We start from the raw sequence: 114,998 nt of genomic DNA, 5'->3' as shown, positions 1-114,998 counted from the left end.
AGCGGTGGGCGTGTTCGGGTATGGCGTCGTAGCCGAAGTTGTGGGCTTCGTCCACGCTGCCGGAGGTGACGATGTTCCATCCGGCCCGCCCGCCGCTGATGTGATCGAGCGAAGCGAATGTGCGGGCCAGGTTGAACGGCTCGTTGTAGCTGGTCGATGCGGTCGCGATCAGGCCGACCTTTTCGGTCACCGCGGCGATCGCCGACAGCAGCGTCACCGGCTCGAACACCGCGTGGCTGTTGCGTTCCACGCGCGGGCCGACGGCGAGATTGTCGGCGAAGAACACCGAATCCAGTTTGCCGCGTTCGGCGATGCGGCCCAGTTCCTGGAAGTGTTTCACGTCGAGCACCCGGGCCTGCTCGGTGCGGGGATGGCGCCAGGCCGCTTCGTGATGGCCGACGCCCATCAGGAAGGCGTTGAGATGGAACGGCTTCCGGGACGTCGATGCGGAGGAGACAGAGTTCGGCACGTGTTTTCCTTGATATCGGTTCGGAGTCGGATCAGCGCGCCGGTGTGGTTCGCCACCGGGAGAACCGGCGCTCGAAGGCGACCAGGACTCCGTTGAAGACCAATCCGACCAGGGAGATCGCGATGATTCCGGCGTACATGTCGGGAATCTGGAAGTTCTGTTGGGTGGCGGTGATCAAGTAGCCCAATCCGGCTCGCGCTCCGACCATCTCGGCGGCGATGAGCACCAGGATCGACGATGACGCCGCCATGCGCAGTCCGGTGAAAATCGACGGCAAGGCAGCCGGCAGGACAACTTTCTGAAACAGTCGTGGCGCCGGAAATCCCAGTGATGCCGCGGATTTGATCAGCAGGGGGTCGACAGTGCGGACGCCGTTGATGGTATTGAGCAGAACAGGAAAGAACGCTGCGTAGATCACCAATGAGACCTTGGATGTCTCGCCGATGCCGAGAATAAGAATGAAAACCGGGAGTAGTGCGAGTGCTGCAGTGTTGCGGAACAATTCGAGAACCGGGTTGATGAAATCGGCGACGGGGCGATACCAGGCGATGGCCACGCCTACGGGTACGGCGGTCACCGTGGCAATCGCGAAGCCGGTCAGGGATCGGCTGAGACTGGCGGACAGGTGTTCTGCCATGCTGCCGTCGCGGATCAGCTCGACGAACGCTTCGACCACCGTGGAGAACGGTGGCAGGAAGACCTTGTCCACCCAGCCCAGGCGCGGGGCGAGCTCCCAGAGCGCGATCAGTACCAGGAAGGCGAGTGCCGGTTTGGCTATCCGCCAGGCGAACCCGGCGGTGGTTCGGACGCCGGCGGCGACCGAGGGGCGCGCCCGGCCGGCGCCGGGGTGTTCGGCACCGGCGCCGCGGTCGTGCCGACCGATGGGATTGTCGGCAATCTGCACGGCGCTAGACATGAGCCGGGTTCCTCTCTGCCGGTGCGGTTTCCAGACTTTGAGCGCGGGCTACCTCGCTCTTCAGCTCGGACCAGATCTGATGGCGGTATTCACGGAAGCGCTCACCGGAGCGGATGTCGGCGTCGGATCGGTCGATATCGATGTCGACGACCGCTTTGACACGACCCGGTCGCGAGGTCAGTACCGCGACTCGTTCGCCGAGGTACACCGCCTCGTCGATGCCGTGCGTGATGAACAGAATCGTCTTGCCGGTGCTGTCCCAGATGCGCAGCAGTTCGTCCTGTAGCGATTCGCGGGTCTGCGCGTCCAGGGCGGCGAACGGCTCGTCCATCAGTAATACCTGCGGGTCGAAAGCCAGACTGCGGGCGATCGCCACCCGCTGTCGCATACCGCCGGACAGTTCGTGCGGGTACCGGTCCCCGAAGCCGGCCAGGCCCACCAATTCCAGATAATGTTCGGCGACGGCGCGGCGCTCGCGGCGCGGCAGTCGCTTTGCTTCCAGGCCGAACTCGATATTGGCCCGGGCGTCGCGCCACGGCAGGAGCGCGTACTGCTGAAAGACGATGCCGCGGTCGAGGCCGGGCTCGGTCACCGGTTCGCCGTCGAGCAGGATCTCACCGGCGGTGCGGGCGCTCAGTCCGACGAGCAGATCGAGCAGGGTCGACTTACCCGAGCCGCTGGGCCCGACCAGTACCAGGAACTCGCCGGTACCCACCTCGAGGGTGATGTCGTCGAGAGCGGTGAAGATCTCCTGCGATCCGCGGATCGGGAACTGTTTGCGGACGCCGTGCAGCGACAATTTGATTTCGGTGCTGCCCATGGGGCGGCCACCACCTCTCCGGACGGCGTCAGCGGGACGGGAGCCGTCGATATACGGATCGAACTGATCGGTCGAGCTGTGGCCGCGACGGCGGTTGCCGGCGCGGCGCTCAGGCCGGACAGATTCCGTGCGGTACGCGCATGAGGTCTACGGCGCGGCGGCGGGTGAGCAGGCGGGCTGTCCCGGTGCGAGCGGGGGAGGTGCTCGAACGGCGGCCACGTGTGGTGGGCATGCATCCTCCTGTCCGGCTCGGATTCGGTACCCAGAACTGTGGTTCACGCGGCGAGCTGCGGCAATGATTACGCGCAGCGAGAGTTGATCGATTGCGTACAAACCAGACTTGTTGGTGTGTTTCCCTGCCGCGGTGGTGACGGAATGGCTACACTCCCTCCTGCGCTGCGGGCCCGGCATCGGATCCGGGGTCGTTCGGTGCGGGGGAATCGCGCAGTGGCGCATCGGTATCGACGGCGGGTGCGGAGAGTAAGGAGTGATGTGGTGTGCGGTCTTCCTCCGGCACGGAGTTCGCGACGCGGCTGAACGTGCTGTTCGACAGGTGGGAGTGCGTGAACGGCGAACGACTGTCGAATTCGGTTGTAGCGCAGCGCTTGACCGCTGCCGGTCATCGGGTGTCCACGCCCTATCTGTCCCAGTTGCGCAGTGGTAAGCGGGACAACCCGTCGCGGGAACTGGTGCGCGGGCTGACCGAGGTGTTCGGCATGGACGGCGATTTCCTCGTGCACGGCTTGCTGCCCACTGCGGCGGGCGACCGGGAGATCGTCGCGCGGTTACGGGACGATCCGTTGCGGAAATTGGCGGCGATCGCGGCCGAATTACCACCCGACGAAGTGGACTATCTCATTCGGATAGCGGACATGTTCCGCGCCGCGGAAGGGTTGCTCAGCGAGCGCGGCACCGCACGGCTGTAACGGCCGGCCGAGTTATCGCAGCGCGGGGTCGGTGGCGAGTTCGCCCTCGGTGGTGGCCGGAGTCGCGAACCGGTCGGCGCCCCACCGCGCATCGACGATCAAGCCGATCACCCCGACGGTGATGCAGATTCCCGACAGTGCCAGCAGTCCGGGACTGGTGCGACCGGTGAGAGCGTCACCGAGGACGACGACGCCGATCGTGCCGGGAACGACACCGAAGAAGGTCGCCGTCAGGTAGGGGGTCATCCGGACCGACGACAGGCCTGCGCAGTAGTTCACCACGGAGAACGGCACCGCGGCGATCAAGCGCAGCGACCCCACCGCGAGCCAGCCCCGCCGGGCCAGCCGTTGATCGACCGCCTGTACCGCGGGATGGGTCAAGTGTGCCGCCACCCGGTCGCGATCCAGGGCGCGCACGAGCAGTAGTGCGAGGGCGGCGCTCAGTGTCGTCGCGGCGACCGCCAGCGTGATCCCCAGGAGTGTGCCGAACAGCAGACCGGCTGCCAGGGTGAACACGGTGCGCGGAAACGGTGCGACGGTGACGACCACGTGGACGGCGAAGAACACCAGTGGGAAGACCGGGCCGACCGAATCGGCCCACTCGCGGATCTGCTGTGGCGCCGGATGCGGTGCCAGCAGACCCGCGGCGACGAGGGCGGCAGCCAGGAGTAACAACGCCACGACCCGCCGATTGCGGAGCAGCCGAAACGTCATTTCCTTTGTCCTGCGCACCGCGACAGGTTACCGATTGGTAGCACCGGCCTGTGCGAAGTGGGCGTGAATGCGGCGATAGCATCGAATGAAGGTTGATGAATGGCCGTTAACCGAAACAGTCGGCGACCTCGATGGTGTGACAGGTCGTGGAGTTGTGAAGCAGGCGCACAACCGGTTGCGAAGACGTTGCGAATAGTTGGGTCCGAGCGTCGGTATCCGGTACAGGTGAAGTGTCGCCGGTCGAGTGGAAGAGGAACAGCAGCGATGCCGATTGGTTCAGATCCGGGCGCGGACACCGTGCCCGGGTACGCCGCATGGCGTAAGGGCGTGGCCGAAGTGCTGGCCAAATCTCGCAAGGTGGAGGCCTCCGAGCTCGGTGACGAGCCGGAGCGGCTGCTCGAGGTCACCAACTACGACGGCGTGACCGTTTCGCCGCTGTACACCCGCCGCGACGAGCTCCCCGAGCCCGCGCTGCCCGGGAGTTTCCCGTTCGTGCGGGGTAACGACGCGACCCGCGACGTGCAGCGCGGCTGGTATGTCAGCGCCCGCTTCGGTGGCGCGGATCCGGCTCGGGTCAACGAAGAGATTCTCGCCGGCCTGGAGAACGGTGTCAGCGCGGTGTGGCTGAACGTGGGCGGTGCCGAGGTACCGGTCGCCGAGGTGCCGACCGCGCTGCGCGGACTGCTGTTCGACCTGGCCCCGGTGACCCTGCAGGCCGGCACCGAGGCCGCGGCCGCTGCCACGCAGGTGTTCGCGGTGCTCGACGGTTACCAAGCCGCCGACCGCTCCGATATCCAGGTCTTCCTCGGTGCTGCGCCCCTGACCAGTCTGTTCGCCGGCCGACCCGACATCGGACTGGACGACACGGTCGAACTGGCCCGCGCCGCTGCGGCGAGGAACGAAACGGTCCGTGCGATCACGGTCGGCGGTGTCGCATTCCATGATGCCGGCGCCTCCGACGCCCAGGAGATCGGCGCCGCGGTTGCTGCCGGCCTGGACTATCTGCGCGAACTGACCGCGGCCGGACTCGATGTCGCCGACGCGCTCGAGCAGATGAGCTTCCGCTTCGCCGCCACCGACGATCAGTTCGAGACCGTCGCCAAGTTCCGGGCCGCGCGGCGGCTGTGGGCCCGGGTGGCCCACGAGCTGGGGGTCCCGGAATTCGGTAATGCGCCACAGCATGCGGTGACCTCGGAGGCGATGCTGAGCCAGCGCGACCCGTGGGTGAACATGCTGCGCACCACCCTGGCGGCATTCGGTGCCGGCGTGGGCGGTGCCGACCTGGTGACGGTGCTGCCGTTCGACGCGGCGCTGCCGACCGGGGAGCTCGACGTGTCTCCGGCCTTCTCGGAACGCATGGCCCGCAATACCCAGTTGCTGCTGCTCGAGGAGTCCCATCTGGGGCATGTGCAGGATCCGGGTGCCGGGTCCTGGCACGTCGAGAGCCTGACCGACGACGTCGCGGGCGCGGCGTGGGCGTTCATGCAGGAGATCGAGCGGGCCGGTGGATACCGCGCGGCCCTCGATTCCGGCCTGCTCGCCGAACGTATCGCCGACACCAAGGCGCGTCGCACCGCCGATATCGCGCATCGCCGCACAGCTGTCACCGGCGTGAACGAATTCCCGAATCTCGCGGAGGAACCGCTGTCGGAGGCGGCACGGGCGCCCTCGACGGTGCGTTACGGCGCGGCCTTCGAGGCGCTGCGTAACCGATCCGACGCCTACCTTGCGGTGCACGGCAAGCGTCCGCGGGCACTGCTGGTTCCGCTGGGCCCGGTGGCCGAGCACAACGTGCGGGTGACCTTCACTGCCAACGTCCTCGCCTCGGGTGGCATCGAAACCGTCAACCCGGGACCGCTGGAGATCGCCGGAATCGGCGACGCCGCCACGGAATCCGAGGCCACGCTGGCCGTCCTGTGTGGCACGGACGCGCGCTACGGTGCCGAGGCCGCGGCTGCGGTGGAGCAGCTGCGCAGCGCGGGCGTCGCCACGGTACTGCTGGCCGGACCGGAAAAGGCTGTCGCCGAGGTGAGCGGCACGCAACGACCCGACGGATTCCTCACCGCCCGCATGGATGCGGTGACGACCCTGTCCGGCCTGCTCGAGAAGCTGGGAGCGTAATGACCACCCGAGATGTGAAACATGTGATCGGTAGTTTCGCCGAGGTTCCCCTCGGTGACGCCGCGGCCGGACAGGCCGGGAGCCCCGACGTGGAGGCCTTCACCGCCGCGTCGGCCGAGGCGAACGGCTACGCCCCCGAACAACTGGTATGGCCGACCCCGGAAGGGATCGATGTCGCGCCCGTGTACACCCGGGCTGATCGCGACGCCGTTGTCGCGCAGGGCTATCCCCTCGACAGCGTGCCCGGCGTGGCGCCGTTCCTGCGTGGCCCGTACCCGACGATGTATGTGAACCAGCCGTGGACGATCCGCCAGTACGCGGGTTTCTCGACCGCCGCCGATTCCAACGCCTTCTACCGCCGGAACCTGCAGGCCGGCCAGAAGGGCCTGTCGGTCGCCTTCGACCTGGCCACGCACCGCGGCTACGACTCCGATCATCCGCGCGTGACCGGTGACGTCGGTATGGCCGGCGTGGCCATCGACTCGATCCTGGACATGCGGGAACTGTTCGATCAGATTCCGCTGGACCAGGTTTCGGTCTCGATGACCATGAACGGCGCGGTGCTGCCGATCCTCGCGCTCTACGTCGTCGCCGCCGAGGAGCAGGGCGTCAAACCCGAACAGCTGGCCGGAACCATTCAGAACGACATTCTGAAGGAGTTCATGGTCCGCAACACCTACATCTATCCGCCGAAACCGTCGATGCGGATCATCTCCGACATCTTCGCCTACACCAGTGCGAAGATGCCGAAATTCAACTCCATCTCCATCTCCGGCTATCACATCCAGGAAGCCGGTGCGACGGCCGACCTGGAGCTGGCCTACACGCTGGCCGACGGCGTGGAGTACATCCGGGCCGGTCTCGACGCGGGCATGGAGATCGACCAGTTCGCGCCGCGGCTGTCGTTCTTCTGGGCCATCGGCATGAACTTCTTCATGGAGGTCGCCAAGCTGCGCGCCGGCCGCCTGCTGTGGAACGAACTGGTTGCGAAGTTCGAGCCCAAGAACCAGAAGTCGTTGTCGTTGCGTACCCACTCGCAGACCTCGGGGTGGTCGCTGACCGCGCAGGACGTGTTCAACAACGTCGCCCGCACCTGTGTGGAGGCGATGGCGGCGACTCAGGGGCACACCCAGTCCCTGCACACCAACGCCCTCGACGAGGCGCTGGCGCTGCCGACCGATTTCTCGGCCCGCATCGCCCGCAACACCCAGCTGCTGCTGCAGCAGGAGTCGGGCACCACGCGCCCGATCGACCCGTGGGGCGGTTCGTACTACGTCGAATGGCTGACCCATCAGCTGGCCGAACGCGCGCGGGCCCATATCGCCGAGGTCGAGGCGCACGGCGGTATGGCGCAGGCGATTTCGGAAGGCATCCCCAAGCTGCGCATCGAGGAGGCCGCCGCCCGCACCCAGGCGCGCATCGATACCGGTGCTCAGCCGGTGATCGGCGTCAACAAGTACCAGGTGACCGAGGACCAGGAGATCGAGGTCCTCAAGGTCGAGAACTCGCGAGTGCGGGCCGAGCAGAACGAGAAGCTGCGCCGGCTGCGTGCCGAACGCGACAGCGCCGAGGTCGAACGGGCGCTGGCGGAGCTCACTCGGGCTGCCGCCTCGTCCGAGGGCGGCATGGACAACAACCTGCTCGCTCTCGCCATCGATGCGGCTCGCGCGAAGGCCACCGTCGGTGAGATCTCCGACGCATTGGAAAAGGTGTACGGCCGTCACCAGGCCGAGATCCGCACCCTGTCGGGTGTCTACCGCGAGGAGGCCGGCAAGGTGACCAACATCAGCAGTGCTATCGCGCTGGTCGAGGAATTCGCCGAGGCGGAGGGCCGCCGCCCCCGCATCCTGGTCGCCAAGATGGGCCAGGACGGTCACGACCGCGGCCAGAAGGTGATCGCCACCGCATTCGCCGACCTGGGGATGGACGTCGATGTGGGTCCGCTTTTCCAGACTCCCGAAGAGGTGGCCCAGCAGGCAGCCGACAACGACGTGCACATCGTCGGTGTCTCCTCGCTGGCAGCGGGCCATCTCACCCTGGTGCCGGCGCTGCGGCAGGCACTGGCCGATGTCGGCCGCCCCGACATCATGGTCATCGTCGGCGGTGTCATTCCGCCCGGTGACTTCGACGATCTGTACGCCGCCGGTGCCGCGGCGATCTTCCCGCCCGGCACTGTGATCGCCGACGCCGCGATCGGCCTGCTGCAGAAGCTGGCCGCCTCGCTCGGCCATGAGATCGGCGGACAAGCAGAGGCGGAATGAGCACCTCCCATCACACCCCGGCGGGCGATCCGTCCGCCGGGGTGGAGCTGCCCGGAACCCAGGCACTGTCGACCGAGCGCGGTCTGCCGCCCGCATTGCGTGTGGCGGGGCCCGGCTCGACCGGTGGCGGCGTCGCACGTCGCAGTATCGATGTGGCGGAGCTGGCGGCAGCGGTGCGCGACAATCAGCGCGCCGCGCTGGCCCGGGCGATCACCCTGGTCGAGTCGACCCGAGCCGACCATCGTGAGGCCGCCCAGCGCCTGCTGCTGGAACTGACCCCCGAGGTCGGCGCCGCCGAATCCAACCGGGTCGGTATCACCGGTGTCCCCGGGGTCGGCAAGTCGACCTTCATCGACACTCTCGGGATGTACCTGATCGGTCAGGGCCATCGGGTCGCGGTACTGGCCGTCGACCCGTCCTCGACTCGCACCGGTGGCTCGATTCTGGGCGACAAAACCCGGATGGCGCGGTTGTCGGTGGAGCGTGAGGCCTACATCCGGCCGTCACCGACGGCCGGAACGCTGGGCGGTGTCGCCAAGGCGACCCGCGAGACGATAGTGCTGCTCGAAGCCGCCGGTTACGACGTGATCCTGGTGGAGACCGTCGGGGTCGGCCAGTCCGAGGTGACGGTCGCCAACATGGTCGACGCGTTCTGCTTTCTGACCTTGGCGCGGACCGGAGATCAACTGCAGGGCATCAAGAAGGGTGTGCTGGAGCTGGCCGATCTGGTGGCGGTGAACAAGGCCGACGGCCGCCACGAGATCGAGGCGCGCACGGCCGCGCGCGAACTACAGGGCGCCATGCGGCTGATCCATCCCCGCGATTCGCTGTGGCGCCCACCGGTTCTCACCATGAGTGGCCTCAATGGCACCGGCTTGGACACCTTCTGGGACACCGTGCTGGAGCACCGGCGCGTGCTGACCGAGGCAGGGGAGTTCGCGGAGAAGCGCCGCCGTCAGCAGGTCGACTGGACCTGGACGATGGTGCACGAACAGCTGCTACGCCGCCTGGCCGACAGTCCCCGGGTGAAAGGTATCCGCGGGCAGATCGAAGACCGGATCCGCGACGGGTCGCTCACGCCGGCACTGGCCGCCGAGGAACTGCTGCGGGCCTTCGACGAGAGCTGAGACGTTCACTCCGGCTCGAGGGCGAACAGGTGTGCCGCGTTGTCGTGGCACACCGCCCGCAGCCAATCCGTACCGAGGTCGAGACGCTCGAGTGCCTGCAGGGCATGCGCGTAGGAATACGGGATGTTCGGGAAGTCGCTGCCGAACAGGATCCGGTCGCCCAGATCGGCCAGACGCGGATACTCGGAGCGCGGGAACGGATCGCGCTCCTCCACGAAGTCGGTGAACGACATCGTCGTATCGAGGTACACCGTGTCGTGCTGCTCGGCGATGTCGAGGAACGCCGAGTATTCCGGAACGCCCATGTGGGCGACGATCAGTCGCAGTCGAGGGAACCTCGCCATCAGTTCGGCGATCGGTTCCGGTCCGGTGAACGTGCCCGGTGCCGGGCCCGACCCGCAGTGGATCAGCACCGGAACGCCGGCGTCGGCGAGCAGGCCCCAGACCTCGGTCAGTAGCGGATCGCCGGGATGGTAGTCACCCACCTGGACGTGGGATTTGAAGATTCGTGCCCCGGACTCGAGTGCCGCGTGCACGTAGCTCGCTGCATGATGTTCGGGGTAGAAGGTGGCGGTATGCAGGCAGTCCGGGGTGCGCGCGGCGAAGTCGGCGGCCCACTCGTTGAGCCACGCCGCCATATCGGGTTTGTGCGGGTACACCAATGAGGTGAACGCGCGCACCCCGAACTCGCGCAGCGTATCCAGGCGCTGCTTCTCGTCGTCGCGGTAGGTGATCGGCCACGGCCGCCCGATCAGCGGGCCGGCGGAATCGAAATAATCCCATACCTTGCGCAGCACGCGATCGGGCATGAAGTGGGTGTGTACGTCGACGATCGCGGGGAGTTCCAACGCATGGCGGAACCGCGCGACCGCCGCCCGGTCGTCGTTGTCGACAGTCATCGGACTCCCTGTGTAACAGCCGGATACAGTGCGGCGGCGAAATCGCCGAGCCGCGCGATCAGATGCTCGAAGAAGGCATCCGGGTCGGTTCCGGTGGCAATGTCGGCGTTCGCGTCGCGTCCCCACATTCCGGAGCGGTCGGCTACGGTCATCGCGCGAGTGAGAGTGCCGGCCAGTTCGACGTCGACGGTGGCCGGGCGGAGTACCGCGCGCTCGGGTTCCAGCGCGACCGCAGCCGCGAACGGATCGTGCATATGGGCAAGATAGCCCTGGCCACACTGCTGATGGAATTCGAAATAGAACCGGACCGCGTCGACGAGGAAGCGCACCACGGGATTGACCGCGGTGGATCGCAGCGCGGGTGGGTCGGCAGGGGAGGGGACGGCCACCGAGTCACCGGCCCGCTCGGCGATGCGAGCCAGATGCTCGGGCACCATCTCGATGGTTTCGGTGACATCGAGACCGCAGACGATCGGCCGCCGGTCCGGCGGCGCCGCGGAGAATGCGTCGAAGACGATTTTCGCCGCCTCCGGGTCCACGTGCACATTCCACTCGGCGACCGGTGTCGTATTCCCCGGATGGCCGAAGGCACCACCCATGATCACCAGCCGGCGCAGCAGCTGTGGCAGCCGGGGCTCCAACTCGAGGGCGAGCGCGAGGTTGGTCAGTGGCCCGGTGCACAGGCCAAATACCTCGCCGGGACGCGACCGTGCGGTGTCCACCCACAGTTGCGCTGCGGAGCGGGACGACAGTGTGCGCGCCGAGGGTGGCAACTCGGCGTATCCGATGCCCTGTGGACCGTGGGTGTCCTCGGTGGTGCGCAGGTCGATCGCCAGGGGCCCGGCGGCACCGAGCCCGACCTCGATATCGGGTGCCCGGCCCAGGTCGAGCAGTGCGAGATTGTTCGCCGCGACCTGTGCCACGGGCACATTGCCGGCCGTCGAGGCGATGGCCGCGATCTCGACGTCCGGGTCCGCCAGCAGATACAGCAGTGCGAGCGCATCGTCGATTCCGGTGTCGACGTCCAGCATGATCGTCCGGGGCACGAGGCGAGCCTATCGACCGGTGCCGCTGCCGCCCCGCCCGCCCCGGAGCGATGGTGCGGGCCCGGATCCTCGCTGTCGGTGCCGTCCGCACGGCCTGTCGACGCGCGAATCGGACACCGGCGGAGTAGTTTCGAGATGTCATGTGCTCGTGTTGTGGGGCCGAGGTGCGGATTTCCGTCGCGGCCAGGGGGTGGTGCCGGTGAAATTCGCGGACCGTCTGAACGACGTCATCGCACGGTGGGAGCAGGCGCACGAGACGCGGCTGACGAACCGGGCGCTGGCCTTCCGGGTGACGCAGGCCGGTCACCCCGTATCGGCTACCTATCTGTCGCAGTTGCGCTCCGGAAACCGGGAGAACCCGTCGGTGGAGCTGGTGGAGACCGTCGCGCGCGTGCTCGCGGTGGAGCTGACCCGATTCAGTGACGGCGGGAGCGAGGATCCGGTCGCCGGTGACGGTGCCCTGGTGTCGACCGTCGAAGATCCGGCCCTGCGGCAGTTGCTGCGGACCGCCGCAGGATTGTCGAGTCCGTCGGTGCGGATGCTGACGGACCTGGCGGGCAAGTTCCGCTTGGCCGAGGGGCTGGTGCCGGGAACGACGGCGGAGCTCTGACCGTCTTCCGAGCCGGTGGATCGGGGTGGACTCCGTATCCGAAGTCCGCCCGTCAGGAGATCCGCTCGGCTCTCGGATTCATCGAGCCGGTTCGGCGTTGTCGGCAGTGGCAGCCGGGTAGGCCGGGAGCTCGTAGTCGTCGGTCTGGCCGAAGAACATCTTCGCCGCTACCGGACGCAGTGCCTTCGACAACATGATCCGGTTCGCGGTTCTGCGCAAGGCGGTACCGAATGCGCTGGGGGACAGCATCATCTTGATTCCGCCGCCCGGCATTTCCTTGGCCTTGTCGAGGAACGGGGTGACCTTGTCCTCGTATCGGCGCAGTGCCGCGGGCACATCGGTGGGGTCGGCCGCGAGCTCACCGGCCAGGATGTAGGCGCCGACGATCGCCATAGCAGTGCCCATACCGGTCATCGGAGAGCCGCAGTAGCCGGCATCGCCCAGTAGCGTCACGCGCCCGGCCGACAGAGTAGGCATGTCGATGCGTGCGAGCTCGTCGAAGTAGAAATCCTGGGCGGTGTCCATGGCTTCCAGGATCGCCGCTGCGTGCCAGCTCGGGTCGGTACCGAGCAGATCACGGATCAGCTGACGCTGGGCGGTGACGTCCCGCCGCAGCGCCGGCTCGGGGTGCCCGAGCAGTGTCAGGATGGCCTTGGACGTGGTCGGATCGAGGTCCGGACGCAGTCCCACCGCCGCATTCGGGATCAACTGCATGGCGAACCAGCCGGGCTCGATTCCCGCCGGAGTGGGCATGGTGAAGAACGAGGCGTATCCGCCGAGGAAGGTGCTGAACTGCTCCTCGGGACCGAAGGCGAGCCGCCGGGTGGCCGAATGGACGCCGTCGGCGCCGATGACGAGGTCGAATCGGCCGGTGCGCCCGGAGGCGAAGGTGACCTCGATTCCGGAGTCGTCGGAGTTGTCGGGGGTCAGGGATTCGATCCTGTCGCCATAGCGGTAGTCCACCTCACCGTCGGCCGCGGCGATCGCGTCGAGCAGCACCTGGTTGAGGTCGCCGCGGGTGATCTCGATGTCGGCGACGATGCCCTTGCCGCCGAAATCCTCCATCGAGACCGACGTATACGACTTGCCGTGTGCATCGATGTAGTCGATGCCACGTTCGTCGAGTCGACGAGCGGTGATGGCGGGCATGAGGCCCATCCGCTCGGCGGCTTCGCGACTGGGACCGCGGAGATCGACCGCTTGTCCTCCCGGGCGGGGAGCCTCGGCACGTTCGACTACGGTGACCCCGATACCGGCCCGGAGCAGTTGCAGCGCAACGGCGTTGCCGGCGATTCCGCCGCCGGATACGAGTACCTGAAGAGGTGTGGAAGCGATGCTCATCGTGAAGTCTCTCTGTGCTGGATCGAACGTCTGAGACAAATGTGCCACAGACTCATACGTTTGTCTAGTACAGGTGTGTGAGACGTTGTAGATTGGAGCTATGGGAAATCGTGAAGACCTACTGACGGGGGCGCGCAAAGCCGTTCTGGAACGAGGCATGGCCAAGGTGACCGCCCGTGATATCGCGAGCGCGGCCGGGGTGAGTCTGGCGGCCATCGGCTACCACTTCGGCACCAAGGATCGCCTGATCTCCGAAGCGATCGCCGAGACCGTCGGCAGCAAGATCGGCGACGGAATGGAGGACGCGATCCGGGATGCGGGGGAGGGGAGGTCCCTGGCGCAATCGCTGGCAGCGACGTGGGACGGTCTGCTCGACGTCATCCAGAAGAACCAGGACGAGTTGCTCTTGAGTGTGGAGAACGGTGTCCGGGTCGCGCGGTCGCCGGAGGCACAGGCCTATATGGCAGAGGCGGCGGACGGGGCATATGCCGAGGTCACCCGCGTGTTGCGGGAGACCTATCCCGACCTGCCGGCCGGCGATGCAGAAGCGGTCGCCAAGGTGTTGTTCCTGTTGTTCTCCGGAACCGGTCTGCAATCACTGATCGCGCCCGCCGGTGCCCCCGTGCTGGGCGATGATGTCGTCCGGGCCGTTCGCGTCCTCGGCCGGGGGTGAGATCGGCGGGAACCTGGTGCGGTCCTACCCTGCGGCAGTGTGGTGATCGGCGCGGCGCCGCAGGTGTAGCAGGGCGAACCCCACCCACGAGATCGTGACCAGCACCGCGACCAGCACTCGCACCAAATCCAGGGCGCTGCTCGGATACAGCACGCCGGTGATGTAGTTGTCGATGAATCCGCCCGAGGGGAGTCCGGCTTCGCCGCCCTGTATCCGTGCCCAGGTCTCCAGGTGTGTCAGTGGGCAGTCGATACCGACCAGCACAGTGCTGAAACCCCATGCCACTGCGGCGATATGGGTCCAGATCGACCAACGCCATCGCCACGCGACGAATCCACCGACCACCAGATAGGCGATGAACAGGAAGTGCACGCCCGCGGTGGCTTCTGCCAGCACCCGGTACATCACATCTTCCAGATTAAGGCGGAGGCCGGCGATTTGTCGGCTTTCGCACAGGCTGACACCTCCCATGTGCTTCGGGGCCGGTGGCGCGATTCAGTAACGTCATTATATTGATATGCGTATGTACGAATGTCGCTGCAGCCGTGTCGAGCATTGGGGGAGGTGGGTCCCACGCGAAAAGCGGGAGGCGCGACAGGGAAGTGGGGGACTGGATCGGACCGGAGGGGGCAAGCCGGGGAGGGTAGGCCGCCGGCTCAACTGTCGCCGACTATCCATGCAGGGCAACAGGGCTCAGCGAAGCGGACATGCGAGAGGCGGCAATTGCGCAGGTTAATAATGTGAGTATGGAAATATGCGCATCTAAACATGTAATCCCATCATCGACGTCAACACCCGATACCAACAAAGCCTTACCAACCAAAAAACAGCACAGGGAACCCAAGGGGCCGCTGTTACCAGCCGGACTGCTCGTAGTCCTTGAGGAAACAGCCGAACAGGTCGACTCCTGCTTCACCCTGGACGATGGGGTCGTAGACGCGGGCGGCACCGTCGACCAGATCGAGGGGAGCGTGGAAGCCCTCCTCGGCAAGGCGGATCTTGGTGTAGTGCGGGCGTTCGTCGGTGATCCAGCCGGTGTCCACGGCGGTCATCAGAATGCGGTCGGCCTCGAACATCTCCCGGGCGCTGGTGCGGGTGAGCATGTTCAGCGCTGCCTTGGCCATATTGGTGTGCGGGTGACCGGGCCCCTTGTAGGCGCGGCTGAACACACCCTCCATCGCGGAGACATTGACGATGTACTTGCGGCGGGCACGGGACGCGGCGAGGGCGGGGCGCAGCCGGGAGATGAGCAGGAAGGGCGCGGTCGAGTTGCACAGCTGCACCTCGAGGAGTTCGGTGGCATCCACCTCGGCGACCGTCTGCACCCAGCTGTTGGTGTGCGCGAGGTCGGGCACCAGTCCGCCGGCGTCGATGGCTACGCCCTGTGAAATGCGTTCGGGGGTAGCCGATCCGGCGACGAGGGCGAGGTCGGTGACGTCGGCGGCCGCGAGTGCGGTGGTGACGGGGGCGGAGTCGAGTGAGGCGGTGAGTGCGTTCGGGTGTGCCTGTGTGGTGTGTCCGAAGGTGACGGTGTCGGGAAGTTCGCCGGCGGGCAGGGGTGCCGATTCCGCCTCGATGAGGGCGGCGTAGGAGCCGGGGGAGCGGCGCACCGTCTGTGCTGCATTGTTGATGATGATGTCGAGTGGGCCCTGGGCCGCGACGTCGTCGGCCAGCGCTACCACCTGTGCGGGATCACGCAGGTCGATACCGACGATGCGGAGTCGGTGCAACCAGTCGGCGCTGTCGGGTTGTGCGGTGAAGCGGCGGATGGCGTCGTTGGGGAAGCGCGTGGTGACGGTGGTGTGCGCGCCGTCGCGCAGCAGACGCAGCGCGATGTACATGCCGATCTTGGCGCGCCCGCCGGTGAGGAGCGCGCGGCGCCCGGTGAGGTCGGTGCGGGCGTCTCGTTTGGTGTGGCTGCGGGTCGCGCAGTCGGGGCAGAGTTGGTGGTAGAACGCATCGACGCGGGTGTAGCGCTGTTTGCAGATGTAGCACGGGCGGGCGCGCAGCAGGGTTCCGGCGGCGTCGCCGGTGGTGTTGCTGGTGAGGGCGAGGCCGGCGGTCTCGTCGTCGATGCGTTGCGGGGAGCCGGTGGCGGTCGCGGCGACGACTGCCCGGTCGGCGGCGGCGACGGCATCGCGGGCCTCGGTGCGACGGCGTTTCTTGAGTCGTTTGAACATGTGGCCGACGGCGCGCTGGACGGCGATGGCGTCGGGGTGGTCGTCGCGTAGCAGGGCGGCCTGGTCGAGCACTCGCAGGCAGGTGGCCAGGTCCTCGGCTTCGATGGGGGTGCCGGGCAGGGGTGGGGTGGGCGCGTTCGTCGCGGTGTGCTCAGCCATCGTGCTGCCGGATGATCCTTCGTCTGCGGGAGTGTGCGTCGTTCATTGTCGCATCGCGGCTGTTGGGAGGTCCGGGGGCGTGGTGGGGCGACACCCGGCGGGTTGTTGACAGCATGCCAATAGTTCGACAAGCTGTGCTCGGGACCGGGGTGGTCCCGTGGGCACGAGAAGAAGGAAGTGCTGATGGCGCGCGCCGCGTGGAGCGACGATGAGGTCGAAGCCGTCCGGGATCTGGCGAAGACGTTCTTCGAGAAGGAAGTGCTGCCGCACGAGGAGAAGTTCGTCGCGCAGGGCCATCCCGACCGGCAGCTGTACAACCGGGCGGGGGAGCTGGGGCTGCTGTGTGCGGCGATTCCGGTGGAGTACGGCGGTGGCGGCGGCACTTTCGCCCATGAGGCGGCGGTGATCGAGGCGCAGTCACACGCGGGTGACGCTTCGCTGGGCATGTCGGTGCATTCGTCGATCATCGCGCCCTATATTCACCATTTCGGGTCCGAGGAGCTCAAACGCCGGGTGCTGCCGAAGGCGGCGAGCGGGGACATGGTGCTGTCGATCGGTATGACCGAGCCGGGGACGGGTTCGGATCTGCAGAACATCAAGACCCGGGCGGTGCGTGAGGGGGACGAGTATGTGATCACCGGGTCGAAGATCTTCATCTCCAACGGCTGGTTGTGCGACGGAATCGTGATCGCGGCGAAGACGGACCCGACCAAGGGGGCCGCGGGTGTGTCGTTGATCTTCGCGGAGGTCGGTGACGATACGCCCGGGTTCCGCCGCGGCCGGATCCTGAACAAGATCGGCGGCAAGGCGCAGGACACTGCCGAGCTGTTCTTCGACGAGCTGCGGGTGCCGGCGGCCAATCTGCTGGGGGAGGCCGAGGGGCAGGGCTTCTATCAGATGATGCAGTTGCTGGCGCAGGAGCGGCTGGTGACCGCGGTGATGGCGGTGTCGATGATGGAGAGTGCGGTCGAGCTGACCGTCGATTACGCCAAGGGCCGTGAGGCTTTCGGTAAGCCGCTGTTCGCGATGCAGAACACGAAGTTCGAGCTGGCGGAGTGCGCGACGATCGCGCGGGTGAGCCGGACCTTCCTCGACGATGCGATCGTGAAGCATGTCGGTGGCGAGCTGGACATTCCGACGGCGGCGATGGCGAAGTACTGGCTGACCGATCAGTTGGGTATCGTGGTGGACCGCTGTCTGCAATTGTTCGGTGGCTATGGATATATGACGGAGTACCCGATTTCTCAGCTGTATACCGGCGCGCGCGTGTTGCGGATCCTCGCCGGTTCCAACGAGGTGATGAAGGATCTCATTGCCCGCTCACTCTGAAACCACGACCACATCGGTACCGGCCGAGGCGGATTCGGCTCGGCGGCGCCGTTTGGAGCCGGATGAACGGCGTGCCCAGATTCTGGCGTGCGCTATCGACATGTTCGGTGAGCGTCCGTATGCGGCGGTGTCGACGGCCGAGCTGGCTGCCCGGGCAGGGGTGGCGCGTGGGCTGATCAATCACTATTTCGGTAACAAGCGGGATCTGTATCTGGCTGTGGTGCGCCGGATGGTGACGTTGCCGCGCCCCGATCACATGGTGGTGCCGACCGGTGATACCCGTGACCGGGTGGAGGCGAGCGTGTCGTGGCTGTTGGACACCATCAGTGGGTTGGGCAGTACCTGGGTGAAGGTGACCGGGCACGAGGGGATCGGTGACGATCCGGAGGTGCAGCGCATCCTGGACAAGGCCGATGATGCGGCGGCGGATCGGCTGCTCGAGATGGTGGGGGCGAGTGGTTCGGCTCGTGACGACGAATTGCGTGCGTTGGTGCGTTCGTACAGTGGTTTGGTGAAAACTGCTGGTCGCGAGTGGATTACGCGCGGGAGTTTGAGTCGTGAGCAGGTGCATCATCTGTTGTCGGATGTGCTGATGGCGTTGATCGAGACGACCTTCCCGCGGATCGAGCAGGGCCGCTGATCCGGGCTCGGCCGCGTCAGCTCGTGCGGGCGCGGCTGGGCTGGACGCGTGGTGGTTCGTTGGGCATTTTCGGATATTGCGGTGGCCAGGGGGCGTCGAGTAGTCCGGATTCGAAATCGGTGCGCGACATTTCGAGTAGGGGCGTGATGGATTGCGGGGTGCGGTCGGCCCAGGGGTCGCCGGTTTCGGCGATGCGGTGTGGGACGGTGGCGATGGTGAGGTCGGCGGGGTCGACGGTGGGTAGTTCGTCCCAGGAGATGGGGGTGGAGACCTGGGCGCTTGCCTTGGGACGGACGCACCAGGCGCCGAATACTGTTTTGTGTGGGGCGTTCTGGTTGTAGTCGATGAAGACGCGTTGTCCGCGTTGTTCTTTCCACCATTGTGCGGTGATGAGGTCGGGGTGGCGGCGTTCGAGTTCGCGGGCGAGGGCGACGGCGGCGGCGCGTACCTGGTAGCCGTCCCAGACGGGTTCCAGTAGTGCGTAGATGTGCAGGCCGCGGGAGCCGGAGGTTTTGACGCGGGCGTCGATGCCGAGTTCGGTGAGCAGGTCGCGGGTGAGTGTGGCGGTGTGGCGGAGTTCGTCGAAGCCGATGCCGGGGGAGGGGTCGAGGTCGATGCGTAGTTCGTCGCTGATGTCGAGGTCGCCGATGCCGGTTTCGGTGGTGCGTGGGGTGCCGGTGGGGAGGTGGTTGGGCCACACGTGGAAGCCGAGGCAGCCGAGGTTGACGGCCCAGAGTATGTGGGCGAGGTCGGCGGCGACGAGGGCGTCGCTGGTGGTGCCGTTGGGGGTGGAGACCTGGACGGTGCGTAGCCAGTCGGGTGCGGTTTTGGGGACGCGTTTCTGGAACCAAGATTTTCCGCCGGCACCGTCGGGATAGCGTTCGAGCAGGACGGGCCGGTTTCCGATGGTGCGTAGCAGGGGTGTGGCGACGGCTCGGTAGTAGTCGACGAGGTCGAGTTTGGTTTCGCTGCGGGTGTCGAAGTACAGCTTGTCGGGGTGGGTGATGCGGACGGTGACCCCGTCGGTGTCGATCTCGATGGCGTCGGTCATTGCGGGGCCTGCGCTTTCGCGGTCGTGAAGATGTCGTCGAGTTCGGCGGGGGCGACTTCTTCGAGTTGCGCGTAGGTGCACGTCTGTGGGGTGCGGTCGTCGCGGAAGCGGACGAGGCGTCCGCCGTGGCGGAATCGGCCGGCCTGCAGATGTTCGTAGCGGACTTCGGCGACGAGTTCGATGCGCAGGGGCACCCAGGAGAGGTCTTTGCCGCCGGACCAGCGGCTGAGGCCGCCGGGCATCTTGGCGTGGGTGCCGGCTTGTGCTCCGGCCTGGGCGGTGGCGTCGGCCCAGTCGCGCCAGGGGTGGTGGTCGAGTGCGTTGTCGCGCAGGGGCTGGAGTTCGTCGACGAGTTGGGCGCGACGGGCTGCGGTGAAGCTGCTGGCGACGCCGACGTGGTGGAGTCGGCCGTTGTCGTCGTAGAGCCCGAGTAGTAGTGAGCCGACGCCGAGGCCGTCTTTGTGCCAGCGGAATCCGGCGACGACGCAGTCGGCGGTGCGTTGGTGTTTGACCTTGATCATGACGCGTTTGTCCTGCTGGTAGGGCAGGTCGCGGGATTTGACCATGACGCCGTCGAAGCCGGCGCCTTCGAATCGGGTGAACCAGTCCTGGGCGAGGTCGGGGTCGGTGGTGATGGGGGTGAGGTGCAGGCCGTGATGTGGCGTGCCGAGGATGGATTCGAGGAGGTGGCGGCGTTCGTGGAAGGGACGCCCGGTGAGGTCGTCGTCGTCGAGTGCGAGCAGGTCGAAGGCGACGTATGCGGCGGGTGTCTCGGCGCTGAGTTTTTCGACGCGGGAGGCGGCGGGGTGGAGTCGGTTCTGCAGGACGTCGAAGTCGAGGCCGTGCTGGGTGACGACGACTATTTCGCCGTCGAGGACGCATCGGGGTGGGAGTGCGGCGTCGAGGTTGCGGGCGACTTCGGGAAAGTATCGGGTCAGGGGGCGGTCGTTGCGTGAGCCGAGTTCTATTTCGGTGCCGTCGCGGAAGACGATGCACCGGAAACCATCCCACTTCGGTTCGTAGTACAGGCCGGGGTCGTGCGGGAGTGCGGATGCGGCTTTGGCGAGCATCGGTTTCACCGGTGGTGCGACGGGCAGGTCCACGCGATCCTCCTGGGGTCGGTCTCACCCATGCAGACGGCGCGGGCGCGTGGAATTCATCGCCCGCGCCGCTGTCATGATGGTAGGCCGGTGGGAGGTCGGTTCAGTTGTCCAGCCAGCCGTGTTGGTCGGCGAATTCGGTGAGACGTTCGCGGATGGTGACGATTTCTCCGGCGGTCAGTGCGGGGCTGGCGTCGAGCAGTAGTTCGGTGATGAGCCGTTTGTGCTCGGCGGCGTTGAGCGGTCCACTGTGCCGGCTGTTGCGGTGGCGTTTCGGTTCGGGGGCGGGGCCGGTGGCGGTCAGGTTGATCGCTTTCGGCCCGCGGTCACCTTCGGTGACGTCGAATTCGAATATTCTGCCCTGGCGCAGTTCGTCTTCGTCCAGTCCGATGTCGTTCACGTGAACGAATACATCGGCACCTCCATCTTCGGGCCGGATGAATCCGAACCCCCGAGAACTGTCGAAAGACACCAATTTCCCGATCGACACCTGCACCTGCTCCTCATAGCCGTTAGTACTCGGTCACTCTATCGGTGTGCCGGAGTGGTTGTCGGAGGAAATCCGCTTTTTCGGTTCTTCGTTTCGGTCACCGGCGTGCTTGCCGTTGCTGGTGCTGGTGCCGTTGTCGGGTGTGAGGGCTTTCTGGAGTGAATTGAAGACCGTGAGTCCCTGGCCGACCATTCCGTTGACGAGTTCGCCGACGCCGTCGGGTCCGTTGAGGACGGTGAGGTTGGCGTTCGCCAGGCCTTGGGAGGCTTGTTTGACGATTTCGGGGAGTTGTTCGATCAGTAGCTGGTCGAGTGCGATGCGGTTGTTGGAGGCGGCGGCGTCGGCTTGGATGCGGGTGCGGTCGGCTTCGGCCTGAGCGAGAATTCGGACGCGTTCGGCTTCGGCTTCGGCGGGTTTGACGACTTCGGCCTGGAGTTGTTGTTCGCGCAGTTCGGCTTCTTTGCGGGCGCGTTCGGCTTGTGCGGACAGGACTTCCTGCAGGGCGATGGCTTCGGCGAGTGGGCCGGCTTGTGCGGCTTCGGCGTTGGCCTTGTCGATGTCGTGCTGGTATTCGGCTTGCAGGATGGAGGTTTGGCGCTGGTATTCGGCTTGCCGGCGCAAGGATTCCTGTTCGGCTTCGGCGGCGCGCTGGGAGGCTTCGGCCTGGGCGATCTGGGCGTCGCGCTGGACGGCGGCGTTGTGGGGTGCGGCGAGTGCGGTGATATAGCCGAGTCCGCCGTCGTCGATGGATTGGATCTGGAACGAGTCGACCCACAGGCCGATGTTGCCCATCTCGACCTTGGAGGCCACCAGCACTTCGTCGGCGAGTTTCTGTCGTTCGCGGATGATTTCTTCGACGGTCATCGAGCCGACGATGGAACGGAGGTGGCCGGAGAAGATGCGTCCGGTGAGGACCGACATTTCTCGTTCCTGTTCGGACAGGAAGCGTTGGGCGGCGTTGACGACGGATACGGTGTCGTTGGCGACCTTGAAGGCGATGACGGCGCGTACGTCGAGTTGGATGGCCTGTTTGGTGACGCAGCGTTCCTGGATTTCGGCTTCGAACATGGCCAGCGACAGGTAGCTGACCTTGCGGAAGAAGGGCATCACCCAGGCGCCGTGGCCGGTGATGACGCGGAACGGGGCATTGTCCTTGACGCGGCCGCCGCTGATCAGCATGGCTTCGTCGGGATCGGGCACGTGGTAGCCCAGCACTGTTGTCTCCCTTGCTATTTTCGGTTATTCCCCACCCGGTCCGGGGTCGAGCGGTATCCACGGGACCACATCGGCGATCCGGCCGGGGGCGACGTTCACCACGAGTACGGTGGTGCCGGCGTCCAGGGGTTCGGCGGATCGCGCGATATAGAGCTCCGTGCCCCCTCGGATCGCGACCAGGACCTCCCCGAGCATGTGGGTGCCACGGATCGGCGTGGTGAGCTTACCGGTTGTGCCCACGACCGGGTCGTTCATCGTTGGGAACTCCTTGCCGGGGTGGATCGATCGATGGTGATTCGTAGGTTTGAGCGCCCTCTATGGTGGGAAAAAGGGGCTGGTTATTCGGCGGGGGAGCTGGCACGCTTAAGCGGTGACTCCTCCTCCGGATGTTTCGGCGTCGGCAGCGAGCTCCTCCTCCGACCGGCTCGATGCCGCAGTGTTCAAGGTAGCCGGTGTGGTGGTGCTGGGCGCGATCATGTCGATCTTGGACGTGACCGTGGTGACGGTGGCGTTGCCGACGTTCCAGCACGAATTCGGGACCAGTTACGCGGTCGCGGCCTGGACGATGACCGGCTACACGCTCGCGCTGGCCAGTGTCATTCCGCTGACCGGCTGGGCGGCGGATCGGTTCGGTACCAAGCGCTTGTACCTGCTGGCGCTGGTGTTCTTCGTGCTCGGCTCGGTGTTGTGTTCGACGGCGTGGAATATCGAGTCGCTCATCGCGTTCCGTGTGGTGCAGGGGCTGGGTGGCGGCATGTTGATGCCGCTGAGCATGACGATCATGACTCATGCGGCGGGTCCGCAGCGGATCGGCCGAGTGATGGCGGTGCTGGGTGTGCCGATGTTGCTGGGACCGATCGCGGGGCCGATTCTGGGTGGCTGGCTGATCGGCAGTTTCAGCTGGCATTGGATCTTCCTGATCAATCTGCCGGTGGGTGTGATCGCGTTGATTCTGGCGATCGTGGTGTTGCCCGCGGACAAACCCGAGCCGTCGGAGTCGTTCGATTTCCTCGGGATGCTGCTGGCCTCGCCGGGTTTGGCGTTGTTCCTGTTCGGTGTGTCCTCGATTCCGGAGGAGCACACTGTGGCGTCGGCGCGGGTGCTGGTGCCCGCGGTGATCGGGTTGGTGTTGATGGCGGGTTTCGTCGTGCACGCGCTGCGTACTCGCCATCCGCTGATCGATCTGCATCTGTTCCGCAATCGGCAGTTGACGTTCGCGGTGCTGACCGCGGTGATCTTCGCGATCGCGTTCTTCGGTTCCGGTCTGCTGCTGCCCAGTTATCTGCAGCAGGTGCACGGTAAGTCGACTCTGGTCACCGGTCTGTTGATCGCGCCGCAGGGGTTGGGTGCGATGCTGACGATGCCGATCGGCGGCAAACTGGTCGACAAGATCGGCCCCGGCAAGGTGATCATGTCCGGTCTCGCGGTGATCGCGCTGAGTATGGGGTTCTTCACTCAGCTGTCGGCCGACACGTCCCTGGTGTGGATGTGTGTGGCGCTGTTCGTGATGGGTATGGGGATGGGCTGCACCATGATGCCGACCATGACCGCCGCGATTCAGACGTTGACCCACGCTCAGGTGGCGCGCGGGTCGACGCTGATGAACATCGTCAACCAGGCGGCGGGCTCCATCGGTACCGCGACGATGTCGGTGTTGCTGACCAATTTCCTGGTGAACAAGCCGTTGGCGCAGGCGGCGGTGGGTTCGCAGTTCGATCCGTCCATCGCGGAGAAGATGCCGCCCGAGCAGTTGCAGACGGGCTTCGACCAGGCGGCGGGCGCCTATGCGCACACCTATGTGGTGGCTGCGGTGCTGATCGTGGTCGCGTTGATTCCGGCGGCGTTCCTGCCCCGGACGAAACCGGAGCTGCCTCAGGACGATGCGGATGCTGCGGTAATGATGCATTGAGTTCGAGCGGGGGGTCACGATCGTGACTCGGTCGCGCTGTGCCCGAATAGTCCACTCCGGTGCGGGTACGTGGCCGTTGTGGCCCCGCGATCCGGCGTGGCCACTGTCTCGGCGCGATCGCTGAAAGTTCGCTCGAATGCTCAGGTGACGGTTGGGTCACTTTCGGTGAGGCGTAGGCGATTCGGGTTGTACTTTCGAGTAACCGGCTCGAATGCATTCGCTGGGAAGGTGATCGAAAGGGGTGACCATGGCCGTGCGCAATGGTTTGCTGGAGTCGCCGAACGATGCCGACCATACCGGTTGCCTGCTGTTGCAGGTGTTGGCCGTGGTCGAGGATGAATCGCGATGCCGGGCCGCCACCGGCCTGCTGCTGGACCGGGCGTGTCGTAGATGGTCTGGGCGTTCGGACTGTTCCCACTTTCCCCCGGTCGAGCGGTGGCGTGCGGTCGAGCCGGGCAGTCTGGGCGGTGCGGAATCGTTGCCGGAGAGACTGATCGCGGCCGCTGCCGCGGGGCAGCGGCCGGAATCCGCCGGGTTGGCGCAGGAGCTGCAGGTTGCGGTGGTGCTCCATGCCGGCTGTCCGGTGGTGGCCATCGATACCGAACTGCCGGATTCGGGTACGGGCGCGCTGGCCGATTCGCTCCGACATGCGCTGCTGCTGTCGATGTACGGGTTGCGTGAGGACGATCTGTCGTTGGCGGAGAGTGTCGTGAACGGATGTGCGGGTCTGGGTGCCCTGCAGCTGGTGGATCGCTTTACGCGCTGGGTGCCGCTGCCGGCGCCGGACGGGGTGCCCGGCGCCGGTGCGCGGCCGCTCACTGCGCCGCAGCGGATTCGGGTTGCGGCGGGGACGGCGCGTGGGTGCGCCGACGTAGCAGGACCAGACCCAGCAGTGCTGCGGCGAGGCTGAATCCTGCGCTGACCCACGCCCCGTAGGACATGGCCGAGGTGAACGCCGATTTCGCGGGTTCGTCGAAGCCGAGCGCGAAGGCGGTGCCGATATTGTCGCGGGCGGCGTCGGGGGCGTCGGCGGGCATGTGTGAGGTGAATACCCCGGCGAGGACACTGCCCAGCACCGCGATGCTGACCGCCATACCGACCTGCTGGATGGTGTCGTTCATCGCCGATCCCACCCCGGCATGCTCGAGTGGGATCGCGCCCATGATCGCGGCGTAGGCGGCCGGGCCGGCGAGTCCGCCGCCGACGCCCATGACCAGCATCGCGGCCAGGACCCACGGGTAGTCCTCGGCGTTGGCGAGGATGGTGAACGCGAGTCCCATGATGAGCAGGCCGGTGACGATCAGTGTCTTGTTGCTGAGTTTCTTGCCGAGGGTGGCGCCCAGGCCGTTGCAGATCGCTGCGGCCACGGCATAGGGCAGCAGTGCGAGTCCGGCTTTCATGGGGCCGTAGCCGAGGACGAACTGCAGGTACTGGGTGAGCATCAGCATGAGTGCGCCCATGCCGAACACCATCAGCAGCAGGGTCAGGCAGGTGCCGGTGAAGTCGCGGTTGCGGAAGACCGCCGGCGGGAGCATCGGGTGTGGTGAGCGGTACTCCCAGTAGGCGAAGCCGGCCGCGGCGAGTGCGGCGAGGGCGATGACCGGGATGTTCCATTCACGTTCGATGATCACGTACACGGTGGCGGTGAGTGCGACGATCGACAGTGCGACACCGGCGAGGTCGATCGGGCGCTGCTGCCCGTAGCTTTCGGGCATCAGGGTCAGTGCGGCGACGATGGCGACGACGGCGACCGGGATGTTGAGCAGGAACACCGAGCCCCACCAGAAGTGCTGTAGCAGTAGGCCGCCCAGGGTGGGGCCGAGCACGATGCCGACCATCGAGACCGTGGACCAGCCGGCCATCGCTTTGCGGCGTTCGTCGTCGTCGAAGGTGGTCATGAGGATGGACAGGGTCGAGGGCATGAGGAGGGAGCCGCCGATGCCCATGGCGGCGCGGGCGGCGATGACCTGCCACGGTTCGGTGGCCAGGACTGCCAGGAGTGAGGCGGCACCGAAGACGGCCAGGCCGGTGACGAGCATGCGGCGGCGGCCGAACCGGTCCGACAGTGCTCCCGCGGTGAGTAGGAGTCCGGCGAAGACCAGGACGTAGGCGTCGAGGATCCATTGGATGTCGGAGGGGCTTGCGCCGAGTTCACGGATCAGTGACGGGATGGCGAGGTTGAGGACGGTGCTGTCGATCATCAGGACCAGCAGTGCCAGGCACAGGGCGCCGAGGATCCACCAGCGCCGCGGATCGCGGGCGGGTGCACCGACCGGATCTCGTACAGTGTTCGATTCCACTCGCACACCGTACGAGAAAGAGGTGGGATGTGCGAGGGAATTACAGTGTTGACGTGACACAACCGTTCCGCACGGTGTGGACGCGTGCTTCGCGCCCGCCGAGAACCTCGGGTCTGACCCGCGAGCAGATCGTCGCCGCCGCGGTGGACATCCTCGATGCCGACGGCCTCGACGCACTCAGCATGCGCAAACTCGGGTCCCGTCTCGATGCCGGTGCCACGAGCCTGTACTGGTACGTGGCGAACAAGCGCGAACTGCTCGAACTGGCACTCGACCAGGCGTGGGGGATGGTTCGGGTACCCGAGCCCGAGGGACAGGACTGGCGTGCGGTTTTCACCACCTTCGCCTACAGTCTGCGCGCCACCCTGCGCGCACATCCGTGGGCGGCGATGCTGCTGGGGCAGCTGCCCAGCGTGGGCCCCAACGCGTTCGCCCTGACCGACCGGTTACGCCGCACCAGCGCACAGGCCGGATTCACCGGTACCGACATCTACCTGGCGAGCAGCCTGCTGATGAGCTACGTGCTGGGCCAGGTCCTGCCGGAACTGAGCTACCGCAAGGCGATCGGCGGGGGCGAGGTGGACCACACGTCGCTGTTGACCGCGATGGAGGATCTGGCCGCCGACTACCCACAGCTGCGTGCCGACTACCGCGACACGCTGCCCTCGGATCCCGAGGTTGCGCGTGCGCTGGCGTTCGACTTCGGGCTGATCTGCGTGCTCGACGGGATGGCGGCCAGGCTCGGTGACCGCGACGATGCACGACTCAGAGCTGATACAGGGTGCGATAAGCCCCGATGACCTGCACCAGATGGTCGACCACCTGGTCGCGGTCGGCGCGCAGGGAACCGTTGAGCCAGGCCGCGAACAGGCCGGCATTACCCGACGCCATCGTCACCGCGGCCATCCGGCGCCGGATCGGGTCGTCGATATCGGTGAACAAGTGATCCTGGATGAGGCGGGTGAACGTCGGCATCACCGAAATCGTCGTCTGCCCCAATCCGGTGCTGGAATAGGGTTCGACCAGGAACAACCGTGACTTGCGGGGGTCGGCGAGCACCTTGTCGACCAGAGCACCGGCGATCTCACGGTCACCGGCGGGGTCGGCGGTGGCGGCGAAGGCGGTCATCGGTTCGCGGAAGTCGTCGGCGACCAGACGGTAGAGCACATCGAGCAGGTCGTCGCGGCCGGCGAAACTCTCGTAGAAGTAGCGGTCGGTCAATCCGGCGCGGCGGCACACCGCACGCATGGTGACCGCACCCGCGCCGGCCTCCCCGATCAGGTCCAGTGCAGCCTCGAGCAATGCGGTCCGGCGCGCCTCGCGGCGTTCGGTAAGTGTGGTCCCGCCCCAGATGCGGGTGTCGTTGCCGCCGGAATCCTGACCTGTCTGCACCCGGCCGAGCCTACCGGCAGGCGCGGATCGCCCCTTCCGGCCGATCGGCCCGGCACAGCGGAATCCGCCGACCCGGCAGGGCCGGTGTCTCGAGCACGTGGGCGCTGTTCGTCAGCCCAACAGGGCGTCGGGATAGCACCAGCGCCACGACTCACCCGGTTCGACGCTGCGCACCACCGGATGGCCGGTGGACTCCGCGTGGCCGGTGGCATGCTTGCCGGGCGACGAGTCGCAGCATGCGATATGACCACAGCTCAAGCACATCCGCAGATGCACCCAGGCCAACCCCTCCGCGACACATTCCGAGCATTCGTCGGGATGATCGGGCACGGCGGTGTACGGGGCGGCGAGCAGATGTTCGCATCCGCCCGCGGCCGGGGCGCTCAGCGTGGCGTCGGTCTCGTCCTGCTCGGTGTCGCCGATCCGGTCGATCGTCGATTCCTCGAGATCGATGGTGGTCATCACCCGCTCGAGGACCTCGTGGTCGATGTGGGCGGCGCTGCGGGCGCGCAGCACTTCACGGCGTTCGGCAGCCAGCATCGCCAGCCGTAGCCGCCGGTATTCCCCACTGGGAGTGACCCGGTCGGCTTCGGCGCGGCCCAGTTGTTCCCAGGCCGCATGCGAGCGGCGCTCGGCCCGGTCGCGCAGGCTGGTCACCACCTCCGGTGGGGTATCGGCGGTGACCGCGCGGTCCAGGGCCGCGAGCCCTGCCCCGGTGGCCTGCTGCAACAGGGCCGCGGACTGTAGTGCGTCCTCGGCGCGGCTGGGTCCGCGCAACTTCAGCAGCCGCACCAGCGACGGCAGCGACACCCCTTGCATCAGGAGGGTGCCGCCGACCACGACCAGTGCCAGCAGTCGCAGGGTCGCCAGTTCCGGGGTGTCCTCGGGGAGCAGCAGGACCGCGGCGAGTGTTACGACTCCGCGCATCCCGGCCCACGACACGATCGCGGGCCCGGTCCAGGCCGGCTTCGGGTTGCCGCGCGGGCGGCTTTCGACGAACCAGGAGAAGTAGGTGGCGGGGAAGACCCAGATCGGGCGCACCACGATCACGGTCGCCAGCACCGCCACCGCGGTGATCACGATGGTGGTGTTGTCGAGGTCGCTGTTCCAGGCGTCGTCGACGATATGGCGTACCTGCAGCCCGATCAGGAGGAATACCGCGTTCTCGAGCATGAACTGGATAGTGCGCCAGTTGGTTCGCTCGGCGATGCGGGACGCGGCCGACTGCCATACCGGCGCGCCCTGGCCCAGGATCAGACCGCACACCACGACCGAGATCACGCCGGAGGCGTGGGCGGCTTCGGCGGGCAGGTAGGCAGCGAACGGTGCCAGCAGCGAGACTCCGGTGTCGAGGACCGGATCGGTGATGCGGCGTCGCAACACCATCAGGATGCCCGCGGCGACACCGCCGATGACCGCGCCGCCGGCCGCGGCGTAGACGAAGTCGGCGCCGGCCTGCCAGACGCTGAAGCTGCCGGCCATCGCCGCGACCGCGGTGCGCAACGCCACCAGTGCTGTCGCGTCGTTGAACAGTGATTCGCCCTCGAGCAGGACGACGATGCGCCGCGGCATGCCGACGCGGCGCGCCACCGCGGTGGCCGCGACGGCGTCCGGGGGTGCCACGACCGCGCCGAGGGCGACCGCGGCCGCGAACGGAATCGGCAGCAGCGCCCATGCCACCAGTGCGACCGCGAAGGCGGTGGCCAGTACCAGGCCCACCGACAGCAGCGTGATCGATACCTTCTTCGGTTTGAATTCCAGCAGTGAGGTGCCGATCGCCGCGGTGTAGAGCAGCGGGGGCAGCAAGCCCAGCAGCACCCATTCGGGATCGATGTCGATCTGCGGGACGAACGGAAGATAGGAGGCGATGACGCCGGCGACGGTCAGCAGCAGTGGTTCGGTCACGCCGACGCGGCGGGCGAGCGCGGCCAAGGCGACCGCGACGGCCAGCAGCACCACGATTCCGAAAGCGATATGCACGCGCCTATCGTGCCAGCCGTATCGGTCGGGCCCGGAACGTAGCGAGTCCGGTGGTCGGGTCAGCTGTCGGGTGCGGGTGATCGTTCCAGCGGGTAGCCGGCGTCGCGCCAGGCGAGGATTCCACCGGCCAGGCCGTACGCGTCGTATCCGGCGCGCGTGGCGAGAGCGGTGAAGCGGCGCGAGAGCTCCCCGACCGGGCAGACGAAAACCACGGGGCGGGAACGGGAGAAGGGCAGGCCGTGGGTGAGCATGTCGTCGAGTTGGTCGTCGCGGATGTTGACCGCACCGAGAATGTGGCCGATGCGGTAGGCCATCGCGCCACGGAGATCGACGACGGTCGGGCGGCCGGTGGTATCGAGTTCGCGCAGCTGCGGTGGGGACAGCGACGGCGCGGTGTCGATATCGATGGCCGACGGCGCGGGCGCGGCGGTCTCGCCGAACAGGTCCGGGCGGCGGGCGCGGATATAGGACAGGTAGGGCTCGAGGCGGTCGCAGACGACGAGGACCGCCACGACCGGTTGTGGTGCCGGCGGTAGATCGCGCAGTTCGTCGAGTGCGGCGGCGTAGGCGGCACCGCTGGTGGGTCCGGCGAGGATGCCGTAGCCGGTGGCGAGGTCCAGGGTGGCTTGGATCGCGGTGGCGGAGTCGACGGCGGTGATCCGGTCGTAGAAGTCGGGCCGGAACAACCCGACATCCCACATCTCGGCCTCCGAGCGGATACCGGGGATGAAGTCGGTGCGTTGGGAGACGACGGCGATGGTGCGCAGCCGCGGATTGCGTTCACGCAGATAGGTGGCAGTACCGCGGGTGGATCCGGTGGTGCCGAGCCCGCCGATGAGGTAGTCGGCGCGTAATCCGGCGCCGGACAGGTCGTCGTCGATTTCGCGTCCGGTGCCGTGATAGTGGGCGTCGATGTTCTTCACGTTGGTGTATTGCGACGGATGATGGTAGGCGCCCGGGTTTTTCGCCATCGTGGTTTCGATGACCGAGTACACGTCGTTGGGGGTGGTCGGGTCGGGGCATTCCGACAGTCCGGGCAGTTCCTCGATCCCGGTGCCCAGTAGTTGCAGGAGATCACGCACCGCGTCGACCTTGATGCGGTTGGTGACCGCGTGCAGTCCGATCCCGCGCCCGGCGCCGAGCAGTCGCAGTGCTTTGGCGGTGTTTCCGCTGGATGCCTCGATGAGGGTTTGCCCGCGTTCGGCGATGCCGTCGATGTCGTCGCGGATCATGGCCCAGGCGACGCGATCCTTGACCGAGCCGAACGGGTTGCACAGTTCGAGTTTGGCGTAGAGCTCCACACCGGGCAGTGCGTGCACGGCCGGGTCCAGGCGCAGCAGCGGGGTGTTTCCGATGAGTTCGGTGATGTGGTCGTAGCGCATCACGGCCTCCCGAGGTCCGCAGTAGGTGCCGGCCGGTAGTCGAGGTCGGCGTGCAGGGCGAAACCGTTGCCGGTGTAGTCGACGGCGAACTTTGCCGGTAGTGGGTGCATGGACGCACGCGCTGCCGACAGGTCCATGTGGTAGGCCGCGGTATTGGGGAATATCAGCAGGTCACCGGGGCGGGGGAGCCACGGTAGCCACACCTTGTGGGCGGTGATCAGGTCTCGTTCGAGGCAGAGGTGTCCGGCTACGTAGACCCCGGTGGGGCACGGTTCGGGGCGGCCGGTGCCGGGGCCGGGTAGCAGCAGTGGGTCGACCATGACCTCCTGGTCGGCGGGGGTAACGGTGTCGCGGGCGATATCGACATCGACGACGAGGGAGCCGTCGGCGGTGCGTTTGACGAATTCCACCGCGGCCACCGTGATTCCGGCATGGTCGGCCAGTGCTTTGCCGGGTTCGCACCACAATTCGAGCATGTTGTCGGCCAGGACCCGGGCCAGCGGCTGCCCGCCGTGGCCGGTGAGCGGTGCGGCGAGCAGTTCGTCGAGCATCGCGGTCGCGGGGGTGGTGTTGCCGTATTTGTGGAACACCGGGGTGCCGTGCGCTCCGGTGTCGTCGAGGTGGTAGCCGAAGGTGTTGCCTGCCCAGCTCATGGGTTCGCCGCGGCCGGCGAGGGCGTGACGGAGTGTGCGGGTGTAGTGGTCGAAGCGTTCGATGTCGGCGGTGAACACCTGTCGGAAGCCACCGCCGATGTCGATCACATCGGGTGCGAGCCCGAATTCGTAGGCCTGTTCGACCCAGTGCAGGCAGCTTTCGGTCGCGCGGATCCGTTCACCGGTGTCCCCGGAATCGAGATGGAACGCGAAGCCGCGCAGGTGCAGCCGGTCGGTGTGCCGGGCGAGTAGGTGTAGCAGCGGTTCGACATCGCGGTGGCCGATGCCGAAGCGGCTCACCGTCGCGCGGCCGTCGGGGCCGGGGAAGCCGCTCAGCCGTAGCAGTACCGGTGTGGGGGACGTGGGTGTGGCGAGGGCGGCGAGTTCGCCGAGTTCCCAGGCGTTGTCGATGTTGATCGTGACGCCGGTGCCGGCGAGCCGGGTCAGCCACCGGCGGCCCTTGGGGCCGGTGGCCTCGATATCGGTGGTGTGGAAGCCGGCTTGTCGTGCCGCGGCCAGTTCGTGGGCGGAGGCCACGTCCACCGCGAGTGCGGCGTGGTGGGCGGTGGTGAGCAGGGCTCGGGAATGATTGACCTTGTGGGCGTAGCAGATGCGATGGTGCACTCGGTGCCGTCGCAGCACCGAGTGCAACCGGTGCAGGTTGTCCAGGTACACCTGGGGGAACAGCAGGTGTAGGGGGGTGCCGGCGCAGTCGATGGCGGTGTCGAGTGCGCCGGGGTCGGCGAGGTAGGCGCGCACCAGGGGATGTATCAGTGCGGGAAGGGTGGGGGCCGGGGTCATCCGGTGGTGTCCGGGCTCGCGGGGGTGGGGTTGTAGCCGCTGTCGCGTAAGGCTTCGAAGGCGCGGTGCCGGTTGCGGGGGCTGCGGAATTCGGCGCGCACCAGTTTCGTGACGAGGTCGATGTCGTGCACCGTGATGTGCATCGATTCCAGGACCGCGCCGATCGTGCGCACACAGTGCTTGCAGTTCATGTCCGGTACCGCGAACAGGTGGTCGGCGCCGGATTCGGGTTCGGTGCCGGTGGCCGGGGTCTCGACGACGGTGACGCGGGTGGCGATGCGCGCGAACAGTTCCGCGAAGCGGTCGCTGACCTCGGGGAGCAGACTGTAGGTGCTGCCATCGATGCGATGGGGCATGGCGGCCAGGCAGGCGGGGCGGACTCCTCGGGGCAGGAGCGCGTACTGGCGGGATATGAGGTCGAGGTCGTCGTGGTATTTGGCGATGGCGTCGTCGGTGGACAGCCCTTCGCTGGTGGTGGCGCGGTGCATCACGGTGCGTGCGTCGGCGATAGTGGCGTCTTTCATGGCGCGCAGGGTGGCGATGGTGTCGGGGGTGTAGGCGACGGTGCCGTCGGGGCGGGTGTCGAAGGTGGCGGCGATCATGCCGCGGCGGTAGGTGGAGGCCTGTTGTTCCCAGTACCAGCGGGTGGCCACGGCCGCGAAGATGCCCGAATCGCGCATTCCGTAGCTGAATTCGGTGGCGGTGCGGTAGCCGGTGGTGTCGGCCAGTAGGGCGTGCTGGGTCACTGCCCGGCCGGTGGCCTCGATGCCGACGCGCAGGATGTCGATCGGATCGTGATCGGTGGTGGTGGCGGTCAGGATCGCGCGGTCGTGTGGTGCCAGGGTGGCGATGCGGTCGGCGAGGGCGGGGTCGGCGTGCAGGCTGTGCCACAGCGCGAGAACGGTTTCCCGGACCACCACCGCGACGGTCGGTCCGTAGCCGCCGGCCCGGATGTGGGCGGTGTTGGGGATGCCGTCGCTGTCGGTCCACATCACCCGGTGGGTGGCGCTGGTCACCTGCTCGGCGCGGCAGGGGCGCATGAACGATTCCAGATACAACCGTTGCGACAGGGTGAGGTGGCTGCCGGGTTCGGGGATCAGGGGGGTGCTGGTCGCGGTGATGGTGCGGGCCGGTCCGGGGGTGGCGGTGGTGAACAGGCCGGGGTGGGCCAGTTCGGTGAGGATGCGGGAGGCGGTGCGGCGGTCGTAGTCCGTGACGAGTTCGCCGGAGCCGGTATCGGAGTCGGTATCGGTTGCGGTGGGGTGGTGGTGTTCGCGGCGTGTGGTCATCGGACCTCCGTGGCGATGGTGGTGAGGCAGTCGAGGAAGCGGTCGATTTCTTCGGTCGTGGTGTAGGCGTGGGTGCTGACTCGCACCGAATCCGATTCACCGGGAGCGGGATGGGGTGTGGTGGGGACACAGTGGGCGCCGGTGCGGACGAGCAGGCCGAGTTCGGCGAGGACGAATCCGAGGTCGGTGGCGGTGATTGCGTCGAGGGTGAACGAGACGATCCCGTAGCCGGCGCCGTCGGATGCGTGGGCGGGGCCCGGGAGTATCCGTAGTCCGGGCAGGTCGCGCATGCCGTCGACGAGGCGTCGGGTGAGTATCCGGTTGTGGTCGGCGATGCGGTCGGTTCCGATGTCGCGCAGCATGCGCAGCGCGGCGCCGAGGGCGAGGATGCCGGGGAGGTTGTGGGTGCCGCCTTCCATGCGGTGGGGCATGTGGTCGGGGACGAGTGCCGAATCCTGGACGTGCACAGCGGAATTGCCGCCCGGCAGGAACGGGCCGAGTTGGTCGTGGATGCGTTCGTGGCAGAACAGCACTCCGGTGCCGGGGGAGCCGAACATCTTGTGCGCCGCGAGCACCGCGAAGTCGGCACCCAGCGCGCGTACGTCGATCGGGAGGTGGCCCGCGCTCTGCGTGCAGTCCAGGCACAGCAGTGCGCGCTCGGGAAGCAGCTCGGCCGACTGTTGTGGGGTGGACAGGGCTCCGTACACGTGGTGGAGGTGGCTGAGGGTGAGCAGGCGGGTGCGGGGCCCGATTTTTGCGGCGATGTCGGTGAGGTCGGCCTCGCCGAGCGCAGTGGTGCGGTAAGGGATCAACCGGATGTGGCGGCCGAAGTGGGCCAGGGTGTCGCGTAGCCGGAGCCACGGGTGAACGTTGGAGGCGTGGTCGCGTGGGCTGTAGAGGATTTCGTCGCCGTCGGTGAGTGCGGTGAGTCCCCAGCCGAGCGCGACGGCGTTGAGTGCGGCCGTGGCGCCGCCGGTGAACACCACCTCGTGGGCGTGTGCGCCGAGGAAGTGAGCGGTGTCGACGCGGATCTGTTCGACGGCGGTGGTGAGAGTGGTTGCCCACGAGTAGGTGCCGCGGCCGGAATTGGCGGTGTGGTGGCGGTGGTAGTCGGTGACGGCGTCGATCACCGGGAGTGGTTTCTGGGTGGTGGCGGCGCTGTCGAGATAGACGGGCCCGTCCGCGGTGAGGGCCGGGAACAGTGTGCGCAGGGCCGTGGATCCTGGTGCGGGGCCGGGGTTGTCGGCTGCGGCGCCGTCGGTGGGGGGAGGAGCCTCGGTGGCCGGTGCGTGCGGGTGGACCGGCGGGTCCGGGGCCGACTGCAACCAGGATGACCGCAACGTGTGGCTCCCTTCGGCTCGTGTGCCGTCGACCCTGTCCACGATACCCACTGGTTGGGATTTCGAACCATCCTCGCGGGCAACGTAATTCACACCGGTGGTGATCGGTGCCGGGTGGGGTGCGGTGTTCGGTCAGCTACCGGCCGGGTCGGGGCCGCCGGGGTTGCACATCGCCTGCACGGTGGCCGGGTATCCGACGGCGGGCCGCCACGGTTCCAGATTCCAGCTGGGCTTGTTCGGCGCGACCATGCGCGCCCAGATCCAATGGCAGGTGAACTGGTCGTACATGCCGGGGGTGTCGGCGGCGGGAGAGTCGGTGACCACTTCGGACCAGGCCCGGTCCGCGGCTGGGGGGAATTCGTCGGCGCGTCCGGCGTCGGTCGGGTAGATGCGCAGGCGGCGGCCGTCGCTGTCGTCGGTCCATTCGACGTGGTCGATGAGCGGACTTCCAGCGAACGGGTCGGTGCCGGGGTCGGTGGTGGGCGAGCCGGTGGGCGGCGGCGGTTGCGGTGTGGGGGTGGTGGTCTCGGGATGCGGGATGTCGGAGGGGGAGGTGACCGCCGGTGAGTCGGATACGACGGTGTCGTTGCCGCAGCCGGCGCACACGGCCGGTATCGCGCACAGTGCCACGCCCGCCGCCATCCATCGGCCGTACCGTGACAGTGGTGCCCGCAGCCTCATATCCGTCCCCCTCGGTGTCGGTTGTCGCCGCTCGCCGATTATGCTACCGCCGCGCCGGGTGTGGTCGGCGGTCGACGGGGCCGAGTTGGGCGAGTGTGAACGAGAATCGACGTACAGTAGTGCAGGTGGGCACACAGCTGACCAAGGGACAAGCCGATCGTCTGCCCGTCGACGAGATCGTTGTCACCGTAGAACACAGCGAACCGGTCGATATTTCGGCGCTGCTGTTGAATGCGGAGGGCAGAGTTCGCGACAACGCCGACCTGATCTTCTACAACCAGTCCAGCGGGCCCGGGGTGCGGTTGCTCTCCGACGGTCCGCAGTTGCGTATCGCTTCGGCTGCGCTGCCGGCCGATGTCGCGCATGTGCGGCTGGTGGTGTCACTGGCCGATCCCGAGGATCGGTTCGGCGACTCTGCGCCGCCGCGACTGGTGGTGTCCGATCCCGGTGGGCGCGTGGTGTTCGAGTACATCGTCGACGGTCTCGGTGCGGAGCCGGCGGCGATCGTGGCCGATCTGGATCGCGCCGACGGCGGCTGGCAGGTGCGTCCGCTCGGGCACGGTTTCCCGGCGGGCTTCCAGGCGCTGGTCAGTGCGCACGGGGTGGGCGTCGGTGCCGGCGCCGACGATCTGCCCTACCGTGGTCCCGCGGTGCTCGCGCCCGGTCAGGAGGTGGCGCTCGACCAGATCCGCAAGGGGGAGTTGTCGCTGGTGAAGATGGGGGTCGGGTGGGACCCGATGAAGGTGCACGGTCCGCGCGGATTGCGGCCGCTCGAGATCGATCTCGATGCGTCGGCGTTGCTGTTCGTCGGTCGGACCCTCGTCGATGTCGCGTTCTATCACCAGTTGTCGTCGCGGGACGGCGCGGTGCGTCACTCCGGGGACAACCTGACCGGTGACGGTAAGGGGGACGACGAGGTGATCACCGTGGATCTGTCGCGGCTGCCTGCCCAGGTGTCGGCGGTGGTGTTCGTGGTGACCTCGTATGCCGGGCACACGTTCGAACGTATCCACAACGGTTATTGGCGGATGATCGACGGGGCGACGTCGGCGGAACTGGCGCGCGGCAATCTGCACGGCGGTGGCCCGCACACCGGGATGGTGGTGTCGAAGGTGTATCGCGACGGCAGCACGTGGCGGGTGGCCTCCATCGGATCGCCCATTCAGGCCGGCCATCCCGTCGAAGCGGTGCCGTTGGTGGCGTCGAGTCTGTGAGCGGGCCGGTTGTTTGCCGGGCTGGTGCGCTCGGCGTGCTGTCCCTACTATGACCTCTCGCGGGACCGGCCCGGAAAAGCGGGGGCTTGTCCGGCACGATCGGTACCTGGATGGTGTCGATATCGCCTCGGCGGCAAGGACCGATGCGGCCGGCGGAGGTGTCGAGGAGAGTGGACCGTAGGGGTGAGATGACAGCACCGGCAGTGAAATGTCTTGTCTGGGAACTGGACAACACCGTGTGGGACGGTGTGGTCTGCGATTCGACCAGTGGCGGTCTGCGCACCGACGGTGTGCGGGCGTTGCACGCGCTGACGGGGCGGGGTGTGGTGCACGCGGTGGCCAGTCGAGGTGAATGGTCGTGGACGGTCGAGAAATTGGATCGGCACGGATTGCGTGAGTCGTTCGCGGTGGTCGAGGTGGGGTGGGGGCGTAAGTCGTCGGCGATCACGCGGATCGCGCAGCGGTTGCGGATCGATCTCGATGCGATCGGATACATCGATGCCGAGGCGATGGAGCGCAGCGAGGTGGCGCACGCGCTCCCGCAGGTGCGCTGTTATGCCGGTCGCCATGTGGATGTGCTCAGCGATCTGCAGGAGTTCCGGGCGCCGTGCACCGCGGTGCCGCCGCCGACCTCGCCGATGGGGTTCGCCCACATTCGCGCCAACTGACGCGGCGGCAGCCGCGAGTGGTTGCGCGGCTGCCGGCGGATCAGGATTTGCCGCCGTTGATTTCGACGATGGGCAGCACCAGCGCGGCCGGGGCCGAGGCCGGAACGGCGGGATGATGCGGTGCGACGGGGGAGATGCGGCGGTAGGGTTCGTGTTGCGGTGGGCGGGTATCGGTGTCGCCCTTGTTCGGCCACATCGCGGCTGCGCGCTCGGCTTGCGCGGTGATGGTGAGTGAGGGGTTCACGCCGAGGTTCGCCGAGACCGCCGCACCGTCGACGACACTGAGTGTCGGGTATCCGTAGACCCGATGGTAGGGGTCGATCACGCCGTGGTCGCGGTCCGCGCCGATCACTGCGCCGCCGAGGAAGTGCGCGGTCAACGGGATGTTGAACACCTCACCCCAGGTGCCGCCGGCTACGCCGCCGATCTTGTCGGCCACTCGCCGGGTGACGTCGTTGCCGGCGGGAATCCAGGTCGGGTTCGGTTCGCCGTGGCCTTGTTTCGAGGTGAGTTTGCGTCCGAACAGCCCGCGTGTGGTGTACACGGTGATGGAGTTGTCCAGGTGCTGCATGACCAGTGAGATCACGGTGCGTTCGCTCCAGTTGCGCACGCTGAGCATCCGCACCAGCGACCTGGGATGGCGTAGCACTTCGAGCAGGAAACGCAGCCAGCGTGGGATGCGTCCGCCGCCGTCGACCATCAGTGTTTGCAGCAACCCCATCGCGTTGGAGCCCTTGCCGTAGCGCACCGGTTCGATGTGGGTGTCGGGGGTGGGGTGGATGGAGGAGGTGATGGCGACACCGCGGGTGAAGTCGACTCCGGGTTGGAGTTTCGGTGTGGCGGCGCCCAGGATGGATTCGGAGTTGGTGCGGGTCAGTTCGCCCAGTCGTGGCGACAGGTCCGGCAGGATTGCCTTGTCACGCATATCGAACAGCAGTTGCTGGGTGCCGCGGGTGCCGGCGGCCAGCACCACCTGGGCGGCGGTGTAGGAGGCGGGGCGGGTGCGGATGCGGGCGCCGGTGCGGCGGGTGTCGACCTGCCAGCTGCCGTCGGGGAGCGGTCGTAGCGCGGTGACGGTGGTCAGCGGGAAGACCTGGGCGCCTGCCTGTTCGGCGAGGTACAGGTAGTTTTTCACGAGGGTGTTCTTGGCGCCGTGGCGGCAGCCGGTCATGCATTCGCCGCATTCCAGGCAGCCGGTGCGTTGCGGTCCGGCGCCGCCGAAGTAGGGGTCGTCGACGGTTTTTCCGGCTTCGCCGAAGAATACGCCGACCGGTGTCTGCACGAAGGTGTCGCCGACGCCCATATCGTCGGCGACCTGCCGGAATACCTCGTCGGCGGGGGTGATGTGCGGGTTGCGTACGACGCCGAGCATTTTGGTGGCCTGCTCGTAGTAGGGGGCCAGTTCGGTGCGCCAGTCGGTGATCTCGCGCCACTGGTTGTCGGTGAAGAACGGCTCCGGGGGCACGTACAGGGTGTTGGCGTAGTTCAGTGAGCCGCCGCCGACACCGGCGCCGCCGAGGATCAGGACGTCGCGTAGCAGGTGGATGCGTTGGATGCCGTAGCAGCCGAGCGCCGGGGCCCACAGGAATTTGCGCAGGTCCCAGCTGGTGTCGGGGAGTTCGTTGTCGGCGAAGCGTCGGCCCGCCTCGACGATCCCGACGCGGTAACCCTTTTCGACCAGGCGGAGGGCGGTGACGCTGCCGCCGAATCCGGAGCCCACGATCAGGACGTCGAAATCGGTCTCGCGCGCTGTCATAGGTTGCTCCTGGCGTGTGTGTGGCGGGTTACGGAGGTCACAGGCTACCCCCGAGTAGGTTACGTGTGTCGCGGGGTAGCTGTAAAAAAATCCGAGTGTGATCGCTGATCGCTACGATCAATGCTGCTCTCGATATGGCAGGCTGCAGCCATGGCAACACCCCGGGATCGAGCCCGCGCCCGCACCATGGACGACATCGTCCGCATCGGCCGCGACCACCTGAGTACCCACGGTGCCGCGGCGCTGTCGTTGCGCGCGGTCGCCCGCGATCTCGGCGTGGTGTCCTCGGCGGTCTACCGCTACGTGCGCAGCCGTGACGAACTGCTGACCATGCTCGTCGTCGACGGCTACACCGAGCTGGCCGACACCGTGGACGCGGCGCTGGCCGGCGCCGGCGCCTCCGCCGAGGCCCGGCTGCGGGTGCTGGCGCACGCGGTACGCGACTGGGCAGTCGCCGAGCCGGCTCGTTACGGATTGCTGTTCGGCACCCCGGTCCCCGGCTACGACGCGCCCCCGCAGGAAACCTCCGCCCCCGGCACCCGGGTGATCATCGCGTTGCTGGGCATCGTCGACACCGCGTGCCGCACCGGCGAACTCGCCGCGCCCGCGCCCGCCGCCCCGATTCCCCGGGAGCTGAGCGCCGACCTGGACCGCATCCGCGCGGAATCGGGCCTGCAGATCCCCGACTGGGCGATGGCGCGCGCGCTCACCGTGTGGTCGGGACTGTTCGGGGCGGTGAGTTTCGACGTGTTCGACATGTACGGCGCCACCACCTTCACCGATCGCGCCCAGGTCTTCGACATCCACCTCGACAATCTCGTCGCAATCCTCGGATTGCGTGGCTCGCCGGACAACTAGGCCGCCGGCAGGCATGCATTCGTGCCCGGTATCGGGCACGATGTCACAACCCCGTCCATGCATTCTCAGCTTCCCCATACCCGGGGATGAAAGACTCAACGGCGACATGAACGACGAAACCGAACCGATCCCGGTGGTGGATCCCCGCGGCGATTCCGATCCGGGGCGGCGCAGGGGGACCGGCCGCCGGCCGCAGGATCGGTCCGATCGCCCCGGTGCGATCCGGGCGGGCACACCGCCGTGGAATCGCAGTGTCGCAGTGCCTCCCGCAGCGCGCGCGGATCACCGGGTGCGCCGGGCCCGGACCACGCCACCCCCGCGCCCGGCTCGGCGTCGGGGCCTGCGCATCGCCGGGCGGACACTGGCCTCGGTGACGGCGCTGGTGATGATCGCCGGCACCGGACTGGGCTACTACACCGAAAATCGGGTCGACGCGGGTTTCACCCGGTCGGAGGTGATCAGTCAGGCCGATGCGGCGGCACTGGACGGCGATATGAACATCCTGCTGATCGGTCTGGACACCCGTAAGGACAAAGACGGCAAGGATCTGCCGAAGCACATTCTCGACCAATTACATGCCGGTGACGGCAGCGAGGGCGGCTACAACGCGAATTCGCTGATCCTGGTACATATTCCGAAGGATCTGAAGAAGGTGACCGCCTTCTCCATCCCGCGCGACGACTATGTCCGGGTCCGAGATATCCCGGGCTACGACCACGCCAAGATCAAGGAAGCCTACGGCCTGAAAAAGGCGGCGGTGGAACAGAAGCTGGAGAATCAAGGCGTCGACGACGAGGTGAAACTCGAACACCAGGGCCGCGAGGCCGGACGCAAGTCGATCGTGCAGACCGTCACCGACCTCACCGGGGTGCCGATCAACCGGTTCGCCGAGGTTTCGCTGGTCGGGTTCTACGATCTCGCCCATATTCTCGGTGGCGTCGACGTGTGCCTCAACCATGCGGTCGACGACTCGTACTATTCGGGCGCGGTGTTCCCCGCCGGTCACCAGCATCTCGACGCCGCCGCTGCCCTGTCGTTCGTGCGCCAGCGACACGGACTCGACAACGGCGACCTCGACCGCACCCATCGGCAACAGGCGTTTCTCACCTCGGTCGCCAAACAGCTCAAGGACTCGGGAACTCTCACCGACTTCGGCAAACTGCAGCAACTGGTTTCGGCCGCTCAGCACGACGTCGTGCTCTCGCAGGGCTGGAACCTGCTCGATTTCGCTCAGACGCTGGGCAGTGCCGGATCGCTTCCCATCGAATTCCGGACCCTGCCGGTGCGGGCCTACGACACCGTGGACGGGCAAGCGGTCAACGTCATCGATCCGGCTGCCATCAAGAAGACCGTGCGCACCGCATTCGGGATGCCCGATCCGGAAATGAGCTCACCGCAGACACCGCCGACCAGCACAGTCGACGTCGTCAACGCCGGTAGCGAGTCGGGGATGGCGGCGCAGGTGTCGAATGCGCTGACCGGCAAGGGGTTCACGCAGGGCGAGATCGGCAACGCCACCTACAGTGACGGGTCGGCCTCGGTGGTCTACTACGGTGCCGGTGGGCAGACCGACGCCACCCAGGCCGCCGACATGCTGGGCGGCCTGCCGACCGCGGCCTCGGATTCCCTGGAATCCGGGCATGTGAAAGTGGTTCTCGGCAGCGACTTCTACCCACCCGCCGGCATCGACACCGACGACACCGCGGGGTCGACCACCGAGTCGGGCCTCGGGGAAACACACGTCGACCCGACTACCGGCGAGACGATCACCGGTGCGACCAGCGCCGGCGGTGACGCGGTGTCGGCCACGACCGGCGCCGACGGCCGGCCCGATGCGGGGAAACCGGTGACCACCAGCATCGGAGCCGATATCCCCTGCGTGAACTGAGCTGTGCGCAGGCCCGTCTACGATGCTCCGGTGACCGGATACGACGACGCATTCGACCATCTCGACACTTCCCGGCTGCCCGACCGGCAGCGACGCATTCTCACTGTGATCCGGGACGCGGTGCGCCGCAACGGTTATGCGCCCCCCAATCGGGAGATCGCGGCCGCGGTCGGACTGAAATCGGGTTCCTCGGTGTCCAAGCATCTCAAAGACCTCGAGGAGCGAGGTTTTCTGCGTCGCGGCACCACGTTGTCACGCCCCATCGATGTGCGCTTGTTCCTCGAATCGGGCGACACCGCTCGTGAGGCGGAGAATTCGGTGACCGTTCCGGTGGTGGGCGATATCGCTGCCGGGACCCCCATCCTCGCCGAGGAACACACCGACGAGCAGATGACACTGTCGCGCGAACTCGTGGGCCGCGGCACCGTGTTCGGTTTGCGGGTGCGCGGCGACTCGATGGTCGACGCGGCGATCTGCGACGGTGATCTGGTGGTCGTCCGGCAACAGTACGAGGCGCACTCCGGTGACATCGTTGCCGCCATGATCGACGAGGAAGCCACGGTGAAGGTGTATCGCCGCCGGAACGGCCACATCTACCTCGAACCGCGTAATCCGGACTACCCGGTGATCGACGGTGACCGTGCGGTGGTGCTCGGAAAGGTCGTCTCGGTCGTACGCCGAATGTGACACCGTCTGCGTTGTAGCTGCTCGACGCGCCGACGGACCGATCGCCAAAAGGTTGCCGCTGAATTAGTCTGCCCAGTCAGGGGGTCGCGCAAGAGGCGGACGAGCTTCGGAGGTGCACGTGTCGGACAAGGATCGAGCGGGCAGAGGTGCGGCGAGACAGCGGGTGCGGGCACGCATCCGCTGCGCGGCGGTCGTCACGGCCGTCGCCCTGGCAGGCGTGTCGGCGGCCACCGCGGCCGGGCCGGCGTCCGCGGCCACCGACCCACTGATCGGCTCCGGCGCCCCACTGGCCCGGTCCACGGCCCCGGACGGATCGAAGATCGTCGATTTCTCCGTCGTCGACGATCGCAACGTCACCATGCAGGTGTACTCGGCGGCCATGGACAAACCGATCACGGTGAACGTGCAGCGCCCGCACGACACCTCCGTCGCGCGCCCGGTGCTGTACCTGCTCAACGGCGCCGGTGGTGGTGAGGATGCGGCCACCTGGGACAACAAGGCACCCGATGCGCTGAAATTCCTTGCCGACAAGGATGTCAACGTCGTGCAACCCATCGGCGGCGCGTGGAGCTACTACACCGATTGGCGTGCCCCCGATCCGGTGCTCGGGGTCAACAAGTGGAAGACGTTCTTCACCGAGGAACTGCCGCCGCTCGTGGACAGTGCACTCGGGGCCAACGGTCTCAACGCGATCGCCGGGTTGTCGACCTCGGGTACCTCGGTGCTGCAGCTGCCGATCGCTGCGCCCGGGTTGTACAAGTCGGTGGCCGCCTACAGCGGATGCGCACAGATCAGCGACCCCACCGGGTACACCTTCGTCAACCTGGCGGTCAACGTGTGGGGTGGCGGCGACACCATGAACATGTACGGGCCGCAGAACGATCCGATGTGGGCGGCCAACGACCCCTACGTGCACGCCGACCAGTTGCGCGGGCTCGATCTGTTCATCTCCAGCGGTTCCGGGTTGCCGGGGCAGTGGGACACCCTCGACGGTCCGTATGCGCTGCCGGGCGTGTACGGGCTGGGTAACCAGGTGCTCGTCGGTGGCGTGATCGAGGCGGCGGTGAACTATTGCAGCCACAATCTGAAGGCCAAACTCGACGGTCTCGGCATCCCCGCGACCTACGACTTCCCGCCGACCGGAACCCACTCGTGGGGTTACTGGCACGACGCGCTGATCCAGTCGTGGCCGGTGCTGGCGCGAGGACTGGAACTGCCGGCGTAAAGGACCACGCAGCCGGGGCCCGCATCATTTCGGTGATGCGGGCCCCGGCTGCGTGGCGGTCGAGGTCGGCCGAACCGGATCAGTACCGGCCGAACAGCACTGCAGCGTTGTGCCCGCCGAATCCGAACGAGTTGTTCATCGCGAATTCGATATCGGTGCGGCGGGGTTTGTCCCGCACGATGTCCAGGTCGACCTCGGGATCCTGATTATCGAGGTTCAGGGTGGGTGCGATGACCTGATCGCGCAGTGTCAGTACCGAAATCGCTGCCTCGAGCGCACCCACTGCGCCCACCGAATGTCCCAGTGCCGACTTGGGCGCATACACCGAGGGGTGGGTGCCGATCGCGGCGGCGACGCCCTTGGCCTCGGCCAGATCACCGATCGAGGTGCCGGTGGCGTGGGCGTTGACGTGGTCGACATCGGCGGCGGTGACGCCCGCGGTTTCGATGGCGCGCCGCATCGCTCGCGCGCAGCCCAGGCCCTCCGGATCCGGGGCCACCATGTGATAGCCGTCGGCGGTCAGTCCGGCGCCGAGCAGGCGGGCCAGTGGTTTCGCGCCGCGTGCGAGTGCGTGTTCCTCCGATTCCAGCACCAGCAGCGCTGCCGCTTCGCCGAAGACGAAGCCGTCACGGTCGCGGTCGAACGGGCGCGAGGCGCGTTCGGGTTCGTCGACCCGGGAACTCAATGCCCGCGCCATGGTGAAACCCGCGATCGCCATCGGGTTGATGTACCCTTCGACGCCGCCGGCGACGACCATGTCCGCTTCGCCCAGCACGATGGAGCGCCAGGCGTGCACCAGGGCCTCGTTACCGGATGCGCAGGCCGACACCGGGGTCACCAGGCTTGCGCGCGCACCGATTTCCAGCCCCACCACGCCCGAGACGCCGTTGGGCATGCTCATCGGGACCGCGAACGGGGAGACCTTGCGGTAGCCGTGTTCGCGCATCGCGTCGTTGGCGGCGACGATGGTGTCGGCGCCGCCGAGGCCGGTGCCGATGCAGACACCGAGCCGATCGGGGTCCACCTCGGGTGTACCGGCGGTGTCCCACAGTCGTTTACCCATCGCATACGACATCTGCTGGACGTAGCACATGCGGCGTTTGCGGACCCGGTCCAGGTCGTCGGTGGGGTCGTGAACCAGCTTGCCGCCGATGGCGTTCGGTAGTTCGTGGCTGGTGATGTCCTCGTCGGTGAGGACTTTGATTCCGCTGGCCCCCGACAGCAGGGCCTGCCAGGTGCTCTCGGTGTCGGCACCCAGCGAACTGGTGATTTCCATGGCGGTGACAACGACCTCACGGAACCCTCCGCTGCGGGTGCTGTAACTGGTGTCGAGCGTGTGCACGTTCGTCGAATCCTCACTGTCGGTCCCACAAATTTCCCCAGACACGAACCCGGCGACGTCGGCGAACCATCCTTGTGTGGCGGCCGATGCGCCGCGGGACAGCCTAGTGGCCGGGGCCGTTCCCGGCCCGGCAAATGGGAATGCCGAAAATTTGCCAGCGGGGTACCGTTGATATCTCACGGAGGTGGCGCCGCAGGGCGGTGCGACCGTCGGGACGGGCTAGGGAAGGGCGTGCCCGAGATGGATATCAACGCTGTTCACTTGGTTGTTACCGCCCAATGGGACGATGTGGCGCCCCAGGCGCCGCCGGGTGCGGGGGTTGCGTCGGTGATCATCTCGAACCTCATCTGGTTGCATTTGCTGGCGACCGCGGTTGCGGTCGGATGCTGGATTCGCGTGGCGGGTCGTCGCGGTCTGGCGCGTGCCACGGTGTCGCGCGTGGCGGTCGGTGTGGTGATCATCGGATTGGCGACCGCGGGGGCGGGGGAGGTTCTGGGTGCCGCCATGCACTGAGAGGGTCTGCACGTGCGTGTCGGCGGTTCGATCACCACCCCCATCTAGACGTAACCGTAGATAACACGTACCCTTCGGGTATTCGGACGGTGCGGTCCGGACACGAACGCGGATACTCGGACGGAACGGATAACCTCAATGGCGCGGCATGTCGACGTATTGATCATCGGTGCGGGACTGTCCGGAATCGGGATGGCCTGTCATCTCGGCCGGGAGAACACCGGACGCAGCTACGCAATCCTGGAACGACGCACCGCCATCGGCGGGACCTGGGACCTGTTCCGCTATCCCGGTGTCCGCTCGGACTCGGACATGCTCACCTTCGGCTACGGCTTCCGCCCCTGGAACGGGACCAAGGTCCTCGCCGACGGCCCGCATATCCGGCAATACATCGCCGACACCGCTGCCGAATACGACGTCACCCGCCACATCCGCTTCGGCCGCAAAGTCGTGAAGGCCGCCTGGTCGAGCGCCGAGCAGTTGTGGACCACCGAAGCATTCGACGAGCAGAGCGGCGAGACCGAGATCTACACCAGCTCCTTCCTGGTCGGCGCCACCGGCTACTACAACTACGACACCGGCTACCGCCCCGATTTCCCCGGCGAGCAGAACTTCCGGGGCCGGATCGTGCACCCTCAGCACTGGCCCACCGACCTCGATTACCACGGCAAACAGGTCGTGGTCATCGGCAGCGGCGCCACCGCCATCACCCTGGTGCCCGCGATGAGCACCGACGCCGCGCATGTCACCATGCTGCAACGCTCGCCCACCTATATCGCGCCGCTACCCGCCGAAGATCCGGTCGCGGTCGGCCTGAAGAAGGCGAAACTACCGGCCGCGCTGGCCTACAAGACCGGCCGCGCCCGCAATATCGCGCTGCAGCGGGCCAGCTTCGCGCTCTCCCGCAGCAACCCCGCCCTCTCCCGCAAACTGCTGCTGCAGGCCGTACGGGTCGCGGTCGGACCCGACGTCGACATGCGCCACTTCAGTCCCACCTACAACCCGTGGGATCAACGGCTGTGCATCGTCCCCAACGGGGACCTGTTCCGGGTGCTGCGCAAGGGGAGCGCCTCCATCGTCACCGACCGCATCGACACCTTCACCGAGACCGGCATCCGGCTGCAGTCCGGCGCGGAACTACCCGCCGACATCGTGGTCAGCGCGACCGGCCTCGACATTCAGATGCTCGGCGGCGCCGCCCTCGAGATCGACGGGGAATCGGTGGCGACCAGGGACCTGGTGGCCTACAAGGGCGTGCTGATGAGCGGATTGCCCAACGCCATGATGATCATCGGCTACACCAACGCCTCGTGGACACTCAAAGCAGATCTGGCCGCCGAATACTTCTGCCGACTGCTCAACCACATGCGCGACCGCAAGTACTCCACGTTCGTCGCGGTCGCCGAGGACGCCGACCGGGCGCCGGAATCGATGATGGGCGGCGCACTGAGCTCCGGCTACATCGCGCGCGGTGACGCCGTGATGCCACGTCAGGGCCGCCGCGGACCGTGGCAGATGATCAACAACTACTACCGCGACCGCGCGCTGCTGCGTAAAGCCGCGCTCGAAGACGGGGTACTGCGCTTCGGGAAGCGGCCCGCTCACGCCCGGGCCACACCCGGTGCGGCGGTCGAATCGCGCTCGGCCTGACCGGAACCCGGTGGTCTCGTCCCGTCGTGTATCGACGCGACTTGCGCGTTCCTCGACGCCACCTGCCGGTCAGTGCGGCACGGTCACCGGATCGGTACAGGTGGCCGGGATATCGACCAGTGAACAGGCGGCCGGGTCGCGCACGGGCCGGTAGTCGGCGGGGACACCTCCGCCGGTGGCGAGTTCCCGGTAGGCGTCCACGGCATCGGTGGGTCGGCGCGTCAGGGCCGGATCGGTGAGCACATCCACGGTGTACATGCCGAAACGCGGCCGATAGCTGCCCCACTCGTAATTGTCGGTGATCGACCAGTAGTTGTAGCCCATCACGTTCATCCCGTCGGCGCGAGCACGTTGAATCCAGTATGCGGTGTCGCGCAGATCCTGTGCGCGGGTGTAGCCGTCGGGGCGCGGCGCACCGTTGTCGGTGGGCATCCCGTTCTCCACCACATACAGTGGCTTGTCCGGGAAGCGCTGCGAATAGTAGTGCAACGCATAGTAGATGCCCTCGGGTTGCAGCGGCATCCGCCACAACCGGTCGATATCGGCCGGAGACAGCCGCGGCAGGTCGGCCGGGGTGAAACCGTAGTAGTAGTCGATGCCGACGAAGTCGAGTTTCGTTCCGATCGCATCGATCATGGCCCCGTTCACCACGGGTTCGGCGGTACCGACGATATAGGGCACATTGCTGGTCACCAGCGCGCCGGGCTGTATCCGGTGGATGTCGTCGTAGATCGCGTGGTGGGCCTGGATCAACCGCTGCTGCATGACCGGGATGTCGGTCGGCGACAAGCCGCCGTTGGTCGTTTCGTTCATGATGTAGGCCGCAGGTTCGTTGAACGTGACCCAGATCGGATTGCGGTCGGCGTAACGCTGCACCACGGTGCGTGCGTTGGCCAGCCAGTCCTCGACCATCTGTGGATGGGCCCAGCCGCCGCGTTCGGCGGCCCACCCGGGATAAACCCAATGGTCGAGGGTGAGCATCGGACGCAGGCCGTGCTCGGCCATCGCGTCGAGCACACTGTCGTAGAACGCGAAACCGGCCGAGTCCCATTCACCCGGGCGCGGTTGCACCCGGGCCCATTCGATACTGATGCGGTACACGCCGGCACCCAGTCCGGCCGCCAGCGCGATATCGGAGCGGTAGCGGGTGAAGAAGTCGACCGCATCGCCATAGCGATCGTAATCCGGATTGTTCGCCACGTAACGCAGCCAATTGCTGTCGGGCGCATGGCCTTCGCACTGGAACCCGGCGCTGGCCACACCCCACAGGAAATCGGGTCCCAGATTCGGAACCGTCGCCGGGGGAGCCGGGCGAGCCTGCGCGTACTGCGCCGGACCGGCCAGCGCGGCAGCCGTTCCGGCGGCGAGCAGACCGATGACCTGGCGGCGGTTGACGGTACGCATGGAACTCCTCGGCAACTGGTCGGGCGCAGGCGGCGCCGTCATTGTGCCGCGTGCCACGTGCGGTGTCAGGGTATTCGGGAGTTTCGAACCGCGGTTCGCGTCCGGCGCACCGGGAATGATCACGGTGTGCGGGGGTGTCTGCGGCCTATCCCGTCGAGTACGAGGTCGAGCATCCGGTCGAATTCCGTTGCCGATCCGCGCTCGGCGACCATCCGCGGGGTCAGTGCCGACATCGTCGGATACCGGTCGGGATCGAGTTCGGGTTCGCTTGCGGTACCGGAGGTGTCGGAGGCGAACAGCGCCAGCAGGTAACCGTTGAGGAAACCGAACAGAACCATGGGCGTGTCGGCGACGACGTCGTCGGGTAGTCCTGCTGCTCGCATCGCACCGGTCAGCTGTTCCAGTGCGTCCAGGGCCGCCGGCGAATTCTGGGGCCGGGTGGCCAGCAGTTGGATCACCTGCGGATGGCGCGCCACGGTCGCGCGATAGCTGTGCGCGGTGCGGCGTGCGATCACCGTCCAGTCGTCGGCCGGCACCGCCTCGGGTGCCACTTCGGCGAGGACGGCCTCCGATACCGCATCCAGCAGCGCCGCTTTGCCGTTGACATGGTTGTAGATCGACATCGGATCGACTCCGAGATAGTCGGCCAGTCGTCGCACCCCGAATCGTGCCAGGCCGTCGCGGTCGACCAGCGCGAGCGCCGCCGCCGCGATCCGGTCGCGGCTCAGACCAGCCGATACACCCTGCGCTCGCCCGGTCACGGGTGCTCCCTTCCTTGTCGAACCTACGCCGTAGGGTATACCGTCGAAACAAACCTACGCCGTAGGTTTGAAGTCTTGCCGACATCACCGAAGAGGGACGATCAGCATGAACCGCCGGAGATTTCTGCACGCTGCCGCAACAGTCTCGACCGGTGTCGCCGCGGCCACCGCCGGATGCGCATCCGGAGACAGCAACCACCCCCCACCGATCGTCGCCACGACGGCCGGGCGCGTCCGTGGCACGACAACCGTCGACGGATACGCGTTCAAGGGAATCCCGTATGCCGCACCACCACACGGCACAGGCCGCTACCTGCCGCCGCGCCCGGTCACCCCCTGGCAGGGGGTGCGCGACACGGTCACCGACGGGCCCACCCCGCCCCAGCCGGCCACACCACCTCCACTGGAGTTCTTCGCGCCCCCCATCCCCGGCGCGGAGTACCTCAACCTCAACATCTGGACCCCGGACCCGGGCCGGTCGCGCCTGCCGGTACTGGTGTGGATCTACGGCGGTGGATTCGACACCGGCACCGTCGGCCTCTACGACGGCAGCGCATTCGCCCGCGACGGGGTGGTTTTCGTGGCGATCAACTACCGGCTCGGCGCCGAGGGATACCTGTATCTCGGTGACGGCGTCGCCAATGTCGCGCTACTCGACCAGATCGCCGCCCTGCACTGGGTGCACGACAACATCGCCGCCTTCGGCGGCGACCCGGACAATGTCACGATCGCCGGACAATCCGCGGGCGCGATGGCGGTCGGCACCTTGATGACGATGCCACGGGCCGCCGGCCTGTTTCGGCGCGCGATCATGGAAAGCGGTGCGGGCAACCTGTGTTACTCCGCGGACACCGCACACGAGATCGGCACTCGCCTCGCCGGGAAACTCGCGGTGGCACCGACCCGCGACGCTGTCGCCGGCGCCGGAGTCGACCGGATACTCGCCGCCCAGCTCGCGGTGATGGACGACCTCGCCCGACAACCGGACCCACAGCGCTGGGGCGGCGAACCGGGCTGCCGGGTCAACATGTGGCGCCCGACCCTCGACGCGGCCACGCTGCCCGCGAGACCGATCGACGCCGCACGTGCCGGCGCGGGCGCCGACGTGGACGTGCTGCTCGGCCACAACGGTGAAGAGGGCAGGCTGTCACTGGTGCCGTTCCGCAGCCTCGACTCGGTCACCCACGACGAACTGACCACCGCCATGCGCCTGTACCGGCTGCCGGTCGACCGGGCGGTACCGGCCTACCGCGCGGCATACCCGGGCACCGGGGCGGGCGAGCTACTGGCGATCCTGCAGGGCGACTGGATGTACACGATCCCCGGCCTGCGTTCGGCCGATACCCGCTCCGGGATGCGCGCATCCACCTACGCCTACGAATTCGCGTGGCGCTCCCCGCAGTTCGACGGCCGGCTCGGTTCCTGCCATTTCCTCGAGGTGCCCTTCGTCTTCGACCAACTCCACGACGAGCGCATGCAGTGGATCACCGGCCCCAATCCACCACAACACCTGGCCGACCTCGTCCACCGCACCTGGGTGCAGTTCATCGGCACCGGCCGAGTCGACTGGCCGCGCTACGACACGGCCCGCCGCGCGACGATGCGATTCGACATCGAATCCGCGGCCGTCCACGACCCCTACCCGACTCGGAAGATATGGGAGGGGGTCGACCTGTACTGAGACGAGCAGCGGGATCGGTGGGCCCGGGACTACTGCCGGCGGACAAGGCCGTCGGTCACCGATCGCGTTCGTCGCTGTCGTCGGCGACCGCCTTGGTGACCAGTTCGAAATCGGTGTCGTGGCGTTCGGTGCCCGCGGTCACCGCGCCGGTCACCAGTTCGACCCCTCGATCCTCACGGACGATGATCGGGTCGGTGCGCACATCGCGGTAGAGCGACACACACAGCAACCCCATCACCACCGCGAACGGCAGCGACACCACCGTGGTGAGAGCCTGCAGGCCGTTCAACGCGCCACTGAGGTCACCGGCATCGGCGATGATCAACATGATCGCCGCGACCGCACCCGTCGCCGCACCCCAGAACGCCACGGTGAACTTCGACGGTTCCAGCCTGCCGCGTTCGGACAGTGTCCCCATCACGATCGATGCCGCGTCCGCACCGGAGACGAAGAAGATCGCCACCAGCACCATCACCAGCGCGGCGGTGACCGACGCGATCGGGTAGTGGTCGAGTAGATGGAACAGCGCGAAATTCGAATCGACCGAGCCGTCGGCTTCGGTGAGGTCCTTGGTCTCACGCTGCTGGAAGATCGCCGCGCCACCGAAGACCACGAACCACACCAGGCTCACCGCGCTGGGCACCACCAGCACGCCGGTGACGAACTGGCGGATCGTGCGGCCCCGGCTGATGCGGGCGATGAACATGCCGACGAACGGGGTCCACGAAATCCACCACGCCCAATAGAAGATCGTCCACTGCGACAACCACGTCTTCATCTCCGCGCTGCCGTCGGCGTTCGTACGCGAAGCCATCCGGGCAAGATCGTCGACGTATTCACCGAGTGCGTTCGGCAGCAGATTCAACATGAACAGGGTGGGGCCGGCGATGAAGACGAACAATGCGATCACCAGCGCCAGCACCATATTGATATTGGACAGCCACTGGATTCCGCGTTCCACGCCCGACACCGCCGACACGATGAACGCGATGGTGAGTGCGGTAATGATCACCACCAGACCGACCTTGCCGACCGCATCCACCCAGCCGTTGAATTCCAGGCCCGCCGCGATCTGCAGTGCGCCCAGCCCCAGTGATGCGGCCGAACCGAACAGCGTCGCGAAGATCGCCATCATATCGATGAGGCGGCCACCGAAACCGTTGGCGCGGCGCCCCAGGATCGGCCGGAACATCGCGGAAATCAGCTGCGGGCGGCCCTTGCGGAAGGTGCCGTAGGCGATGGCCAGACCCACCACCGCGTAGATCGCCCACGGGTGCAGCGTCCAATGAAACAGGGTGGTCGCCATCGCCACGCCGGTGGCCTCCGACGACTGCGGCGCCACTGTGCCCGGCGGTGGGTTCACGAAGTGGGTGAGCGGCTCGGCCACACCCCAGAACATCAAGCCGATCCCCATACCGGCGCTGAACATCATCGCGATCCATGACACGGTGCGGAATTCGGGTTTTTCATCGTCGGCGCCGAGCGGGATCTTGCCGTATCGGCTGACTGCCAGCCACAACGAGAACACCACGAACGCCGACGCGATCAACACGAACAGCCAGCCGGTGTTGGTGATCACCCAGGACTGGGCATCGGCCGACGCCGAAGCCAGGCTCGCCTGGTCGGCGATACCCCAGGCCACGAAGCCGAGCGCGGCCGCGGCGGTGACACCGAACACCACTCGGTCGAGGCCGGTCTCGCGGCGGCCCGACGACTTCGGTCCCGGTCTCGCAGCGTCGTCCGCGGGCTGGTGTTCGTCCGGTTGCTCGGCGATCCGATCGGGTTCGGTCGACATGGATCCGTCCTTCCTGATCGTGCGCGCCACCGCGAATCCGTCTGCGATACCTGTGGCGGCAACCGTACAGCGCCACAGTCGCGCTTTCTCGACATATCGGTCGTGTGGATGTCGTTCGCGTCGCCGGCGGCCGCGACGTGGACGACATCCACAGCACCGGTGCTCGGCCCGTATTGCCAGGCGGCGGCGGGTACTACGGTGTTCGGAAGCCGCCGATAGTCTGCTCGAGCAGTTCGGCCAGCCGCAGCGTGGTTCGGTCGCCGTACATCGGGCCGATGAGCTGCACTCCCACCGGAAGCCCCTCGGGGGAGCGGCACGCCGGTACGGCGGTGGCGGGGAGACCGGGCATGGTCGCCACACCGGCCCATACCAGCTGGTCGAAGTAGGGGTAGGCGACGCCGTCGATATCAACGCGGCGCTTTTCCAGATCTCCCTCGTGGTTGTGCGGGTACGCGGCGGTGGGCGTGATGGGGCACACCACGGCATCGAACTCGGCGAACAGTTGTCGCCAGCTTCGGCGGTGGAGTTCGCGACGATTGTTCACCTCCACCCAGTCGCGGTGGCTGAGGACTATGCCGCGCAGCCGCGCCGCAGCCAGACTCCGGTCGTCCGCACCCAGGGCGGCGGCGCTGGCCCGGAGTTGCTCGTACACGTCGACGGGAAGACCTGCGGCCGCATTCGACAGCATCAGCTGCATGTAGAGTGTCGCCGCTTCGGTGAGGTCGGGCAGCAGCGCGCTGTGTCGTTCGACGCGTGCCCCCGCATCGGCGAGTGCCTCGGCCACCCGGTTCACGCCCGTTCGCACTGCCGATCCGGTCGCAATGAGTGGATGCTCTTCGATGATCAGGACCCGGAAGTCCGACAGCTGCTCGTGGCGCGGGGGTGGCAGCGCGATGTCGTAGGCGGCGCCGTGGGTCAGCGGGTCCGGTCCGGCCATGACGTCGAGCAGCAGCGAGAGGTCGCGGGCGGTGCGCGCCATCGGACCGGCGACGGCGAGGTCGAGATCGACCGGCAACGCCGGTGCGGGCGGTGCGACCATGCCGCGGGTCGGTACCAGGCCGAGTGACGGTTTGTGGGCGTAGATCCCACAGAAATGTGCGGGAGTGCGCAACGAACCGGCGAGGTCGGAGCCGATGGACAGTGCGCCGAATCCTGATGCCAGGGCTGCCGCCGACCCACCGGAGGACCCGCCCGAGGTGCGGCTGTGATCCCACGGATTGTTGGTGGTGCCGTAGATGTCGTTGAAGCTCTGGATGTCTCGCAGCATCACCGGCACGTTGGTCTTGCCGAGCAGCACCGCACCGGCGTCCTTCAGCCGCGACACCTGCAGCGCGTCCTCGGTTGGTATGTAATTCGAGTATTGCGACATACCCCAGGTCGTGGGCAGCCCGGCAATGTCGTAGGACTCCTTGACCGTCACCGGGATCCCGAGCAGCGGCCGGTCCTCGCCGCGGGCGCGTGCCTGGTCGGCGCGGTGGGCGGCGGCCCGGGCACTGTCGAAGGTCGCGACGCAGATCGCGTTGATCGATGTGTCGTCGCGCTCGATAGCGGCGATCGCTGCGTCGGTCAGTTCCACCGAGGTGACGTCACCGGCGCGCAATGCGGCCGAAAGCTCTTCGGCCGATCGGAAATTCCACTCCATGAATTCGACGGTATCCGTCCGCCGTCGGGGGCATAAAACGCCAATTCGCGCAATCGGACAACCGGTTCAGGGCACCGTGCGATGCGCAATGACGCATTTGTTCGGTCATGGTGCGGATTGCAGCTGTGGGTCGGTTGAACTCTCTCGTGAAGTCATGAAACACCGTTCTGCGCAACGGGATGGATATCACAGCGGCTGCCAACTTCGCTCGGCCCGCCACCGGTTCGGCGTGGGATGGCAGTGCTGAGGTCCGTGTCGGCGCGGAAAACCAGCAGGTATTTCGGGAAACAGAGACCTACCGGGCGGGAGAATGGGATTGTTTCCACTGAATACCGGTGACGGAACAGTAATTTCGGGCATGCTGTGACACCTGCCGGGCGACATTGCGAGAGCGCGTAGGGGCGTTCCCCGGCCGTGTGTGCTCGACGAACTTCATGGATTCCTGTGTGGCGGAAGAGTGATGAAAGTCCATTCAGCGGAGCCGGCGGAGTTCCCACTGGGCGGTGTCGCATTGACCGTGGTGGTTGTTGCCGGCTGCGAGGACGGTGCCGTCGCTGTGCAGCCCGAGGGTATGCGTGGATCCGGCGGCGACCGAGACCATGTCGCGCCAGGATGCGACATCGCACTGTCCGTGGGTGTTGTCTCCGGCGGCGAGTACTCGGCCTCGGGTATCGACGGCGACCGTGTGGTAGCTCCCCGCGGATACTCCGGCCACCTCACGCCAGCCGGACACCCTGGTGGCGCCGCACGATATGTCTCCGGTGGCGAGTACCCGTCCGTCCTCGGTGACGGCGACGGTATGCAGACAACCCGCCGCAATCGAGCGCACGTTGCGCCATTCGGTGACCCTGCACTGTCCCCTGCGGTCGATTCCGACAGCGGTGACGGTGCCGTCGGCACGAAGGCCGACCGAGCACCAATCTCCGGCGGCGACGGCGACGATGTCGCGCCACGCGTCGACCTCGCACGCACCCTCCTGTATCCGGCCGGTCGCGCACACGGTGCCGTTCGCCAGGACCGCCAGGGTGCGCCGCCAGCCTGCGGCGATATTCACGACGCTCGTCCAGTCGGTGACATCGCACTGTCGGTCACCGTTCCAGCCGGCCCCGACGACGGTGCCGTCGGCGCGTAGGCCCACCGTGTGGGAGCGGCCGGTATTGGAGGCGGTGTGCACATTTCCCGCAGCGACGGCCACGATGTCGTGCCAGGTGCCGACACCGCACTCCGGTGCTCGGGGAATGCCCGCCGTCACGACCGACCCATCGGAACGCACGCCTACGGAATGGCGGCGCCCAGCGGCCAGCGCCGACCGAGCACGGGCCGATCGTGCCGGTGACGCAGCCGTCTCAGGCATGGCAGCGAGTTCCTCGTAGACGCTCGTCGAGTTCGACCATCACCGGAGCAACATCCCGACGGCGGTGACTCACCGGCGGGTAGCGCAGTAACACTCGGATCACCCGAGGGGTGACGTGCATGAGGACACCTGTGACGGCGTCCGCATGCGTCAGGGGCTCTACCGCTCGATGTCGTAGTGCGAGGACACAATAGGCGGGCCCCCGCAGAATGTGTCCTGCCTGCTCGGCGTCTGCGAGCGGGTGCAGATATGCGGAGGCTGCAGCGTCGCCGGCGGCCATCGCCGCATACCTTGCCGGCGGTTCGGCGTCTTTCGCAGCTCGGTGCGCGGCGAGCGCGGTGACGCGCTGCTCCTTGGTCCGGGGCCCTCCGCTCACGAATGCCTGTGCAGCGTTCACCGCGGCCCGCGGTCGTGCATCGGTGGGGTGCGCCTGTTCGAAGAGCCCGATGACCTGCTCGACGCATGCAACGTTGAAGGCGGTGACCGCTCTGAGCTCGTCCGAGGTCAGGACGAAGTCCGGCGTGCGCGGTCGGCGGGGATTCTCGGCTGTGCTCGGTGACATGCCTTGTTATCGTAACTGTGAATCACCGGTGGAAGGTTCGAGGTGAAATGCCCAAGAGAATGTGGTCCGACCTTCAAAACCGGGTGCGATGAGACCGGTCGACCTGGCTCGGGCGGCAGGCATGTCTCAGCAGGCGGTGCGTAACTACGAGGCCCAGGGCATCATCTACCCGGCTGCCCGCACCGAACACGGCTATCGCGTCTATGAGCAGCGTCATCTCGACGCGCTGCTCGCCTTCGTCGCGCTGTCCGGAGCGGTCGGTCACGCCACCGGAGTCTCGATCATGACGGCCCTCGTCGGCGGCCGCACCGACGATGCGCTCGAAGCCCTCGACCGTGCACACGCGCAGATCGTGACGGACCGGGAAACCCTCCGACAGCTCGACGGTGTACTGCGCGCCGCCTCCCGCTTCCCGCGTAGTCCGCAGCCGGCACACGCCACCCTGACGGTCGGTGAGCTTGCGCGTCACATCGGCGTCACCGCAGCCACCCTCAGGAGCTGGGAACGAGCCGGCGCACTACGACCTCGTCGGCATCACACCGGACATCGTGTGTACACGCCGAGAGACGTTCAGGATGCTCGTCTCGTCTATCTGCTGCGCCGCGGCCACTTCCCGCTGCCTCGCATCGCGCAGGCGATCTCCCGCATCCACCGCGACGGGGCGGCGGGTACGGCGCTGCACCAGGTCCAAGAGTGGCGACAACGCCTGAACGAGCAGTCCATGACGCTTTTGAAAGCCTCCGCTCGGCTCGCGAAACTGTGTCCGGGATAGGACGATCCGAGCCGTCACCCGCCGGGCCGGCCCAGTAGCCGTACCGTCCCGGACCTCGTCGGCCGACGTCCCCGGCTGTCAGCTGAGTCGGGTGTGGTCCCGAACTCGCCGAGCATGGTGCCCATGTGGGTCGTGAAGGCTCGGTCGGAGTGCGTGGCGGAGGAGACCACGATGTGGTCGATTCCAGCCGCGGCCGCGGCGTCGACGAGTGTCTTTCCGTGGCGGACCTCGACGGTGGTGTCGGTGTCGAAAGGTGTCGCGACCGCGAACAGCGAGGCGCCGGCTATGAACCGTTCAGAGACCGAGTTTGGTTACCGCGTTGTCCTCCAACGGGTTCGCGGTGCGGATGTAGCCGTGCACAGTGCGCGGGTTGGACCACCGGCCCTGCCGCATGATCTCGCGGTCGCTGGCTCCGCCGAGGGCCGCCTGGGTCGCGAAGCCGGCGCGTAGTGAATGGCCGGAGAACAACGCCGGATCCAGACCCGCACGTGCGGCATAGCGCTTCACCAGTTCGGCGACCGCACGCCCGGAGATGGGATCGATCCCGATACCGCCGTGGCGGGTGACCGGAGGAAACAGCGCGGCATCCGAGGAGACCCGCGTCGCACCGGTGAATCCGTGGCAGCGGTGAATGCCGGGCGTGGTGTCGGGTGTCAGCGAACGGAGGGCGGTGCTGCCGCCGTCGGTGTGAATGTCACGCAACATGATCCAGTCCGCGAACGCGCACACCGGACAGGTCGCCGGGTGCACGCCACGCGGTAGTGCCACCGATTGTCCACCGGCACCGGTCGGATCGGTTTTGGTGGCCGGCAGCCGCACCAGCAGCACCGGCTCGCCGGTGCCGTGGTCGACCGTTATCGCCACATCGCCGATCCGCAGACCCGCCAGTTCGCTACGCCGCAACGCGCCCGCGAATCCGACCAGCAATAACAGTCGGTCGCGGCGTCGCGTCGGCTCGGCCGGCCATCCCGGTTCCGGCAACCCCGCCAACAGCTGTTCGAGGGTGTGCAACAGTACCGGCCGTTTACGTTTGGGCACACTGCGCCGGGTGCGGCGGATACCGCGCAGCGTCAACCGCACCACATCCGAACGGGTGGGAGAGGCCAGCCCGTTGGCTGCATGCACCGCCGCGATGGCCGCACTCTTGCGTTCCAGCGTCGCCGGCCCGAACGCCCACTCACCCGACGGTTTGCGAGCATCGGCCGCCGCAGCCAGATACACGGCCACATCCAGCGCGTCCGCGGGCAGCGCCTGGCGGCCCTCACCGGCACACCACGCCGACCACCCGATCCAATCGGAGCGGTAGGCGCGCACCGTATTCGGTGACTGCGACGCCTCGAGATACCGCCCCAAGGCCCCCGCCTGCTCGGCATCGAACCGTTCCCGCACCATCCGCAGTGCGACGGTGTCGACGAGCACACTGCGCACGCCGCGGCGCAACTCGGTGCGAACCACATCCGGCACAGCGATATCGGCGACCACGGGATCCGGTGCAGCGTTCATCGCAGCACAGACTACCGACCGCGGTCGTGTCCCGTGCCCGGCCGCGCCGCGGCGACCTGGCCGCCCGGATGCCGTGGCAGGCGAAGGGCGCTGAATCGCCGGAGCGACTACGGATGCACCGCAACCACCGAATACGTGGTGGTCGGTGTCGCCGGGGTGGTGAATCGTGCATTGGGGAGATACAGGCGGCCCGCGTATTCGGCGACCGTTGTCGGTACGTCGAACCGAGGGTCGGTGAGCTGCCGGAGCACGGTGCCGGTCAGGCCTGTGCTGTCGAGTTGGACGACGGCGATCGCCTCGGTCCGGTTCTGCACCACGAACAGCGTGCTGCCGCGCAAGTACATGCCGTCACCGTCGCGCAGGCTTGCACCGCCGAGATCGATCTCCCGGGTCACGCCCGTCTCAGGCGCGATACGAAACAGCCGACCGGTTGCCGACTGGACGATGATCAGACCTGCGCCGTCGGGGGTGCGGGTAACCCCGTTGGCGTTGAATACGTTCGGCAGATACCGGATTTCTCCGGTGAGCGGCCGCCGCTGTATTGCCTCGGGTGGCGGCAACTTACCCGCACCGCCGAATGGCAGGTAGTCCCGCACCGCCGAATGGCAGGTAGTACAGCACCGGGGTGTGCGAGTCGGTGAACCAGGCTCCTTCCGGGGTGAGAATCACATCGTTGACCAATGCGTCCGGCGAGGTCCCAAGCTGGTAAGAAGCGAGGACAACACCGGTGCGGGTGTCGACGACACGAGCGTCGCCTGCCGCCCCGCCGGCAACGAACAACCGGCCGCGGTCGTCCACGGCGAGGCCCATCGCGGGTGTGCCAGGTCCGCGGCTGAGCAGGGCTCCGCGCCCGGTGATCAGATTCGCTCGATAGATGGATCCGTCGGTCTGCGATCCGAGATACGCCGTCGGGTCCGAACCGATCGCGATGCCCTCGGGACGGAATCCGGCAGGGAGTGCGACCGAGGCGGGAAACCATGGTGCGTGTGCTTCCGCTACCGGCTGGGGCGCCATCGACGCGGTGACCGACCAGGCAAGGGTGAGACAAAGGACGATGCCGCTCTTCATTTTCCGAAATCCTTTCGGTGCATGCGCGCCCATGCATCGAAGGTCAGCAGTTCGGGGTGGCGGTCGCGGAGGGCGGCGATTTCGGCCCGGTACCCGTGCGTACTGATCCACTGATACATCGCTGCCATATCCGGTGCATGCGCGCGCAACTCTTCGATCGGCTGCTGCTCGAATAGTGTGGTGGCATCGAGGGCGTCGGTCAGCACCTGGGCGATCTGGCGCACCGTCAGTTCGTCGCCGGCGATCTCGATGGCGCGACCTGTGAATTCGCCCGGATGGGTGAACGCCTCCGCGGCGATGCGGCCGATGTCGTCGGCGGCAATCAATTGCAAGGTCGAGTCCTGTTCCAGCGCGATAGTGCCCCTGCGGAAGCCGTGTTCCGCTGGCGGGACCAGATATCGGAGGTTCTCCATGAAGAACACCGGCCGCAGGACGGTCACCGGTATGTCCAGTGTCTCGAGGTGGGCTTCGATCCGTTCCTTGGCTTCGAAGTGGGCGACCCCGGAATCGTGGTGCGCCGCGGCGACCGAGCTGTAGACCAGATGCTGGACCTGCTCGGCGTCGGCGGCGTCCGCGACGTTCATTCCGCGGCGCACTTCGCTTTCGGGATGTGGATCCGACAGATCCGCCGGCTGCACACTGAATATGCCGTGTACGCCCTGGGCGGCGGCCCGCAACGACGGCACGTCGTCGAGGTCGCCGACGACCAACTCGGCGCCGAGTGCCTGCAGCGTTCGTGCCGGTGGCTGGTTCGGGTCGCGAACCAGTGCCTGTACCCGGTAGCCGGTGGCGAGCAGTCGCCGCGTCACCGCACCACCCTGCGTGCCGGTCGCTCCCGTGACCAGGATCGTGTGTTCGTTGCGCATGTTTATTTCCTTCCGACGATCTGTCCCGCCACGATCGCGGCGAGTGCGAGCCCGAATCCGAGGAGTTGGATCGGTCCGAGTGTCTGGTCGAGTACGACCGCGCCCAGCCCCGCGGCGACCAAGGGGGACAACAGAACGAGCACCGCGACCGACGACACGGGCAAGGTGGCGATGCCGCGGAACCACAGCACATAGGCGATCAGGCCACCGACCAGTCCCAGCCAGAGATAGCCGAGCGCGGCGGGCAGATCGATCGTGGGTGGCGCGCCCTCGAACAGGCCGGTCATCGGGAGCAGGAACAGTCCGGCGGCGGCGAGCTGCCAGCCGGCGAATGTGGTGGTGCTCACCTCGGGGGGTGGCCCCCAGTATTTGGTGAGCGTCAGCCCGAGCGCCATCGAGGCCGCACTGCCCAGGCCGGCCACGATCCCCACTCCGTCGAGGGCCGCTGTCGGTCCGAGCACCACCAGGCCGACGCCGGCCACGCCGACGACTCCCCAGATCAACCGAGGTACCGACAGGCGTTCACGCAGAATCGCCACCGCGAGCACGGCGACGAGCAGCGGCTGTGCTGCGGCGAGGGTGGCGGCGACGCCCCCGGGGAGGCGTTCGGCCGCAATGAACAGCAGGGCGTTGAGTACGCCGATGTTCAGTACGCCGAGCACCGTGGCCTTCATCCACCAGGTGCCGTGCGGCAGTGTCCGGGTGATGGCGAGCACGATCAGACCGGCCGGCAATGCGCGCAGCATTCCGGCGAACAGGGGGTGTCCGGGTGGGAGCAGTTCGGTGGTGACGATGTAGGTGGTGCCCCACGAGATGGGGGCCAGCGCCGTCAACGCGGTGCGGGACAGCCGCCCACCAGCGGCAGGTCCTGCGGTGCCGACGGGAACCGGCTCTGCGACTGGGCTTTTCATACTCGAAGTGTCATCCGCGACCCATCTATGAGTCCAACACATGTTTGTCACCGGATCAATCTCGATACAAGATGGATCCATGGAGCTGCAGCAGATGCGCTATGTGATCGCCGTCGCCGAAACCAACAGCTTCACCCGGGCAGCCGAACGCTGCCTGGTGGTGCAGTCGGCACTGAGCCATCAGATCGCCCGGCTGGAACGCGAACTCGGCGCGAAACTATTCGAGCGCACCAGTCGGCGCGTGCGAACAACACCGGCGGGGGAGGCGTTCCTTCCCGCGGCCCGTCAGTGTCTCGACGCCGCCGAGCGCGCGGCGGCCGAGGTTGCCGCGGCGGTCGGGGAAATCCGTGGGCAGTTACGGGTGGGACTGATTCCCACTGTCGCCGCCGTAGACATCCCGGTCGGTCTGCGGGAGTTCCGCACCCGCTATCCGCACGTGCAGATCCGGCTGCGGGTCGCGGCGAGCGAGGAGCTGGCCGAGCAGGTGGAGCAGGGAGAGCTGGACGTCGCCTTCCTCGGGCTACCGATCACGGCGCGGCCCAGTGGGGTGGCCGCCCTCGAACTCGCCCGCGACCGGCTCGTCGCCCTGGTCGCGCCGGACCATCCGCTCGCCACCGAAACAGCGGTGGACCTGCGCACGCTCGCGTCGGAGGTCTTCGTGGACCTGCCCGCGGGAACCGCCGGGCGGGCGCAGTCCGACCAGGCATTCGCCGCGGCCGGGTTGGATCGGGTGATCGCCTACGAGGTCACCACCGCGGACTCGATGATGGCGCGATTGGTGGAACAGGGTTTGGGGGTGGCGATGCTCGCCTCCCGCTATGTTCCCCGGCTGCGGGGAGTGGTCGCCGTCGAAGTGACCGACGCACCGATGCGCGTCGAGTACGCGGTGTGGAGTCACAGCGGCAGTACACCGGCCGCGATCGCCTTCCTCGAGGTGCTCGGCATCGCCAGCGCCGATGCGACCCCGGATCAGTGAATGACGTCGGGGTTGCCGGCAGTGCTGTGCTCGCCGTTCACAGCTCGGTTGTCAAGCGCTCCAGCCACTCTCGCAGCAGATCCTGTTCGGCCGGGGTCAGTGTGGTCGCCTCGGGCAGGGTGGCGCGCAACGCGCGTGCGGCCCCGGCCGGGCCGGCATCCTGGACGGCCGGGCGTTCGTTGGTGACCGCGGTGACCATGGCCTCCCGAAGTTCGGTGAGCAGGGCCGGGTTTCGGTCGGCTTCGGGCAGTGACAGCCAGGTCAGCACCGCGCCTCGGCCGGTGGCGTGAATGATCCCGGCGGCCGTGGACTCGTCGACGCGGAGCCGGCCGGCCGCGGCCAGGCGGTGCACGCGGGCCCGCAGGATCTCGAGCCCGGCCCGGAATGCGCTCGATTCGGTGCCGGCGGGTTCGCTGTACATGAGGGTGTAGAGGGCGGGGTTGGACAGGCCGAAGTCGACCGCGAGATCCCAGCCGGCGCGGAGGTCCTCGAGCAGGTCCGGCGGATCGGGATCGATGTTCTTGGCGGCGACGAATGTCGCGAAACCGTACTGGGCCACCGCGTCGAGTAGGCCGTCCTTGTCACCGAACAGGCGGTAGATCACCGGTGGCTGTACTCCCGCCGCGTCGGCAACGGCGCGGGTGGTGACCGCGTCCCGGCCGCCACGTTCCAGCAGATCGGCGGCGGCTGCGACGACCCGTTCCCGATGCTGTTCGCGGGCCGGCACCGCACCGTCGGTGACCGTGCTGGGGTGTGCTCCGGAGGGGCTCGACGATGCCATTGAACAACGATAACGCTTGACTGTTTCCAATGAAAGTATCATCGTTAACGGCATACTGCTATCGATGGAAATATCGGGAGAAAAATATGATCATCGTGACCGGAGCCACCGGGCAACTGGGCGGCCGAATCGTCGAGAGCCTGCTGGCGCGGATCCCCGCCGAGCGGGTGGGTGTGAGCGTCCGCGACCCGCGCCGGGCACAGCACCTGGCAGAACGCGGGGTCCGGGTGCGCCAGGGCAGTTTCACCGACCCGGACAGCCTCACCCATGCCTTCGAAGGTGCCGACCAGGTCCTCATCGTCTCGGTGGACAAACTCGGTGCCGAGGCCGTCCGGCAGCACCGGGTCGCCATCGACGCAGCTGTCGCGGCCCGGGCGCGCCGCATCCTCTACACCAGTCACATGGGTGCTGCACCGGACTCGCGGTTCGAGCCCTGCCGTGATCACGCCACCGACGAAACGGCACTGCAGGCATGTGGTGTGCCGTTCACCTCGCTACGCAACGGCTTCTACGCCGCGAGCGCGATGCGATTCTTCGGACAAGCCGCCGCGACCGGACAACTCGTCCTGCCCGCCGACGGCGCCGTGAGCTGGACCGCACACGCCGACCTCGCCGACGCGGCCGCCGCGATCCTGACCGAGGACGGTGAATTCGACGGCCCCACACCACCGTTGACCGCGGCGCAGGCCATCGACTTCGACCAGATCGCCGCCCTCGCCGCGGAACTCACCGGCCGGTCGATCGAACGCATCACCGTCTCCGACGAACAATTCCGGCAGCAGATGATCGATCACGGCGCCCCGCCGGCACAGGCGGACATGATGATCGACATCTTCGCCGCCGGTCGAGCCGGTGAATTCGCGACGGTCGACCCGACTCTGGCGACGTTGATCGGGCGCGAGCCGACCGGATTCGACACCGTGCTGCGGGAGGCCCTGTCGGCGAGCTGACGTCTGCTTCGGTGCCGCGCTTCCGGTCGGTCGAATAGTGAGTGCGACGCCGCGCCGGGGTCGTGTGCTTGGCTGTCGACCGTGATGGCGACGGTGGTGCGAGGCGGGGTCGGTGCTCTCGGGTGGATCGCGACGGCGGCCGGAGTTACGGGGGTAGCGCTGCATTTCAGCCGCGTCGACTCACCGATCACGGTGCTCGCAGCGTCGGGGACGCCGTATCTGATGCTGTGCGCTGTGGTCGGGCTGCTGATCTTCGGTGGGCTGCGGAGCTGGAAGAGCGCAGGTGTGGCGCTGGTGGTGGTCGCGGCGGCGGTGTGGACGCAGGTCCCGTTGTATGTCGGCCGATCCGGCGACGGGACTCCGGTGACGGTGATGCAGTCGAATCTGCTGTTCGACGGCGCCGACCCGCGAGCCGTGGTGGATCAGGTCCGCAACCACCGGGTCGAGGTGCTGACCGTCGACGAGCTCACCCCGGCCGCAGTCGAGGGGCTGCACCGGGCGGGACTGGACGAGATACTGCCGCATCGTCACCTGTCGCCGGGCCGGTTCGCTACCGGGACCGGTATCTGGAGCCGTTACCCACTGGCCGACGCGATGGAATACGACGGGTTCGTGCTGAACCAGCTGTCGGCGACCGTGCAGATCCCGCAGGTCGGCCCGGTGTCGGTGTACGCCTTCCATCCGGTTCCGCCGGTATCGGGTGTGCGACTCTGGAGTGACGAATTGACCAGGCTGGGTGAGATTCTCGGGCGCGCACCGTCGGATCGCCCCGTGATCGTCGGCGGTGACTTCAACGCCACCTACGACCACTACCGCTTCCGAGCCCTGGTGTCGGGTCGCTTCGGGGATGCCGCCGAGCAGGCAGGTGCGGGACATCTGGTCACCTATCCCACCGATAAGCGATGGCCCGCACTGATCGGGATCGACCACATCCTCGTCTCCGGAGGCCACGCCACCGACGTGGTGACGGTGGATCTGCCCGGCGCGGATCATCGTGCACTGGTGGCACGGGTCGAACTGGACAGCCCGAACTGAACGGCAGCGCCGCCCTACGGGCCTGTCGAGCCACCGAATGTGCGAACCGTCGCGAGGGTGGTGAGCCGGGACTCGTTTCCGTTGTCGCGCAGTTCGACTCGGCCCGCGCCGCCGCGCAGGGTAGCCGATGCTGTCACCGGCCCGGCCTTGGCCGATTGCAGATAACGCAACCCGAGGAAACCGAGGCTGTCGCCGGGAGCCAGTGACAGCACCGCCTCCTCGGCGGCCACCGCGATGAGGCCGCCGTTGATCGACCCCGCCGCATTGAGTACCTCGTCCGAGCGTGGCAGCACCGCCACCCCGGGACTCACCCGCTCGCAGGCCAGGCGTTCGGCCAGCGGCACCGACAAGCGGTGGCGCCCGGCCGGCATATCGATGCTCACCGCGCGCGGCATCTGCAGGTCGGGGTCGGGGGCCACCATGAACGATGCACCTGCGAGTCCGAGCGGTTCACCGTCGACGGCGAATTCCACTTCCGCGACGAACACCGATCGGCCCACCTTGACGGTGCGTCCGACCGCGTCGATGCGCCCGGTCGCCGGCGCCGGCCGGTACAGGTTCACGTCGAGTTCGAGGGTGACCGGCACGCGTGGGTTCATCACCAGTGACGCCAGTAGTCCCGCCACGGTGTCGGCCCAGGTGGCGAGGAGGGAGGTACGCAGGTGGGTGGTCCCGGGGACGTGGTGTTCCGGCTCGATCGTCGCCGATCCGTGCAACTCGTCGCCGGCACGCCGGGTGGCGAAGCCGAGTTCGAGCAGCACATGGCGGCGCTGGGACGGTTTGCTGTCGATGCTCACCGCATCTCCTCACATTCGGTTCGCGCGGCACGAACCACGCGAAATTAAAACTCTACGCCAAAGAGAATGCAATTCTCCAAGCCTCGCATTCCAGCTCGGTAGGGTCGGTACGGACCGTCGCCTTCTCCCGGGCAGACGAGGTTCGCTGCGACTGCGCGATCGGTGCGGGATCAGGAATCGAGGTGGCATGACTCGTCGAGTGTGGACCATCGGTCATTCGACGCGCGAGTTCGCCGACGTGCTCGAGATGCTGCGTGGACGGCCCCCGTGAACCCCGACGCGGTGCTCGAGGACGGGAAGCTGATCTACCCGATGCGGCGTTGACATCGACCATGAGCATCGTCGACGAGGTCCGCGCCGCTGTCACGGCCATCGAAGCCGGATCGGTCGCCACCTACGGCGACATCGGCAAGCAGATCGGTGCCGGCCCCCGACAGGTAGGACGGATCATGAGCCTGCTCGCCGACGGGGTGCCGTGGTGGCGCGTCGTGCACGCCGACGGCACCCCCGCCACGTGTCATGGTGGCAGCGCACCGGTACGGCTCGCGGCCGACGGTACGCCGCTGCACGGCGGCCGGGTGGATATGAACCGCGCCCGTAAACAGTGCAGTCGGTGAGGGATCAGTCGGAGGCGCCGATGCGAGCCTTCATCGCCGCCAGGCGGTCGGTGAATTCCTGCGACCGCAGCGACACGACCTGTGATGCGATCTCGACGTCGACGGCCTCGGCATGCGAGTCCAGTGTCCGCGTGTGATCCATCGTACGTTTTGTCGTGACCAGGAGATCTCGCGGAGCCGCGGCAGCACCGGAGGCCAATTCCACTGCCGCGGAAACCAGATCGTCCTGGTCACCGAGCACGACACGATGCACCAGTCCCGCACTGTGCGCGGCGTCGGCGTCGAGGATCTCGCCGAACAGGGTCATCGCGGTCGCCTGCTGCGGACCCACCGCGCGCTGCAGCATCCAGGTCATGCCACCACCGGGATGCAGACCCAGCTTCAGAAACCGGGCGTCGAAACGTGCCCGCGGTCCGGCGATCCGCACATCCGCGGCCAGCGCCAGGTTCAGCCCGGCGCCCACCGCAGCCCCGCCGACCGCCGCGACAGTCGGGAGTGAACAGTGCGCCACGGCCAGAAAACCTGCGTAGATCGCATGCAGGCCCTCCTCGGCAGCCTCGCCGAGCGCGCTCAGATCGGCACCGGCACAGAATGCGGGTGGCTCACCGGCGATCACGACGGCATGGACATCGCGATCCGCCTCCGCCGCGGCGATCGCCGCCGCCAGCTGCTCGGAGAGCTCGAGTGTCAGCGCATTGCGGCGTTGCGGATCCGACACCGTCACCACTGCGACCGCATCCCGCCGCTCCACTGTGATCTCACCCATGGCGCCATCGTAGTGAGTGGACCGACGATAGGATCCGCATCAGCAGTCGAACGGGCGAACAGGGGAGTCTCGTGAAGGCAATCATCGTGTGCGTATCGGTCTCGCACGGCAATACCCGCCGCATCGCCGACACTATCGGGGAGGTCTTGGACGCACGCGTGGTCGAACCGGAGGAGGTCGACCCGGCCGAGCTGACAGGCTACGACCTGGTGGGGTTCGGCTCCGGAATCTTCAACATGAATTTCCATCCCCGCCTGCGCAACCTGATCCGCGAGCTGCCGCAGCAGCCGTCGGCGCCCGCATTCGTGTTCGCCACCAGCGGCTTTCCGGAGCCCCCGTTCCGCCGTTACCTCCGTTCCCTCACCACACTGTTGCGACGACGCGGATTCGACACCATCGACACATTCCACTGCCGCGGATTCGATACCTGGCTACCGCTGACAGTCGTCGGCGGAATCCGGAAGGGACGCCCCGACGACGCCGATCTGCAGGCGGCCCTCGCTTTCGCCGAGAGGCTGCAGGCGGCAGTGAACTCGACGCCGCGCTGACTGTCCACAGTTCAGTGATGCGCCGCTCCGTCGGTTCGCGCACCCTGTGGACTGCTCGATGATCGCGTCCCGGTACCCGAGTCGAGCGGACAGGTGTAGCACCTGGCCTTGGATCACGGTGGCGGAGAGGTCGTGGTTGGAAGCGCGGTCACGGACTCATGCCCGGCAGACCCACGGTGTGCGAGGCGATGGGCAAACCTTGCCCGCGGGAGGCGTGCCGGTCGACTACGGTCGGTGTCTACCGACTCGAGGCGGCCGAACGGTCGGCAGGACCGAAGCGGTCGCCTCTCCAGTGTGATCGACGTGTGGGGAGGTCCGATGCTCGAGGTCTCGCATCTGGTGCGGCGCTTCGGTGCCAAGGTGGCCGTGGACGATGTGTCATTTTCGGTCGAGCCGGGTGCGCTGACCGGGTTCGTCGGCGGCAACGGCGCGGGCAAGACCACGACCATGCGAATGATCATGGGGGTTCTGGCCCTGCACGGCGGCCACGTGCAGTGGGGTGGTCGGCCGGTGACGGCGGTCGACCGGCGTTCGTTCGGGTATATGCCCGAGGAGCGGGGGCTGTACCCGAAGCAGTCGATCCAGGATCAGCTGGTGTATCTGGCTCGGCTGCGAGGACTTTCGGCCACCGAGAGCAGGCGGCAGACCACCGAGTTGCTGGAACGGTTCGATCTCGGGGACCGAGCGAAGGACAAGCTGGAGTCGCTGTCGCTGGGCAATCAGCAGCGTGTCCAGATCGCGGCGGCAGTGGTGGCACGGCCGGCGGCGCTGATCCTCGACGAGCCGTTCTCCGGGCTGGACCCGGCCGCGGTTGACTCCATGGCCGCGTTGCTCCGTGACTATGCGGCCCGGGGTGTCCCGGTCCTGTTCTCCTCACATCAGCTGGATCTGGTGGAACGATTGTGCGACCGGCTCGTCATCCTGGCAGGCGGCCGGGTTGTCGCACAGGGCTCCGCGGCCCGGTTGCGCGACAACGGTGCGCTGCGTTACCGGCTGCGCACCGGAACCGATACCGGGTGGCTCGGCGAATTCGACGGGGTCACAGTGGTCGAGCGCAACGGCTCGGGGGTCCTGCTCGAATTGACCGGCGCCACCACCGATCAGGTGCTGGCGCAGGCATTGGTACAGGGATCGGTCCATGAGTTCGCCGAGGTACGGCCGTCGGTGGCAGAGATCTTCCGGGAGGTGACGGCGTGACGGTCGCCACCGACGCACAGAATCGGGGTAATACGGTGGCCGCGGCCCCGCGCGGCGTGTGGCAGATCGTGGCGCGGCGCGAAATCGCGGTCAAGCTGCGGGACCGCAACTTCCTCATCTCGACCGTCGTCACCGTCGTCGCGATCGTGGCGTCGCTGGCCATCAGCGGATTCCTCAGTGGCAGAACACAGACCGTCGATGTCGCCGTCGTCGGGACCGGCGCCGCGGACGTGGTGGATGCTGCCGGTGGCATCGCCGAGGACACCGGCCGCAACGTCGGCTTCACCATCCACCAGGTCGCTGACGCGGACGCACTCGAACGGCAGGTGCGCGACGGAACGGTCGATGTGGGGCTGATCGCGACGTCGCAGGGATGGCGGCTAGTCGGCAAGGACTCCGTCGACGACGACGTGAGCACCCCCATCGCCGCGGCTGCGCGGCAGACCGCACTGCAAACCAACGCCGTCGCCGCGGGCACATCCCTCGAACAGCTCGCCCGCGGCGGGCAGGTGAACACCACCGTTCTCGACGAGTCTGCGATCGACCCCGGATTCGCGAAGGTCATCGCGTTCGTGTTCGCCTTCCTGTTCTATATCGCGTCGGTACTGTTCGGCATGTCGATCGCGCAGAGTGTGATCGAGGAGAAGCAGAACCGGATCGTCGAAATTCTCGCCAGTGCGATCCCGTTGCGCCAGTTGCTGATCGGGAAGGTGATCGGCAATACGGTGATGGCCTTCGGGCAGCTGGTGCTGTTCGCGGCCGCGGGCCTGGCCGGGCTGGCGATCCTGGGCGAGACCGAACGTGTCACCCAGATCGCGGGGGCAGCGGGGTGGTTCATCGTCTTCTTCGTCGTCGGATTCCTCGCCCTGGCCAGCTTGTGGGCGGTCGCCGGATCGCTGGCCACCCGCAGCGAAGACCTCCAATCGACCTCCACCCCGCTCACCATGATGATCATGATCGTGCTGTTCCTCGGCATCTTCGCCGCCGGTACCTGGCAGACCGTCGCCTCCTATATCCCGGTCGCATCCATCGTCACCATGCCCGCCCGTCTCGCGGCCGGTACCGCCGACTGGTGGGAGCCCCTGGTTTCCCTCGCAGTCATGGCGGTATTCGCCTACGGCATCGTGGTGGTGGCGGAGCGGATCTATCGTCGCTCACTGCTGCAGACACAGGGACGGCTGACCTACCGGCAGGCGCTGAGCGTCGAGGACTGAATCGCCGCGGCGAGCTCCCTGGCAACTGGCGAGGAGCAGCCGACGCCGAGGAGGTGTGAATGGGCATCATCGATCAGGACATGCGGGCCATCGTGGACAGCGCCAAACTGGGATTCGTCGCCACGATATGCGCCGACGGATCGCCGAATTTGTCCCCCAAGGGCACCATCCGGGTATGGGGCGATGATCACCTGGTGTTCTTGAATCAGGCGTCCCCGAACACGGTCGCCAACCTGCGTCGCGATCCCCGCCTCGAGGTCAACGTGGTCGACTTCCTCAAACGCCGCGGATACCGATTCAAGGGGACCGCGGAGCTGCGGGATCCCGGCGACGAGGTGTTCGAATGGATGTACCGGTGGCTGCTGGACCTGCACGGGCCCGGATACCCCGCGCACGAGGCGATTCTGGTGCACGTCGAGCGCGCGCTGCCGGTGCATTCCCCGGCATACGAGTTCGGTCATGCCCGCGAGGACGAGCTGCAGCGGGCCTGGGCGGCCATCTACGGGGCCGCGGTTCCCGATGACCGCGCGGACCGTCCGGAGTCGTCGTGACGGCCCGGCTGTTTCGGAGGCCGTGCCGTGGCTGAGATCCCGCGGTCGATGGAAGCGGCCTACGTGCGGGAGCTGGGCGGGCCGGACACTATCCGGTGCGGACAGCTCCCGGTGCCGGTGATCGGGCCGACCGACGTGCTTGTTTCCGTCGAAGCAGTCACGGTGAACCCGGTCGACACGTTGGTGCGCTCGGGAGCGTTTCCGACACCCACGCCGTTCCCGTTCGTGATCGGACGTGATCTGGTCGGCACGGTCGCCGCGGTCGGGGCCGGAGTCGGCGGCTTCGCGGTGGGGGATCAGGTATGGGAGAACAGCCTCGGGCACGGTGGCCGCCAGGGTTCGTTCGCACAGTACGCGACCGTGCCCGTGGACAGGCTGTATCGGCTTCCCGACGGTGCGGACCCGATGCAGGCGGTCGCCGTGGCGCATATGGCCGCGACCGCTTGGCTGGGACTGTTCCGGCATGCGCGGCTGGAACCCGGGCAGACGATCTACGTCGGTGGCGGTGCGGGGAACATCGGTGACGCGGTGGTGCGGCTGGCCGCCGCCGCGGGCGCCCGGGTAATCGCCGGCGCTTCCGGTGCCGGACTCGATCACTGCCGCGACGCCGGCGCGACCGCTGTCGTCGACTACCACGACCCGCACGCTGTCGAGCAGATCCGCGGTGCGGCCGGCGGCGGCGTGGACGTGTATTGGGACACCTCCGGACATCACGACTTCGATGCCGCAGTGAGCTCGACCGCTCGTGGAGGTCGCATTCTGCTGACCGCAGCGGGCCCGAGGCCACGCGTGCCACTCCCGGTGGACGTCGCCTACACCCGTGACATATCCCTGCACGGATTCGTCATCAGCAACGCCACCATCCCCGACCTGGCGGCCGCCGCCCGAACCATCAACCAGGGCCTGGCCAATGGGATCCTGGTCGCGAGGATCGCCGACGTCCTTCCGTTGGCCCGCGCCGCCGAGGCGCACCGCCGCATGGAAGCCGGGCACGTGTCCGGTGCCAGGCTGATCTTGCGACCGCTGTCCACGGTCGGTAGGTAAATCGATCGCGACATTCCGTGTGCTCGGTTACGTGCGCACCTTTTGTGCCTACTCGGCGTAGGCTATAACCTAATCCCCCTAGGAAAGGGGTGAGATGGCGCCACGGATGGGTCTGACTACCGAGCGGGTAGTGAGTGCGGCGGTGGAACTCGCTGACGAGGCCGGGTTCGACAAGCTCACGTTGTCCGCCGTAGCCAAGCGGTGCGGCGTGAAGGACCCGAGCCTGTACGTGCACGTGCGCAACCTGCAGGATCTGCGCGTTCGGCTCGCCTTGCGGGCCAGCGACGAGCTGAACGACAGTATCGGCGCGGCGATCGCCGGTCGTTCCGGTAAGGATGCGCTGATCGCGTTCGCAGGCGCATACCGAGCCTATGTACTCCGATATCCGGAGCGCTACGCGGCCACACAGATTCGGATCGACCCCGCCGCTGTGGCCGGTGAGCCCGCCCTGATGCGCAGTATCGAGTTGACCGCGGCGATCCTGCGCGGCTACGGGTTGGAGGACGCCGAGGGGCTCGACGCTGCCCGTCTGCTGCGCAGTACTTTTCACGGATTCGCCACGCTCGAGTCCGCCGGCGGATTCGCCCACTCGCGGGCAGCCGAGGACTCCTGGCCGCACATCGTCGACGCGCTGCACCTGACGCTGTCGAACTGGCCTGATTATCCGAAGGAAGGTACCGACCGATGAAGGCGGCCACACTGCACGTTCCCGGCGCGACGCTGTACTACGAGATTCGGGGGAGCGGGCCGCTGTTGCTGCTGATTCCGGGCGGTGGGGGCGACGCCAACGCGGCCGACGGTATGGCCGAGGTGCTGGAACAGCATTTCACCGTCGTCGCCTTCGACGCTCGCGGTTATTCGCGCAGCACGCTCGACAGCGGCATCCCCGAGGACCAGTACGTCGCGACCCAGAGCGAGGACGCTTACCGGCTGGTGACACATCTGACCGACGATCCCGCATACATCTGGGGAGGTAGTCACGGTGCGATCGTCGGCCTGGATCTGCTGGCTCGCCACCCGGATCGGGTGCATGCGCTCCTCGCCCACGAGCCGCCGTGCTTCGCGGTGTTGCCCGACGCTGCCACGCATCGCGCCATGGTCGAGGAGGTGTACGAGCTGTTGCGGACCGAAGGGCTCGCCGCTGCCGCTGCCCGATTCATGACCGCGATCGGCGGGGCGATGAAGCCGGGACCGGAACCGGCCGATACGTCCGAACGTGCGGTGCAGCGGCAACAACGCAGCGCCGCCAACGCGCCGATCATGTTCGAGCACGAATTCCGTGAATTCACCTCCTACATCCCCGATTACGCGGCCCTGACCGAGGTGGCGGATCGATTGGTGCTCGCGGTCGGCCGTGACACCCGCGGCTGCCTGCCGTATTACCCCGCAGTCGAGATCGCCGAGCGTGTCGGTCGGACAGTCGAGGAATTCCCGGGAGCGCACAACGGGATGTTCACCCACCCCCACCGGACAGCCGAACAGCTCATCCGGGTGCTGGCGTCGATGCCCGGGCCGGCCGGCGCGACAGCACCGTAGGACGGGTCGCGCGGCGCAGTGGCCGCTGCGGGCACGTGTCCAGGACGAGCAAAACTGCAACACGTTATAGTGTTGTCTGCAATTCGTATCGGGCTCGTGGGCCGCGGTATGCGCCCCTGGCGGCGACCTACTACAAGAACGTGTTTCTGCTCGGAAGGGTTCGAGATGGTCTGGGATGCCACAACCGATGTGCTCGTCGTCGGGTTCGGTGCGGCCGGTGCATGCGCGGCGCTCGAGGCGCGCGCGGCCGGAGCGCAGGTCCTCGCCGTCGACCGGTTCAACGGCGGTGGCGCCACGGAACTGTCCGGCGGCATCGTCTACGCGGGCGGTGGTACCACGATTCAGCGCGAAGCCGGGGTCCAGGACACTCCGGAGGAGATGCTCGCCTACCTGACCGGCGAAGTCGGTGACGCAGTTCGCCCCGAAACACTGCGCAAATTCGTCGACTCGAGCCCCGAGATGATCGACTGGCTCATGGGGCACGGCGTGCCGTTCGAGGCCTCGGTCTGCCCCTACAAGACCTCCTACCCGGACAACCGCTACTACCTCTACTACTCCGGTAGCGAATGCTCCGGGGAGTTCCGCGCGCTCACGCCCCCGGTGCAACGCGGCCATCGCGCCAAGGGCAAAGGTGCGTCGGGCAAGAAGATCTACCAACCGCTGGCACGAGCCGCGCGCCGTGCCGGTGTCGAGTTGCGTCCGCACACCAGAGTTGTCGCACTCGAAAACGACGACGAGGGCCGGGTCGTCGGCGTGCGGGCGCGCACGATGGCATATGCGCCGGCAGGGGTCCGCAGGAGCTTTGCCGCGCTGGCCTCGGTCGCCGCGAAACCCGGCATCTACTATCCGCCGTTGCGCCGCATCCTCGAACGACGACTGGACGCGCTGGAACGACGGTATGCACGTGAGGTGCGGATCCGCGCCCGGCGAGGTGTGATCCTCAGTGCCGGTGGATATATCGCCAACACCGAACTGCTGGCCCGGCATGCCCCCCGCTACACCGGCGGTCTGGCGCTGGGCACCACCGGTGACGACGGGTCCGGCATCGAACTGGGCCTGTCGGCGGGTGCGGTCGCCGACAGGATGGATAATGTGTCGGCGTGGCGGTTCATCGCCCCGCCCAGCGCGTTCTACAGCGGGTTGCTGGTGAACGAGAACGGCGAACGCTTCATCGACGAGACCCGCTACGGTGCGGCGGTCGGCAACGCGCTGGTACGTGAGCAGGGCAGCAAGGGCTGGCTGCTGGTCGACGCCGAGCTGATGCGCCGGGCGAAGCAGCAGCTGACGGACGAGGCGATCTGGTTCCAGCGGGTGCAGGCGGAATCGCTGCTGCGCACCTCGGCGGTTCGGGCAGGAACGCTACGTGAGGTGGCGCGCCGAGTGGGGATCAGCGCGGACGGACTCGCGAAGACAGTCGAGCTGCACAATGCGGCGATCAGTCGCGGCGAGGTCGATCCGATGGGTAAGCCGGCGGACTTCACCCACCCGATCGGGTCGGGCCCGTTCACCTTGCTGGATGTGTCGGTGCGTCCGAAGCTGACCAACCCGTGCCCCATGTTCTCCCTCGGCGGTCTGATCGTGGACGAGGACACCGGCTCGGTGACATCCACTGCAGGCGAGGCGATCCCCGGATTGTATGCCGCGGGCCGGACCGCGATCGGAATCTGCTCCGAGTCCTACGTCAGCGGCCTGTCGATCGCCGACTGTGTTTTCTCCGGACGGCGCGCCGGCTACTCGGCGGCGGACCGGTGACCAGGCGACAACCAGGGCTGACGGCGATTTCCGAGCGGCCTCACAACGGCTTCGACGATGGAGTTGGCACAGGCAACGCCGGGTCGTCCCGCCGCTGCAACACATGCACTACGCCGCGCCAGCCTCTCTGGGATGATGCACCGAACTGGAAGCGGCGGCGGCACCGGCGCGCCGGCCGAAGTAGGTGCCGTCACCCAGCGAGGTGCCGCTGATATATCCCCAGGAGTGTAGTCCCGACGTGGCGCGTCCGGCCGCGAAGAGTCCGGTGATGGTGTTCCCGTCGAGGTCCACGACGTTGCCGTCGACGGTGGTGTGTAGGCCGCCGATGGTGAATACCGCAGCGCCGCCACCGTTCTCGGTGCCGCCCTCGCTGGGGGCCACCATGCCGCGCCGGACGTCGATCGCTGCGAACGGTGACCGCATCGGGCGCAGCCACCGGGCGGCCTTGTGGAAGTAGGGGTCCTCGCCTCGCTCCGCATGCCGGTTGTATTCGCCGACGGTGGTCTGCAACGCGCCGTCGGGCATACCGATCTCGCGTTCGAGTTCGGCGAGCGTTTCGGCAACGAAATGTGGTCGTACACCCCACCGTTCGTCGACCGGGACCTCCTCGTAGGCCTGCTCGTCGAGGATCACCCACACCTGGAGGTTGTGCTTGAACAGTGCAGCCTGCCCGATGAGCCCGGGGTAGACGTCCTCGTTGATGAACCGCTGTCCGAGATTGTTGACGGCCATACCGCGCACCATCATGCCCGGGACCGCGCTGATCCCGATCTGTCCGGCGGACATGTGTTTGACCGCAGCACCGACCGCCTGTGCCATCACGATCCCGCGGCCGTCGTCTCCGCCGTCGCTGTTGATTCCCAGCCCGACCAGCTGTGGTGCGTGCTGCGCAATCATCTCGCTGTTGTCCGCGAAGCCTCCGGTCGTGATGATCACGCCGCGTCGTGCGTAGTAGGAGACGGTGTCGTTGAAGTGGCGTGCCTGCACGCCGACGACGCGCTTACCGTCGACGATCAGCCGCAGTGCCTGTGTGTCGCGGTGGATCGCGATGGGCTTGTTCTCGACGGCCTCGCTGAGCCTCGCCATGAGTACTTTGCCGCCGAAGCCCTCGGCTGCGACACGGTGTCCGCGCGGTGCCGGCCGTGCGATCTCGTTGAACGGGTAGGCGTTCTCGCCCATCCACATCAGACCGTCGTCGGTCGGCGGAACCCATGTGGGCGAATCCCATAGTGAGTGTTTGAACGGCACACCATGACCGACCAGCCACTGGTAGTGCGCGAGGCTGTCGCGGCTGTAGAGGCCGACCTTCTCCTCGTCGGCGTCCGGGCCGAGTGCGGCGAGCAGGAACTTCTCCATGTCCTCGGCGGAGTCGGTGAACCCGCATGCTTGCTGGACCGGCGTGCCGCCGCCGAGGTACATCTCCCCACCCGACAGTGCCGACGAACCGCCGCCGCTCTGCTGCTCGAGCAGAATGACCTCGGAGCCCGTCTCGCCGGCTTCGAGGGCTGCGCATGCACCCGCGCAGCCGTACCCGACGATCAACACATCGGTCTCGTGGTCATATCGGTCGACCTCCGTGACATCGATCGGTGTCACGGAATGACGTGCGCTCATGAGGTGCTCCTGTTGCTACTCGCCCCGGACGGCGTGGTGTGGCTCACAGTATGGTTCGGGATTCTCGAGCGACAGCACTGTTGCCGGTCAGCGGGAGCACTGAGTTCTGTCGACAGCCACACAGGTGAGGGCCTCGGCCGGTCCCCGTTCGAGTACTACCTGGACAGGCTCGAGCCCGCCGGCGCCCGGGTTTCGACGTACAGTGGTCGCCCGAATGACGGCACCGATACAGTTGTACAAATAATCTGTACAATCGTCGGTATGAAGCAAGTCTCGTACTCCGAAGCTCGCGCCACTCTGGCGAAAGTACTGGATACCGCGACCGATGATCTGGAAGAGGTGGTGGTGACCCGCGCGGGTCACGAATCCGTGATCGTGGTCTCCCTGCGCGAATACGAAGCACTGAAAGAGACCGCCCATCTCCTGGGCACCCCCGCCAATGCCCGGCATCTACAACGGGGACTGGAAGAGTTCGCGACCGGTGGCTTCGTCCCCGGTGAGCGTCTGGACGTTTCCGAGGACGATGATTCGACGGGAGTGGCGTGAAGCTGCAGTTCTCCAGCGAGGCGTGGAAGGACTATGTGTGGACGGTCGCGAACGACAGGGGCGCCGCACGCAAGATCAACCGGTTGTTCGATGACATCCAGTCCAACGGTCAGGCCGATGGGATCGGAAAGCCGGAACCACTGCTCCACAGTCTGGCCGGTTGGTGGTCGCGGCGGATCACCCAGGAACATCGGTTGGTGTACCGGGTCGAAAACGAGATCATCCACATCCTGTCGTGTCGCCACCATTACGAATAACCCGTGGTTGTTACGGCCCGCGACGGATGGTTCGACTCGGGTAACCGTCCCGCTCAGCGGATGGCTTCGGTGATCGGCGTCGGCCCGTCGTAGAAGGTCACGGTCCGGCGGATCGCGGCGTCGGCGGTAACAACGTGGGCGATCACCGCCGCAACATTGTCGCGGGAGGTATTTCCCTCGTCGTCCCGAGGCTGCCGGCCATCGATCGTGCCGTCGAGGTCGGCGAGCCGGATTTTCCCGGTCCCCGGCTCCAGGGTGAGTTTGCCGGGTCCGAGGATCGTGAAATCGAGCCCGGTCTCCCGCAGATGCGCGTCGGCATCGTGTTTGGCCTTCGCATACGGGTAGAAGGAGCTGCTCGGATCGACCTTCTCGATCCCGACGTCGGCTCCCGCATAGGAAACCAGTAGGAAGCGATGCACACCGGCCCGCTCGGCCGCGGTCATCGAGCGCACGGCCGCGTCGTAGTCGACCCGGTGGGTGCGTTCCGGATTGCCACCGCCCGCGCCCGCCGCGAACACCACGGCCCGCGCGCCTTCGAACGCTCTCGTCAGCTCCTCGACGTCGGCTTGCTCGATATCGAGGACCACCGGCTCGCCCCGGGCTGCCTCGACTTCGGCGCTCTGGTCCGGATTGCGGATGACCGATTCGACGACAGCACCCGCGCTCGCGAGCTTGGGCGCGGCGAGCAGCGCAACCTTGCCGTGGCCGCCGAGAATGACAACACGCTTGCTATCGGACATGAGTGCCTCCTTCTGTACCGACTTCGGGGGCGAGCACGCCGCCGACCGGACAGTCGCGACCGGCGACTCCTGTTACCGGTCAAGTATCCGCCCTGCGGATCCTGCGGCGCAAAGCCCTCTCTCGAGTAGGCACCGGCTTGTGCTCGCGCGTACCGCTCAGGCCGCGTAGTCCGCGGCGGTGATGGTTCGCGCGACCTTCTGCGGCGCTCCGCCGATGAGCCCACGCCAGGGCAGGTAGGGCAGCAGTCGAACGTTGAGGTTGCGGAAGCGGATCATGGTGCTGCTTGCGGGGGCGTACCAGGCGCCGGTGCCTTCGGCGAACTTCTGGCAGGCCTCGACCATGGGCCGCATGCGCTGCTCGTAGCCGGGAAAGGCGACCGTGTGATCCCCAGCGGCGGCGGCCAATTCGCCGGCGAGGGTGTAGGCACCGACCAGTGCCAGATTCGCGCCCTGTCCCGACAGTGGCGAGGCGCAGTAACCGGCGTCGCCCACCAGTGCCACGCGGCCGGTGCGCCAGGTGTCCATGTGGATCTGTGTCATGGCGTCGAAGTAGAAATCCGGGGCGTCGTCGAGGTGGGCGAGCAGCTGTGGCACCTGCCAACCCTGCCCCCCGTAGGTGTCGGTGAGGATCTTCTGCTGCTGCGCGACATCGCGGTAGTCGTAGTCGGGGTGCTCCGATGCCCAAGCGAAAATCGCCTTGGCTTCGGAGTTCTCGCGAGCACTGTAGGCGCCGGCGACAGTGCCGGGAGTGTTGTAGTCCCGCTCCCAATGGTCGAGGTTCAGGAAGTTCGGAATCGTGTAGATGCAGATGTAGTACCCCATATGGCGGGCGAACTGCGATTCGGGGCCGAAAGCCAGCGCGCGGGTGCGGGAATGGACTCCATCGGCACCGATGACGAGAGCGAACCGGCGTGGCGGCGCGTGTTCGAAGCTGACCTGCACCCCGTTCTCGTCCTGCGTCAGTGCGGTGATGGAGTCGCCGAAAATGTACTCGACGGTGTCGCAGGTGGCCTCGTACAGCACACGCGCCAGGTCGCCACGCTGGATTTCGGTGTCGCCGTGTGCGCCGACACCGTTGAATACCTCGCTCGAGATGCGGGCGCGAACCTTGCCGTTGGCGTCGACGTAGGACGTGCCGCGCTTGCCGGTGCTCATTTCGTGTAAGCGGTCCAGCAGGCCCATCCGCCGCACCACCTCGGTGGCCGTGCCGAGCACATCGATTGCTTGGCCGCCCTCGCGCAGGCTCGGTGACGCCTCCACGATCGTCGGGGTGAAACCGTAACGCTCAAGCCAGAAGGCGAGGCAGGGCCCAGCGATGCTGGCGCCGGAGATCAGGACACTGCGATTGCTCATCTGCTGCATGTCGACGACGGTAGCGTCGAATTGCGCAACTGCGCAAGACAAATGTGTGAGGCAATTGCGCTACAATGATGGCCATGGGAAACCGTGAGGATCTGCTGGCGGGTGCGCGTACCTGCCTGTTCGACAAGGGCTACGCGCGGACCACGGTCCGTGACATCTCCGCCGCCGCGGGAGTGAGCATGGCAGCTATCGGCTACCACTTCGGCACCAAGGAGGCGCTACTCACCGAGGCGCTGGCCGAGGCCACTCGGGAGTGGGGAGTCGATCTCGAGCAGGCGCTGGCCGACGTACCGCACCACGACACCGATCCGTGGCAGCGGTTCGCCGTACGCTGGGATGCGGCTGCGACCACGATCGCCGCACATCGTGGACTGTGGTCGGCCACCTTCGAAGCCTTGGCCCACCCCGATATACGGGCACGACTCGCCGACAACCTCGACGAGGCACGCGCGGGTCTGGCCCGACTCTTCGCCGATGCCGCCGGCGACAGCGCCGCCGGCTCGGGCGCGCTCTACCAGGCGCTGCTCACCGGAATGGCAGCCCAGCTTCTTATCGACCCCGACAAGGCTCCGACCGGGAGCGAACTCGCCGAAGCCCTGCGCCGCACGACCAGCACCGTCTCATGATCTCGGGGCTCGACCGAGCGAGCACCGCGGTCGAGCCCCGAGCGCTGTGGCGACGACGGGCTCGAACACGAGGGATCGCTGCGACGCACAGCGACCGCGTTCGACTGATCCGGGTGCCCCGGTCGGGCACAAAGTAGTACTCCCGTACCAGCGGGCACAGTTTTCGAGCAATTTCGTTTTGGATACGTAACGTTGGCACGCACCAAACGTAAACGGAATTGCCAATGCGCTTCCGCGAGGTCGCGGCACTTCTGGCCTCCGATAAGGTTCACTTATCGGAGGTCAGCCGCTCGGGGCAGGTATGCCGCCCAACATCTTTCGTTGCGTGTTATTACGTTGGTAATGACGAAACAAACGCTACGATTCCATGGTGTCGAACACATGTAACTACCCGGGATGTAGTCGGACCATCACTCGCGGTGGAGCACCGGGCCGGCCGTCGGAATACTGCGATCACCCGGAGCACACCCGGTGGCGGGCCTGGCGGGAGCGCCAACGTCTACAACAGGAGGAGACGCAGACTCAGGACGCAAACGTCACTGTGACGCAACAGGGTCCGGTGACATCCGCTCGGCTACGAGCCGACGAAATGCTCACCCAGTTCCGTACGCTGGCCGATCAGCTGGCCAACACCTTGTCGGTCGCGGTGGCCGAGCTGTCGACGTTGGCCGATCCGTCGGTGGCGGAGGCGCAGGTTCAAGCGGTCCAAGCGGACGCAGCGCGGCGGATAGCCGAGGCCGAAGTCACCGCGGCAGCGGCCGAGCAGGCACGGCGCGATTCCGAGAACGCCCGAGTCGCCGCCGAGAGCGCCGCGGAGGATGCGGGCGAGGCGGCAGAGGCAGCAGAGGCGCGCATCGCCGAAGCACTGACAGCGCGCGATGACGCGCTCCGAGAAGTGGAACGCATCGGACGGCAAGCCGCGGACGATGTCTTCGCGGCCCGCGCCGCCGCCGAGGCCGAGATTCGCGACGTGCGCCGCACGTGTGAGCGTGACATCGATGATGTGCGCGTACGTGCCGACGAGAACATCGAATTGGCGCGCAGTAAGGCCGGCGCGGACATCGAGCAAGCGCGCCGCGACAGCGCCCAGCGAGTCACGGCTGCCGGTGCCGAACGCGATCTCGCGGTCCAGCGCGCCGCCGACGCCGAACGTGCCATCGAGCGAATCGAAGCGGCGCTCGCCGAGCGTGCCCGGGACCTGGCCGAGATGAAGGAAGAACTGAACAGGGCTCGCGCCGAAACCGATCGGGTACGCGCCGAAGCGAATTCGGCGCAACGTCGGGCGGCCGACGATATCGCGGCCGTGCGCGCCGAGTGTGCGGCAACAGCCGAGCGGGTCGCCGAACAGACCGCGGCCCGGCTCGCCGCACTCGACGATGCGCGGACTCAGACACTGGCGCGGGCGGAACGCGCGGAAGCGCAACTCGATGCCGAACTGTCGCGGCAATCCACCATCATGACCGACAATGCGGTCGAAACAGGCACGCGCACAGGGGATATGGCCGATCCCCGCTGATCGAATGACGCGAACTCCCAGCCTGCCGGGTCGGTGCGGTGAATTCGGTCTCCCGGCCCGGTCGATCCCCGGCCCGGACCATCGCGGGCGGCTATGCTCGACACCTGAATCATCCACGACCGCGACGGGCGTCGTGGGAATCGAGAGGTGACCAGTGAGCGACGACGCCATGCGAGCGCGGCAGGCCAGGCCTAGCGTGGCACGGGTATACGACTACATCCTCGGCGGGCGCGACAACTACGGTGTCGACCAGAACCTCGCCGACTACTTCATCGACTTCATGCCCGGTTCCGAACAGGTGGCGATCACCGCCCGGGCAGCCACGCTGCGGGCCGTGCGTAGCATGAGTGCCAACGGCATTCGGCAGTTCATCGATCTCGGCTGTGGGTTGCCCACTTCGGAGAACGTGCACGAGGTGGTGCGCCGGCAGCATCCCGACGCGCCGATCGTCTACGTCGACAATGACCCGTTCGTGGTTGCGCACGGCCGGGCTCTGCTGTGTATCGACGACCGGGTCGCAATGATCAGCGGGGAAGTGCACAAGCCGACCACGGTCGCCGACCACCCGGATGTGCAGCGGCTGATCGACTTCGACCAACCGGTAGGGCTGATCTTCGGTATCGTCCTCGGATTCCTCGAAGACGACGAGGAGCCGGAGTCCGTGATCGGTTCGTGGAGTGAGCGGGTGGCTCCCGGAAGCCAGGTCTACATCTCGCATTTCCGGTCCGGGCACAACCGTGAAACCACCACTACCGAGCGCAAGATGCTCGACGCCTTCGGCCGTGGCCGCTGGCGCAACGACGACGAGGTGCGCGCGATCTTCGGAGACCTCGAACTGATCGAACCGGGTCTTCGGTCGTGCGCGCAGTGGTGGCCCGAAACTCCCGCCGCCGACACCGGTCGGGAGCTGAGTCTGTGGGAACAGATGATCGTGGCCGGCCTCGCACGCAAACTGTGAGACCACCCGGTGGATCGCCGCGCGGCGGAGCGTAGCGATCCACCGGCGGACATCGGCAACAGTGTCCAGCTCGACGCAGGCCGCCGCGAGACCGTGGCCGACGCCGCGCTGGCATTATCGGCTTGACCTTGACGCTGCGGAAACTTCTACCGTCGTAGACGAGGCCGGACGGACCGGTCTCCGGCAAGGATGGGGAGCAGAGCAGATGAGCTGGTCGATCGCGGAGGTGGCGAAGATGTCGGGCGTCACGTCCCGCACGCTGCGCCACTACCACGATATCGGGTTGCTCGTACCGGCCCGTGTCGGCGCCAACGGCTACCGCTACTACGGCCAGGCACAACTGCTGCGCCTGCAGCAGATCCTGGTGTTGCGGGAACTCGGTCTCGGTCTCGGCGACATCGCCGCGGCGGTCGACTCCGAGCCCGACACGTTGGCAGCGCTGAAACGCCAGTACACCCGGCTGCTCGAGGAACGTGCCCGGCTCGGACGGATGGCCGACACCGTTGCGCGAACCATCGCCGAACTGGAAGGGAATGCGAAGATGTCCGTGCAGATCAACCGGCCGGAGAATCTGTTCGCCGGATTCGACCACACGGAGTACGACGACGAGGCCCGGGAGCGCTGGCCCGAGGAATTCGAACAGTCCCGCAAGGCATCCGAGGGCATGACCGCCGCCGATGTCGAGCAGATGCAGCGGGAGCTGACCGCCGCGATGGTTCGGATGGCCGAGTTCATGGCCGCGGGAACCCCGGTCGGGGATCCCGCCGTACAGGCCGAGATTCATGCCCAATACCAGGGCATCTGCCGGTTCTGGACTCCGAACCGCTCGGCATACGCGTGCCTGGGGCAGATGTATGTCGACGACGAGCGGTTCAAGGTCAACTATGAGCGGATCGCCACCGGTCTCGCGGAGTACCAGCGCGATGCGATGGTGGTCTACGCCGAGCAACGCCTGAGCGACTGATACCGCGAAGGAGTGTCCCCGCCGCGGCGCGGGGACACTCCGGGGCCGGTGTTCAGGCGGGACGCGCTCCGGTGGCCGCAACGAGCGCGGTGACCGCCTCGGCGACCGGCGTCGGGCCTTCGGTGAGCTCGACGATGACGCGCCTCAACGCCGGCTCGTGCAGCGATGCGGCGACGAAGGCCGCCACGTCGTCGCGACTGACCGGACCGTACTCGATCGCGAGTCCGGCAGCGACGGTGCCGGTTCCGGGATCGTCGCGCAGCGTTCCGGGCCGCACGATCACCCAGTCGAGTGCGGTATGAGTGAGGTACACGTCGGCCGACTTCTTCACCCGCATGTAATGCTCGAAACCCGCCGAGGTTTCGCGGTCACGGCCCGCATCGGGAAATACCGACACCAGCAGGAACCGCGAGACACCGGCACGTGCGGCGGCTGCGGCGGCCTTCTCCAGCCCGGCACCGTCGATCGCTGTGGTCTTGTCGGGGCCGGTGCCGTGCGCGCCCGCCGAGAAGACCACAGCGTCGTGGCCGGCGATCTTCGCGGCCAACTCGTCGATGGTGTCCTCGATGAGATCGCCGTGAACCGGTTGTGCGCCGGCGGCGCGCACGGTGTCTGCTTGATCGGGATTGCGGTGCATTCCGGTGACCTGGTCGCCGCGGTCGGTCAGCAAGGGGGTGAGGCGGCGGCCCACGCCGCCGGCCGCGCCGATCTGGAATACCTTCACGAATGGGCACCTTTCTGTGGGCGATTGCGGTCGGTCCGATTGTGGTCTCCGCCTCGCAGTTCCGCTCGGCCGGGCACGGCAGGGCCGGCCGAGCAGGAACGGGATTCGATCCGGCGTGGCCGTCCCCGAGTGCATCGAACGCTTCGAGCTCGCGATAGCTGAGTGTTGTCGGACACCGATAACGGGATGGACGGGGTGCGTGTTCGGGTGGCGGGTATGGTAGTCGGCCGCGGCGGCTGCGCGCTGCTTACCCACCGGATCAATGCTGTTCACGGACATATCGAGCGGTTCCGGCTCGCGTTCGACTCCAGAGCGGGCGATACCGACTCCGCATCCGTTGATGCCGAAATCCCGCGGTTGCCGTGGTTCAGAGATTACGGTGCCAGTGTTCGTGTGACGAGTGAGTTCGATCGCGCGGCGCCGCGATCGGGGCGAGAGGCGAGTTGATGGCACGTGCGGCACGCGGGAACGGTAGCGGCGTGGATTCCGAGCTGACTTCGGCACTGATCCGCAGCCGGCGCTTCTTCACCCGCGCCGCGGTATCGGAGGATCTGCGCACCGAATACGTGCGCGGCGGACGGCAGGCCGACGAGTTCTATCGCGATCGCTGGGCCCACGACAAGGTCGTGCGTTCCACACACGGAGTGAACTGCACCGGATCGTGTTCGTGGAAGGTGTATGTCAAAGACGGCATCATCACCTGGGAGACACAGGCCACCGACTATCCATCCGTCGGACCGGACCGGCCCGAATACGAGCCGCGGGGGTGTCCGCGCGGTGCGGCCTTCTCCTGGTACACCTATTCGCCCACTCGGATCCGGTATCCGTACATCCGTGGTGTTCTGCTCGAGATGTACCGGAATGCCAAGGCGCGCACCGGTGACCCGGTGGCCGCATGGGAGTCGATCGTCTCCGATCCCGAAGCGGCCCGATGGTACAAGAGCGCTCGCGGACGCGGCGGGCTGGTGCGCGCGAGCTGGGAGGAGGCGGTCGAGTTGGTGGCCGCAGCCCACGTACACACCATCAAAACCTATGGCCCGGACCGAGTTGCCGGGTTCTCGCCGATTCCGGCGATGTCGATGGTCTCGTTCGCGGCCGGGTCCCGGTTCATCTCGCTGATCGGCGGTTCGATGCTGTCGTTCTACGACTTCTATGCCGATCTGCCGGTGGCCTCACCGCAGGTTTTCGGTGATCAGACCGACGTGCCGGAATCCGGAGACTGGTGGGACGCCGGCTATCTGATGATGTGGGGCTCCAACGTACCGGTGACCCGTACGCCGGACGCGCACTGGATGACCGAGGCCCGCTACCGCGGTCAGAAGGTCGTCGCGGTGGCGCCGGACTACGCCGACAACGTGAAATTCGCCGACGACTGGCTCGCGCCGCATCCCGGTACCGATGCAGCCCTGGCCCTCGCGATGGGGCACGTGATCCTGCGGGAGTTCTTCGTCGACCGGCAGGTGCCGTATTTCGAGGACTACGTGCGCCGGTTCACCGATCTGCCGTTCCTGGTGCGACTCGAAGAGTCCGACGGCGTGTTCCGGCCCGGAAAGTTCCTGACCGCTGCCGATCTGGAGCAGTTCGCGGCCACCGACCACGCGCAATTCAAGACGGTGCTGCTCGACGGACAGGGAAATCCGGTCGTACCCAACGGATCACTCGGTTTTCGCTACGGCGACGAAGGGGCCGGACGCTGGAATCTGACGTTGGACGGGGTGCGGCCGATGCTGTCGGTGACCGGTGATTCGGCGGTGACGGTGGAGTTGCCGCGGTTCGACACCGCCGACGGCTCCGCCGCACCGTTGCGCCGTGGGGTGCCGGTACGGACGGTCGGCGGCCATCTGGTCACCACAGTGTTCGATTTGATGCTCGCCCGTTACGGCGTGCACCGGGAGGGCCTGCCGGGGGAGTGGCCCACCGGTTACGACGATGCCACGCAGCCCGGAACCCCGGCCTGGCAGGAGACCATCACCGGGGTCGCCGCGGCATCCGCCGCGCGCATCGGACGTGAGTTCGCCGAGAACGCCGAACAGACACAGGGTCGTTCGATGATCATCCTCGGCGCCGGCACCAACCACTGGTTCCACTCCGACACCATGTACCGGACTTTCCTGGCGCTGACGACCTTGACCGGATGTCAGGGCCGCAACGGCGGCGGCTGGGCCCACTATGTCGGGCAGGAGAAGACCCGGCCCATCACCGGTTGGGCTACGGTGGCCAACGCCCTGGACTGGACCAGACCGCCCCGGCACATGAATCAGACCGTCTACTGGTACCTGCACACCGATCAGTTCCGCTACGACCCGTTCGCCGCCGATGCACTCACCACGACCACCGGGCGTGGCGCGCTCGCCGGGCGCAGCACGGCCGATCTGATCGCGCAGGCCGCCCGGATGGGGTGGACTCCGTCGTACCCGACCTTCGACCGCAATCCGCTCGACCTCGCCGACGAGGCTGCCGAGGCAGGGGTCGAACCGTCGGAATACGTGGTCGACGAGGTGAAGTCGGGGCGGCTGCGGTTCGCCTGCGAAGATCCCGACGATCCGGCGAACTTCCCACGCGTGCTGTCGATCTGGCGGTCGAATCTGCTGGGATCCTCGGCAAAGGGCGACGAATACTTCCTGCACCATCTGCTCGGCGCCGACTCGTCGTTGCGGGCCGAGCAGACGCCGCCGCACGCGCGCCCCGAGGACGTGGTGTGGCACGAGACGGCGCCGACCGGGAAACTGGATCTGCTGCTCACCCTGGATTTCCGGATGACCAGTACCACCATGTATTCCGATGTGGTGCTGCCCGCGGCCACCTGGTACGAGAAATACGATCTGTCCTCCACCGACATGCATCCGTTCGTGCATTCGTTCAGTCCCGCTATCGCTCCGCCGTGGCAGACGCGCACCGACTGGGATGCCTTCGCAAGTATCGGTGCCGAATTCAGTCGGCTGGCGGCCCGGCATCTGGGGGTACGCAAGGATATTGTCGCCACGCCGCTGCAGCACGACACTCCCGACGAGCTGGCCAACCCGCACGGTGTGGTCCGCGATTGGAAAACCGGTGCGTGCGAACCGGTCCCGGGGAAAACCATGCCACGACTGACTGTGGTCGAACGCGACTACGGGGCGGTGCGAGCGAAGATGGGTGCGCTGGGCCCACTGCTGGACCGGCTCGGTGCCACGACCAAGGGCGTCACCTTCGATGTCCGCCGGGAAGTGGAGGAGTTGGGGGCGCGCAACGGCATCGTGCACGGCGGCCCCGCGGCCGGGCGACCGAGCCTGGAACGCGATATCGATGCCTGTGAGGCCATTCTCGCGTTGTCGGGAACCACCAACGGCCGGCTCGCGGTGCAGGGGTTTCGGACCTTGGAGCAGCGCACCGGAACGCCGCTGGCCGATCTCGCTACCGAGAACGAGGGCAAGCACATCCATTTCGCCGATACCCAGGTGGCGCCGGTCGCGGTGATCACCTCGCCGGAATGGTCGGGCTCGGAAAGCGGTGGCCGGCGCTATTCCCCGTTCACCGTGAATGTGGAGCGGGGCAAGCCGTGGCACACCCTCACCGGCCGGCAGCACTTCTATCTCGACCACGACTGGATGGCCGAGGTCGGCGAGCAGTTGCCGGTTTTCCGTCCACCACTGGACATGTCCGCATTGTTCGCCGAGCAACGGCTGGGGGAGCAGAGCGCACACGGGCTTGCGGTGCGCTATCTGACGCCGCATTCGAAATGGTCCATCCATTCCGAATATCAAGACAACCTGCTGATGTTGAGTTTGTCGCGGGGCGGTCCGACGATCTGGATGTCGGATCGCGACGCCGTGAAGATCGGGGTACGCGACAACGAATGGATCGAGGCGGTCAACCGCAACGGTGTGGTGGTGGCGCGGGCAGTCGTCTCCCATCGGATGCCCGAGGGCACCGTCTACATGTGCCATGCCCAGGACAAACTGATCGATGTGCCGTTGGCGGAGACGTCGGGAAAGCGCGGCGGTATTCACAATTCCCTGACCCGGCTGCTGATCAAACCGACACATCTGATCGGTGGGTACGCGCAATTGTCCTTCGCCTTCAACTATCTGGGGCCGACCGGTAATCAACGCGACGAGATGACCGTTATTCGTCGTCGTGGGCAGGAGGTGAGCTACCGATGAGACCCATGGCGCAGGTGGCGATGGTGATGAACCTCGACAAGTGCATCGGCTGCCATACCTGTTCAGTTACCTGCAAACAGACCTGGACGAACCGGGCGGGCGTGGAATACGTCTGGTTCAACAATGTGGAAACCCGGCCCGGGCAGGGATATCCGCGCACCTACGAGGATCAGCAGCGATGGAAAGGCGGGTGGACGCTCGACCGCAAGGGCAGGTTGCGACTGCGGCGCGGTGGCCGGATGCATACCTTGTTCACCATCTTCGACAATCCGACCCTGCCCGAACTGTCGGACTACTACGAGCCCTGGACCTACGATTACGACACCCTCATCACCTCCCCACTGCAGCGGCACCCGCCGGTAGCACGGCCACGGTCGTTGATCACCGGCCGTGAAACCGCCATCACCTGGTCGGCGAACTGGGACGACAACCTCGCCGGGGCCCCCGAACTCGCCGCGGCCGACCCATTGCTGGAAAAGGTCGGAGACAAGGTCAAGTTCGAATTCGAGCAGACCTTCATGTTCTATCTGCCTCGGATCTGCGAACACTGCCTCAACCCGGCCTGTATGGCGGCCTGCCCGTCGGGTGCGATCTACAAGCGTTCCGAGGACGGCATCGTTCTGGTGGACCAGGACCGCTGCCGCGGCTGGCGCATGTGCGTGTCGGGATGCCCGTACAAGAAGGTCTACTTCAACCACCGCACCGGGAAAGCCGAGAAGTGCACGTTCTGCTTTCCGCGGCTCGAGGTGGGCTTGCCTACGGTCTGCGCCGAAACCTGCGTCGGACGGCTGCGCTATATCGGGGTGATGCTCTACGACGCCGATACCGTCGGAGAGGTGGCGGCGACCCCCGATGAACGGGACCTGTACGCCGCCCAGCGCGATGCCTTCCTCGACCCGTTCGATCCGGAGGTGGTGCGGGCCTGCGAGCGAGCCGGTATACCGCGCGACTGGATTCAGGCGGCGCAGCGGTCGCCGGTCTATGCGCTGATCCGCGAATACCGGGTGGCGTTGCCGCTGCATCCGGAATACCGGACGGTGCCGATGGTCTGGTACATCCCGCCGCTGTCGCCGGTCGTGGATGCGCTGCGTGACACCGGCCACGACGCCGAGGATCAGGACAATCTATTCGCCGCGATCGAGGCATTGCGCATTCCGGTGGAGTATCTGGCGCAATTATTCACCGCCGGCGACACCGCACCCGTCGCGGCGGTGTTACGCAAGATGGCGGCAATGCGTAGCTATATGCGCGATATCAATCTCGGTCGGTCGCCGCGCCCGGAAATCCCGGCCGCGGTGGATATGTCCGAAGAACAGCTCTACGAGATGTACCGACTGCTGGCGCTCGCCAAATACGACGAGCGCTACGTCATTCCGGCAGCGCATGCCGAGCAGGCGCACGGACTCGAGGAACTGGCCACCGAATGCGATCTCGACCGTGACGGCGGACCGGGGATGGGTGGTTGGGGGCCCTTCGGCGAGAGTTCCGGTGGCCCTACCCCGGTCGCGGTGGAGAATTTTCGGATGCTCGCGGACCGTCAGACCGCGGACGAGTCCGGCGGCGGCGCGAAGCGGGTGAATCTGCTCAACTGGGACGGCCGCGGCCGTCCGGAAGGTCTACTGCCCAAGCGAAGCGGGAGGCATCGCACATGATCCGGACCGGAGTTCGCACCGCAGCATGGCAGGTGCAATCACTGTTGCTCGGCTATCCCGACGACACTCTCTTGGGAGAGTTGCCGCTGCTGACCCGCGCATCCGCCGCCTTGCCGGTCGCCATCGGCGGACCGCTGCGACCGCTGCTGTCACATCTGCACGACGGCGCGCCGGTCGATCTGGCCGCGGAATACGTCGACACCTTCGACCACCGCAAACGATTCAGCCCCTACCTGACCTACTTCTCGCACGGTGACACCCGCAAGCGCGGCATGGCGCTGCTGCGGCTCAAGCAGCTCTACCGCGATGCCGGATGGCAGCTCGACGACGGTGAGCTGCCCGATCACCTCGGTGTCGTCCTCGAATTCGCGGCGACCGAGCCGGAAGACGGCCTGCGCGTGATGACCGACTATCGCGCCGGCATCGAGGTGATGCGTTCCGCGTTGCGGGACTTCGGATCACCGTGGACGGGTGTGCTCGATTCGCTGTCGGCGACCCTGCCGGCGCTGCGCGGGTCCGACAGCGACGCCGTGGCCAAGCTCATCGCCGCCGGGCCGCCCGGAGAGGAGGTCGGCACTGATCCGTTCGCGCCGCCGACCTATATGCCGACACCGATCGGGGGCAGGCGGTGAATGTCGATGCGACCGACCAGTTGCTCTGGGTGGCAATACCGTATGCGACACTGGTGACCTGCATCGGCGGACTGATCTGGCGTTACCGATACGACAAGTTCGGCTGGACCACGCGCTCGTCGCAGCTGTACGAGAACCGGCTGCTGCGGCTGGGCAGCCCGCTGTTCCATTACGGCATCGTGTTCGTCTTCCTCGGACACGTCCTGGGGTTGGTGATCCCCCAATCGTGGACCGACGCGCTCGGCATCAGTGAGAACGCCTACCACGTGGTGTCTTTCGGTCTCGGTGCGATCGCCGGTGGTGCCACCGTGCTGGGCCTGCTCATCCTGCTCTATCGTCGCCGCACCGTCGGGTCGGTGTTCTCGGCGACCACCCACAACGACAAGGTCATGTATGTCCTGCTCGGGCTCACCCTCGCACTCGGTGTGGTCGCCACGTTGTACAGCACGCTCAGCGGCCATCCGCACAATTATCGTGACGACATCTCGCCGTGGTTCCGGTCGCTGTTCTATCTGGATCCGCAACCCGAGCTGATGGTGGGTGCACCCACCTTGTTCCAGTTGCATGCACTGTCGGCCTGTGCGCTGTTCGCCTTCTGGCCGTTCAGTCGGCTCGTGCACGTATTCTCTGCTCCGGTCGGCTATCTGACGCGCCCCTACCTGGTGTACCGCAGTCGCGATACGTCGCTGGGTTCGCACCGTCCGCCGCGTGGGTGGGAGCGGGTGCAATAGCGGCCTTTTCGGCACCGGTTGGAGGAGTGGGCGCTGTCCGATTGCCGACTCGACCCACACGATGTGGCGAAATTGCCCGGCGCAACGCTGCCGGGGCCATATCATCGGGGCCATGCCCACTCTCCGAGTGATCGGACGAACGGATATATTCGCTGGCACTGCCTGGAAGACGGCATGTGCGATCGGCTTCGGATCTTGGTGTCTAGGGCTGCTACTGATCTTTTGGCCCGATAAGTCCATTCTGGTAACGGAGCGATTGCTTGCCGGTGCGCTAGCGCTGACTGCGGCATGGCAGTTCCTCGCCGCCTTCCGTGCCCTCATCGGCAGCGGCCTCCAGGCGCTGCAATTCCTGAGCGCAGTGGTGGCTGTCGCACTGGCGGTGTGCTGTCTGCGCAGCGGCGACTGGCTCGCAGTACTGACGATGTGGGTGGGCGTGGGCTGGATGATCCGCGGCATCGTGCAGGCGATCGTCGCGGCCTGGTCCGACGACCTACCGGACCCCGGTCAACGCGAACTGTACGGCCTGGCAACGTTGTTTGTCGGTGGTGTCGTGGTGCTGTGGCCGGTCGATTCGGTCGCGTCGCTGGCGACATCGGTGGGAGTGGGCCTGATGCTGTTGGGAGCGACGGAGATTGCGCTTGCCACGCGCGTGCGGCGCCCGGGCCCTTCGGGAGAACAGGTCGGGTTCGGTAGCCTGCTCGGTCCCCGGGCCGGCGCGGGCGTGCGTGCTTCGAACCGTCGCTGATCCCGGACGAGACCTGCCGAGTCCTCTCAGCTGTCAGACGCGTGCGACGCGCAGGCCTTGCGGCGACGGTGCAGCGCTACGGCTTCCGGGCCAGCGCGCACGAAATCAATCGCTCCCAGACAGTGGGTTCGCGCTCGTCGGGACCGATGCATGCGACGTCGGGTGCGGCCGCTGCAGCATGCCAGCGGCTGCAGATCTGCAGCCCCGGATCGAGCACCTCGAGGTCGCCGAAGAGCTGCAGCAGCTCCTCGTCGGAGCGCCAGCGGCCGCGACCGAAGGTCGATTGCAGCTTGGCTTCGGCCACGCGCGTCTCCTCGTTGGAGCCGGAGCGGAAACTCGAGATGTACACCTGCGAGCCGGACACGATCCGCCGCGTCCACCACGCCACCAACTCGCCCGGCTTCTCGTCGTCGTTCAGGTGGTGCAGGACCGCGCTGAAGAGCAGAGCCACCGGCTGATCGAAGTCGATGAGGCGCTGCAGTTCCGGAGTGTTCAGAATCGACTCCGGCTCGCGTAGGTCCGCACGGACAACGACGGTGTTGTCGTCTTCCGCGAGCAGAGCGCGGCCGTGTGCGAGCACGATCGGATCGTTGTCGACGTACACCACCCGGGGTGCGTCCAGATAGCGCTGAGCGACCTGGTGCACGTTGTCGGCGGTGGGCAGTCCGCTGCCGAAGTCGATGAACTGGCGCACACCGGAGCGAGCGATCTCGCCGACCGCGCGGATCATCGCCTGCCGATTGGTGAAGGCGATGGCCTGCGAACCAGGGAGATCCTTGATGAAGAAGTCACCGATCTCGCGGTCCACGGCATAGTTGTCGCTCCCGCCCAGCAGATAGTCGTATACCCGAGCGATGCTGGGCTGGGTGTGATCCACCGGGGCTGGGCGGTCGGTCATGGCATCGGTTCCTGTGCGGCGTTGTCTGTCGCGATCGATCCTAGAGGCACAGTCGCGTTTTCGCCGCTCGGAGCGTAAAAAGCCCTGACTCTCAGCCGCTCACGAAGTCCACAGCGCGGTCGGCCAGGTCCAGCAGCGGCTGGGGGACGATCCCCAGCGCCAGTGTGACGGCACCGGTGCTCACGATGATCGCCGTGGTCACCGGCGTCGTCACGACCGTGGGAGGTTCCGCCGGCGGATCGGTGAAGAACATCTGCACGATGACCCGAATGTAGAAGAATGCGGCGATGGCGCTGGAGATTACGCCGACGATCACCAGCGCAGTGGCGTCACCGGTACCGGCCGCGGCGAAAACCGCGAACTTGGCGATGAACCCGCTCGTCAGGGGGATCCCTGCGAAGGAGAGCAGGAACAGCGCGAACAATGTTGCCAGCCAGGGAGAACGGCGCCCGAGCCCGGCCCAGGCCGACAAACCCGTCGCCTCGTCACCCACCCGGTCACGCACCAGCGTCACCGCCGCGAACGCACCGACCGTACTCACCCCGTAGGTGGCCAGATAGAACAGCACCGACGACACTCCGTCGGAATTGGCGGCGACCAGCGCGGTGAGAATGAAACCGGCATGCGCGATCGAGGAGTAGGCGAGCATGCGTTTCACGTCGGTCTGAGTGACCGCCAGTACGGCGCCCAGCACCATCGTGGCAATGGATACCGCCCCCAGAATCGGGCGCCAATCCGAACTCAGCCCCGGGACCGCGACCTGCAGGATGCGCAACAGTGCACCGACTGCCGCGATCTTGGTTGCCGCGGCCATGAATGCGGTGACCGCGGTCGGGGCACCTTGATACACATCAGGTACCCAGGACTGGAACGGCACCGCACCGATCTTGAACAACAGACCGACCGCGAGCATCGCGACGCCCACGATCGCGAGAGTCTTGGATCCGGAATCACGGGCCACCGCATCGGCGATCCCCGAGAACCGCACGGTCCCGGCATAACCGTAGAGCAGGGCCATTCCGTAGAGGAAGAAGGCGGAGGCGAAGGCGCCGAGCAGGAAGTACTTCAGCGCTGCCTCCTGCGACAGCAACCGCCGGCGGCGCGCCAAGCCGCACAGCAGATACAGCGGCAGCGAGAGGACTTCGAGGGCGACGAACATCGACAGCAGATCGTTGGACGCGGGGAACAGCAGCATGCCGCCGACCGCGAACAGGGTGAGCGGAAAGACCTCGGTCGTGGTGATACCCGCACGCGCTGCGGCGATCTCGTCGGCGCTACCCGGCACGGCCGCGGCCTGCGGAGTGAACGAGTCGATCACGAGCGCACCGGACCGGGTAGCGGCCGCGCGGCTCCAGGTCCCCGGACCTTCCCGGCTCGCACGCGCCAGTCGCGGCTCGATACCGCGCTCGGCCATCAGTCCCACCGCGAGGATCGCCACGACGAGGATGATGCCCTGCAGCATCAGCGTCACCCCGTCGATGGCGACCGCGCCGACCGCCACCGTGGTGCGGGTGCCGGCCAGTGCGATCACCGCGACCAGCGCGGCGATCAGTCCGCCCAGGGCGAGCACCAGATGGATCGGGTAGCGCCACGATCCGGGGAGGAATGCCTCGACCAGCACCCCGGCGACGGCGACGCCGAACACCACGAGCATCGGGGCGAGGGCGTGATATTCGATCGACGGTGCCGGCACCGTCGCGGCAAGGAGATCGTTCACCGGTGGTTCCCTCCGCTCGGGGTCGTCACGGCCGGGGTGGTGGCCGCGTCCGGTGGCACTGTCGGCGCCGGATCGTGCTTACCGATCGTGGTCAGGGTTCCGGCCACGGCCGGGTTGATCCGGTCGAGTACCGGTTTCGGATAGATGCCGAGGAACAGCAGCGCCACCAGCAGCGGCACCACGACCACCAGTTCCCGAGGCAGCAGATCCCGCACCCGTTCGTTGCCTTTGCGTACGGGCCCGGTCATCATCCGCTGGTAGAGCCACAGCACGTACAGGGCTGCCAGCACCAGCGCGCCGGTGGCGAATACGGCCGCGATCGGGTATCGAGTGAATGTTCCGAGCAGGACCAGGAATTCGCTGACGAACGGTGCGAGACCGGGAAGCGACAGCGTGGCCAGGCCCGCGATGAGGAAGGTGCCCGCCAGGACCGGCGCGACCTTCTGTATTCCGCCGAATTCGGCGATGGCGCGGGTGCCGCGCCGCGAGACCAGGAATCCGGCGATCAGGAACAGCGCCGCGGTGGAGATTCCGTGATTGACCATGTACAAGGTCGCTCCGGATCCGCCCTGATTCGTCATCGCGAAGATTCCCAGGATGATGAACCCGAAGTGGGAGATCGAGGTGTAGGCGATCAGGCGCATCACGTCGGTCTGCCCGATGGCCAGCAAGGCGCCGTAGAGGATGCCGATGACCGCGAGAGTACTGATCAGCGGTGCGTAGGTGGTGGATGCGGACGGGAACAGCATGAGGCAGTAGCGCAACATCCCGAAGGTGCCCACCTTGTCGACGACGGCCATCATCAGCACCGCACTCGCGGGTGTCGCCGAGACGGCCGCGCCCGGTAGCCACGTGTGCAGCGGCCACAGCGGCGCCTTGACGGCGAAGGCGAACATGAATCCGAGGAACAGCGCGTTGAGCACCGCCGGGCCCGCGCCGAGCTCGCCGGAATTCGCGGCGGCCATCACCACACGGAAATCGAAGGTGCCGCCGCCGTCGCCCAGATCCGCGCGTGCGGTGAGCACGTACAAGCCGATCACCGCGGCCAGCATGATCAGGCCACCGAACAGGTTGTACAGCAAGAATTTCACGGCGGCGCGAGAACGTTGCTGCCGGATCGCGAGGTGTTGTTCGGCGGATTCCGTCCCGGTGGTGCGAGGCCCGAAGCCGCCGATCAGGAAGTACATCGGGATCAGCATGACTTCGAAGAACACGTAGAAGAGCAGAATGTCGAGGGAGACGAACGACACCAGCACCATCGATTCGACGACGAGCGTCAACGCCACGTAGATGTGAGCGACGCGGCGCCCGCTACCGGCTTCGCGGTCGTCGGCCCAGCCCGCGACGATGAGCAGCGGCACCAGCGCCGCGGTCAACAGCAGCAGAACAAGCGCGATACCGTCCACGCCCAGCGTGTAGCCGGCACCGAAAGCCGGAATCCAGGTGTGGGATTCGATCAATTGATACTGCGAACCGCCCGGGTCGAAACACACTGCCACGACGATCGCGACGCCCAGGGTGGCGAGCGCGGCGATCAGACCGGTGGCCCGCGCCACGGTGCGGTGTGGTGCCGGCACCACCAGGACCAGCGCAGCGCCGACGAGGGGAAGCACCCATAGGGTGGTGAGCCAGGGGAAATCGGTCACAGCAACCTCACCGCCAGCAGGGCCGCGACCACCAGTGCCGCGCCGGTGAACATGGACAGGGCATACGAGCGCACGAAACCTGTTTGGGCCCGCCGGATTCGTGCCGACAGGCCACCGATCACCGCGGCGACGGAATTGACGATGCCATCGATCCCGCGGTTGTCCAGGAATACCAGCGACCGGGTCAGGTGGGTGCCCGGACGCATGAACACCGCTTCGTTGAACGCGTCGCCGTAGAGGTCGCGCCGCGCCGCGGTGGTCAGGGCATGCACTCGGTCGGGGGCGGTCGCGGGCACCGGTCGCCGCGCATACTGCCGATAGGCGACCCCGACGCCGACCGCCACCACGGCCAGCGCGGCGATGGTGACGACCCAGGCGGGGATCTCGCTTTCGGCGTGTGCATCGCCGACCACCGGTGCCAGCCAGTTCTGCAGTGCGGAGCCCCAGACGAACACCGCACCCGAGCACACCGAGCCGATGGCCAGCACGATCATCGGCCCCGTCATCGACACGGGTGCTTCGTGCGGCTGGGGCGGTGTCCCGGAATCGTCGGTGTGCCAGCGCTTCTCACCGAAGAAGGTCAACAGCACGACGCGCGTCATGTAGAACGCGGTGATGCCGGCCCCCAGTAGCGCGGCCGCGCCCAGTGTGATGCCGCCCGCGCCGCCGTAGGCGAAGGCCGCCTCGATGATGCGGTCCTTGGAGAAGAATCCCGCGAACGGCGGTACGCCGATGATCGCGAGATATCCGAGTCCGAAGGTAACGAAGGTGATCGGCAGAAACTTTCGAAGTCCCCCGTAACGGCGCATATCGGTCTCGTCGTTCATCGCATGCATGACCGAGCCGGCGCCGAGGAACAGCCCCGCCTTGAAGAAGCCGTGGGTCAGCAGATGCATGATCGCCACCGCGTAGCCGATCGGTCCCAGGCCGACCGCCAGCATCATGTAGCCGATCTGGCTCATGGTGGAGGCGGCGAGCGCCTTCTTGATGTCGTCCTTCGCGCAGCCGATCACCGCACCGAACAGCAGCGTCACCGCGCCGACGACCAGTACCGCGGCGCGGGCGCCGGGGGCGGCGTCGAAGATCGCGTTGGAGCGTGCGATCAGGTACACGCCCGCGGTCACCATGGTCGCCGCGTGGATCAGCGCCGAGACCGGGGTGGGGCCTTCCATCGCGTCCCCGAGCCAGGACTGCAGCGGTACCTGGGCAGATTTGGCGCACGCGCCCAGCAGCAGCAACAGCCCGAGCACGGTGAGGGTGCCCTCGCCGGCCTGCGGCACGCCCGCGAAGATCTCGCCGAAGTCGAGTGTGCCGAAGGTGGCGAACATGACGAACAATGCGATCGCCAAACCCATATCGCCGACCCGGTTGACCACGAACGCCTTCTTCGCCGCCGCGGCCGCGGACGGCTTCTCGTGCCAGAATCCGATCAGCAGGTAGGACGCCAGGCCGACACCTTCCCAGCCGAGGTAGAGCACCAGATAGTTGTCGGCCATGACCAGCACCAGCATCGCGGCCAGGAACAGGTTCAGATAGGCGAAGAACCGGCGCCGTGCCGGGTCGTGGGACATGTAGCCCACCGAATAGATGTGGATCAACGAGCCCACGCCCGTGATCAACAGGACGAAGCACATCGTCAACTGGTCGAGTTGCAGTGCGAACTGCGCCTGTAGCCCTGCGGCCGGGACCCAGTCGAAATAGTTGTGCGCCACCGCGCGCTCGGGCCCCGAACGCCCGAGCATCGCCACGAAGGCCCACACTCCGACCCCGAACGAGGCGAGCGCGGCGGCGGTACCGAGCCAGTGGCCCCACCGGTCGGTTCGTCGTCCGGACAGCAGCAGGATCAGCGCACCGGCGGCGGGCAGCGCCGGCAGCAGCCAGAGCAGGTTTCCGGTACCCACGTCAGTACTTCAGCAGGTTGGCGTCGTCGACCGAGGTCGAGCGGCGGGTGCGGAAGATGGACATGATGATTGCCAGCCCGACCACCACTTCGGCTGCGGCGACGACCATCGTGAAGAACGCGAAGACTTGCCCGTCGAGATTGTGATGCTGCCGGGCGAAGGTGACGAAGGCCAGGTTGACGGCATTGAGCATCAACTCGACGCACATGAACACCACGATCGCGTTGCGCCGCACCAGCACTCCGGCCGCGCCGATGGTGAACAGCAGGGCGGACAGGTACAGGTAGTTGTCCGGATTCACCGCGGAGCCTTTCTCTCGGCCGCGTCTGGGCGGGGGTCGGGGGAGCCGTGATCGTTGTCGGGGTCCCCGGAACGCATTCCGAGTACCGCGTCTTCGGTGTGGGCGCGTCGGCGGCGATGACGCAGGATCGTGCTGACCGATTCCTCGGCGAAGGATCCGTCGGGCAGCCGGGCCGGAACATCGACGGCGTTGTGGCGGGCGTACACACCGGGTGTGGGCAGCGGCGTGATCCGGTGTCCCTCGCGCAGTCGGCGGCGAGACCGGTCACGCTGGGTCGGACGGGGTACCAGTCGTTCTCGATGGGCGAGCACCATCGCGCCGATGGTGGCGGTGATCAGGAGTGCGCCGGTGAGTTCGAAGGCCCACACGTACCGGATGAAGATCAGTTCGCCGAGTGCGGCGATCGGGTCCGCCCCGAATCCGGGACCGGTAGTGGCGACGGAGTCGTCGTGTACACCCCGGGCGATGCCGGCGATCAACAGCAGACCGAACCCGAGGCCGATCACGACGACTGCGATTCGGTGCCCGCGCAGTGTTTCCCGCAGTGATTCGGTCGCGTCCACGCCGACGAGCATCAGCACGAACAGGAACAGCATCATCACCGCGCCCGTGTACACCACGATCTGTACGACACCGAGGAACAGTGCATCCTGTGCGATATAGAACACCGACAGGGTGATCATGGTGGCGGCCAGGCACAGTGCCGAATACACGGCCTTGCGCGCGCACACCATACCGAGCGCACCGGCGACCGCGACGACGGCGAGGATCCAGAACTGTACGGCCTCACCGGTGGAGGTGCGGGCGGCGCCGGCGGCTAGCATATCCACGGCGGGGTTCATCGTGCGCCCCCTCGTTGTGCTCCGGTGGCGGCGGGGGCACGGCCGGAATCCTCGGGTTCGGATGCGGCGGATTCGGACCCGGCCGGCTCGGGAGCGGCCTCGTGCCCGGGGGCCGACGGGACCAGACCGAGGTAGTAATCCTGTTCGGTCGCACCCGGATACGCCGCATGGGGAGGCGCGACCATACCGTCGCCGAGTGGTGCGAGCAGCCGATCCTTCTCGTAGATCAGGCCGGCCCGGTTGTCGTCGGCCATCTCGTACTCGTTGGTCATCGTCAGTGCCCGGGTCGGGCACGCTTCGATGCACAGGCCGCAGCCGATGCACCGCAGGTAGTTGATCTGATACACGGCTCCATACCGTTCACCGGGGGAGTAGCGCTGTTCGTCGGTGTTGTCGGCGCCCTCCACGTAGATGGCGTCGGCGGGGCAGGCCCATGCGCACAGTTCGCAGCCGATGCATTTCTCGAGTCCGTCCGGATGGCGGTTGAGTTGGTGGCGACCGTGGTAGCGCGGTGCCGTCGGCACCTTCTGTTCGGGATAGAACTCGGTGTTCTTCTTCTTGAACATGGTGACGAACGTGACCCAGAACCCGCCGAGCGGTTCGAACAGGCCTGCCTTGGTGGCCGGTGGTGCCGTATCGGGCATGGGGGGCACCGGGAAACCGGCGAACGGCGGCGATTCCGCGGGCTCCGGTGCCGGATTGTCACCGGCGCGACCGGCACGCAGCATCACGGCGAGCAGGCCAAGGGAGATGACCACCCCGGCGATCACGAGCCCGGCGGTCTGCACCTGGTAACCGTTGTCCTGCAGCACCTTCAGTGTGGCCACGACCATCACCCACAGCAGTGAGACCGGGATCAGCAGTTTCCATCCCAGGTTCATGAACTGGTCGTAACGCAACCGGGGCAGGGTCCCGCGCAGCCAGATGAACACGAACAGGAACGTCCACACCTTGAGGGTGAACCACAGCAGCGGCCACCAGCCCGAGTTTGCGCCGTCCCACAGATTGATCGGGAACGGTGCATGCCAGCCACCGAAGAACAGGGTCGTCGCCAACGCCGACACGGTGCCCATGTTGATGTATTCGGCCATCATGAACATGGCGAACTTCAGCGACGAGTACTCGGTGTGGAAGCCACCGACGAGTTCACCCTCGGCCTCCGGCAGATCGAACGGGGCGCGGTTGGTTTCGCCGACCATCGCGACCGCGTACACGAGGAACGACGGAAGCAGCAGCCATACGTTCCAGGTGCCCCACTGCCGGTCGACGATGCCGGAGGTCGACATGGTGCCCGCCAGCAGGAACACGGCCGCGAAGCACGCCGCCATCGCGATCTCGTAGGAGATCACCTGGGCGGTGGAACGCAGCCCGCCCAGCAGCGGGTAGGTGGATCCGGACGACCAGCCTGCCAGGACCAGGCCGTAGACGCCGATGGAGGTCATGGCGAGGATGTAGAGCACCCCGACGGGCATATCGGTCAGCTGCAGGGGAGTGCGGGTGCCGAAGATCGACACCTCGGGCCCCAGCGGTATCACCGCGAATGCCATGACCGCGGGGATGAGCGCCACCACCGGCGCGAGTATGTAGATGGGTTTGTCGACCATCGCCGGGACGATGTCTTCCTTGAACAGCATTTTCACGCCGTCGGCAATGGATTGCAGCGATCCGCGCGGGCCGACGCGGTTGGGGCCGACGCGCATCTGCATCCACGCGACCACTTTGCGTTCGATCACCACGGCGAGAAGCGGGATGAGTAGCAGGAAGACGAAAACGCCGACACTCTTCAGCACGACGAGCCACCACGGATCCTGACCGAACGCCGACAGGTCGGCCGGGGCCGCGATCGTCGCGGCGGCCGGGATCTCACTCATGGTGGTCCTCTCGTTGAATACGCACGCGGTGCCCGGGCGAGGTCGCGAGCCGGTCGCCGACCGCGGACTCGCCGGAGTTCCACGGCAACCACGCCACCCGGTCGGGCATCTCGCATACCTCGACCGGCAGGACGATCCGGCCGTGCCCGGTGCTCACCCGTACCGAATCCCCTGTGGTGACAGCGATTTCGGCGGCGGTGGCCGCCGAGAGTCGCACCACCGCCGGGCGTGCGGTGCCGGCCAGGTTCGGTTCGCCGTCCTGCATGCGGCCGTTGTCGAGCAACAAGCGCCAGCCCGCCAGGATCGCGGTGCCGGTTTCGGTGGCCGGGATCGATGCCGGTGCATACGACGGCGGCTGTGGTCGTGGACCGTCCCACCGGCCCAGCGCATCGATTTCGGTTCGGGCGGCCGCCACGGTCGGCAGGCTCAATGGCACCCCCATAGCGTCGGCCAGCGCATGCAGGACGCGATGGTCGGCCAACGGTGCCGCCTGACGGCGCACGGTCATATCCGCCAGGGCAGCGTCGAAGGGCCGGGGCCTGCCTTCCCACGTGAGGTAGGTGCCGGCCTTCTCCATGGCGGAGGCCACCGGAAACACCACATCGGCGCGTTCGGTGACGGGCCCGGCCCGCAGTTCCAGGCTGACCACGAACCGTGCCGCGTCCACCGCGGCGAGCGCCGCGCGGGGGTCGGGCAGATCCTCGAGTTCGACGCCGCCGACGAGCAGTGCTCCGGCTTGCCTGCCGGCGTCGAGGATTGCGGTGGTGTCGCGCCCGGGAGTTGCCGGGAGCTCGTCGGCATTCCATGCCTGCTGGACCTGTCTGCGGGCGCGGGCGTCGGTCACCGGCCGCCCGCCGGGCAGCAGATTCGGCATCGCGCCAGCCTCGAGCGCGCCACGCTCACCGGCGCGGCGGGGCACCCAGGCGGCCGCCGCACCGACTCGGTCGGCGAGGGCGGCGAACGCCGACAGCGCGCCGGGCAGTGCGGCGAGGCGTTCACCGCCCAGCAGGACGACTCCCGGCTTCCGAAGTGCGCGGGCGAGGTCGTCGAGACCCGGTGGGTCGGGCGGGCATTCGTCTCCGGCACCTGCACGGGCGAGGGCCTGCAGTAGCCTCGCCTCGTCGCCGGGGACGGTCCGGATCAGCCGGCCCGCGAGTCGTTTCAGGCCGCGTGTGGCATAGGGAGCCAGCGAGTAGACCTCGACCCCTGCTTTCCGGGCGGCTTTACGCAGCCGCAGATGCAGGATCGGGCATTCCTCCTCGGGCTCGAGACCGGCCAGGACGACCACCGATGCCGCCTCCACCGCGGCGTAGTCCACCACCAGGTCCTGCCCGGCGACCCGGGCAGCCAGGAATTCGGCCTCTTCGCGGGAATGGGCGCGGGCCCGGAAATCGATATCGTTGGTGTGCAACGCGGTTCGGGCGAACTTGGCGTATGCGTAGGCGTCCTCGACGGTGACTCTGCCGCCGACCAGGACACCGGTGTCACCACGCGCTGCGCCCAGTCCGGCAGCGGCTCGGGTCAGCGCTTCCGGCCACGACGCCGGCACCAGCGTGCCGCTGTCGTCGCGGACCAGCGGTGTGGTGAGCCGGTCGGGTTCGGTGGCGTAGGCGAATGCCCAGCGTCCTTTGTCGCAGTTCCATTCCTCGTTGACCTGAGGGTCGTCACCGGCCAAGCGGCGCAGCACCTTTCCGCGCCGGTGATCGGTGCGCTGAGCACATCCGGCCGCACAGTGTTCGCAGATCGCCGGACTGGACACGAGGTCGAAGGGGCGGGCACGGAAACGGTAGGTGGTGCCGGTGAGCGCGCCGACCGGGCAGATCTGCACCGTGTTCCCGGAGAAGTAGGAGTCCATCGGCTCTCCGGTGGCGATGCCGACCTGCTGCAGAGCGCCGCGGTCCATCAGTTCGATGAACGGATCTCCGGCGATCTGCTGGGAAAAGCGGGTGCAGCGGGCGCAGAGCACGCACCGTTCGCGGTCCAGCAGCACCGCCTCCGACAAGGGTATGGGTTTGGGATAGGTGCGTTTTACTCCTTCGAAGCGCGATTCGGGTCGGCCGCTGGACATCGCCTGGTTCTGCAGTGGGCATTCCCCGCCCTTGTCGCAGACGGGGCAGTCCAGCGGATGATTGATCAGCAGTAGTTCCATGACCCCGGTCTGTGCTTTCTGCGCGACCGGTGAGCTGATCTGGGTGTGGGCGACCATCCCGTCGGTCACCGCGATGGTGCACGAGGCCACCGGTTTGCGTTGGCCCTCGACCTCCACCAGACACTGACGGCATGCGCCGACCGGGTCGAGCAGGGGATGGTCGCAGAAACGCGGTATCTGGATGCCGGCGAGTTCGGCGGCGCGGATGAGTAGCGTCCCGGGAGGCACTGCAACGTCGGCGCCGTCGATGGTGACGGTAACGAAATCCTGGGGTGTCACGCCGCTGCCCTCGCGGCCGACCGTCGTTGTCATCGCACTCCTTCGGCAACTGTTGCGGCGCCTCCGGCCTGCGCCCACGCGGCGGAGCGGGCCGGATCGAGTGGGCATCGGCCCAGCCGGATGTGTTCGTCGTATTCGGCGCGGAAATACTTCAGCGACGAGGTGATGGGGCTGGCGGCGCCGTCGCCGAGGGCGCAGAAGGACTTGCCGTTGACGTTGTCGGCGACGTCGAGCAGCGTCGCGATGTCGGCCTCGGTTCCGCCGCCGGCTTCGAGTCGTTGCAGGAGCTGCACCAACCAGTAGGTGCCTTCACGGCACGGGGTGCATTTCCCGCACGATTCGTGGGCGTAGAACTCGGTCCAGCGCAGCACGGCCCGCACCACACAGGTCGTGTCATCGAAGATCTGTAATGCCTTGGTGCCGAGCATGGATCCGGCGGCACCCACATTCTCGTAGTCGAGTGGTACATCGAGATGTTCGGCGGTGAGCAGGGGAGTGGAGGAGCCGCCGGGCGTCCAGAACTTCAGCGTGTGCCCGGCGCGGACACCACCGGCGTGGCCGAGAAGTTCCCGCAGGGTGACACCGAGTTCCGCCTCGTACTGGCCGGGGCGCGTGACATGCCCGGACAGGGAATACAGGGTGTATCCGGGTGATTTCTCGGTCCCCATCGACCGGAACCATTCGATGCCGCGGTGCAGGATCGAGGGCACGCTGGCAATGGATTCCACATTGTTGACCACGGTCGGCGACGCGTACAGGCCCGCGACCGCGGGAAAGGGCGGGCGCAGCCGTGGCTGGCCGCGCCGCCCCTCCAGCGAATCCAGCAGCGCGGTCTCCTCGCCACAGATATAGGCACCCGCGCCGGCATGCACGACGAGCTCCAGATCGTATCCGGTGCCGAGGATGTCGCGGCCCAGGTACCCGGCCGCGTAGGCCTCGGCGACTGCGGTCTGCAGCCGCCGCAGCACCGGTACCACCTCGCCACGCACGTAGATGAACGCATGCGAGGCGCGGATGGCGTAGGCGGCGATGACCGCACCCTCCACGAGCACATGGGGGGTCGCCATCATCAGCGGGATGTCCTTACAGGTGCCGGGTTCGGATTCATCGGCATTGACCACCAGGTAGTGGGGTTTCCCGGCGGCGGAACCTTCCGGGTCCTGCGGTATGAATCCCCATTTCATTCCGGTGGGGAATCCGGCCCCGCCGCGGCCGCGCAGGCCCGCGTCCTTGACGGTCGCGATGACCTCGTCGGGGTGCATGCCCAGTGCCCGGGACAAGGCCTGGTAGCCGTCGTGCCGGTGGTAGGTGTCCAGCGTCCACGAGTCCGGCTCGTCCCAGTAGCGGGTCAGTACCGGTGCCAGCGTCATTGTCGGTCCCCCTTACCGGTGTCGTGCCGTGGCTCCTCGGTGGTTCGACTTTCGGTGTCGCGGGCTGCCCGCAGGCCTGCGAGGGTGGGGGTACCGGGTTCGCCGGCGTTCGCGCCGTCCCGTGTATCCGGGAAGCCGGCCAGCACGCGTGCCGTCTGCCGGAATGTGCACACCGGCGCGCCGCTGCGGGTGCCGGTGACCTCTCGGCCGGACCGCAGGTCGTCGGCCAGTGCGCGTGCCGAGTCCGGGGTCTGATTGTCGAAGAACTCCCAGTTCACCATGACGACCGGGGCGTAATCGCAGGCCGCGTTGCATTCCAGATGCTCCAGCGTGATCGCGCCGTCGGGCGTGGTCTCACCGGGTGCGAGTTCCAGGTGCCGGGCGAGTTCGGCGAGGATCTCGTCGCCCCCCATGACCGCGCACAAGGTGTTCGTGCACACGCCCACGTGATAGTCGCCGGTCGGTGTCCGCCGGTACATGGAGTAGAAGGTGGCGACGGCGGTCACCTCCGCGTCGGTGAGCCCGAGTTGTTCGGCGCAGAAACCGATTCCGGTGCCGGTGACGTATCCGTCTACGCTCTGCACCAGATGCAGCAGTGGCAGCAGTGCCGAACGCGACTGTGGGTAGCGGTCGATGATGGTCCGCGCCTGGGCGCGCAGTTCCTGTTGTCGCTGCGGCGGATACGGCGCCGGGCGCCGCGACAGTTGCAGCACGATCGGCTCGTGGCTCGTCGACGGGGCGGGGATCGGTTCCGCGGTCATCGGTCCACACCACCCATCACCGGGTCGATGCTGGCCACCGACGCGATGACGTCAGCGACCATGCCGCCCTCGCACATCGCCGCCACGGCCTGCAGATTCGTGAACGAGGGATCGCGGAAATGCACCCGGTAGGGCCGGGTTCCGCCGTCGGACACCAGATGTACGCCGAGTTCGCCGCGAGGAGACTCCACCGGCAAGTACACCTGACCCGGTGGTACCCGCATCCCTTCGGTGACGAGCTTGAAATGGTGAATGAGTCCCTCCATCGAGGTGCCCATGATGGTGCCGATATGTTCGGGGGAATTGCCGAGCCCGTCCGCCCCGAGTGTCAGATCCGCGGGCCACGCGATCTTCTTGTCCTCCACCATCACCGGTCCCGGCCGCAAGGTGTCCAGGCACTGCTCGACGATTTTCAGCGACTCCTTCATCTCCTTGATGCGAATCAGGTAGCGGCCGTAGCAGTCGCACCCGTTGTCGGTGACGACATCGAATTCGTAGCTGTCGTAACCGCAGTACGGCTGCGATTTACGCAGATCATGAGGGAGGCCGGTGGAGCGCAGCACGGGGCCGGTCACGCCCAGCGCCATACATGCCGCCAGGTCCAAGTAACCGACTCCGCGGGTACGGGCCTTGAAGATCGGATTCTCGTTGAGCAGCAACTCCATATCGCGTAACCGCTTCGGCATCAGCTTCAGCAGGTCGCGGATCTTGCCGACCGCGTCGTCCGGCAGATCCTGGGCCAGCCCGCCGGGCCGGATATAGGCGTGATTCATGCGCAGGCCGGTGACGTTCTCGAAGATGTCGAGGATCAATTCACGTTCGCGGAATCCGAACAGCATCGGAGTCAGCGCGCCCAGCTCCATCCCGCCGGTGGCCAGGGCGACCAGATGGGAGGAAATGCGATTGAGCTCCATCAGCATGACGCGAATGATGCTCACCCGCTCCGGGATGGCTTCGGTGATGCCGAGCAGCTTCTCCACCGCCAGGCTGTAGGCGGCCTCGTTGAACAGCGGGGCCAGATAGTCCATCCGGGTGACGAAGGTGACGCCCTGCATCCAGGTCCGGAATTCGAGATTCTTCTCGATTCCGGTGTGCAGGTAGCCGATACCGCAGCGCGCTTCGGTCACCGTTTCGCCCTCGATCTCGAGGATCAGCCGGAGCACGCCGTGGGTGGACGGGTGCTGCGGACCCATGTTGACGACGATGCGCTCCTCGGCGACGCCGTCCAGAGCTTCGCGCACATCGTCCCAGTCCTGGCCGACTACGGTCACCGCCGGTGTGTCGGCGCCGGAACCGGATGCGGTGTGGGTGGTTTCGGTGCTCATCAGTTGTATGCCCTCCGCTGGTCCGGCGGCGGTATGCGCGCACCTTTGTATTCGACGGGGATACCGCCGAGCGGGTAGTCCTTGCGTTGCGGATGCCCGTGCCAGTCGTCGGGCATCAGGATTCGCGCGAGGGACGGGTGACCGTCGAAGACGATGCCGAAGAAGTCGTAGGTCTCACGTTCGTGCCAATCGGTTGTCGGATACACCGAGAACAGCGATGGCATGTGCGGATCCGCGTCCGGCACCGACACTTCCACCCGCAGGCGGCGGTTGTGGGTGATCGACAGCAGGTGATACGAGGCGTGGAGTTCGCGATCGGTGTCGTCGGGGTAGTGCACGCCGTCGACACCCAGACACAACTCGAAGCGCAACGCCGGATCGTCGCGTAGCGCACGTGCGACGTCGAGTATCCGGTCACGGTGGACGTGCAGGGTCAGTTCTCCGGCGAATACCACGACCTTCTCGATCGCGGCGTGAAAGATGTCGTCGCCGAGAGCGTCCACGATCGCCTCGGCGACCTCGTCGAAATAGGACCCGTACGGCGGTGGTGTGCCGCCGGGCAGGCCGACAGTGCGGATCAAGCGCCCGTATCCGGAGGTGTCGCCGGTACCGGTGACTCCGAACATGCCGTGGCGCACGCCGATGACCTCTGCGTCGGGGCGATCGGGGGACGGGCCTCGTGCTTCGGGTTCGATCGCCGGTTCGTCGGAGGTCATCGCAGCAGACCCTTCATCTGGATGGTCGGGGTGGAGGCAAGCGCGGCGGCCTCGGCGGCACGGATGGCCTCGGCGCGGTCGACGCCCATCGGCATCTGCTGGATCTTCTCGTGCAGCGTGATGATGGCGTGCAGCAACATCTCCGGCCGCGGCGGGCATCCCGGCAGGTAGATGTCAACGGGCACAATATGATCGACGCCCTGGACGACGGCATAGTTGTTGAACATGCCGCCCGATGATGCGCAGACCCCCATGGCCAGTACCCATTTCGGTTCGGTCATCTGGTCGTAGACCTGGCGCAGCACCGGAGCCATCTTCTGGCTGACCCGGCCCGCGACGATCATCAGATCCGCTTGCCGCGGCGAGGCGCGGAAGACCTCCATGCCGAAGCGGGCGCTGTCGAAGCGCCCCGCGCCGGTCGCCATCATCTCGATCGCACAGCACGCCAACCCGAACGTCGCAGGCCACAGCGAGCCCTTGCGCATATATCCGGCGAACTGTTCGACTGTGCTCAGCAGGAAGCCGCTGGGCAATTTCTCCTCGAGCCCCATCTCGGATCAACTCTCACTTCCGTGTGCGAATCCTCGGTCCCGGAAGTTTCCGGGACAACGGGTCGGTGCGCGGCGCCGACGGGCGTCGCGCGCGGCAGGTCTAGTCCCAGCTCAGTCCGCCGCGCCTCCACTCGTAGGCGTAGGCGACCGAGACATTGAAGATGAACAGCGCCATCGCCACCAGCCCGAAGACACCGAGAGCGTCGAAATGTATCGCCCACGGGTACAGGAACACGATTTCGATATCGAAGATGATGAACAACATCGCGGTCAGGTAGTACTTCACCGGAAAGCGTTGTGCGGCCGCATTTCCGGGACCTCCGGCGATGGCGTGCGGTGTCGGTTCGATCCCGCATTCGTACGCTTCGAGTTTGGCGCGGTTGTAGCGCTTGGGGCCGACCACGGCCGCCAGTAACACTGACCCCAGTGCGAACGCGGCCGCGATCGCACCGAGTACAAGAGTCGGTACCTGGGTGTTCACAACGGCACAACCCCTCTCCCTCGCCGGCAACTGCCGAGGCGGGGCTGACATCGTCGTCTGCCGGGCCAGTCCTCACCCCGAAGCGCAGCTCCACACGAGCGCGGCAACGACAGGCAGGCGGCGGGCTGGGCGACCATTCATATCAACACCTACGCTCTTGTGAGCTACAGCACAGCCTACAACCGCTCTTTCTGAATACTTGGTGTTCCGCCGCGGTATTTGATCGAATTCGGAACTGTCACTTATGAACGAAACGACACAATCAGTGCCCGTAGTCGGGCGTGGCACCTACGGGCTCGTCGATCGGATGTCTGGTGGAATCAGGAGTGAGCTCGAGCGGCCTACAACACCTACTGTGCTGGTCAGGCGGCTGGACGTGCCGCCAGCGCCGCGACGACAGCCGCAGTCAGCTCGAACGGGTCCACCGGATGGGCCGCAACGGCCTCGGCACGCGACCAGGCTGCCAGCCACGCATCGTCGGCGCGGCCGGTCAGCACGACCACCGGCGGGCAGGCGCCGATCTCGTCCTTGAGCTGTTTGGCCAGGCCCATTCCGCCGGTAGGAGAGGCCTCACCGTCGAGGATGGCCAGATCGACCTCGCCCGCGTCGAGATGCTCGATCACCACCGGGGCGGTGGCGGCTTCGCGGTATTCGAAGGCGGGCAGGTCGCCGTGCGGACGCTTACCCAGCGCCGTGATCACCTGATTCCGGGTGTCGGCATCGCTGCTGTAGACGAGAACCCGCAGCGCGGTGGGAGTACGTGCATCGGCCACAGTCGGATGGTACGTCCGCGGCCGACGGTGTGCGGGCAGCTTCGCGGGGATTGATATGCGCGCCGGGCGTGGCGTCGCGTCGCCGGTACGGTCGCCGCGACCGAAATCGTGGCTGGTCATCGATGGGAAAACGCGCGATCCTGGTATGCGTCGGCAGTTCCTGGGTAGAACTGCCGTGGGCAGGGCGAACAGGAACGGGCTGGACAGGCGGTGAACGATGCGAATTTCGGAGGTTCTACGCAGTAAGGGTGCCGAAGTGGTCACGATCGCGGGGGAGGCGAGTGTGAGCCGGCTGCTGGCAGTGCTGGCCGAACGCAATGTCGGCGCGGTGGTCGTCTGCGGTGCCGACGGCGCGCTGACCGGGATAGTGTCCGAACGCGATGTGGTCCGGTGCCTGCACCGGCGCGGCGCACCAGTGCTGGACGAGCCGGTCTCGGACATCATGACCGCGATCGTGCACACCTGCTCGCCGGACGACCGGGTCGAGAGCCTGCGGGCGACGATGACCGAGCACCGTATCCGTCATCTGCCGGTGATCACGCAGGGCCGAATGGTCGGCATCGTGAGCATCGGGGATGTGGTCAAGAGCGCGATCTCGGAGCTGCAGGACGAGCGCGAGCACCTCGAGCATTATCTGCACGGGTGATGTAAGGGATCAGGCCAGACCCCATGCTTGCAGCAGATAGGTGACATTCGCAGCGAGCGAGGTCACCGCATTGGCCAGATTCAGCACGGCAGAGCCGGCATCGAGGATCGGCACGGAACAACTCCATTCTTTTATATCCAGTGCCGACCAACGATAGAGGTGTGGTGCCGCGGCGGCAACGCCCGGCTCGACGAAGTACTTCGTCCCAATTTGTCAGTTATCGGGGCGTAAATCGTTGGCACGGTGAATATTTCATTCCCATAGGGAGATTTGCCGTAATTCCGGACCGATGTCGAGGTGTGGCAATTCACAGCGGAGAAAAAAACTCTCCCGTGACGCCGGGAGGATCCTGGCGGTGGGTCGCCGGGCGGCATCGCACGCAATACTGGCGCATATCGGGTGAGCTCTCGGCAATGGTAAGCGGTGCGGGAGCGGGGAAATTCGACGGTGACCGGTTTGTGACCACGAAAAGCGGTATCCGGGCACGAGATTCGGAGAAGAATACGGTTCGGGCGGTTCGTTCGGAACCACGAAAACGCTGGTGCCGGCATCGGTATCGGGTGGGGTCCGAGATGTGCGGTGTCCCTCGGAGCTCATCGCCCGGCGTATGCGCTGTGGGGTGTTCCGAACGGCCGCCGACCACGTCGCTCGCAGCGCCGTGGATTTCGATTCGATCGTCGTGCCGATCGCGGATAGGGTGCGGTGCCGGCATCGGTCGGCAGACCGTTCGATACGAAGGAAATCCATGCGCCGCATCGCATTCGCCGCATCCCTGTTCGCTGTAGTCCTCGCAGTCGGCGGCTGCGGTGGCGCCACCGACGATACCGCCGTGGCGGATACCGCAGCCGCGCAACCGACGAGCGCCGGAAACGGATCGACGGCGGCCGCGGACTGCAGCGGAGCCTGGCCACGGGCACTGCCCGACTTCCACGGCAAGCCGCTGGGCAAGACCGTGGTCGGCGAGGGCCTGTGCTTCACGATCGCCGCCGTCACCACGGCCGACGGCCGTGATGTGAAGAACGACCCCACTGCGGCGACCACACCGTGGACGATCTCCGCCCAGCAGCCCGAGGCCGGTACGTCCGTCGCCGCGGACACACCGGTCACTCTGACTGTCGAAGCCGCCCGATGATGGGCTATTTACCCGCGGCGCGGGCCAGCCGTTCCGGATAGCGTTCACCGGCGAAGGCCGTGGCCGGCGCTGCGGCCTCGATCCGGGCGAGATCGTCGGCCCCGAGTTCGATGTCGGCCGCGGCGACGTTCTGCTCGAGGTAGGTGCGACGCTTGGTGCCGGGGATCGGGACCACATCCGGTCCACGGTGCTGTACCCAGGCCAAGGCCAGCTGACCGGCGGTGACTCCCTTCTCATCGGCCATCGCGCGCAACTCCTCGACGACCGCCAGGTTGCGGTCGATGTTGTCCTCGGAGAACCGTGGCAGGTTGCGACGCAAATCGTCGGCCGGAAGTTCGGCGGTGGAGGTGATCGCGCCGGTCAGGAACCCGCGTCCCAGCGGGGAGAACGGCACGATGCCGATGCCGAGTTCACGGCACGTGGGCGCGATCTCGGCCTCGATTCCGCGTGTCCACAGCGACCATTCGCTTTGCAACGCGGTGACCGGGTGGACGGCGTGTGCGCGCCGGATGGTCGCCGCAGATGCTTCGGAGATGCCGAGATAGCGCACCTTGCCCGCGGTCACCAGTTCCGACAGCGCGCCCCAGGTCTCCTCGATCGGCACATTCGGATCGACACGGTGCTGATAGTAGAGATCGATGTGGTCCACGCCGAGTCGGCGCAGCGATTCGTCGCAGCACTGTGCGACGTAGGCGGCATCGCCGCGGGCACCCATACCGCCGTCGGCATCCCAGACGATGCCGAATTTGGTGGCGAGTACGACACGATCGCGCCGGTCGGCGATGGCGCGCCCGACCAATTCCTCGTTGACTCCGGCACCGTAGACGTTCGCCGTGTCCAACAGTGTCACCCCGAGGTCCAGGGCGCGATGGATGGTGGCGATCGACTCGTCGTCGTTGTCGCGCACACCGTAGGCCTGGCTCATCCCCATGCAGCCGAGTCCCTGTGCGCCGACGGTCAATTCGCCGAGCTTCCTGGTCGCGATCATTGCGGTCGGTCCTCCTGAGGTGGCATCGGATCGGATGTGAGTTCACCTGACCTCACCGCGTCGACGCTACGACTTGGAGCGCACTCCAAGTCAAGCGTTCGTGGCCGAATCAGTCGTCGAGCCTGCCGATGAGGATCGCGAGCGCTTCCTGCATGGTGTGGCGCTGCTCGGCATCGATATCGTCCAGGGCGTCGGCGAAGCGCTGGATCCGGGCGGAGGTGAGCCCGTTCACCAGAGATTTCGCCTCGTCGGTCGCCGTCAGCAGTTGCGCGCGGCCGTCGGCGGGGTCGGCGGTTCGGCCCAGATAGCCGTACCGTTCCAGTCCTGCCACGATGCGTGACATCGTCGGCGCAGTGACGTGTTCGGCGGCAGCGAGATCGCCCAGGCGCATCGGGCCGCTGCGAACAAGCGTGCCCAGTGCCGCCGCCGAACCGGGACTCAGCGAGCCCAGATCGCCGGAGCGACGCAGTAGTCGAGTGATCCGGCCGAGCGCGAAATACAGGTCCGCGGCCTCGGCGAGTTCCTCGGTACTGCGCGTGCGCTCCTGCTGGGTCATCCCGTTGTCGCTCCTACGCGAGTGCTCGCGCCGTCGGCGTCCCCGTCGTCGGCGATGTCGGATGCACTCAGTATGCCTTCTCGCACAGCTTCGTCGAGTTCGGCTTCCTCGTCGCCGTTGTCGTACTTGCCACCGGCGAACCACGACGCGATCGAGCCGATCAGCATCATGACCGCCGCGGCGAGAAACACCACGACCAGACCGGAGTGGAACGGGCCGGAGATCAGGTGCGGGAAGAACTCCTGCCCGGTGAGGACATCGCTGTGCACGCCCGGCCGGCTCAGGGTGTCCGCAGGGAGAAGCTCCTTGAACGGGTTGTACCCGAGGAAGGTGGCGAACAGGCTGCCTACCGGTGGCATATCGGCCATGTTCTGTGCCACGTCCGCGGGGACGCCCTGCGACCGGAGGCTGGAATTCATGGCCGAGGGAAGAGTGGTGGACAGGCCCACGATCATCAGCGAGAAGAAGATGCCGATCGACAGTGCCTGGCCGCCGTTCATCAGGGTGGCTCGCATACCCGAGGCGACACCGCGTTGCGAAGCGGGTACCGAGGACATGATCTCGGCGGTGTTGGGCGAGGTGAAGATCCCCATGCCGAGACCGTTGAGCAGAATGATGAGGGCGAACAGCCAGTAGTTGAAGTCGACCGGGATCACGACCAGCAGCACGAAGGTGACCGCCGCGAGCAGCAGGCCGCCGGCGGCGAAATAGCGGGGGCCGTAGCGATCGGACAACCAGCCCGAGGCGGGACCCGAGAGCAGGAATCCGACGGTGAGTGGAAGCATGTAGATCGCTGCCCACAGCGGGGTGGATTCGAAGTCGACACCGTGTAGCGGCAACCAGATGCCCTGCAGCCACACGATCAGCATGAACTGCATGCCACCACGACTGATCGAGCCCATCAGGCCGGCCAGGTTGCCCAGCGCGAAGGTGCGATTGCGCAGCAGCGACATCTGGAACATCGGACGCTTCGACTTGGACTCGATGACACAGAACAGTGCCAGCAGTGCGATGCCCCCGATGACGGCGCCGAGGACCCAGGGGTTGGTCCAGCCCGTCTTGGAGTCGCCGTGCGGCTGAATACCGTAGGTGATCCCGGTCAGCAGCGCGGTGAGCCCGAGCGCGAAGGTGGCCGTGCCCGGTATGTCGATCGAACCGGGGGTGCGGACGCCGGTGTCGTGCAGCGAG

Annotated in this window: 107 protein-coding genes (1 of these 107 running past the window's edge); 46 read left to right on the top strand and 61 right to left on the bottom strand. The window is 66.8% G+C overall.

Features of this window, described 5'->3' with window-relative positions:
* The 3 genes in view from NV2_RS22315 to NV2_RS22305 are tightly spaced (at most 31 nt apart) and all read right to left on the bottom strand, a layout consistent with a single transcriptional unit that may run on beyond the window.
* Positions 1–469, bottom strand: partial view of an LLM class flavin-dependent oxidoreductase gene (locus tag NV2_RS22315; RefSeq protein ID WP_281198553.1) — the 5' portion only. Its footprint begins 899 nt before the window's first position; 469 of the gene's 1,368 nt are visible here — the first part of the coding sequence; the start codon lies at positions 467–469; its stop codon lies off the left edge, out of view.
* Positions 470–500: 31 nt separating this feature from the next.
* Positions 501–1,385: an ABC transporter permease gene (locus NV2_RS22310; protein WP_067877787.1), complete on the bottom strand. Its 885-nt coding sequence runs from the start codon at positions 1,383–1,385 to the stop codon at positions 501–503.
* Complete coding sequence (locus NV2_RS22305) at positions 1,378–2,205, bottom strand: ABC transporter ATP-binding protein (protein WP_067877784.1); 828 nt, start codon at positions 2,203–2,205, stop codon at positions 1,378–1,380. The genes NV2_RS22310 and NV2_RS22305 overlap by 8 nt, the downstream gene beginning before the upstream one ends.
* 497 nt (positions 2,206–2,702) lie before the next feature.
* Between NV2_RS22305 and NV2_RS22300 the strand changes: the two genes are divergently transcribed.
* Entirely contained in the window at positions 2,703–3,131 is a 429-nt protein-coding gene (locus NV2_RS22300) for a hypothetical protein (RefSeq protein WP_067877781.1), read from the top strand.
* A 12-nt stretch (positions 3,132–3,143) separates the two neighbouring features.
* Here the strand turns inward: NV2_RS22300 and NV2_RS22295 are convergent, their stop codons facing one another.
* Positions 3,144–3,845: a TVP38/TMEM64 family protein gene (locus NV2_RS22295; RefSeq protein ID WP_067877777.1), complete on the bottom strand. Its 702-nt coding sequence runs from the start codon at positions 3,843–3,845 to the stop codon at positions 3,144–3,146.
* 264 nt (positions 3,846–4,109) lie between these two features.
* Between NV2_RS22295 and NV2_RS22285 the strand changes: the two genes are divergently transcribed.
* The 3 genes from NV2_RS22285 to meaB are packed head-to-tail and all read left to right on the top strand — an operon-like array spanning position 4,110 to position 9,354.
* Positions 4,110–5,966, top strand: a complete 1,857-nt coding sequence (locus NV2_RS22285; RefSeq protein WP_084475268.1) for a methylmalonyl-CoA mutase family protein — start codon at positions 4,110–4,112, stop codon at positions 5,964–5,966.
* Positions 5,966–8,227: a methylmalonyl-CoA mutase gene (scpA, locus tag NV2_RS22280; RefSeq protein WP_067877768.1), complete on the top strand. Its 2,262-nt coding sequence runs from the start codon at positions 5,966–5,968 to the stop codon at positions 8,225–8,227. Before NV2_RS22285 ends, scpA begins: the two co-directional genes overlap by 1 nt.
* Entirely contained in the window at positions 8,224–9,354 is a 1,131-nt protein-coding gene (gene meaB, locus NV2_RS22275; protein WP_084475266.1) for a methylmalonyl Co-A mutase-associated GTPase MeaB, read from the top strand. Before scpA ends, meaB begins: the two co-directional genes overlap by 4 nt.
* A gap of 5 nt (positions 9,355–9,359) precedes the next feature.
* Here meaB and NV2_RS22270 read toward each other — a convergent pair whose 3' ends face one another.
* Entirely contained in the window at positions 9,360–10,253 is an 894-nt protein-coding gene (locus tag NV2_RS22270) for an amidohydrolase family protein (RefSeq protein WP_067877766.1), read from the bottom strand.
* The gene (locus NV2_RS22265) at positions 10,250–11,284 is read right to left on the bottom strand and encodes a nucleoside hydrolase (RefSeq protein WP_067877890.1); all 1,035 of its coding nucleotides are present in this window, start codon (positions 11,282–11,284) and stop codon (positions 10,250–10,252) included. The genes NV2_RS22270 and NV2_RS22265 overlap by 4 nt, the downstream gene beginning before the upstream one ends.
* 163 nt (positions 11,285–11,447) lie before the next feature.
* Between NV2_RS22265 and NV2_RS22260 the strand changes: the two genes are divergently transcribed.
* Positions 11,448–11,909 carry a hypothetical protein gene (locus NV2_RS22260; protein ID WP_157103022.1) on the top strand — a complete coding sequence of 154 codons (462 nt, stop codon included), beginning with the start codon at positions 11,448–11,450 and terminating at the stop codon, positions 11,907–11,909.
* Between the two features lie 78 nt (positions 11,910–11,987).
* Here the strand turns inward: NV2_RS22260 and NV2_RS22255 are convergent, their stop codons facing one another.
* Complete coding sequence (locus NV2_RS22255; protein WP_067877760.1) at positions 11,988–13,250, bottom strand: FAD-dependent monooxygenase; 1,263 nt, start codon at positions 13,248–13,250, stop codon at positions 11,988–11,990.
* 100 nt (positions 13,251–13,350) lie between these two features.
* Here NV2_RS22255 and NV2_RS22250 point away from each other — a divergent pair, with 100 nt between their 5' ends.
* Complete coding sequence (locus tag NV2_RS22250) at positions 13,351–13,923, top strand: TetR/AcrR family transcriptional regulator (RefSeq protein WP_067877757.1); 573 nt, start codon at positions 13,351–13,353, stop codon at positions 13,921–13,923.
* Positions 13,924–13,947: 24 nt separating this feature from the next.
* Here the strand turns inward: NV2_RS22250 and NV2_RS22245 are convergent, their stop codons facing one another.
* Together NV2_RS22245 and NV2_RS22240 are read right to left on the bottom strand one after the other, a co-directional pair.
* A complete protein-coding gene (locus NV2_RS22245) occupies positions 13,948–14,328 on the bottom strand; it encodes a DUF2784 domain-containing protein (RefSeq protein ID WP_174550622.1) in 381 nt (126 codons plus the stop codon).
* Positions 14,329–14,777: 449 nt separating this feature from the next.
* On the bottom strand, positions 14,778–16,262 hold the full coding sequence (locus tag NV2_RS22240; RefSeq protein ID WP_067877754.1) for an SDR family NAD(P)-dependent oxidoreductase: 1,485 nt from the start codon (positions 16,260–16,262) through the stop codon (positions 14,778–14,780).
* Positions 16,263–16,445: 183 nt separating this feature from the next.
* Here NV2_RS22240 and NV2_RS22235 point away from each other — a divergent pair, with 183 nt between their 5' ends.
* Entirely contained in the window at positions 16,446–17,591 is a 1,146-nt protein-coding gene (locus NV2_RS22235) for an acyl-CoA dehydrogenase family protein (RefSeq protein WP_067877885.1), read from the top strand.
* Entirely contained in the window at positions 17,575–18,231 is a 657-nt protein-coding gene (locus NV2_RS22230; RefSeq protein WP_067877751.1) for a TetR/AcrR family transcriptional regulator, read from the top strand. The genes NV2_RS22235 and NV2_RS22230 overlap by 17 nt, the downstream gene beginning before the upstream one ends.
* A gap of 16 nt (positions 18,232–18,247) precedes the next feature.
* On the opposite strand, the gene NV2_RS22225 is transcribed toward NV2_RS22230, so the two are convergent.
* The 5 genes from NV2_RS22225 to NV2_RS22205 all read right to left on the bottom strand — a co-directional run bounded on the left by NV2_RS22225 (position 18,248) and on the right by NV2_RS22205 (position 22,342).
* Entirely contained in the window at positions 18,248–19,282 is a 1,035-nt protein-coding gene (locus tag NV2_RS22225) for a DNA polymerase domain-containing protein (protein ID WP_067877748.1), read from the bottom strand.
* Positions 19,279–20,385, bottom strand: a complete 1,107-nt coding sequence (locus NV2_RS22220; RefSeq protein WP_084475264.1) for an ATP-dependent DNA ligase — start codon at positions 20,383–20,385, stop codon at positions 19,279–19,281. The genes NV2_RS22225 and NV2_RS22220 overlap by 4 nt, the downstream gene beginning before the upstream one ends.
* Before the next feature lie 100 nt (positions 20,386–20,485).
* Positions 20,486–20,854 (bottom strand): cold-shock protein, encoded by a 369-nt coding sequence (locus NV2_RS22215; protein ID WP_373863608.1) that lies wholly within the window; start codon positions 20,852–20,854, stop codon positions 20,486–20,488.
* A gap of 51 nt (positions 20,855–20,905) precedes the next feature.
* Positions 20,906–22,087 carry a flotillin family protein gene (locus NV2_RS22210; RefSeq protein ID WP_084475262.1) on the bottom strand — a complete coding sequence of 394 codons (1,182 nt, stop codon included), beginning with the start codon at positions 22,085–22,087 and terminating at the stop codon, positions 20,906–20,908.
* A gap of 24 nt (positions 22,088–22,111) precedes the next feature.
* Positions 22,112–22,342 (bottom strand): NfeD C-terminal domain-containing protein, encoded by a 231-nt coding sequence (locus NV2_RS22205; RefSeq protein WP_067877744.1) that lies wholly within the window; start codon positions 22,340–22,342, stop codon positions 22,112–22,114.
* 115 nt (positions 22,343–22,457) lie between these two features.
* Here NV2_RS22205 and NV2_RS22200 point away from each other — a divergent pair, with 115 nt between their 5' ends.
* Positions 22,458–23,996: a DHA2 family efflux MFS transporter permease subunit gene (locus tag NV2_RS22200; RefSeq protein ID WP_067877741.1), complete on the top strand. Its 1,539-nt coding sequence runs from the start codon at positions 22,458–22,460 to the stop codon at positions 23,994–23,996.
* Between the two features lie 247 nt (positions 23,997–24,243).
* On the top strand, positions 24,244–24,906 hold the full coding sequence (locus NV2_RS22195; protein WP_067877739.1) for a hypothetical protein: 663 nt from the start codon (positions 24,244–24,246) through the stop codon (positions 24,904–24,906).
* Here NV2_RS22195 and NV2_RS22190 read toward each other — a convergent pair.
* Positions 24,812–26,296: an MFS transporter gene (locus NV2_RS22190; RefSeq protein WP_067877735.1), complete on the bottom strand. Its 1,485-nt coding sequence runs from the start codon at positions 26,294–26,296 to the stop codon at positions 24,812–24,814. The two genes, NV2_RS22195 and NV2_RS22190, sit on opposite strands and share 95 nt — an antisense overlap.
* A gap of 53 nt (positions 26,297–26,349) precedes the next feature.
* Between NV2_RS22190 and NV2_RS22185 the strand changes: the two genes are divergently transcribed.
* Positions 26,350–27,096 (top strand): TetR/AcrR family transcriptional regulator, encoded by a 747-nt coding sequence (locus NV2_RS22185; RefSeq protein WP_067877879.1) that lies wholly within the window; start codon positions 26,350–26,352, stop codon positions 27,094–27,096.
* Here NV2_RS22185 and NV2_RS22180 read toward each other — a convergent pair.
* From NV2_RS22180 to NV2_RS22150, 7 genes are all read right to left on the bottom strand, one after another.
* The gene (locus tag NV2_RS22180; RefSeq protein WP_067877733.1) at positions 27,062–27,688 is read right to left on the bottom strand and encodes a TetR/AcrR family transcriptional regulator; all 627 of its coding nucleotides are present in this window, start codon (positions 27,686–27,688) and stop codon (positions 27,062–27,064) included. The two genes, NV2_RS22185 and NV2_RS22180, sit on opposite strands and share 35 nt — an antisense overlap.
* A gap of 111 nt (positions 27,689–27,799) precedes the next feature.
* Positions 27,800–29,668 carry a Na+/H+ antiporter gene (locus NV2_RS22175; RefSeq protein ID WP_067877730.1) on the bottom strand — a complete coding sequence of 623 codons (1,869 nt, stop codon included), beginning with the start codon at positions 29,666–29,668 and terminating at the stop codon, positions 27,800–27,802.
* 59 nt (positions 29,669–29,727) lie between these two features.
* Positions 29,728–31,050: a pyridoxal-phosphate dependent enzyme gene (locus NV2_RS22170; protein WP_067877727.1), complete on the bottom strand. Its 1,323-nt coding sequence runs from the start codon at positions 31,048–31,050 to the stop codon at positions 29,728–29,730.
* On the bottom strand, positions 31,050–32,504 hold the full coding sequence (locus NV2_RS22165; RefSeq protein ID WP_067877724.1) for a type III PLP-dependent enzyme domain-containing protein: 1,455 nt from the start codon (positions 32,502–32,504) through the stop codon (positions 31,050–31,052). The genes NV2_RS22170 and NV2_RS22165 overlap by 1 nt, the downstream gene beginning before the upstream one ends.
* A complete protein-coding gene (locus NV2_RS22160; protein WP_245662736.1) occupies positions 32,501–33,793 on the bottom strand; it encodes a heavy-metal-associated domain-containing protein in 1,293 nt (430 codons plus the stop codon). The genes NV2_RS22165 and NV2_RS22160 overlap by 4 nt, the downstream gene beginning before the upstream one ends.
* Complete coding sequence (locus NV2_RS22155) at positions 33,790–35,133, bottom strand: aminotransferase class V-fold PLP-dependent enzyme (RefSeq protein WP_245662735.1); 1,344 nt, start codon at positions 35,131–35,133, stop codon at positions 33,790–33,792. Before NV2_RS22155 ends, NV2_RS22160 begins: the two co-directional genes overlap by 4 nt.
* A 132-nt stretch (positions 35,134–35,265) precedes the next feature.
* Positions 35,266–35,814, bottom strand: a complete 549-nt coding sequence (locus NV2_RS22150) for a DUF2599 domain-containing protein (protein ID WP_067877721.1) — start codon at positions 35,812–35,814, stop codon at positions 35,266–35,268.
* 125 nt (positions 35,815–35,939) lie between these two features.
* Here NV2_RS22150 and NV2_RS22145 point away from each other — a divergent pair, with 125 nt between their 5' ends.
* Both NV2_RS22145 and NV2_RS22140 read left to right on the top strand, forming a co-directional pair.
* Complete coding sequence (locus tag NV2_RS22145; RefSeq protein ID WP_084475280.1) at positions 35,940–37,028, top strand: TerD family protein; 1,089 nt, start codon at positions 35,940–35,942, stop codon at positions 37,026–37,028.
* 188 nt (positions 37,029–37,216) lie between these two features.
* Positions 37,217–37,696 (top strand): HAD family hydrolase, encoded by a 480-nt coding sequence (locus NV2_RS22140; protein WP_067877715.1) that lies wholly within the window; start codon positions 37,217–37,219, stop codon positions 37,694–37,696.
* 40 nt (positions 37,697–37,736) lie between these two features.
* On the opposite strand, the gene NV2_RS22135 is transcribed toward NV2_RS22140, so the two are convergent.
* The gene (locus NV2_RS22135) at positions 37,737–39,452 is read right to left on the bottom strand and encodes a GMC oxidoreductase (RefSeq protein ID WP_067877712.1); all 1,716 of its coding nucleotides are present in this window, start codon (positions 39,450–39,452) and stop codon (positions 37,737–37,739) included.
* Between the two features lie 150 nt (positions 39,453–39,602).
* Here NV2_RS22135 and NV2_RS22130 point away from each other — a divergent pair, with 150 nt between their 5' ends.
* The 4 genes from NV2_RS22130 (at position 39,603) to NV2_RS22115 (ending at position 44,110) form a co-directional block, all read left to right on the top strand.
* Positions 39,603–40,310: a TetR/AcrR family transcriptional regulator gene (locus NV2_RS22130; protein ID WP_067877709.1), complete on the top strand. Its 708-nt coding sequence runs from the start codon at positions 39,603–39,605 to the stop codon at positions 40,308–40,310.
* A 106-nt stretch (positions 40,311–40,416) separates the two neighbouring features.
* Complete coding sequence (locus NV2_RS22125; RefSeq protein WP_067877706.1) at positions 40,417–42,198, top strand: LCP family protein; 1,782 nt, start codon at positions 40,417–40,419, stop codon at positions 42,196–42,198.
* Positions 42,199–42,228: 30 nt separating this feature from the next.
* Complete coding sequence (gene lexA, locus NV2_RS22120) at positions 42,229–42,885, top strand: transcriptional repressor LexA (RefSeq protein ID WP_067877870.1); 657 nt, start codon at positions 42,229–42,231, stop codon at positions 42,883–42,885.
* Between the two features lie 208 nt (positions 42,886–43,093).
* Positions 43,094–44,110, top strand: coding sequence for an alpha/beta hydrolase (locus NV2_RS22115; protein ID WP_067877867.1), 1,017 nt, complete (start codon positions 43,094–43,096; stop codon positions 44,108–44,110).
* 79 nt (positions 44,111–44,189) lie between these two features.
* Here the strand turns inward: NV2_RS22115 and NV2_RS22110 are convergent, their stop codons facing one another.
* A complete protein-coding gene (locus NV2_RS22110; protein ID WP_067877702.1) occupies positions 44,190–45,452 on the bottom strand; it encodes a KasA/KasB family beta-ketoacyl-ACP synthase in 1,263 nt (420 codons plus the stop codon).
* A 231-nt stretch (positions 45,453–45,683) separates the two neighbouring features.
* Here NV2_RS22110 and NV2_RS22105 point away from each other — a divergent pair, with 231 nt between their 5' ends.
* Together NV2_RS22105 and NV2_RS22100 are read left to right on the top strand one after the other, a co-directional pair.
* Positions 45,684–45,965, top strand: coding sequence for a hypothetical protein (locus NV2_RS22105; protein ID WP_157103020.1), 282 nt, complete (start codon positions 45,684–45,686; stop codon positions 45,963–45,965).
* A 138-nt stretch (positions 45,966–46,103) separates the two neighbouring features.
* Entirely contained in the window at positions 46,104–47,615 is a 1,512-nt protein-coding gene (locus tag NV2_RS22100; protein WP_067877696.1) for a flavin-containing monooxygenase, read from the top strand.
* Positions 47,616–47,684: 69 nt separating this feature from the next.
* On the opposite strand, the gene NV2_RS22095 is transcribed toward NV2_RS22100, so the two are convergent.
* Positions 47,685–49,019, bottom strand: a complete 1,335-nt coding sequence (locus NV2_RS22095) for a glycoside hydrolase family 1 protein (protein WP_067877864.1) — start codon at positions 49,017–49,019, stop codon at positions 47,685–47,687.
* A gap of 119 nt (positions 49,020–49,138) precedes the next feature.
* Complete coding sequence (locus NV2_RS22090; protein WP_067877693.1) at positions 49,139–49,780, bottom strand: TetR/AcrR family transcriptional regulator; 642 nt, start codon at positions 49,778–49,780, stop codon at positions 49,139–49,141.
* Between the two features lie 106 nt (positions 49,781–49,886).
* Between NV2_RS22090 and NV2_RS22085 the strand changes: the two genes are divergently transcribed.
* Positions 49,887–51,461 (top strand): carboxylesterase/lipase family protein, encoded by a 1,575-nt coding sequence (locus tag NV2_RS22085; protein WP_084475259.1) that lies wholly within the window; start codon positions 49,887–49,889, stop codon positions 51,459–51,461.
* Between the two features lie 55 nt (positions 51,462–51,516).
* Here the strand turns inward: NV2_RS22085 and NV2_RS22080 are convergent, their stop codons facing one another.
* The 4 genes from NV2_RS22080 to NV2_RS22065 all read right to left on the bottom strand — a co-directional run bounded on the left by NV2_RS22080 (position 51,517) and on the right by NV2_RS22065 (position 56,814).
* The gene (locus NV2_RS22080; RefSeq protein WP_084475276.1) at positions 51,517–53,256 is read right to left on the bottom strand and encodes a BCCT family transporter; all 1,740 of its coding nucleotides are present in this window, start codon (positions 53,254–53,256) and stop codon (positions 51,517–51,519) included.
* A gap of 193 nt (positions 53,257–53,449) precedes the next feature.
* Positions 53,450–54,898 (bottom strand): amidase, encoded by a 1,449-nt coding sequence (locus tag NV2_RS22075; RefSeq protein ID WP_067877690.1) that lies wholly within the window; start codon positions 54,896–54,898, stop codon positions 53,450–53,452.
* A gap of 472 nt (positions 54,899–55,370) precedes the next feature.
* Positions 55,371–56,171 carry an RCC1 domain-containing protein gene (locus tag NV2_RS22070; protein ID WP_245662734.1) on the bottom strand — a complete coding sequence of 267 codons (801 nt, stop codon included), beginning with the start codon at positions 56,169–56,171 and terminating at the stop codon, positions 55,371–55,373.
* A 73-nt stretch (positions 56,172–56,244) separates the two neighbouring features.
* The gene (locus tag NV2_RS22065; RefSeq protein WP_067877684.1) at positions 56,245–56,814 is read right to left on the bottom strand and encodes a putative immunity protein; all 570 of its coding nucleotides are present in this window, start codon (positions 56,812–56,814) and stop codon (positions 56,245–56,247) included.
* Positions 56,815–56,902: 88 nt separating this feature from the next.
* Between NV2_RS22065 and NV2_RS22060 the strand changes: the two genes are divergently transcribed.
* The gene (locus NV2_RS22060; RefSeq protein WP_084475257.1) at positions 56,903–57,586 is read left to right on the top strand and encodes a MerR family transcriptional regulator; all 684 of its coding nucleotides are present in this window, start codon (positions 56,903–56,905) and stop codon (positions 57,584–57,586) included.
* A 14-nt stretch (positions 57,587–57,600) separates the two neighbouring features.
* On the opposite strand, the gene NV2_RS32990 is transcribed toward NV2_RS22060, so the two are convergent.
* The 6 genes from NV2_RS32990 to NV2_RS22040 form a co-directional block, all read right to left on the bottom strand.
* Positions 57,601–57,873, bottom strand: coding sequence for a 2Fe-2S iron-sulfur cluster-binding protein (locus NV2_RS32990; RefSeq protein WP_157103025.1), 273 nt, complete (start codon positions 57,871–57,873; stop codon positions 57,601–57,603).
* Between the two features lie 7 nt (positions 57,874–57,880).
* The gene (locus NV2_RS22055; protein WP_067877678.1) at positions 57,881–59,089 is read right to left on the bottom strand and encodes a site-specific integrase; all 1,209 of its coding nucleotides are present in this window, start codon (positions 59,087–59,089) and stop codon (positions 57,881–57,883) included.
* Positions 59,090–59,196: 107 nt separating this feature from the next.
* A complete protein-coding gene (locus NV2_RS32380) occupies positions 59,197–59,685 on the bottom strand; it encodes a hypothetical protein (RefSeq protein WP_245662733.1) in 489 nt (162 codons plus the stop codon).
* Complete coding sequence (locus NV2_RS32375) at positions 59,651–60,157, bottom strand: NHL repeat-containing protein (RefSeq protein WP_245662732.1); 507 nt, start codon at positions 60,155–60,157, stop codon at positions 59,651–59,653. The genes NV2_RS32380 and NV2_RS32375 overlap by 35 nt, the downstream gene beginning before the upstream one ends.
* Entirely contained in the window at positions 60,154–61,023 is an 870-nt protein-coding gene (locus NV2_RS22045) for an NmrA/HSCARG family protein (protein WP_067877676.1), read from the bottom strand. Before NV2_RS22045 ends, NV2_RS32375 begins: the two co-directional genes overlap by 4 nt.
* 2 nt (positions 61,024–61,025) lie before the next feature.
* Complete coding sequence (locus NV2_RS22040) at positions 61,026–61,934, bottom strand: EamA family transporter (RefSeq protein ID WP_084475255.1); 909 nt, start codon at positions 61,932–61,934, stop codon at positions 61,026–61,028.
* A gap of 79 nt (positions 61,935–62,013) precedes the next feature.
* Between NV2_RS22040 and NV2_RS22035 the strand changes: the two genes are divergently transcribed.
* Positions 62,014–62,910 (top strand): LysR family transcriptional regulator, encoded by an 897-nt coding sequence (locus NV2_RS22035; protein ID WP_067877673.1) that lies wholly within the window; start codon positions 62,014–62,016, stop codon positions 62,908–62,910.
* Positions 62,911–62,947: 37 nt separating this feature from the next.
* On the opposite strand, the gene NV2_RS22030 is transcribed toward NV2_RS22035, so the two are convergent.
* Positions 62,948–63,691, bottom strand: a complete 744-nt coding sequence (locus NV2_RS22030; RefSeq protein WP_067877671.1) for a TetR/AcrR family transcriptional regulator — start codon at positions 63,689–63,691, stop codon at positions 62,948–62,950.
* An 86-nt stretch (positions 63,692–63,777) separates the two neighbouring features.
* On the opposite strand from NV2_RS22030, the gene NV2_RS22025 reads away from it, so the two are divergent.
* On the top strand, positions 63,778–64,641 hold the full coding sequence (locus tag NV2_RS22025; protein ID WP_067877668.1) for an NmrA family NAD(P)-binding protein: 864 nt from the start codon (positions 63,778–63,780) through the stop codon (positions 64,639–64,641).
* A gap of 84 nt (positions 64,642–64,725) precedes the next feature.
* Positions 64,726–65,676 (top strand): endonuclease/exonuclease/phosphatase family protein, encoded by a 951-nt coding sequence (locus tag NV2_RS22020; RefSeq protein ID WP_067877665.1) that lies wholly within the window; start codon positions 64,726–64,728, stop codon positions 65,674–65,676.
* A 14-nt stretch (positions 65,677–65,690) separates the two neighbouring features.
* On the opposite strand, the gene NV2_RS22015 is transcribed toward NV2_RS22020, so the two are convergent.
* Positions 65,691–66,473 (bottom strand): PaaI family thioesterase, encoded by a 783-nt coding sequence (locus NV2_RS22015; protein ID WP_067877662.1) that lies wholly within the window; start codon positions 66,471–66,473, stop codon positions 65,691–65,693.
* A gap of 332 nt (positions 66,474–66,805) precedes the next feature.
* Between NV2_RS22015 and NV2_RS22010 the strand changes: the two genes are divergently transcribed.
* Positions 66,806–67,090: an MGMT family protein gene (locus tag NV2_RS22010; RefSeq protein ID WP_067877660.1), complete on the top strand. Its 285-nt coding sequence runs from the start codon at positions 66,806–66,808 to the stop codon at positions 67,088–67,090.
* A gap of 4 nt (positions 67,091–67,094) precedes the next feature.
* Here the strand turns inward: NV2_RS22010 and NV2_RS22005 are convergent, their stop codons facing one another.
* Positions 67,095–67,856 carry an enoyl-CoA hydratase gene (locus NV2_RS22005; protein WP_067877657.1) on the bottom strand — a complete coding sequence of 254 codons (762 nt, stop codon included), beginning with the start codon at positions 67,854–67,856 and terminating at the stop codon, positions 67,095–67,097.
* 71 nt (positions 67,857–67,927) lie between these two features.
* Between NV2_RS22005 and NV2_RS22000 the strand changes: the two genes are divergently transcribed.
* The 8 genes from NV2_RS22000 to NV2_RS21965 all read left to right on the top strand — a co-directional run bounded on the left by NV2_RS22000 (position 67,928) and on the right by NV2_RS21965 (position 75,698).
* Positions 67,928–68,404, top strand: coding sequence for a flavodoxin family protein (locus NV2_RS22000; protein ID WP_067877654.1), 477 nt, complete (start codon positions 67,928–67,930; stop codon positions 68,402–68,404).
* 318 nt (positions 68,405–68,722) lie between these two features.
* Positions 68,723–69,601 (top strand): ABC transporter ATP-binding protein, encoded by an 879-nt coding sequence (locus NV2_RS21995; protein WP_067877853.1) that lies wholly within the window; start codon positions 68,723–68,725, stop codon positions 69,599–69,601.
* On the top strand, positions 69,598–70,815 hold the full coding sequence (locus tag NV2_RS21990; protein ID WP_245662731.1) for an ABC transporter permease: 1,218 nt from the start codon (positions 69,598–69,600) through the stop codon (positions 70,813–70,815). The genes NV2_RS21995 and NV2_RS21990 overlap by 4 nt, the downstream gene beginning before the upstream one ends.
* Positions 70,816–70,874: 59 nt before the next feature.
* On the top strand, positions 70,875–71,366 hold the full coding sequence (locus NV2_RS21985; RefSeq protein ID WP_067877651.1) for a pyridoxamine 5'-phosphate oxidase family protein: 492 nt from the start codon (positions 70,875–70,877) through the stop codon (positions 71,364–71,366).
* Positions 71,367–71,393: 27 nt separating this feature from the next.
* Positions 71,394–72,410: an NADPH:quinone reductase gene (locus NV2_RS21980; RefSeq protein WP_245662730.1), complete on the top strand. Its 1,017-nt coding sequence runs from the start codon at positions 71,394–71,396 to the stop codon at positions 72,408–72,410.
* Positions 72,411–72,516: 106 nt separating this feature from the next.
* Positions 72,517–73,098 carry a TetR/AcrR family transcriptional regulator gene (locus NV2_RS21975; protein WP_067877645.1) on the top strand — a complete coding sequence of 194 codons (582 nt, stop codon included), beginning with the start codon at positions 72,517–72,519 and terminating at the stop codon, positions 73,096–73,098.
* Positions 73,095–73,946, top strand: a complete 852-nt coding sequence (locus NV2_RS21970; RefSeq protein WP_067877643.1) for an alpha/beta fold hydrolase — start codon at positions 73,095–73,097, stop codon at positions 73,944–73,946. The genes NV2_RS21975 and NV2_RS21970 overlap by 4 nt, the downstream gene beginning before the upstream one ends.
* Positions 73,947–74,111: 165 nt before the next feature.
* Positions 74,112–75,698 (top strand): FAD-binding protein, encoded by a 1,587-nt coding sequence (locus NV2_RS21965; RefSeq protein WP_067877640.1) that lies wholly within the window; start codon positions 74,112–74,114, stop codon positions 75,696–75,698.
* A 108-nt stretch (positions 75,699–75,806) separates the two neighbouring features.
* On the opposite strand, the gene NV2_RS21960 is transcribed toward NV2_RS21965, so the two are convergent.
* Positions 75,807–77,312 (bottom strand): FAD-dependent oxidoreductase, encoded by a 1,506-nt coding sequence (locus NV2_RS21960; RefSeq protein WP_067877637.1) that lies wholly within the window; start codon positions 77,310–77,312, stop codon positions 75,807–75,809.
* Between the two features lie 261 nt (positions 77,313–77,573).
* Between NV2_RS21960 and NV2_RS21955 the strand changes: the two genes are divergently transcribed.
* On the top strand, positions 77,574–77,858 hold the full coding sequence (locus NV2_RS21955) for a type II toxin-antitoxin system Phd/YefM family antitoxin (protein WP_067877634.1): 285 nt from the start codon (positions 77,574–77,576) through the stop codon (positions 77,856–77,858).
* The gene (locus NV2_RS21950; protein ID WP_067877631.1) at positions 77,855–78,115 is read left to right on the top strand and encodes a Txe/YoeB family addiction module toxin; all 261 of its coding nucleotides are present in this window, start codon (positions 77,855–77,857) and stop codon (positions 78,113–78,115) included. Before NV2_RS21955 ends, NV2_RS21950 begins: the two co-directional genes overlap by 4 nt.
* A 53-nt stretch (positions 78,116–78,168) precedes the next feature.
* Here the strand turns inward: NV2_RS21950 and NV2_RS21945 are convergent, their stop codons facing one another.
* Both NV2_RS21945 and NV2_RS21940 read right to left on the bottom strand, forming a co-directional pair.
* Positions 78,169–78,855, bottom strand: coding sequence for an SDR family oxidoreductase (locus NV2_RS21945; RefSeq protein ID WP_067877629.1), 687 nt, complete (start codon positions 78,853–78,855; stop codon positions 78,169–78,171).
* A gap of 156 nt (positions 78,856–79,011) precedes the next feature.
* Positions 79,012–80,217 carry an FAD-dependent monooxygenase gene (locus NV2_RS21940; protein WP_210749186.1) on the bottom strand — a complete coding sequence of 402 codons (1,206 nt, stop codon included), beginning with the start codon at positions 80,215–80,217 and terminating at the stop codon, positions 79,012–79,014.
* A 74-nt stretch (positions 80,218–80,291) separates the two neighbouring features.
* Here NV2_RS21940 and NV2_RS21935 point away from each other — a divergent pair, with 74 nt between their 5' ends.
* From NV2_RS21935 to NV2_RS21920, 4 genes are all read left to right on the top strand, one after another.
* Positions 80,292–80,843 (top strand): TetR/AcrR family transcriptional regulator, encoded by a 552-nt coding sequence (locus NV2_RS21935; protein ID WP_067877627.1) that lies wholly within the window; start codon positions 80,292–80,294, stop codon positions 80,841–80,843.
* A gap of 559 nt (positions 80,844–81,402) precedes the next feature.
* A complete protein-coding gene (locus NV2_RS21930) occupies positions 81,403–82,359 on the top strand; it encodes a hypothetical protein (RefSeq protein WP_245662729.1) in 957 nt (318 codons plus the stop codon).
* A gap of 154 nt (positions 82,360–82,513) precedes the next feature.
* Positions 82,514–83,317, top strand: coding sequence for an SAM-dependent methyltransferase (locus NV2_RS21925; RefSeq protein ID WP_067877624.1), 804 nt, complete (start codon positions 82,514–82,516; stop codon positions 83,315–83,317).
* Between the two features lie 205 nt (positions 83,318–83,522).
* Complete coding sequence (locus tag NV2_RS21920) at positions 83,523–84,281, top strand: MerR family transcriptional regulator (protein WP_067877621.1); 759 nt, start codon at positions 83,523–83,525, stop codon at positions 84,279–84,281.
* Between the two features lie 52 nt (positions 84,282–84,333).
* Here the strand turns inward: NV2_RS21920 and NV2_RS21915 are convergent, their stop codons facing one another.
* Positions 84,334–85,005 carry an NAD(P)H-binding protein gene (locus tag NV2_RS21915; protein ID WP_067877618.1) on the bottom strand — a complete coding sequence of 224 codons (672 nt, stop codon included), beginning with the start codon at positions 85,003–85,005 and terminating at the stop codon, positions 84,334–84,336.
* Positions 85,006–85,451: 446 nt separating this feature from the next.
* On the opposite strand from NV2_RS21915, the gene NV2_RS21905 reads away from it, so the two are divergent.
* The 5 genes from NV2_RS21905 (at position 85,452) to NV2_RS21885 (ending at position 92,907) form a co-directional block, all read left to right on the top strand.
* Positions 85,452–89,147: a nitrate reductase subunit alpha gene (locus NV2_RS21905; protein WP_174550620.1), complete on the top strand. Its 3,696-nt coding sequence runs from the start codon at positions 85,452–85,454 to the stop codon at positions 89,145–89,147.
* Positions 89,144–90,799 carry a nitrate reductase subunit beta gene (gene narH / locus NV2_RS21900; RefSeq protein WP_067877613.1) on the top strand — a complete coding sequence of 552 codons (1,656 nt, stop codon included), beginning with the start codon at positions 89,144–89,146 and terminating at the stop codon, positions 90,797–90,799. The genes NV2_RS21905 and narH overlap by 4 nt, the downstream gene beginning before the upstream one ends.
* Positions 90,796–91,431, top strand: coding sequence for a nitrate reductase molybdenum cofactor assembly chaperone (gene narJ, locus NV2_RS21895; protein ID WP_067877610.1), 636 nt, complete (start codon positions 90,796–90,798; stop codon positions 91,429–91,431). Before narH ends, narJ begins: the two co-directional genes overlap by 4 nt.
* On the top strand, positions 91,428–92,162 hold the full coding sequence (gene narI, locus NV2_RS21890; protein ID WP_067877607.1) for a respiratory nitrate reductase subunit gamma: 735 nt from the start codon (positions 91,428–91,430) through the stop codon (positions 92,160–92,162). The genes narJ and narI overlap by 4 nt, the downstream gene beginning before the upstream one ends.
* A gap of 112 nt (positions 92,163–92,274) precedes the next feature.
* On the top strand, positions 92,275–92,907 hold the full coding sequence (locus tag NV2_RS21885; protein WP_169811551.1) for a DUF308 domain-containing protein: 633 nt from the start codon (positions 92,275–92,277) through the stop codon (positions 92,905–92,907).
* Between the two features lie 76 nt (positions 92,908–92,983).
* Here NV2_RS21885 and NV2_RS21880 read toward each other — a convergent pair whose 3' ends face one another.
* From NV2_RS21880 to NV2_RS21810, 15 genes are all read right to left on the bottom strand, one after another.
* Entirely contained in the window at positions 92,984–93,805 is an 822-nt protein-coding gene (locus NV2_RS21880; protein WP_067877601.1) for an SAM-dependent methyltransferase, read from the bottom strand.
* A 91-nt stretch (positions 93,806–93,896) separates the two neighbouring features.
* Positions 93,897–95,522: an NADH-quinone oxidoreductase subunit NuoN gene (gene nuoN, locus NV2_RS21875; protein WP_067877598.1), complete on the bottom strand. Its 1,626-nt coding sequence runs from the start codon at positions 95,520–95,522 to the stop codon at positions 93,897–93,899.
* Complete coding sequence (locus tag NV2_RS21870) at positions 95,519–97,168, bottom strand: NADH-quinone oxidoreductase subunit M (RefSeq protein ID WP_067877595.1); 1,650 nt, start codon at positions 97,166–97,168, stop codon at positions 95,519–95,521. The genes nuoN and NV2_RS21870 overlap by 4 nt, the downstream gene beginning before the upstream one ends.
* Complete coding sequence (gene nuoL, locus NV2_RS21865) at positions 97,165–99,069, bottom strand: NADH-quinone oxidoreductase subunit L (protein WP_067877592.1); 1,905 nt, start codon at positions 99,067–99,069, stop codon at positions 97,165–97,167. Before nuoL ends, NV2_RS21870 begins: the two co-directional genes overlap by 4 nt.
* A 1-nt stretch (position 99,070) precedes the next feature.
* Positions 99,071–99,370 (bottom strand): NADH-quinone oxidoreductase subunit NuoK, encoded by a 300-nt coding sequence (nuoK, locus tag NV2_RS21860; protein ID WP_067877589.1) that lies wholly within the window; start codon positions 99,368–99,370, stop codon positions 99,071–99,073.
* A complete protein-coding gene (locus NV2_RS21855; protein WP_245662738.1) occupies positions 99,367–100,194 on the bottom strand; it encodes an NADH-quinone oxidoreductase subunit J in 828 nt (275 codons plus the stop codon). Before NV2_RS21855 ends, nuoK begins: the two co-directional genes overlap by 4 nt.
* Before the next feature lie 14 nt (positions 100,195–100,208).
* The gene (gene nuoH, locus NV2_RS32365) at positions 100,209–102,083 is read right to left on the bottom strand and encodes an NADH-quinone oxidoreductase subunit NuoH (RefSeq protein ID WP_084475249.1); all 1,875 of its coding nucleotides are present in this window, start codon (positions 102,081–102,083) and stop codon (positions 100,209–100,211) included.
* Positions 102,076–104,544, bottom strand: a complete 2,469-nt coding sequence (locus NV2_RS21845) for an NADH-quinone oxidoreductase subunit G (protein ID WP_067877584.1) — start codon at positions 104,542–104,544, stop codon at positions 102,076–102,078. Before NV2_RS21845 ends, nuoH begins: the two co-directional genes overlap by 8 nt.
* Positions 104,541–105,881 carry an NADH-quinone oxidoreductase subunit NuoF gene (gene nuoF / locus NV2_RS21840; protein ID WP_067877582.1) on the bottom strand — a complete coding sequence of 447 codons (1,341 nt, stop codon included), beginning with the start codon at positions 105,879–105,881 and terminating at the stop codon, positions 104,541–104,543. Before nuoF ends, NV2_RS21845 begins: the two co-directional genes overlap by 4 nt.
* Positions 105,878–106,642, bottom strand: coding sequence for an NADH-quinone oxidoreductase subunit NuoE (gene nuoE, locus NV2_RS21835; protein WP_084475247.1), 765 nt, complete (start codon positions 106,640–106,642; stop codon positions 105,878–105,880). Before nuoE ends, nuoF begins: the two co-directional genes overlap by 4 nt.
* Complete coding sequence (locus tag NV2_RS21830; RefSeq protein ID WP_067877578.1) at positions 106,639–107,967, bottom strand: NADH-quinone oxidoreductase subunit D; 1,329 nt, start codon at positions 107,965–107,967, stop codon at positions 106,639–106,641. The genes nuoE and NV2_RS21830 overlap by 4 nt, the downstream gene beginning before the upstream one ends.
* Entirely contained in the window at positions 107,967–108,683 is a 717-nt protein-coding gene (locus NV2_RS21825) for an NADH-quinone oxidoreductase subunit C (RefSeq protein WP_067877574.1), read from the bottom strand. Before NV2_RS21825 ends, NV2_RS21830 begins: the two co-directional genes overlap by 1 nt.
* Complete coding sequence (locus tag NV2_RS21820) at positions 108,680–109,234, bottom strand: NuoB/complex I 20 kDa subunit family protein (RefSeq protein ID WP_067877572.1); 555 nt, start codon at positions 109,232–109,234, stop codon at positions 108,680–108,682. The genes NV2_RS21825 and NV2_RS21820 overlap by 4 nt, the downstream gene beginning before the upstream one ends.
* Before the next feature lie 100 nt (positions 109,235–109,334).
* On the bottom strand, positions 109,335–109,715 hold the full coding sequence (locus NV2_RS21815; protein ID WP_067877569.1) for an NADH-quinone oxidoreductase subunit A: 381 nt from the start codon (positions 109,713–109,715) through the stop codon (positions 109,335–109,337).
* A 362-nt stretch (positions 109,716–110,077) separates the two neighbouring features.
* Complete coding sequence (locus tag NV2_RS21810) at positions 110,078–110,488, bottom strand: Rv3143 family two-component system response regulator (protein WP_157103018.1); 411 nt, start codon at positions 110,486–110,488, stop codon at positions 110,078–110,080.
* A gap of 217 nt (positions 110,489–110,705) precedes the next feature.
* On the opposite strand from NV2_RS21810, the gene NV2_RS21805 reads away from it, so the two are divergent.
* Both NV2_RS21805 and NV2_RS21800 read left to right on the top strand, forming a co-directional pair.
* Entirely contained in the window at positions 110,706–111,134 is a 429-nt protein-coding gene (locus tag NV2_RS21805) for a CBS domain-containing protein (protein WP_067877567.1), read from the top strand.
* 745 nt (positions 111,135–111,879) lie between these two features.
* Positions 111,880–112,266, top strand: a complete 387-nt coding sequence (locus NV2_RS21800) for a PASTA domain-containing protein (protein WP_157103017.1) — start codon at positions 111,880–111,882, stop codon at positions 112,264–112,266.
* 4 nt (positions 112,267–112,270) lie between these two features.
* On the opposite strand, the gene NV2_RS21795 is transcribed toward NV2_RS21800, so the two are convergent.
* The 3 genes from NV2_RS21795 to NV2_RS21785 form a co-directional block, all read right to left on the bottom strand.
* Entirely contained in the window at positions 112,271–113,254 is a 984-nt protein-coding gene (locus NV2_RS21795; protein WP_067877562.1) for an aldo/keto reductase, read from the bottom strand.
* Between the two features lie 109 nt (positions 113,255–113,363).
* Entirely contained in the window at positions 113,364–113,810 is a 447-nt protein-coding gene (locus NV2_RS21790; protein ID WP_067877559.1) for a MarR family winged helix-turn-helix transcriptional regulator, read from the bottom strand.
* Positions 113,807–114,998: MFS transporter (locus NV2_RS21785; protein WP_157103016.1), on the bottom strand; the 1,192-nt coding region annotated here is incomplete at its 5' end. The genes NV2_RS21790 and NV2_RS21785, both read right to left, overlap by 4 nt.

It is taken from the genome of Nocardia vermiculata NBRC 100427 (assembly GCF_001613265.1).
Lineage (GTDB): Bacteria > Actinomycetota > Actinomycetes > Mycobacteriales > Mycobacteriaceae > Nocardia > Nocardia vermiculata.
This window is presented reverse-complemented; position numbering and strand designations above follow the sequence as displayed.

What these genes read in the sequence shown, in the direction of transcription:
- NV2_RS21905 (WP_174550620.1), top strand. Translation starts at nt 85,452, where the DNA reads ATGGCACGTGCGGCACGCGGGAACGGTAGCGGCGTGGATTCCGAGCTG.
- NV2_RS21795 (WP_067877562.1), bottom strand. Translation starts at nt 113,254, where the DNA reads ATGATCGCGACCAGGAAGCTCGGCGAATTGACCGTCGGCGCACAGGGA.
- NV2_RS21940 (WP_210749186.1), bottom strand. Translation starts at nt 80,217, where the DNA reads ATGCAGCAGATGAGCAATCGCAGTGTCCTGATCTCCGGCGCCAGCATC.
- NV2_RS22205 (WP_067877744.1), bottom strand. Translation starts at nt 22,342, where the DNA reads ATGAACGACCCGGTCGTGGGCACAACCGGTAAGCTCACCACGCCGATC.
- NV2_RS22130 (WP_067877709.1), top strand. Translation starts at nt 39,603, where the DNA reads ATGGCAACACCCCGGGATCGAGCCCGCGCCCGCACCATGGACGACATC.
- narH (WP_067877613.1), top strand. Translation starts at nt 89,144, where the DNA reads ATGAGACCCATGGCGCAGGTGGCGATGGTGATGAACCTCGACAAGTGC.
- scpA (WP_067877768.1), top strand. Translation starts at nt 5,966, where the DNA reads ATGACCACCCGAGATGTGAAACATGTGATCGGTAGTTTCGCCGAGGTT.
- nuoF (WP_067877582.1), bottom strand. Translation starts at nt 105,881, where the DNA reads ATGACGCTGGCACCGGTACTGACCCGCTACTGGGACGAGCCGGACTCG.
- NV2_RS22150 (WP_067877721.1), bottom strand. Translation starts at nt 35,814, where the DNA reads ATGAGGCTGCGGGCACCACTGTCACGGTACGGCCGATGGATGGCGGCG.
- NV2_RS22310 (WP_067877787.1), bottom strand. Translation starts at nt 1,385, where the DNA reads ATGTCTAGCGCCGTGCAGATTGCCGACAATCCCATCGGTCGGCACGAC.
- NV2_RS21855 (WP_245662738.1), bottom strand. Translation starts at nt 100,194, where the DNA reads ATGCTAGCCGCCGGCGCCGCCCGCACCTCCACCGGTGAGGCCGTACAG.
- NV2_RS22075 (WP_067877690.1), bottom strand. Translation starts at nt 54,898, where the DNA reads ATGGAGTGGAATTTCCGATCGGCCGAAGAGCTTTCGGCCGCATTGCGC.
- NV2_RS22030 (WP_067877671.1), bottom strand. Translation starts at nt 63,691, where the DNA reads ATGGCATCGTCGAGCCCCTCCGGAGCACACCCCAGCACGGTCACCGAC.
- NV2_RS21970 (WP_067877643.1), top strand. Translation starts at nt 73,095, where the DNA reads ATGAAGGCGGCCACACTGCACGTTCCCGGCGCGACGCTGTACTACGAG.
- NV2_RS22095 (WP_067877864.1), bottom strand. Translation starts at nt 49,019, where the DNA reads ATGCGTACCGTCAACCGCCGCCAGGTCATCGGTCTGCTCGCCGCCGGA.
- NV2_RS22010 (WP_067877660.1), top strand. Translation starts at nt 66,806, where the DNA reads ATGAGCATCGTCGACGAGGTCCGCGCCGCTGTCACGGCCATCGAAGCC.
- NV2_RS22080 (WP_084475276.1), bottom strand. Translation starts at nt 53,256, where the DNA reads ATGTCGACCGAACCCGATCGGATCGCCGAGCAACCGGACGAACACCAG.
- NV2_RS21805 (WP_067877567.1), top strand. Translation starts at nt 110,706, where the DNA reads ATGCGAATTTCGGAGGTTCTACGCAGTAAGGGTGCCGAAGTGGTCACG.
- NV2_RS22065 (WP_067877684.1), bottom strand. Translation starts at nt 56,814, where the DNA reads ATGTCACCGAGCACAGCCGAGAATCCCCGCCGACCGCGCACGCCGGAC.
- NV2_RS22235 (WP_067877885.1), top strand. Translation starts at nt 16,446, where the DNA reads ATGGCGCGCGCCGCGTGGAGCGACGATGAGGTCGAAGCCGTCCGGGAT.
- NV2_RS22125 (WP_067877706.1), top strand. Translation starts at nt 40,417, where the DNA reads ATGAACGACGAAACCGAACCGATCCCGGTGGTGGATCCCCGCGGCGAT.
- NV2_RS22060 (WP_084475257.1), top strand. Translation starts at nt 56,903, where the DNA reads ATGAGACCGGTCGACCTGGCTCGGGCGGCAGGCATGTCTCAGCAGGCG.
- NV2_RS22295 (WP_067877777.1), bottom strand. Translation starts at nt 3,845, where the DNA reads ATGACGTTTCGGCTGCTCCGCAATCGGCGGGTCGTGGCGTTGTTACTC.
- NV2_RS22195 (WP_067877739.1), top strand. Translation starts at nt 24,244, where the DNA reads ATGGCCGTGCGCAATGGTTTGCTGGAGTCGCCGAACGATGCCGACCAT.
- NV2_RS22240 (WP_067877754.1), bottom strand. Translation starts at nt 16,262, where the DNA reads ATGGCTGAGCACACCGCGACGAACGCGCCCACCCCACCCCTGCCCGGC.
- NV2_RS21880 (WP_067877601.1), bottom strand. Translation starts at nt 93,805, where the DNA reads ATGACCGACCGCCCAGCCCCGGTGGATCACACCCAGCCCAGCATCGCT.
- NV2_RS21960 (WP_067877637.1), bottom strand. Translation starts at nt 77,312, where the DNA reads ATGAGCGCACGTCATTCCGTGACACCGATCGATGTCACGGAGGTCGAC.
- NV2_RS22165 (WP_067877724.1), bottom strand. Translation starts at nt 32,504, where the DNA reads ATGACCCCGGCCCCCACCCTTCCCGCACTGATACATCCCCTGGTGCGC.
- NV2_RS21975 (WP_067877645.1), top strand. Translation starts at nt 72,517, where the DNA reads ATGGGTCTGACTACCGAGCGGGTAGTGAGTGCGGCGGTGGAACTCGCT.
- NV2_RS21800 (WP_157103017.1), top strand. Translation starts at nt 111,880, where the DNA reads ATGCGCCGCATCGCATTCGCCGCATCCCTGTTCGCTGTAGTCCTCGCA.
- NV2_RS21845 (WP_067877584.1), bottom strand. Translation starts at nt 104,544, where the DNA reads ATGACAACGACGGTCGGCCGCGAGGGCAGCGGCGTGACACCCCAGGAT.
- NV2_RS22255 (WP_067877760.1), bottom strand. Translation starts at nt 13,250, where the DNA reads ATGAGCATCGCTTCCACACCTCTTCAGGTACTCGTATCCGGCGGCGGA.
- NV2_RS21885 (WP_169811551.1), top strand. Translation starts at nt 92,275, where the DNA reads ATGCCCACTCTCCGAGTGATCGGACGAACGGATATATTCGCTGGCACT.
- NV2_RS22245 (WP_174550622.1), bottom strand. Translation starts at nt 14,328, where the DNA reads ATGTACCGGGTGCTGGCAGAAGCCACCGCGGGCGTGCACTTCCTGTTC.
- NV2_RS22085 (WP_084475259.1), top strand. Translation starts at nt 49,887, where the DNA reads ATGAACCGCCGGAGATTTCTGCACGCTGCCGCAACAGTCTCGACCGGT.
- NV2_RS21965 (WP_067877640.1), top strand. Translation starts at nt 74,112, where the DNA reads ATGGTCTGGGATGCCACAACCGATGTGCTCGTCGTCGGGTTCGGTGCG.
- NV2_RS21830 (WP_067877578.1), bottom strand. Translation starts at nt 107,967, where the DNA reads ATGAGCACCGAAACCACCCACACCGCATCCGGTTCCGGCGCCGACACA.
- NV2_RS21955 (WP_067877634.1), top strand. Translation starts at nt 77,574, where the DNA reads ATGAAGCAAGTCTCGTACTCCGAAGCTCGCGCCACTCTGGCGAAAGTA.
- NV2_RS21945 (WP_067877629.1), bottom strand. Translation starts at nt 78,855, where the DNA reads ATGTCCGATAGCAAGCGTGTTGTCATTCTCGGCGGCCACGGCAAGGTT.
- NV2_RS21920 (WP_067877621.1), top strand. Translation starts at nt 83,523, where the DNA reads ATGAGCTGGTCGATCGCGGAGGTGGCGAAGATGTCGGGCGTCACGTCC.
- NV2_RS21985 (WP_067877651.1), top strand. Translation starts at nt 70,875, where the DNA reads ATGGGCATCATCGATCAGGACATGCGGGCCATCGTGGACAGCGCCAAA.
- NV2_RS21825 (WP_067877574.1), bottom strand. Translation starts at nt 108,683, where the DNA reads ATGACCTCCGACGAACCGGCGATCGAACCCGAAGCACGAGGCCCGTCC.
- nuoE (WP_084475247.1), bottom strand. Translation starts at nt 106,642, where the DNA reads ATGACCGCGGAACCGATCCCCGCCCCGTCGACGAGCCACGAGCCGATC.
- NV2_RS22250 (WP_067877757.1), top strand. Translation starts at nt 13,351, where the DNA reads ATGGGAAATCGTGAAGACCTACTGACGGGGGCGCGCAAAGCCGTTCTG.
- NV2_RS22305 (WP_067877784.1), bottom strand. Translation starts at nt 2,205, where the DNA reads ATGGGCAGCACCGAAATCAAATTGTCGCTGCACGGCGTCCGCAAACAG.
- NV2_RS21995 (WP_067877853.1), top strand. Translation starts at nt 68,723, where the DNA reads ATGCTCGAGGTCTCGCATCTGGTGCGGCGCTTCGGTGCCAAGGTGGCC.
- NV2_RS21820 (WP_067877572.1), bottom strand. Translation starts at nt 109,234, where the DNA reads ATGGGGCTCGAGGAGAAATTGCCCAGCGGCTTCCTGCTGAGCACAGTC.
- NV2_RS22285 (WP_084475268.1), top strand. Translation starts at nt 4,110, where the DNA reads ATGCCGATTGGTTCAGATCCGGGCGCGGACACCGTGCCCGGGTACGCC.
- NV2_RS22225 (WP_067877748.1), bottom strand. Translation starts at nt 19,282, where the DNA reads ATGACCGACGCCATCGAGATCGACACCGACGGGGTCACCGTCCGCATC.
- nuoH (WP_084475249.1), bottom strand. Translation starts at nt 102,083, where the DNA reads ATGAGTGAGATCCCGGCCGCCGCGACGATCGCGGCCCCGGCCGACCTG.
- NV2_RS22140 (WP_067877715.1), top strand. Translation starts at nt 37,217, where the DNA reads ATGACAGCACCGGCAGTGAAATGTCTTGTCTGGGAACTGGACAACACC.
- NV2_RS22040 (WP_084475255.1), bottom strand. Translation starts at nt 61,934, where the DNA reads ATGAAAAGCCCAGTCGCAGAGCCGGTTCCCGTCGGCACCGCAGGACCT.
- NV2_RS22160 (WP_245662736.1), bottom strand. Translation starts at nt 33,793, where the DNA reads ATGACCACACGCCGCGAACACCACCACCCCACCGCAACCGATACCGAC.
- NV2_RS22265 (WP_067877890.1), bottom strand. Translation starts at nt 11,284, where the DNA reads ATGCTGGACGTCGACACCGGAATCGACGATGCGCTCGCACTGCTGTAT.
- NV2_RS22270 (WP_067877766.1), bottom strand. Translation starts at nt 10,253, where the DNA reads ATGACTGTCGACAACGACGACCGGGCGGCGGTCGCGCGGTTCCGCCAT.
- NV2_RS22005 (WP_067877657.1), bottom strand. Translation starts at nt 67,856, where the DNA reads ATGGGTGAGATCACAGTGGAGCGGCGGGATGCGGTCGCAGTGGTGACG.
- NV2_RS22020 (WP_067877665.1), top strand. Translation starts at nt 64,726, where the DNA reads ATGGCGACGGTGGTGCGAGGCGGGGTCGGTGCTCTCGGGTGGATCGCG.
- NV2_RS22045 (WP_067877676.1), bottom strand. Translation starts at nt 61,023, where the DNA reads ATGCGCAACGAACACACGATCCTGGTCACGGGAGCGACCGGCACGCAG.
- NV2_RS32375 (WP_245662732.1), bottom strand. Translation starts at nt 60,157, where the DNA reads ATGAAGAGCGGCATCGTCCTTTGTCTCACCCTTGCCTGGTCGGTCACC.
- meaB (WP_084475266.1), top strand. Translation starts at nt 8,224, where the DNA reads ATGAGCACCTCCCATCACACCCCGGCGGGCGATCCGTCCGCCGGGGTG.
- NV2_RS22135 (WP_067877712.1), bottom strand. Translation starts at nt 39,452, where the DNA reads ATGACAGCGCGCGAGACCGATTTCGACGTCCTGATCGTGGGCTCCGGA.
- NV2_RS22035 (WP_067877673.1), top strand. Translation starts at nt 62,014, where the DNA reads ATGGAGCTGCAGCAGATGCGCTATGTGATCGCCGTCGCCGAAACCAAC.
- narJ (WP_067877610.1), top strand. Translation starts at nt 90,796, where the DNA reads ATGATCCGGACCGGAGTTCGCACCGCAGCATGGCAGGTGCAATCACTG.
- NV2_RS22055 (WP_067877678.1), bottom strand. Translation starts at nt 59,089, where the DNA reads ATGAACGCTGCACCGGATCCCGTGGTCGCCGATATCGCTGTGCCGGAT.
- NV2_RS21935 (WP_067877627.1), top strand. Translation starts at nt 80,292, where the DNA reads ATGGGAAACCGTGAGGATCTGCTGGCGGGTGCGCGTACCTGCCTGTTC.
- NV2_RS22170 (WP_067877727.1), bottom strand. Translation starts at nt 31,050, where the DNA reads ATGCGCTACGACCACATCACCGAACTCATCGGAAACACCCCGCTGCTG.
- NV2_RS22025 (WP_067877668.1), top strand. Translation starts at nt 63,778, where the DNA reads ATGATCATCGTGACCGGAGCCACCGGGCAACTGGGCGGCCGAATCGTC.
- NV2_RS21790 (WP_067877559.1), bottom strand. Translation starts at nt 113,810, where the DNA reads ATGACCCAGCAGGAGCGCACGCGCAGTACCGAGGAACTCGCCGAGGCC.
- NV2_RS22100 (WP_067877696.1), top strand. Translation starts at nt 46,104, where the DNA reads ATGGCGCGGCATGTCGACGTATTGATCATCGGTGCGGGACTGTCCGGA.